The sequence below is a fragment of the Pseudomonas sp. NyZ201 genome (genome assembly GCF_049860765.1).
Classification (GTDB): Bacteria; Pseudomonadota; Gammaproteobacteria; order Pseudomonadales; family Pseudomonadaceae; genus Aquipseudomonas; species Aquipseudomonas bharatica.
Window position 1 is genome coordinate 339,459 of sequence record NZ_CP187557.1, and the last position, 115,343, is coordinate 454,801.

Genomic DNA, 115,343 nt, shown 5'->3' on the forward strand with positions numbered 1-115,343 from the left:
GTCCTTGCGCGCGGTGCTGTCGCGGTCCACCCGCAACACCGGGTAATCCGGGAACAGGATGCCCAGGCGTTCCTCGGCCCGTTCGGTACCGGCACCCACCGGACGCAGGTCGACGTGGCTGCATTGCGGGCACTGGCGCGGTACGCGCTCGTCATAGCCGCAGTGATGACAGCGCAATTCGCCGGAGCGCTGGTGCACGGTCATGCGTGCGTCGCAGCGGGGGCACTCGGATAGCCAGCCGCAATCGTGGCACAGCAGGGTCGGGGCGAAACCGCGGCGGTTGAGGAACACCAGCACCTGCTGGCCGGCCGCGAGCGTCTGGCCGATGGCCTGTTGCATCGGGCCGCTGATGCCGCTGTCCAGTGGCCGGCTTTTTACATCCAGGCGCAGGAATCGCGGTGCCTGGGCGCCACCGGCACGATGGTTCAGGCGCAGCAGGCCGTAACGGCCGGAATGGGCGTTGTGCAGGCTTTCCAGAGACGGCGTCGCCGAGCCCAGCAGGATCGGGATGTTCTCCTGCCGCGCACGCACCAGGGCCAGGTCGCGGGCGTGGTAGCGCAGGCCTTCCTGCTGTTTATAGGAGCCGTCGTGCTCCTCGTCGATGATGATCAGGCCCGGGTTCTTCATCGGCGTGAACAGCGCCGAGCGGGTACCGATGATGATGTCGGCCTCGCCGTCGCGGGCAGCGAGCCAGGCATCCAGGCGTTCGCGGTCGTTGACCGCCGAATGCAGCAGGGCGATGCGGGCGTTGAAGCGCTGCTCGAAGCGCGCCAGGGTCTGCGGGCCGAGGTTGATCTCCGGGATCAGCACCAGTGCCTGCTTGCCGGCTTCGAGGGTTTCGCGGATCAGCTGCAGGTAGACCTCGGTCTTGCCGCTGCCGGTCACGCCGGCCAGGAGAAAGGCGTGGAAGGCGCCGAACCCGGCGCGCACGGCATGGAAGGCGGCGCGCTGCTCATCGTTCAGTGGCAGTTCCGGCTGGGCCAGCCAGTGTTCATGGCGTGCCTGCGGGGCGTGGCGGCGCACTTCCACCTGGACCAGCTCCTTGGCCAGCAGCAGATCGAGGCTGTCCTTGCTCAGCCCGAGTTTGCCGAGCAGGCCATGGGCAACACCGTGGGGATGTTGCGCCAGGGTATTCAGGGCTTCGCGCTGGCGTGGCGCGCGGGCGATGCGCGGATCGTCCAGGCGCGCATTCGACGCGACCTGCCAGAAGCGCTCCTGTCGCGCCTCGGCGGGTTCGCCCTGGCGCAGCAGCACCGGCAGCGCCCAGCTCAGGGTGTCGCCGAGGCTGTGCTGGTAATACTGGGCGGTCCACAGGCACAGCTTGAACAGCGCCGGTGGCAGGGGCGAGACCGGGTCGAGCAGGGCAATCGCCGGTTTCAGCTTGTCGGCAGGGACTTCGCTGTGTTCGGCCACCTCCACGAGGATGCCGATCATCTCTCGGCGCCCGAAGGGCACGCGCACGCGCATGCCGGGCGTCAGCGCCTGGCGGGCCATGTTTGCCGTGGCCCTGTAGTCGAACAGCCTGCGCAAAGGCGAAGGCAGGGCAAGGCGAAGGATGACGTCGGACACGCGCGTTGTTCTCTGTAGGGCTGGTACCAGGTGCCGGCGAGCCTAGCAGACGACGGTCGGTGCGAGCGACATCTTGCGTTGAGGACAGCCTCTGGTATTATTCGCCGCCTAATTACGTGCGGTATTCAACAATGGTGTTGGGTGGCGGCACGCAGTCGAGGAGTTTCACCATGAAACCAGAAGTTCACCCGAATTACGAAGTCGTCGCTGTGACCTGCTCCTGCGGCAACAAGTTCGAAACCCGTTCGACCCTGGCCAAGCCAATGGCGATCGACGTTTGCTCCGAGTGCCACCCGTTCTACACCGGTAAGCAGAAAGTCCTGGACACCGGCGGCCGCGTACAGAAGTTCGCCGACCGTTTCGGCATGTTCGGCACCAAGAAGTAAGTTTGCGCGTGGGGTTACCCGCGTTGCTGAAGAAAGCGCCCCTTGTGGGCGCTTTTTTTATGGCCGTGATCTGGCAGATACCAGCCCTGGCGCTCTGTCCGATGCCGGACAGGCTGGCCATGGTCGGTGTGCGCAATGTGGTGGACGGCGACACGCTGCGCTTGGTCGATGGGCGCAGCGTGCGCCTGATCGGCATCAACGCTCCAGAGCTCGCGCGGCGGGGCAGGCCCGGCGAACCCCTGGCCGAAGCCGCCCGTCGGCGTCTGGCGGCGCTGGTCCGGGAAAGTGGCGGGGGCGTCGGGCTGCGTCCGGGCCGGGAGCCTCGCGACAAATACGGGCGCACTCTGGCCCAGGTGTACGGTCGCTCTGGTGACAATCTCGCGGCCCGCCTGTTGAGCGAGGGGCTCGGATTTCGCGTGGCCGTGGCGCCCAACGTCAGCCTGGTGGCGTGCCAGCGTCAGGCTGAGAAGGCGGCGCGCAAGGCCGGGCGGGGTATCTGGCGGGATGCTCCGGTGCAGAAGGCGAGCGCCCTGCGCCGTTCGGGTTTTGCCCTGGTTGGCGGGAAAGTCAGCGATGTTCGGCGCAATCGCCAGGGTGTGCGCATCGAAATGGACGATTCGCTGGTAGTGCAGGTGCCTGCACGCTTGTTGCACAGCTTCCCCTCTTCCTTTACCTCCGGTCTGAAAGGCCGCCATCTGGAGGTGCGCGGCTGGGTGCTGGATCGTTCCCGCAGCGCTCGACTGAAGCGTGGCGAAAAACGCTGGTTGCTGCCGCTCACTGACGCGAGCATGCTGGAATGGACCGAGAGCTAAAAATTGTGAACATTTTTTGCCTTCGATTGTACACAGCGAAAGCCTTGAATTACGCGGGTCTTGGCTGAAAGTCGTAGGTTAAAGGCCTTGACACAAGTGACCGGGCAGTCTTGTCGGCCCATTGCTCTTTGCGTATCCTCGGCGGTCCGTCAGAACAGTAAACAAGCGGAATGCCCACCATGTCAGACCTGAAAACTGCCGCTCTCGAATATCATGCTCAGCCTCGTCCGGGGAAACTGAGCGTCGAGCTCACCAAACCGACCGCAACCGCACGCGACCTGGCGCTGGCCTACAGCCCGGGCGTCGCCGAGCCGGTGCGTGAAATCGGTCGCGATCCTGAGCTGGCATACCAATACACCGGCAAGGGCAACCTGGTCGCGGTGATCTCCGACGGTACCGCCATTCTCGGCCTGGGTAACCTCGGCCCGCTGGCGTCCAAGCCGGTCATGGAAGGCAAGGGTGTTCTGTTCAAGCGTTTCGCCGGTATCGACGTATTCGACATCGAAGTCGACTCCGAAAGCCCGCAAGCCTTCATCGACACCGTCAAGCGCATCTCCATCACCTTCGGTGGCATCAACCTGGAAGACATCAAGGCACCCGAGTGCTTCGAGATCGAGCGCGCCCTGATCGAACAGTGCGACATCCCGGTCTTCCACGATGACCAGCACGGCACTGCGATCGTTACCGCTGCCGGCATGATCAACGCCCTGGAAATCGCCGGCAAGACCCTTGGCGAAGCCAAGATCGTCTGCCTGGGTGCCGGTGCTGCCGCCATCTCCTGCATGAAGCTGCTGGTCAGCATGGGTGCCAAGGTCGAGAACATCTTCATGATCGACCGTTCCGGCGTGATCCACGCTGGCCGTGACGACCTGAACCAGTACAAGGCGGTGTTCGCCCACGCTACCGACAAGCGCACCCTGGCCGATGCCCTGGATGGCGCAGACGTGTTCGTCGGCCTGTCCGGTCCGAACCTGCTGAGCGCGGAAGGCCTGAAGTCGATGGCGGCCAACCCGATCGTCTTCGCCTGCTCCAACCCGGATCCGGAAATCTCCCCGGAACTGGCCCACGCTACCCGTAGCGACGTGATCATGGCCACCGGTCGTTCCGACTACCCGAACCAGGTCAACAACGTACTGGGCTTCCCGTTCATCTTCCGCGGTGCCCTGGACGTTCGCGCCAAGCGCATCAACGAAGAAATGAAGATCGCCGCCGCCAACGCCCTGAAAGACCTGGCCAAGCTGCCGGTGCCGAAGGAAGTCTGCGACGCCTACAACGTCCAGGCACTGGAATTCGGTCGTGGCTACATCATTCCGAAGCCACTGGACCCACGCCTGCTCAACGTCGTTTCCGATGCCGTGGCCAAGGCTGCCATCGAATCCGGCGTAGCGACCCTGCCGTATCCGAAGCACTACCCGCTGAACAGCGTGGATGAAGTGTTCAACGGTTGATCCGCTGAAGTAACAAGAAAAAGCCCCGGCTCGCGAGAGCCGGGGCTTTTTTATGGCTGCTGTCCCGATCTGCCGGAAACAAGTGGCTGCAGCCTCATGCCGCCCGGCGTACCTCCAGATACTGGCTCGGCGTTTCCCCGAGTACGCGACGAAACGCGGATGAGAATGCGCTGGGACTTGCGTAGCCCAGATCCAATGCGACGCGGGTCACAGGTTGCCCTCCACTCAAGCGCTCGATGGCTGCGAGCAGGCAGACCTGCTGGCGCCACTCTGCAAAGCTTACGCCGGTCTGTGCACGGAACAGTCGGGTAAAGGTTCGCCTGCTCATTCCGACTTCGTCGGCCATCATGTCGAGCCCGACTGTAATCGACGGCGCATCGAACAGGCGCCGGCATGCGCGGGCGAGACGAGTGTCCCTCGGCAGCGGCGCATGAAGTGAGAGACGCGGCATTGAGGCTATCTCCGCGACGAGCAGATTCATTAGCTTGCCGGCGCGTCCATCAACGTCGTACATCGCCGGCAAATCGATGGCCTCCTCGAGCAATTGCCTGAGAAGTCCCGAAACACCATAGACGCAGCAATGGTCAGGCAGTTGCTCGGCCTTGGCTTCTTCCAGTGACACGAAAGCGTTGAGCATGGTGACTGGCCCGCTCATCGTCATTTCGTGGGACATACCGGCCGGTACCCAGCAAGCCCGCTGAGGCGGAACGAGCCATCGGCCTTCTGGAGTAGCCACGCTGATCGTACCGCGAGAGGCGAACGCGAACTGACCGCGTCGATGCGCGTGGACTGGAAATGATGAACCGTCGGCGTAATCGTTCGCCGTCACGACCACACTACGCGGGATGTCTTCGAAGGGGTCGAGCAAGGTATTTCGCATGGCCCGAATTCTATAGTGAATGGCCCGTTGCCGAAGGCGGGCCTGTGGCGGTCAGCTTACGATCTACCGTATCTGTCGCGTCGGCGCAACAACACCTACCGAACGTGCGCGTCGGGGCGGATGACGACCACATCCCCTTCGCACCGGAGTCAGTATGCCTAATACATTTCATCGCGTGGGGAACGGCCCCCACCCAGTCCTCGTTCTTCACGGCTGGTTCGGCGACGCGCACTCGTTCGAGCCGATCGAGCCGTGGCTGAATAGCCACGCGTTCAGTTACGTTTTCATGGATTATCGCGGCTACGGAAGCATGCAGGAGGCGAGCGGCGCGTACACGATCGACGAGATCGCGTCCGATGCGTTGACGCTTGCTGATGCGCTTGGATTCCACGCGTTCAGCCTGATCGGTCATTCGATGGGGGGCATGGCGATCGAGCGGATTGCAACGCTCGCACCCGATCGAGTACGGGCACTCGTTGCCGTTGCGCCGGTTCCTTGCGGCGGCATTGCCTACGATGCCGCGACGCGTCGCCTGCTCGAAGATGCTGCCGAGCGCGTGGACAATCGAAGAGCCATCATCAACTACAGCACCGGCGGACGGTTACCCTGGTCCTGGGTCGAATGGAAAGCGGCGTATTCGGCGACGCACTCCTCTCAGGAAGCGTTCGCTGCGTACTTCCGTGCATGGGCCGATACCGATTTCAGCGACGAGATTGTCGGGCGGCATCCGCTAAAGGTGCTCGTGGGGAAACACGATCCAACATTCAATGCCGGGTTGATGGCCAAAACCTACCTTCGACGCTATTTCCATGCCACTGTCGAGATACTGGAGAACGCCGGCCACTATCCGATGAACGAGACGCCGCTCGCACTTGCCAGGGCCATCGAATCCTTCCTTGTCGAAACAGCCACGGACAATGATGGTGTCTGGTCGGGCCAATCGCTGGCAGGCCAGCTCTCATAGAACAAAACATAACTCTTTGATTTGCAGGGACCTTGTGGGAGCGGGTACACCCGCGATTGCAGTAGTGAATTCACCATAGCAATCGCGGGTGAACCCGCTCCCACAGGGTACGCGTCGTGCTTTGGAACTGTTCTAAGCGCGACAGCGCAGCCTGAAAGGCTGGGCGGACTCCCACAGGGTTAGCGGTGCATGCGGTCCCTGTGGGAGCTGGCTTGTCGGACCGCCGCACCGCAGCGATGAGGCCAACAAAGCCAATACAGACTCAGGATCAGAACAGATCCATCGGCGCCGCCTCGTCCGCCGGCAGCGGGCTGCCCGGTGCGGTGCCGTTGCCCATTTCGTTCACCGAGGGTGGCGTATCCTCGGCCTTGAACAGCTCGAAGTAGGCGTTCGGCGTGCTCGGCGTCGCCGCCCGGCCGCTGACCGGGTCGATGCGCAGGCTGAGGATGCCTTCCGGCTCCGGCAATTGATGCTCCGGCATGCCCTTCAATGCGGGCCCCATGAAGTTCATCCAGATCGGCAACGCCACGGTGCCGCCATATTCACGACGACCCAGGGTCTCCGGTTGGTCGAAGCCGGTCCATACCGTGGTCACGTAGTCGGCGTTGTAGCCGGAGAACCAGGCATCCTTGGATTCGTTGGTGGTGCCGGTCTTGCCGGCCAGGTCGTTGCGGCCCAGGGCCAGGGCGCGGCGGCCGGTACCGCGCTTGATCACGTCTTCCAGCATGCTGGTGAGGATGTAGCTGGTCCGGCCGTCGATGATCCGCTCGGCGAGCACCGGAGCCTGCGGCTGCGTCGCAGGGGCCTGCTGGCCGTCAGTGATGATCGGCTGTGCCTGTGGCGCAGCGATACCCTCCTGGTCGTCGTGGCCGGCTGGGGTGCGCGCCGGATTGGCGGTGAACAGCGTCTCGCCGTTGCGGCTTTCGATGCGTTCGATCAGGTACGGATTGATCTTGTAGCCGCCGTTGGCAAAGGCGCTCCAGCCGGTGGCGATCTCCATCGGAGTCAGGGTTGCGGTACCCAGTGCCAGGGACAGGTTGCGCGGCAGGTCCTGCTTGTTGAAGCCGAATTTCGCGATGTAGTCGATGGTACTGTCCACGCCCATGCTCTGCAGCAGGCGGATCGACACCAGGTTGCGCGATTTGTACAGCGCCTCGCGCATGCGGATCGGGCCGAGGAAGGTATTGGTGTCGTTCTTCGGTCGCCAGACCTTGTCCAGGTACTCGTCGACGAACACGATCGGTGCATCGTTGACCAGGCTGGCGGCGGTGTAGCCGTTATCCAGGGCAGCGCTGTAGACGAACGGCTTGAAGCTCGAACCTGGCTGGCGCTTGGCCTGGGTGGCACGGTTGTAGTTGCTCTGCTCGAAGGAGAAACCGCCGACCAGGGCGCGGATCGCGCCGGTATTCGGGTCGAGGGTTACCAGCGCGCTCTGCGCGCCCGGTACCTGGCTGAAGGCCAGGCTGCCATCATCCTTGCGCCGGACGCGGATCAGGTCCCCGACCTGGGCCACGTCGCTGGCTTGCTGCGGTGCGCGACCCTGGCTGTTGGTATTGAGGAACGGTCGGGCCCACTTCATGGTGTCCCAGGCCACGCTGGCCTCATCGCCGTTGCGGGTCAGCACGCGCAGGCCGCTCTTGTCGACCTGGGTAACGATGGCCGGCTCCAGGCCGCCCATCGGGCGCTGCTTGGCTAGTTCCAGCAGCCAGGCGGCGCGGGTCTTGCCCGGCAGGCGCGATTCGGGGCCGCGATAACCGTGACGCTGGTCGTAGTCGGTCAGGCCGTCGAGCACCGCCTTGTTGGCGATTTCCTGCAGGTTGCTCGGAACCGTCGTAGTAACGCGGAAGCCTTCGGTGTAGGCGTCGCTGCCGTAGCGCCCGACCATCTCGGCGCGGGCCATTTCGGCGATGTACGGCGCGTTCACTTCCGGCGTCGGCACGTGGTAGCTGGCGTTCAGCGGCTCGGCGAGTGCGGCCTGGTAGCTCGCCTCGTCGATCTTGCCCAGCTTGTACATGCGCCCGAGGATCCAGTCGCGACGCTCCTTGGCCCGCGCCGGGTTGGCCAGCGGGTTGAAGCGCGACGGCGCCTTGGGCAGGCCGGCGATCATGGCCATCTGCGCCAGGCTGATATCGCGGATCGACTTGCCGTAGTACACCTGCGCCGCTGCCTCGATGCCGTAGGCGCGGTTACCCAGGTAGATCTTGTTGACGTACAGCTCGAGGATCTCGTCCTTGGTCAGTTCGCGTTCGATCTGCAAGGCGAGGAGGATCTCGTTGGTCTTGCGCGAGAAGCTGCGCTCGCTGGTCAGGAAGAAGTTCTTCGCCACCTGCATGGTGATGGTGCTGCCGCCGGTCTGGATATGCCCGGACTTGAGCAGTTGCGTGGCGGCACGCATCAGGCTGCTGGGGTCGACACCATAGTGATTGAGGAAATTGTCGTCCTCGGCTGACAGCAATGCCTGAATGAAGTGTGGGGGAATATCCGCAAAACGGATTGGAGACCGCCGCATTTCGCCGAACTCGGCGATCAGCTTGCCGTCACTGCTGTACACCCTCAGCGGTATCTGCAACTGGATGCTTCGCAGTGCCTCGACCGACGGCAGGCTGGGACTAAGATACAGAAACGCGCCGCTCAGACCGAGGACGGCTGCGCAAATGACTGCGACGAAAGACCACCAGAAGAACTTCAGCAGGCGTATCAAGGCGTTGGGGTGTCCAGTTGGGGTTTTGGATTGAGCGCAGGGCCCGGCGGGCCGGAAAACGCTGCGCATTATAAGCAATTTTCACTTCCACGCGGGATTTGCACCGGGTGTCAAGGTGGGGCTGTCGCCTCCCTCGCCAGGACGGCGACTTGCTGCCTTTTTTCAGGACGAAGCTTCAACCACGAACGGGGAAAACAGGATGTTTGGACGCACAGGGCGGGATGCCGGTTCACTGCTGGGAGTAGAAATCGCCTCCGGTACGGTCAGGTTGCTGCAACTGGAGCGGCGTCCGTCAGGGCTGGCCTTGCGGGGATGGGCGATCGAACCCTTGCCACCGGGCGCACTGGCCGATGGGCGGGTGGTGGATCATGAGGTGGTTGCCGAGGCGCTTGCGCGGGCACGGGCGCGCAGCGGTGCGAGCACCCGCGAAGCCGCACTGGCGGTGCCGTCTGCGGTGGTCATCCAGCACGCGGTGGCGATGCCGCCAGGGCTGGACGACGATGAAATCGACGAGCGGTTGCGCGACGAGGCCGAGCAGTTCATTCCCTTTGCTGTGGAGGAGGCGGCGCTGGACTATCGGGTTGTTCCCGGTACCCCCGGCATGCTCAACGTCGCGTTCACGGCCTGTCGCCAGGAGTGGCTGGACAGCCTGCAGCGGGTTATGGGGCTGGCCGGGTTGCAGGCGCGGATCGTCGATATCGACAGCCACGCCTGGCAGCGGGTGCTGGCTCGACAGGCCTTGGCGTCGTCCGCAGTGGTGCTGCTGGAGCCGGAGGCCTGGGGGTTCCATGGTTTCGGCGCGGATGGCGGGCTGTCGTTCAGCGAGCGCCAGGTGCCCCTGGAACCGCGGCTCGACATGCTGGTGGAATTCGTCGACCAGTGCCTGTTGCGAGAACCCGGCGCCATGCCGGATTGGCTTTGGCTGGCCGGTGCCCATGCGGATCGCGACGGGCTCGCCGGGCAGTTGCAGCGACGCCTGGGCATTACCACGCGGGTTTTCGATCCCTTGGCAGGGCTGTTGCTGCCAGGGAGCGACGACGGATTGCAGCAGGCCGCGCCCTTGCTTGGCGTTGCCACCGGCCTGGCCTTGAGGGACTGCAACTGATGGCCGGGGTCAACCTCCTGCCATGGCGCGAATGGCGGCGCCGGCAAGCGATCCGGCGATGGCAAGGGATGTTGCTCGGTAGCCTGGTGGTGGGCGCTCTGCTATCGATAGCGGGTGTCGCAGTGCTGGACCAGCGTCTGGAGCGTCAGGCAGGGGCCAATGCGCGGCTGGATGAACGCATCGCCGGGCTTGCCGAAAAGCTGGAGCAGGTCACGCTGCTGGGTGAGCGGATCACTGCACTGCAGGCGCAATCGGACGAATTACAGGGGCTGCAGCAGCGACAGGGCACTGGCGGCGACCTGCTTTTTCACCTCATGCATATCGTTCCGGCGGGAGCCAGGCTGAACGAACTGCATATGGCCGACGGTGAGCTGGGTCTCTCCGGCCTGGCGCGCAGTGGTGCCGAGGTAGCGCAGTTGCTGCGCAACCTGCGCCAGTCGCCGGGCCTGGGGGCACCGGATCTACAGGAACTGGCGTCTTCGCCGGCGGGTGAGCGCTTCCGTGTGTCGGTCAGCCTCCAGCGGCCGGCGCCATGAATCTCGCGTTGATCGACGACCTGCTGGACTGGCGCCTGCTGCTGCGCTGGCCGTGGTGGGCGAAGGGCGCGCTTCTGGCTGCATGCCTGTCGCTGCTGCCGGGGCTGGTCCTTGGTTTCCACGGTCGTGGAGTGCTCGATTCCATCGCCCGGGCGCAGGAGCGGCACGACCAGCTGCAGCAGCAATGGCAGGTGCGTTCGGCGCAGGTGGATACCCATGCGGAACAACGGGCGCAGCTTGCACGACTGGAAGATGACCTGCTGCGCAGGCAGCGCGAGCTGTTCGATGACGATGGCCTGGCGAGCCTGTTGCAGGGCCTTGGCCAATTGGGCGCAGGGTTGTCTTTCGAGCAGGTCACGGTGCTGGAGCCCGAGCAGCAGCCGAACCATGTCGAACTGCCGCTGTTGGTGCGTGTGTCCGGGGATTACCGGGCCCTGAAGCGCTTTCTCGCCGGGTTGGGCGGCCTGGGTCAACTGGTGACCTTGCACGAGTTGCAACTGACGGCGGCAGATCAGGGGACTCCCGGTTTACTGCGTCTTGCCCTGCGGCTCCAGGCCTACCGCGCCCTCCAGGCGAGTGCGACGCTGCCGTCGGTGGCACCGGCCACCCCCTCGCCGCACGACCCGTTCGAGCCCTTCGCCACCGCTGCTGGCGAGCCGCCCCTGGACCAGGCCCGCATGGTGGGTTATCTGCGCGACCCGCAAGGGCCAGCGGCGCTCATCGGTGTGGGGGCCGTTGTGCACCTGTTGCGTCAAGGCGACCGTTTCGGGGCAGGCCGGATCCTGGCGGTAGAGGAGGGGCATGTGGAGATACAAGACACGGCGACAGGGATCGGGCGAATCCTCAGGCTCGTCAAAAGCTGAGACCAGGCCTTATGGATGAATGGATACGTAGAGGTATGGATGAACAGGATGTTCAGATCATGGATGTTGTACCTGCTGCTGTTGTCTCCGGTGAGCGTTGCCGCACCCGGCAAGCCGTTGTCGCTGAACTTCCAGGATGTCGAGGTCCGGGCCGTATTGCAGGTACTGGCCGACTTCGTCGGGGTCAATCTGGTGGTCAGCGACGAAGTACGCGGCAATATCACCCTGCGGTTGCACGAAGTGCCTTGGGAGCAGGCGCTGGATACGGTGCTGCAGAGCAAGGGCCTGGGCCGGCGCCTGGATGGAAACGTGCTGCTGGTCGCTCCGCTCGGCGAGCTGGAGAACGCCGGGCGTCCGGTCTACGGTCCGAGGGAGCAGGCCTTCTTGCCGGTCAGCCATGCCCAAGCTGCGGACATTGTCACGTTGCTGCAGCCTTTGCTGGAGGCCGGTCCGGAGGAAGAGCCCTGGGGGGCGATCAGCGTCGACGAGCGCACCAACAGCCTGATCACCAGCCAGCAACCTCAGCGCCTCGACACCTTGCGCCGCCTGGTCGGGCAGTTGGATGTACCGGTGCGTCAGGTGCTGATCGAGGCGCGTATCGTCGAGGCCAACGTGGATTACGAGCGAGGCCTGGGCGTGCGCTGGGGTGGTTCAAAGGGCGGTCGCCTCGCTCCGGAAATCGGCGAGGAGGATTCGCCAACCTTCGTCGACCTGGGTATCGAGCGCGCCGCCGCAGGTATAGGATTCGGCCTGATCGGAGACAGTGGTCTGCTGGACCTGGAGCTCAGTGCCATGGAAAAGTCCGGCAACGGCGAGATCATCTCCCAGCCCAAGGTCCTCACTGCCGACAAGGAAACCGCGCGGATCCTCAAGGGTTCGGAGGTTCCTTACCAGGAGTCGGGTGCCAACGGCACCACCTCCATCACTTTCCGCGAGGCGTCCCTTTCGCTGGAAGTCACCCCCAGGATCATGCCTGGCGGCGAAGTGAGCATGCAGGTCAAGGTGACCAAGGACGAACCGGACTACCTGAATCTCCAGGGCAGCGTGCCGCCGATTCGCAAGAACGAGGTCAATGCCCGGGTGCGCGTCGGCGACGGTCAGACCATCGTGATCGGTGGGGTTTACTCCACCAGCAAAAGTAATGTGGTGGATAAGGTGCCATTTTTCGGCGATGTGCCGTATGTTGGGCGGCTGTTTCGTCGCTCTACCGTCCAAGAAAGAAAATCCGAGCTGTTGGTCTTCCTGACTCCGCGTATCATGAATGACCAGGCGATTGCTGTGAGTCATTGATTCTGTGCGAAATTTGATACTTGTTGGGCCGATGGGTGCTGGCAAAAGCACCATCGGCCGCCTGCTTGCCAAAGAGCTGCGCCTGCCTTTCAAGGATTCCGATAAGGAAATTGAATTGCGCACGGGCGCCAATATCCCGTGGATCTTCGATAAAGAGGGTGAACCGGGCTTTCGTGATCGCGAGCAGGCCATGATCGCCGAACTCTGCGCCGCCGACGGCTTGGTCCTGGCTACCGGTGGCGGTGCGGTGATGCGCGATGCCAACCGCAAGGCGCTGCATGATGGCGGCCGGGTCATCTACCTGCATGCCTCGGTCGAACAGCAGGTGGGGCGCACCGCGCGCGACCGCAATCGCCCGTTGCTGCGCACTGCCAATCCCGAGGAAACCCTGCGCAACCTGCTGGCGTTGCGCGATCCGCTTTACCGGGAAATCGCCGACCTGGTGGTTGAAACCGACGAACGGCCACCGCGCATGGTGGTCCTGGATATTCTCGAACGCTTGCAGAAGTTGCCGCCCCGCTGACGCATGACTATCCTCGGCGACCAGTCATGCCCTGACAGGGTACTTTGTTATCACGCGGACCGGGTTTTCGGGGCCGCGTCTTCGTTCTTCGTGGGGATACATGCAGACACTTAAGGTCGACCTGGGCGAACGCAGCTACCCGATCTACATCGGTGAAGGGCTGCTGGAACAACCTGAACTGCTGGCGCCGCACATTGCCGGCCGGCAGGTCGCCATCGTTTCCAACGAGACCGTCGCGCCCCTGTACCTGGAGCGCCTCAGCCAGACCCTCGGTGCCTACAAGGTACTGCCCGTGGTGCTGCCGGACGGCGAGTCCTACAAGAACTGGGAAACACTGCAACTGATCTTCGACGCGCTGCTCGGCGCACGACATGATCGCCGCACCACGGTCATCGCCCTCGGTGGTGGTGTCATCGGCGACATGGCCGGCTTTGCGGCAGCCTGCTACCAGCGTGGCGTGGACTTCATCCAAGTGCCGACCACCCTGCTGTCCCAGGTCGACTCCTCGGTAGGCGGAAAGACCGGCATCAACCACCCGCTGGGCAAGAACATGGTCGGTGCCTTCTACCAGCCCAACGCCGTGCTGATCGATACTGCCAGCCTGCGCACCCTGCCGCCGCGGGAGCTGTCCGCAGGCCTCGCCGAAGTGATCAAGTACGGCCTGATCTGCGACGAGCCGTTCCTCGGCTGGCTGGAAGACAACGTCGAGGCCCTGCGCAACCTCGATGGCGTGGCCCTGACCGAGGCCATCCGCCGCTCCTGCGCGGCCAAGGCCGCAGTGGTAGGCGCCGACGAACGTGAATCCGGGGTGCGTGCCACCCTGAACCTCGGCCATACCTTCGGCCACGCCATCGAAACCCAGATGGGCTATGGTGTCTGGCTTCATGGCGAGGCGGTGGCGGCGGGGACGGTCATGGCCCTGGAGATGTCCATGCGCCTGGGCTGGATCAGCCAGGCGGACCGCGATCGTGGTATTCGCCTGATGCAGCGCGCCGGGTTGCCGGTCGTGCCGCCCGCGGACATGACGCCTGCACAGTTCATGCAGCACATGTCCGTGGACAAGAAAGTACTTGATGGTCGTCTGCGCCTGGTCCTGCTGCGCAAGCTGGGCGAGGCGGTGGTCACCGACGACTACCCGCAAGAGATTCTTCAGGCCACCCTGGCGGCGGACTACCCCGCCATCGTGGCCCAGCTTTGAGGTCGATGAGAGCCAGATGACTAGTTTGCATGCCGATGAGGCCTTCCTCGGCCACTACCAGCTGAACCACGATCCCTTCGCCGCGCGCGTCCCGGGTTTCAAGTTCTTCCCCGCCCAGCGCAAGCCGGTCCTGGGCCAACTGCATCACCTGGCCCGCTACAGCCAGCTGCTGCTGGTGGTGACCGGCCCGCACGGCAGTGGCAAGACCCTGCTGCGCCAGGCGCTCGTCGCCAGCACCAACAAGCAGTCGGTGCAAAGCGTCGTGGTCTCCGCCCGCGGCGCCAGCGATGCCGCCAGTGTGCTGGCCCAGGTGGCGCAGTCGCTCAACGTGGCAACGGCCGAAGTCCCGGCGATCCTTTCCCAGGTGGTGCAGCTCGGCCTGACCGGCCAGGAAGTCTACTTGCTGGTGGACGATGCGGAACAACTTGGCGAATCGGCGCTCCAAGCGTTGCTGGAATTGGCGGCGGGCACCGCCGAAGGTCGTCCCCACGTATTCCTGTTCGGTGAACCCTCGCTGATCACCAGCCTGGATGCGCTGGAAATCGAAGACGAACGCTTCCATGTCATCGAGTTGCAGCCCTACAGCGAAGACGAGACCCGGGAATACCTGGAGCAGCGTCTGGAAGGTGCAGGGCGTGGCATCGAGGTGTTCACTGCCGAGCAGATCGCCGATATCCAGCAAAATTCCGAAGGCTGGCCCGGGAACATCAACCAGGTTGCCCGCGACACCTTGATCGAAGCCATGATCGCCAGCCGCTCGACGGCGAAGCGACCATCAGTGGGGTTCTCTATGCCGAAGAAACATGTGCTGGCGTTGTCCGCCGTGGTAATCGTTGCCGTCGGCGCCGCCGTGCTGATGCCGAAGAAGGGCGACCAGCCGAAGACCGCCGCACCCGCCGAGCAGGCGCAACTGCCGCTGGGCCAGGGCCAGCCGGGCAATGCACAATCGAACAATGGCGGTCCGGCGATCGAGTTCGCCGGTTCGTCGCAGCCGATGCCACTGCCGCTGGTGGGTCAGTCGCAGCCGGTCATGCGCGGCCCGCTGGCGGAAGCTGCCGGCATGAATGAAGGCGAGGAAGGCGGCCCGGCCGGCAATACCGCCTTGCAGCCGCCAACCGTGACCACCACCGCGCCGCCCGAAGGCGCTGTCGCCGGCCCGGCGCCGACGCCTGCCCAGCCTATCCAGCCGTCGCAGACGCTGGCGTCCGCACAGCCGGTTGCCCCGGCTCACCAGCCAGCCGCTCCGGCAGCCAGCAAACCGGTTGCACCTGCGTCGAAGCCGGCTGAAGTCGCCGTGGCCAAGCCTGCCGCGCCTGCAGTCAAACCAGCGGAGAAACCGGCTGCCAAACCGGCCGCCGGTGGCGCTGGCAGTGGCTGGTACGCCTCCCAGGCGCCGGGCAACTATGTGGTGCAGATCCTCGGTACCAGTTCGGAAGCCACCGCCCAGGCATACGTCAAGGCCCAGGGTGGCGACTATCGCTACTTCAAGAAAAACCTGCAGGGCAAGCCGCTCTATGTCGTGACCTACGGCAGCTTCTCCAGTCGCGATGCGGCACTGAATGCCATCAAGTCCTTGCCAGCCAAGGTCCAGGCTGGTAAACCTTGGCCTCGCACCGTCGCAAGCGTCCAGCAAGAGCTCGCTGCGACTCGCTAGTAAACAGCCGATCCAGGTGGCAACCTACCCCCGCCACCTGAAGATCAATCTCTGAATTTCCAGACAGCCTGCTGTGCATGTGCACGGCAGGCTTTTCTGTCCCAGACTGCCGGCCACAAGCCCGTCTTGCAGTCCAGGCTGAAACGCTTCAGAGTGGAGCCAAGCCGTTACCACGGCAATCGCTTAAAAACATTCAAAAATGCGACATGGATTTTCGATGATTCGTCATCAAATTTGTGGGATTCACTGTCGCCGTGCAACAATGGCACCCGTATTGCCCCCCGCAAAGCTGGCGTTCGTTCGGCGTGGATGGTAAGTGGTTGAATTAAAAAGATTTGCCTTTGTGAGAGGCGAACCTGGTGAGAAAGTGTCTATGAAAACAGGTCTGTACCATCCCGAAGAATTCAAGGACAACTGTGGATTCGGTCTGATCGCCCATATGACGGGCGAACCCAGCCACCACCTTTTGCAAACGGCTATCGAAGCCCTGACCTGCATGACCCACCGCGGTGGGATCAACGCCGATGGCAAGACCGGTGACGGTTGCGGCCTGCTGATGCAGAAGCCCGACCAGTTCCTGCGCGCCGTCGCCCAGGAAACCTTCGGCACCGAACTGCCCAAGCAGTACGCCGTAGGCATGGTGTTCTTCAACCAGGACGCCGCCAAGGCCGAAGCCGCCCGCGAAAACATGAATCGCGAAATCCTCGCTGCCGGCCTGCAACTGGTCGGCTGGCGCCAGGTGCCGATCGACACCAGCGTTCTCGGCCGCCTGGCCCTGGAGCGCCTGCCGCAGATCGAGCAGGTGTTCATCGGCGGTGAAGGCCTGAGCGACCAGGAATTCGCCATCAAGCTGTTCAGCGCTCGTCGTCGCTCCTCGGTAGCCAACGCCGAAGACACCGACCACTACATCTGCAGCTTTTCGCACAAGACCATCATCTATAAAGGCCTGATGATGCCGGCGGACCTCGCCGCCTTCTATCCGGACCTCGGTGACGAGCGCCTGCAGACCGCGATCTGCGTATTCCACCAGCGCTTCTCCACCAACACCCTGCCGAAATGGCCGCTGGCACAGCCGTTCCGCTTCCTCGCCCACAACGGCGAAATCAACACCATCACCGGTAACCGCAACTGGGCCCAGGCCCGTCGCACCAAGTTCGAGAACGAACTGATCCCGGACCTGGAAGAGCTCGGCCCGCTGGTCAACCGCGTAGGTTCCGACTCGTCCTCGATGGACAACATGCTCGAACTCATGGTCACCGGCGGCATCGACCTGTTCCGCGGCGTGCGCATGATCATTCCGCCAGCGTGGCAGAACGTCGAGACCATGGACGCCGACCTGCGCGCCTTCTACGAGTACAACTCCATGCACATGGAGCCGTGGGACGGCCCGGCGGGCGTGGTGATGACCGAAGGCCGCCACGCGGTCTGCCTGCTCGACCGCAACGGCCTGCGCCCGGCGCGCTGGGTGACCACCCGGAACGGCTACATCACCCTGGCCTCGGAAATCGGCGTGTGGAACTACAAGCCGGAAGACGTGATCGCCAAGGGCCGTGTCGGTCCTGGCCAGATCTTCGCCGTGGACACCGAGACCGGCCAGATCCTCGATACCAATGCCATCGACGATCGCCTCAAGTCGCGCCATCCGTACAAGCGCTGGCTGCGCCAGAATGCCCTGCGCATCCAGGCCGACCTCAGCGACGACCAGGGCGTGGCCAGCTACGACGCCGACCAGCTCAAGCAATACATGAAGATGTTCCAGGTCACCTTCGAGGAGCGTGACCAGGTGCTGCGTCCGCTTGGCGAGCAGGGCCAGGAAGCGGTCGGCTCGATGGGCGATGACACGCCGATGGCGATCCTCTCGCAGCGCGTGCGTTCGACCTACGACTATTTCCGCCAGCAGTTCGCCCAGGTGACCAACCCACCGATCGACCCGCTGCGCGAAGCCATCGTGATGTCGCTGGAGATCTGCCTCGGTGCCGAGCGCAACATCTTCCAGGAGTCCCCTGAGCACGCCTCCCGCGTGATCCTCAGCTCGCCGGTGATTTCCCCGGCCAAGTGGCGCTCGCTGATGAACCTCGACCGCCCTGGCTTCGAGCGTCACATCATCGACCTCAACTACGAGGAAAGCCTGGGCCTGGAAGCTGCCGTACGCAGCATCGCCGACCAGGCCGAGGAAGCCGTGCGCTCGGGCAAGACCCAACTGGTGCTGACCGACCGTCACATCGCGCCGGGCAAGCTGCCGGTCCACGCTTCCCTGGCAGTCGGCGCCGTGCACCATCGCCTGACCGAAAAAGGCCTGCGCTGCGACAGCAACATCCTGGTGGAAACCGCCACCGCCCGCGACCCGCATCACTTCGCCGTGCTGATCGGCTTCGGTGCTTCCGCGGTCTACCCGTACCTCTCCTACGAAGTGCTGGCCGACCTGATCCGCACCGGCGAAGTGCTCGGTGACCTGGACGAAGTCTTCAAGTACTACCGCAAGGGTATCTCCAAGGGCCTGCTGAAGATCCTGTCGAAGATGGGCATCTCCACCATCGCTTCCTACCGTGGCGCGCAGCTCTTCGAAGCCGTCGGCCTGTCGGAAGAAGTGGTCGGCCTGAGCTTCCGTGGCGTGGCCAGCCGCCTGAAGGGCGCGCGCTTCGTCGATATCGAGAACGAGCAGAAGCTGCTCGCTGCCGAAGCCTGGAGCGCGCGCAAGCCGATCCAGCAGGGCGGCCTGCTGAAGTTCGTCCACGGTGGCGAGTACCATGCCTACAACCCTGACGTGGTCAACACCCTGCAAGCTGCCGTGCAGCAGGGCGACTACGCCAAGTTCAAGGAATACACCGCGCTGGTGGACAACCGTCCGGTGTCGATGATCCGCGACCTGCTCAAGGTCAAGACCGCCGACCAGGCCCTGGATCTCAGCGAGGTCGAGCCGCTGGAAGCCATCCTGCAGCGCTTCGACTCCGCCGGTATCTCGCTGGGCGCACTGTCGCCGGAAGCCCACGAAGCCCTGGCCGAGGCGATGAACCGCCTGGGTGCGCGCTCCAACTCCGGTGAAGGCGGCGAAGACCCGTCGCGCTACGGCACCATCCGCAGCTCGAAGATCAAGCAGGTCGCTACCGGTCGTTTCGGCGTCACTCCCGAGTACCTGGTCAACGCCGAAGTGCTGCAGATCAAGGTCGCCCAGGGCGCCAAGCCGGGCGAAGGCGGCCAGCTGCCAGGCGGCAAGGTCAACGGCCTGATCGCCAAGCTGCGCTACGCAGTGCCGGGCGTGACGCTGATCTCGCCACCGCCCCACCACGACATCTACTCGATCGAAGACCTCTCGCAGCTGATCTTCGACCTCAAGCAGGTCAACCCGCAGGCGCTGGTTTCGGTCAAGCTGGTGGCGGAAGCCGGTGTCGGTACCATTGCCGCCGGTGTCGCCAAGGCCTATGCCGACCTCATCACCATCTCCGGTTATGACGGTGGTACCGGTGCTTCGCCGCTGACCTCGATCAAGTACGCCGGCGCCCCGTGGGAACTGGGCCTGGCCGAGACCCACCAGACCCTGCGCGGCAACGACCTGCGCGGCAAGGTCCGGGTACAGACCGACGGCGGCCTGAAGACCGGCCTCGATGTGATCAAGGCCGCCATCCTCGGCGCCGAGAGCTTCGGCTTCGGCACCGCGCCGATGATCGCCCTGGGCTGCAAGTACCTGCGTATCTGCCACCTGAACAACTGCGCCACCGGCGTAGCCACCCAGAACGACAAGCTGCGCAAGGATCACTACATCGGTACCGTCGATATGGTGGTGAACTTCTTCACCTACATCGCCGAAGAAACCCGTGAATGGCTGGCCAGGCTGGGCGTGCGCAGCCTCGGCGAGCTGATCGGGCGGACCGACCTGCTGGAAATGCTCCCGGGTGAAACCGAGAAGCAGAAACACCTCGACCTCAGCCCGCTGCTGGGCAGCGCCCACGTGCCGGCGGACAAGCCGCAGTTCTGCGAGGTCGACCGCAACCCGCCATTCGACAAGGGCGTGCTGGCCGAGAAGATGGTGCAGATGGCGCTCCCGGCCATCCGCGACCTGAGCGGCGGTGAATTCGAGCTGGATATCTGCAACTGCGACCGTTCCATCGGCGCGCGGGTCTCCGGCGAGATCGCCCGTCTGCACGGCAACCAGGGCATGGCCAAGGCGCCGATCACCTTCCGCTTCAAGGGCACCGCAGGCCAGAGCTTCGGCGTCTGGAACGCCGGCGGCCTGAACATGCACCTGGAAGGCGATGCCAACGACTACGTCGGCAAGGGCATGACCGGTGGCAAGCTGACCATCGTACCGCCAGCCGGCAGCCCGTTCGCCACCCAGGACAGCGCCATCGTCGGTAACACCTGCCTCTACGGCGCCACCGGCGGCAAGCTGTTCGCCGCCGGTACTGCGGGCGAGCGTTTCGCGGTGCGCAACTCCGGTGCCCACGCCATCGTCGAAGGCACTGGCGATCACTGCTGCGAATATATGACCGGTGGTTTTGTCTGCGTTCTGGGCAAGACCGGCTACAACTTCGGCTCCGGCATGACGGGCGGCTTCGCCTACGTACTGGACATGGACAACAGCTTCGTCGACAAGCTGAACCATGAACTGGTGGAAATCCAGCGGATCACCGGCGAGGCGATGGAGGCTTACCGCAGCCATCTGCACCGCGTGCTGACCGAGTACGTCGAGGAAACCGGTAGTGCATGGGGCCGCGAGCTCTGGGAAAACCTGGACGACTACGTGCGTCGCTTCTGGCTGGTCAAGCCGAAGGCGGCGAACCTGAAGAACCTGCTCTCCAGCACCCGGGCCAACCCGCAATAACGCAGTTGCAAGCGGCGACCTCGCCCAGCGCGAGGCTCGCCGGCTAAACGTGATCGTCTGGCAGCTTGCAGCTTGAAGCTAGCAACTGCGGTAAAGAGGTTTTGAAAAATGGCTGAACGTCTGAGTAATGACTTCCAGTTCATCGAAGTCGGGCGCAAGGATCCGAAGAAGAAGCTGCTGCGCCAGCGCAAGAAAGAGTTCGTGGAGATCTACGAGCCCTTCAAACCCCAGCAATCGGCCGAGCAGGCCCACCGCTGCCTGGGTTGCGGCAACCCGTATTGCGAATGGAAGTGCCCGGTCCACAACTTCATCCCCAACTGGCTGAAGCTGGTCTCCGAAGGCAACATCCTCGCGGCGGCCGAGCTGTCGCACCAGACCAACACCCTGCCGGAAGTCTGCGGCCGCGTGTGCCCGCAGGACCGCCTCTGCGAAGGCGCCTGCACCCTGAACGACGGATTCGGCGCAGTGACCATCGGTTCGGTCGAGAAGTACATCACCGACACCGCTTTCGCCATGGGCTGGCGCCCCGACATGTCCAAGGTCAAGCCGACCGGCAAGCGCGTCGCCATCATCGGTGCCGGCCCTGCCGGCCTTGGCTGTGCCGACATCCTGGTGCGTGGCGGCGTGACCCCGGTGGTGTTTGACAGGAACCCGGAAATCGGCGGCCTGCTGACCTTCGGCATCCCGGAATTCAAGCTGGAAAAGACCGTGCTGAGCAATCGTCGCGAAGTCTTCAGCGGCATGGGCATCGAGTTCCGCCTCAACACCGAGGTGGGCAAGGATGTGACCATGGAACAGTTGCTCGAAGAGTTCGATGCGGTGTTCATGGGCATGGGCACCTACACCTACATGAAGGGCGGCTTCCCTGGTGAAGACCTGCCTGGCGTGCATGACGCCCTGGACTTCCTGGTCGCCAACGTCAATCGCAACCTGGGCTTCGAGAAGTCGCCGGAAGACTTCATCGACATGAAGGGCAAGAAGGTCGTGGTCCTTGGTGGTGGCGATACCGCTATGGACTGCAACCGGACTTCGATCCGCCAGGGCGCCAAGGCCGTGACTTGCGCCTACCGCCGTGACGAGGCGAACATGCCCGGCTCGCGCAAAGAGGTGAAGAACGCCAAGGAAGAGGGCGTGAAGTTCCTCTACAACCGCCAGCCGATCGCCATCATCGGCGAAGACAAGGTCGAAGGCGTGAAGGTGGTCGAGACCCGTCTCGGCGAGCCGGACGCCCGTGGCCGTCGCAGCCCCGAGCCGATCCCGGGCTCCGAGGAGATCATCCCGGCCGATGCCGTGGTCATCGCCTTCGGTTTCCGTCCGAGCCCGGCGCCGTGGTTCGAGCAGTTCGATATCCGCACCGACAGCCAGGGTCGCGTGGTTGCTCCGGAAAAAGGCCAGTTCAAGCACCAGACCAGCAACCCGAAGATCTTCGCCGGTGGCGACATGGTCCGTGGTTCCGACCTGGTGGTGACGGCGATCTTCGAAGGCCGCAATGCGGCGGAAGGGATCCTGGATTACCTGGGCGTCTGAAAAATCTATTGACCCAAGGCATCCTGATAGACAAAAGGCACGGCTAGCACCGTGCCTTTTCTTTGTGCGTCTGAGAAAATGCCCGCACTTTTTTTCCGGATGCCGACATGACTGCCTTGAAGAATGATCGTTTCCTGCGCGCGCTGCTCAAGCAACCTGTAGACGTCACCCCGGTGTGGATGATGCGCCAGGCCGGCCGCTATCTCCCGGAGTACCGCGCCAGCCGCGCCAAGGCCGGGGATTTCATGAGCCTGTGCATGAACCCGCAATTCGCCTGCGAAGTGACCCTGCAACCGCTGGACCGCTACCCGCTGGACGCGGCGATCCTCTTCTCCGACATCCTCACCATTCCCGACGCCATGGGCCAGGGCCTGTACTTCGAAACCGGCGAAGGCCCGCGCTTCAAGAAAGTGGTCGGCAGCCTGGCCGACATCGAAGCCCTGCCGATCCCCGATCCGCAGAAAGACCTCGGCTACGTCATGGACGCTGTCAGCACCATCCGCCGCGAGCTGAATGGCCGCGTACCGCTGATCGGCTTCTCCGGCAGCCCCTGGACCCTGGCCACCTACATGGTCGAAGGCGGCTCGTCGAAAGACTTCCGCAAGACCAAGGCCATGCTCTACGACAATCCCCAGGCCATGCACCTGCTGCTGGACAAGCTGGCGCAGTCGGTCACCAGCTACCTCAACGGGCAGATCCTGGCCGGTGCGCAAGCGGTGCAGATCTTCGACACCTGGGGCGGCAACCTCTCGGCGGCGGCGTACCAGGAATTCTCCCTGGCCTACATGCGCAAGATCGTCAGCGGCCTGATCCGCGAACACGAGGGGCGCAAGGTGCCGGTGATTCTCTTCACCAAGAACGGTGGCCTGTGGCTGGAAAGCATCGCCGAGGCCGGCGCCGATGCCCTGGGCCTGGACTGGACCTGCGAGATCGGCGACGCCCGCCGCCGCGTGGGTGACAAGGTCGCGCTGCAAGGCAACATGGACCCGACCGTGCTCTACGCCAAGCCGGAAGCCATCCGCGCCGAGGTTGCGCGCATCCTCGCCAGCTATGGCAAGGGCAGCGGCCACGTGTTCAACCTGGGCCACGGCATCACCCCGGAAGTCGATCCGGAGCATGCAGGCGTGTTCATCAACGCGGTGCATGAGCTTTCAGCCCAGTACCACGGCTGACAGGGCAACGCGGTCCATGTGGGAGCGGGTTCACCCGCGATTACGGTGGTGAGTTCGCTACCGTAATCGCGGGTGAACCCGCTCCCACAAAGACCGCGTACGATCAGTTGACTATCACCACCTGATCCTTCGGTTCGTAATAGAACACCGGGTTCCTGGTCAGGTCGATCTGCACGATGGGAATGAATTTCCCGGTCGCGGCCATGAAGCTGTCCTGCATCTGCCGCGCCCTTTCCAGCCCTGCCCCGGTGTAATAAAGCGCTTCCAGTGGCAGCTTCTCGGGAATGTCTTCCGGCCACGGAGCAATCACGACTTCGTTCCAGATGCGACGGTGAGCCGGGATCGGAAAATGCTGGCGCACGTCGATGCTGAACTGGAACCACTGCGCCGTTGGCTCGAAGTAGCAAGCTTTGGTTCCGGTGTACTCGGCAAAGTGCGCCTGCCAGGTTGGAATATCCACAACGCCACTCAAATGGCAGGGCAACGGAAACGCTTCCGTGCCACAACTTTCGATACGACTGTCAGTAGCGGCATTCAGCGGAAACACGCACTTCACCGTCAGCGGCTGCTCGCTCGGCTCGCCCAGCGGGGCCATGATCAACCCGGCATCACCCGCCAGCAGCTCGTTGCCTACGTCCCGGCGGATGTAGGAAAAGGACACGCCCTTGCGCTCGACATTTTCCGGGCTGGGGTTCCAGAACGCCGGGTTGGACGTGTCACGGATGGCGCGGATGATGACGCCGTTGCAGTTGATCGCCGCGCTGCCATCGGCGCATTCCGGCCGGATATCGTCGAAGCGCTGTTGCAGGCGCAGGACCACGCTGCGCCCCGGGTCATCGGCGCTGATGGCGCAGGGGATCTGCAGGAACAGCGCAATGAGCAGGCAGAAGTAACGCAGGGAGGATGTAAGCATGTCGATGTCCTCGTGAAGGAGGAATCATCAAGCCATGCGCTTCAAATCAGGCACAACTGACAGAAATATCAGGTTTAAGCTTCAATTCAGCCTGCCTGGGTAATCTGATCCCATCAAAACCTGCCAAGGAATCAGAACCATGAAAACCCGTTACCTCGCCCTTATCCTCGCCCCTCTGTTCAGTACCGCTGCCCTGGCTGCCGGCACCGGCTACACCGGCCCGGGTGCGCAGAGCGTCACCACCGTGGCCGCCGCCAACGATGCCGCGGACGACACCCCGGTGGTGCTGACCGGCTATGTGATCAAGAAGGTCAACAACGACGACAAGTACGAGTTCAAGGACAACACCGGCACCATCACCGTCGAGATCGACAACGAAGACCTGCCGCCGGTGGCATTCAATGACAAGACCAGGGTCAAGCTGACCGGCGAGGTGGAAAAGCACCTGATGTCGCGGGAAGTGGATGTGGATATCGTCGAGATCGTGAACTGATCCAAAGGCCTCATCGCTGGCAACGCCAGCTCCCACAAGGTCCGCGTACACCGCCAGACCCTGTGGGAGCCGGCGTTGCCGGCGATGAGGCCATCAGCAGCACCACAAACCCGTGATCAGGCGGCTTTCGGTGGCAGTTTGCTGAGGTACAACGCAACCCCCAACGCCACCACCAGCAAACTGCCGATAAACACCCCGATCCCGTTCCACCCGGCGTAATGCCAGGCTACCCCACCCGCCGTCCCCGCCACGCTCGATCCCGCGTAGTAACTGAACAGGTACAGCGACGACGCCTGCCCCTTGGCCTTGAATGCCCGGCGGCCGATCCAGCTGCTGGCCACCGAGTGGGCGCCGAAGAAGCCGAAGGTGAATACCAGCATGCCGACGATGATCAGCGGCAAGGCGCTGAACAGGGTCAGCAGCATACCGCTGAACATCAGCAGGATGGTGCCCCAGAACACCCGGCGCCGGCCTAGCTTGTCGGCCAGTGCACCGATTTGCGCCGAGCTGTAGATGCCCGATAGATAGACGATCGACAGCAGCCCCACCAGCGCCTGGCTCATGTTGAACGGCTCGGCCAGCAGGCGGTAACCGATGTAGTTGAACAGGGTGACGAACGCACCCATCAGCAGGAAGGCTTCGAGAAACAGCCAGGGCAAGCCGGCGTCCCGGAAGTGCAGGACAAAGCCATCGAGCAGGCTGCGCGGATTCATCGAGCGCGAACGGAAGTTGCGCGACTCCGGCAGCACCTTCCAGAACAGTGCCGCGGCGATCAGGGCCAGGCCACCGATCGCCAGCATCGCCGTATGCCAACTGACGAAGTCGATCAATACCCCGGCAATCAGCCGCCCGCTCATCCCGCCAATCGCATTGCCGCCGATGTACAGCCCCATCGCCAGGCCAATGTGCTGTGGATGAATTTCCTCGCTCAGGTAGGTCATCGCTACCGCCGCCAGGCCGCTGAGCGACAGGCCCACCAGCGCACGCATCGCCAGCACGCCCTCCCAGGTCGGCATCAGTGCACTGGCGATGGTGCTCAGGGCCGCGCAGAACAGGGCGAAGACCATCACCGGCTTGCGCCCGATACGGTCGGAGATCGGCCCGGTGATCAGCAGCCCGAACGCCAGCAAGCCGGTGGACACCGACAGCACCAGGCTGCTTTGCGCCGCATTGATGGCGAAGTCGCGAGACAGCAGCGGCATCATCGGCTGTACGCAGTAGAGCAGGGCGAAGGTGGCGAAACCGCCGCAGAACAGCGCCAGCACGGTCCGCATGAAGGCCGGCGTGCCTTTCTCGATCCAGGTGTCTTTGAGCGTGGCGGCGATGTCGGCCACAGGTTCGGGGGGAAGGTCGTGGGCGTGGGGCGCTACAGCAGTTTTCACGGGAGCCTCGGCGGGGGCGGCCTCTGGGGCAAGTGAAAAAAGCATATAGCTGGCTAATGATCATTTCCAATATATTGTTCGACCTGTTTAAGAGGTTCTACGACCTATTGGAGCATCCATGGAATTGCGCCATCTGCGTTACTTCATCGCGGTCGCCGAAGAGCTGCATTTCGGCCGGGCCGCGCAGGCCCTAGGCATTTCCCAGCCACCCCTGAGCCAGCAGATCCAGGCCCTGGAACAGGAGCTGGGTGCGCGCCTGTTCGAGCGCACCAACCGACGGGTGGCACTCAGTGAGGCCGGGCGCCTGTTCCTTGAAGAGGCCCGCCAGGTCCTGGCCCAGGTGGACAAGGCCGCCGACGTCGCCCGTCGCGCGCAATTGGGTGAACTGGGCGAGATGAAGATCGGCTTCACTTCCTCGGCACCGTTCAATTCCAGCATTCCAAAGGCCATCTACAGCTTCCGCCAGCGTTTCCCGGCGGTGCACCTGAACCTCAAGGAAATGAGCAGCCGCGACGTCGCCGACGCCCTGCTGGACGAAAGCATCGAGGTCGGCCTCATGCGGCCCTTGGCGCTACCGGAATCATTGGTGGCCACCGAGCTGTTCCGTGAGCCGCTGGTGGCGGTACTCAATGCCGACCACCCGCTGGTCGAGGATTCGGAACGGGGCCTGGAGCTCAAGGCCCTGGCCAACGAGCCCTTCGTGTTCTTCCCGCGCAGCTATGGCAGCGGCCTGCATGCCCAACTGTTGAGCCTGGCGCGGCAAGCCGGGTTCACCCCGCATTTCGCCCAGGAGGCGGCGGAGGTGATGACCATCATCGGTCTGGTCTCGGCGGGGTTGGGGGTGTCGGTGCTGCCGGCATCGTTCCAGCGCATGCGTATCGACGGGGTGGTCTATCGCACGCTGCTGGATGCCGATGCGGTCACGGCGGTGTGGCTGGTGCAGCGGCGCGAGCAGGGCTCGGCGATGGCGGGTGCCTTCGTCGAGCTGCTCACGCGCAAGGGCTGAGCGGGATCAGTCGACCTTCGACAGATCGCCTTTCAGCGCAACACCGGCAATAACGGCTCCGGCGTGGCATTCGTAGGTGCTGGCGTCCTTGCGCTCGTTCTTCTTGTAGTAGCTGGCGATATTGGTAACGGCGTTGGCTCCCACCTTCTTGGCCGCGTCTTGCATGGTCAGCAGGGCCGACTGCAGGGCCCATTCGCAAGCGGCTTCATCGCTCTTGTTGAAGGCGTTGGTCTTCTTGTTGGTGGTCGCATTCGGGCTGATGACGCTGACCTTGCCGCGCGGTTGTACACCGGCCAGATAGAACTTCACCGAACCATCGAGCTTCTTCTCGGTGGTCATCTGTTGAACCACCTTTTCGAACGGCAGAAACAGTGCGGTATCCCGGGCCTGGCTGATGCCTGGCAAGGCGCACAGCAGCAGGGCGGTGGTGGCGGTCCAGGTTTTCAAACGCATGGTGTCTTTCCTTGATTAATAAATGGTGGAGCGTTGTTCGTTGAGGGCGCGCTGTACCATGCGATCGGACTCGATGCGTTGCAGTTCGCGCATGATGCTTTTATCGAGGTTGTAGACCCAGCGGTTGTAGTTGCGGTGGATCTTGCCGTCGTTGTAGCCGAGGTTGCGGCTGTCGCGGTACTCGATGCGGAAGTTGCTCAGGCTGTAGCGGATATCCACGGCAGCGAAGAAGGTGTTGCGCACGGTGATATCGGCCTGGACCAGGCCCGGGCTGGTACTGCGTACGGTCCAGCCGCGCTCGGCCGAGGCCTTGACGATGGCCCGCTGGATTTCCTCGTCCGTGTAGGAGTGGCCGACCACCAGCAGTTCCTTGGGGACCATCACCGGTTTGGACGTGCAGCCAGCGACGAAAGCCAGTACCAGGCCCAGCAGGGCCGCGCGAATCATTGAAGACATTCCTTTCTCTCCAGTCGGTTTCAGGCCCAGCGGCGGAAAATCAACGACGTGTTGACCCCGCCAAAGGCGAAGTTGTTGCTCATGACGTATTGGTTGCTGAGGGAGCGGAACTCGCCGCACAGGTAGTCCAGCTCGCCACAGCGTGGATCGATGTTGTCCAGGTTGAGGGTGTGCACGTAGCGGTCGCTGTTCATCATTTCAATGCTGAACCAGGCTTCCAGCGCGCCGCAAGCGCCCAGGGTGTGGCCGAGGAAGCTTTTCTGCGAACTGATTGGCATCCGCGCGCCGAACAGGGCGCTGGTGGCCAGGGTCTCGGCGATGTCGCCCTGCTCGGTGGCGGTGCCGTGGCCGTTGACGTAGCCGATGGCGTGCGGGGCCAGGTCGGCATCCTCCAGCGCAAGCTCCATGGCCCGGCGCATGGTCGCCTGCTCGGGACGGGTGGTGTGCTGGCCGTCGGCGTTGCTGCCGAAACCGACGATCTCGGCATGGATGCGCGCGCCCCGGGCCAGGGCGTGCTCCAGTTCTTCGAGCACCAGCATGCCGGCGCCTTCGCCGATCACCAGGCCGTCACGGCCGCTGTCGTAGGGGCTGGGGGTCTTGTGCGGGGTATCGTTCTTCAGGCTGGTGGCGTATAGCGCATCGAATACCATGGCCTCGGTGGGGCACAGTTCCTCGGCGCCGCCGGCGAGCATCATCGGCAGACGGCCGAACTTGATCGCCTCGTAGGCGTAGCCGATGCCCTGGCTGCCGCTGGTGCAGGCACTGGACGTCGGGATCAGGCGCCCGGTCAGGCCGAAGAAGATGCTGATGTTGGCGGCGGTGGTGTGCGGCATCATGCGCACGTAGGAGTTGGCATTGAGTCCTTCGGCCACCGAGTTCAGCAGCATGTTGCCGAACGCCTTGATCTCGTCGGTGCTGCCGGTGGACGAGCCGCAGGCCACGCCCATGCGCCCGTCGCGGATCGACGGATCATCGAGCAGCCCGGCGTCCAGCAGCGCATTCTGCGACGCCGCCACCGCCAGCCGCGAGACCCGGCCCATGCTGCGCAGCTGCTTGCGGGTCCAGCCGGACGGCACGGCGAAATCATCCACCGGCCCGGCCAGGCGGGTATTGAGCTCTTCGAAACGGTTCCACTCGTCCATCCGCCGGATCCCGCTGCGGTTGGCGGCGAAATTGCCCGAGATCGTGGCCCAGTCGCTGCCCAGGGAGGTGATGCCGGCCATGCCGGTGACGACCACGCGTTTCATCAGCACAGGCCTCCGTTGACGGCCAGGACCTGGCGGGTGATGTACGAAGCCTCGGCGGACATCAGGAAGTTCACCGCACCGGCGACCTCTTCCGGCGTGCCCATGCGCTGGGCCGGGATCATCTTCAGCAGCTCCTCGACCGGTACGTGCTCGTCGAGCATGGCGGTGTCGATCAGTCCGGGGGCGACGCAATTGACCGTGATCCTGCGCTTGCCCAGTTCGATGGCGAGGGCCTTGGCGGCACCGATCACCCCGGCCTTGGAGGCGCTGTAGTTGACCTGGCCGCGGTTGCCGATCAGCCCCGACACCGAGGTGATGCAGACGATGCGACCCGGCGCGCGGCGGCGGATCATCGGCATCATCACCGGGTGCAGGACGTTGTAGAAACCGTCGAGGTTGGTGCGCAGCACCTGGTCCCAGTCTTCCTCGGTCAGGGCCGGGAAGGCGCCGTCGCGGGTCAGGCCGGCATTGCACACCACGCCGTAGTAGGCGCCGTGGGTTTCCACATCGTCGCCGAGGATCGCGGCGCAGGCGGCGCGGTCGGCCACATCGAACTGCAGCACCCGGGCCTGCCGGCCCAGGCCGCGCACTTCGTCGGCGACGGCCTCGGCTTCGGTACGGCCGCTACGGCAATGCAGCACCAGGTCGAAGCCGGCACGGGCCAGGCGCAGGGCGATGGCCCGGCCGATACCGCGGCTGGAACCGGTGACCAGGATGGTCTCACTCATGTCGGGACTCCTCATCGCCCGCTTCGGCCAGGTATTGCGCGACCTCCGGCGGACGGAAAACATTCAGGCGGGCCGTGGCGTGCAGCCCCGGTCCGTACAGATGGCACTCGAACACGCCCATGCCGTTGTCGTCTTCCAGCGAGCGCAGGGCATGGATGCGCAGTTCTGCGCCCACGGGGAAATGTTCGACAGCGCATTCGAACTTGCGTGTGCCGAGCAAAAAGCCCAGCTCCACCGGCTTGCCCTGCTGGCGCGCGCGGCAGCCGGCATAGGCGGCCACGGTCTGGGCCATCAGCTCGATGCCGACCCAGGCTGGCAGGCTGCCGTCCTCGCGGTTGAACAGGCCGCCGGGGCGTACGGTCAGGTGGGCGTGGATCTGCTCCTCGTCGAACGACTCGATCCCGTCGATGAGGATCATGTCGCCGGCATGGGGCAGGAGTTCGGCCAATGGCCAGGCAATCATGGGGTGTCTCCGAGAATCAGGCTGATGTTGTTGCCACCGAAGGCGAACGAGTTGCTCATCAGATGGTGCGGGCCGCCGGCGTGCAGGCGCTCGCCGGGGCCGATCAGGTTCAGGGGCGCCAGCTCGGGATCCTGCTGGCCGTCCCACAGGTGCGGAGGCAGTTGGCCGTGGGCCAGGCTCAACCAGCAGAACGCCGCTTCCAGGGCACCGGCGGCGCCAAGGGTGTGGCCGGTCATCGCCTTGCTCGACGAACAGGCGAGCCGGGCGCCGAACAAACCGTTGACCGCCAGGCTTTCCATGGCGTCGTTGTGCCGGGTGGCGGTGCCGTGGAGGTTCAGGTAATCGATCTGCGCGGGCTTCAGGCCGGCGCTGTCCAAGGCTTTCTGCATGGCCGCGAGGGCGCCCTTGCCTGCGGGCTCCGGCGCGGAAATATGGTGGGCGTCGGAGCTGGCGCCGGCGCCGAGCAGGGCGATGTTGCCGCCGTCGGCGTTCGCCTCGCGGGTCATCAGGAACAACGCCGCGCCCTCGCCGATATTGATCCCGCTGCGCTTCACCGAGAACGGGTTGCAGCGCTCGCCGCTCATCGCTTCGAGGGCGGTGAAGCCGTTGAGGGTCAGCTTGCACAGGCTGTCCACGCCGCCGCACACCACCGCATCGCACAGGCCCAGGTCGAGCAGGCGGCGGGCGCTGAGCAGGGCGCGGGCGCCAGAGGTACAGGCGGTGGAAATCACGTAGGCCGGGCCGCTGACCTGCAGCCAGTTGGCGAGGAACACCGCCGGGGCGCTGAGCTCCTGCTGGGCATAGTCGTACCCGGGCGGGAACCGGCCCTCGCGCAGGTACTCGGCGATGCCCTGGCTGGCTTCCTCGATGCCCGAGGTGCTGGTGCCCAGGACCACGCCGACCCGCTGCGGGCCGAAGTGCTCGACGGCGGCGCGCAACGGGGCTTCGATCTGCAGGGCGGCCTCGTGCAGCAACTGGTTGTTGCGGCTCTCGCCCGGCAGCGGGCTCAGCTCGCCGGGCACGGCGCCGACCACCACGCGCTTGTCCGGCACCCAGCCGTCGGCCTCGAGCATGCCTGAGCAGTCACCGGCAAACAGGCGGCGGGCGACTTCGGCCTGATCGCGTCCAAGGGCACAGACCAGGCCCAGGGCGTTGAGGTAAGCGGTCATGGAGCGTTCTCGCCGGGCAGGGGGGTGACTAGATAACGCAGGCCTTGCTGCATGTTCAAGGTGAAGTCGTCGGCCTGTCGGTAGCTGACATGCCAGCGCTCGCCAAGCCAGCGCTGATTATCCTGCTGCTGCGCCGCCGGATAAAGCGCCGCCAGGCGCTCGGCCGGGGTCAAGGCGAACAGCAGCGCGGCGAACAGCTCGCGGGCCGCCGGGTTCGGTGGCAGCAGGCCGTCGGCCTGCCATTCGCCGTTCTCCAGCAGCTGGCGGGCCTGGGGAATGCCCAGCAGATCCATCATCGACCAGCGCAGGCGCTGGTCCTCGCGCTGTATCACCAGCAACCAGTCCTGGCGCTGATCGGCCTGTTCACGCTGCACATGCAGGGTCATCGGCAGCTTCAGCGGTGGCAACTGCTGCGGCAGCGGCGGGCGCACCGCGCAGGCGGCCAGGATCAGGCAGGCGACCAGCAGCAACAGCCTTTTCATGCCGCATCCAGGGGCTTGCGTGCCACCACGTTGACCAAGGTTTCCTCGCGCTGGCCCGGCGGTGGCGGCTTGCGCAGGCCGAAGCGTTCGAGCAGGCCGAAGTCGCTGGAGCGGCTCCACCACAGGTAGGGGTACGAGACATTCTGTTCGCCGAACTCGAAGCCTTGCTCGCGGAGCATCTGCAGGTAGCCTTCCGCGCTCTTCTGCACATGCATCGGATGGCGGAACAGCCAGCGGATCACCCAGGTATCGATATAGGCCTCGGTGGATTCGGCGAACAGCAGGTAACCGCCGGGCTTGAGCACCCGCCAGAATTCGGCCAGGGCTTTTTCCTGCTCTACCAGGTGGTGGAAGGTCTGGTGGCAGAACAGCATATCGATGCTGGCGTCGGGGAATTGCAGGTTGGCGCAGTCGCTGCCCTTCAGTTCCACCTTCAGGCCCAGGTTCACCGCCTCGGCGCCGCTCAGCTCCAGGCTGTGCGGGTCGGCATCGGTGCCGAGCAGCTTGCCCGGCCGGAATACCTGCTGCAGATGCTTGAACGAGCGCCCCTGGCCGCAACCGACATCGAGCAGCACCGGCGCTTGCGGCGGCTCGCCATCGAACAGGCGGCGCAGGTCGTTGATCGCCACGCGCAACACATGGTGCTGCCAGGTATGGCTGCGCAGGAACCAGAAGCCGAACTTCGTTTCCTCGACATAGGTATCGCTGAAAAAGCGCGGCCCGCTCATGCTTCTTCCCTCGCGCAGATTTCCGCGAGCATGCGCAGGCGCCGCTTGGGTTCGCTGACGAAGGGGTTGCGCTCGTCCCAGGCATAGCCGGCGAGGATCGAGGCGATCATGGCGCGGATCTCGGGCGAAGACCCAGGGTGATAGATCACGTCCTGGAAGCTGCCGTTGTACCAGCCTTCGACATAGGCGCGGAAGGTATCCACGCCACGCTTGAGCGGGGTGGCGAACTCGCGCTCCCAGTCCACCGCTTCGCCCTTGAGCTGACGGTCGAGCACGGCGGCGGCCATGCTCGACGAACGCATGGCGATGGTCACGCCGGAGGAGAACACCGGGTCAAGGAATTCCGCCGCGTTGCCGAGCAAGGCGAAGCCTGGGCCGTGCAGGGTTTTCACGTTGGCCGAATAGCCGCCGATGGTCCGCGCCGGAGTGTCCCACACCGCCTTGGCCAGCACCTTCGCCAGGCTTGGGGTTTGCGCGACGAAGCCTTTCAGGCAGGCATCCAGGTCCTGCGGCGCGTCGGCGTAATGTTCGGCTGCGGCGACCACGCCGAGGGAGCAGCGGCCATCGCTGAAGGGGATGGTCCAGAACCAGATGTCCCGATGTTCCGGGTGGGTGGTGATGAGGATCTTGTTGCGGTCGAAGTGCGGATGGTCGATGCGGTCCTCGATATGGGTGAACACCGCCTGGCGTACCGGGAAGCTCGACGGTGCCTCCAGGTCCAGCAGGCGCGGCAGCACCCGGCCATAGCCGCTGGCATCGAGGACGAACTGCGCCTCTACCTGGTACTCGCTGCCATCCTGGCGCCGCACGCGCACCTGCGGGCGTTCGCGCTCGAAGTCGGCAGCGACGATTTCCTCTTCGTAGCGGATCTCCACGCCCTGGGCCGCGGCTTCGTCGGCCAGCAGCTTGTCGAAGCGCGCGCGCTGGACCTGGAAGGTGCTCGGCCGGCCCTTGCTGAACGTTTGGCCGAAGTCGAAGGCGCTGTATTCATCGCCCCAGGCGAAGGCCGCGCCGTTCTTGTACTGGAAACCCGCCGCTTCGAGGGCGGGCAGCATGCCGGCTTCCTCGACGAAATCGATGCAGTGCGACAACAGGCTCTCGCCGATGGAGAAGCGCGGGAACAGCTGGCGCTCGATGACCAGTACATCATGGCCCTTGCGCTTGAGCAGCGCGGCGGCGATGGCGCCGGACGGGCCGGCACCGATGATCAGGACCTGGCGTTGTTGTACATCACTGGCGGGCATGGGGCCTCCTTGCCGTTGAAACGTTGAGAACTGGAAGACGGTGCAGCCCGGCGATGGCGGGCATCAGGGTGGCGATCAGGCTCATCAGCATCAGGGCGAAATACAGCGCCGGGCTGATCAGTTGCTGTTGCAACAGCAGATTGAGGAAGACGATTTCGCTCAGACCGCGAATGTTCAGCAGCAGGTTTTCCCGCCAGCGGCTGGCGCCGGGGAACGACAGGCTGGCCCAGCGCAGGCCCAGCCAGTTGCCGGCCATCTTGCTGAGGATCGGCAGCAGCACCAGCGCGCCCAGTTGCAGCAGGTCGAGGGATTGCAGCAGGTGGCCGAAGTCGATCTGGACGATGCCGAAGGTGAGGATCAGCGGGATCGCCACGCCCTGTTGCAGGCGTTCGATCCACGCCGCCGGCAGTGGCAGGCGCAGCGGCAGCTTGAGCCAGGCCAGGCAGGCCATGTAGCCAATGCCCAGGATCAGCGCGTTGAGCTTGTAGTGCTCGGCGACGAACAGCAGGGCGAGAAACGCCAGGCCGAACAGCCACGGGCGGCGCAGCCCCAGCAGGTACAGCGGCAGCGGTGCGCAGGCGGCCAGCAGCGGCCAGGCCAGGCTCAGCGGATCCAGGCTGCCCTTGCCCAGGCCGAACAGCAGCCAGCACAGCACATCGATGCCGATCGCCACCTGCATCAGGCGCCGGGTGGCCGCGGGTGGATAGCCGATATTGCGCAGGTACAGGTAGAGCACCGGCACGGCGGTAATGGCGAACACCAGGCCCAACGCCAGGGACGTCAGCCAGGGCTGCTCCGGCAACAGCAGAAAACCGCAGCCCAGGCCGCAGGCGAAGGGCACGAGGAAACTGGGCAGGGCGATCTTCAGGCTCTGGCGGTCGAGTTTCAGCTCGACGACATCGGACAGGATATGCCCCAGCAACAGGGCGAAGCTCAGGCCGTACAGGGTCTTCAGCCAGGCCGGGGCGATCAGTTGCGCGCCGCTGAGCTGCCAGTGCGGCTCGACCCACAACAGCATCAGCAGCGGCAGGCCGAGGGTCGCCAGCAGCAGGTGGCTAACGATGCTGATCAGGCCCAGGCGCCGGCCGATTTCGCCGGCGATCAGGAACAGCGACAGGGCCAGGGCCCAGAACAGCACGACACTCATGCCGACTTCTCCGTGTGGCGCGGCGCGGCCCAGGGGGCCAGGGCAAAGCTGAAGGCCAGGCCGAGGCTCACGGCCAGGCCGAAATTGCTCACGGCAGGCGTGCTCGAAGCTGCCAGCAGGCCGAACGACAGCCAGGTGGTGGTCGCCGCCAGCAGGGTGCCGAGCAGGCTTACCGCCGCGCCGCCGATCTGTTCGTGCATGAGGATCGCGTAATCGACACTGATGGCCGTGACCAGCAGTAGGCCGAACAGGCTGAACAGGGTCAGGGGCTGGCCCAGCCAGCCGAGGCTGGCCAGGCTGCACAGCGCCGCCAGCAGGGGCAGGGCGACGATGCGCGCGGCGGCGCCGAAACCGAAGGGGAACACCAGCAGCACCACGATCAGCACGCAGGACAGCAGCTTCAATTCCGCCGCGCTGACCTGGGTCGCGGCGAACAGCCGGTTCAGCTCGCCGAGGCGGTCCACCAGTTGTACACCGTCGAGGCCTTCGCTTTGTTGACGCAGCACAGCCGGATCGCTTGCGCCTTGCAGGCTGACCACGGCGGCGACGCCCGCTGCGTCCTTGCCCAGCCACAGCGAGCGCCAGGCCTCGCCCAGCGGGCCGGCCAGGACCTGGTCTATATCGAGCACCGGCAGGGCGCGCAGGCGGGTCAGCTCGGCTTGCAGCGTTGCCTCCGGGACACCGCTGGCCAGCAGCGGCTGCCAGTGTTGCGGCAGGGCCTCCAGCGCCTGGCGCAAGCGGGCCTGCTCGGCACTGCTGGCGAGCAACTGGTTGAGCGCCATGTAGCCCTTGAGCTGACCACTGGCGACCTGGACATCGAGGCGTTGGCCGAGGCTGGCAAGGCGCTCCAGTAACTGCGTTTCGTCCGCGCCACGCACCAGGTAGAACTGGCTGGTGGGCTGGTAACCGGTGATCCGCGCCACCGCCTTGGCCTCGTCCAGCAGCACCGGCGAGCTGCCGACCCACTGGCGGATATCGTTGCGGTTTTCCAGGTGCCACAGGCCGCCGGCGCAAAACGCCAGGAGCAGCACGCTCAGCACCGGCGTCGGCACCCGGCGCAGCAAGCGCAGGCGCAGGTCCACCAGGGTTTCGGCGATGCGCAGCGGCCATTGCGCCGGTTGCAGGTCGATGTTCTTCAACAGCGCCGGCAGCAGGCACACCGACCCCAGGTAGGCGCCGATCAGCCCGGCGGCGGAGAACGCGGCGATCTGGGTCAGGGCCGGGAACGGTGTGAAGCCAAGGGCCAGGTAGCCGATGCAGCTGGTGGCCAGGCTCAGGCTCAGGCCCGGCAGGGTCTTGCGCACCGCTTGCCAGGTGTTCCACGGGCGCAGGCTCCAGCTTTTCGAGAGGAAATGCAGCGGGTAGTCCACCGCCACGCCGATCAGGCTGGAGCCCAGCACCAGGGTCATTACATGCATCTGGCCGAACAGGGCGATGCAGGCGGTGGCGCCGAACAGCATGCCCACCAGCACCGGGACGAAGGCCAGCAGCACGCGGAACCTGCGGAAGGCGAGGAGCAGCAGGAGCAGGATGCCCAGCGTCGCGCCGCCGCCGATCCAGGTCATTTCCCGGCTGGCCTGGCGCTGGCCGTCGGCGGCGTAGAGCAGGCCGCTGGCCGCGAGCAGTTGTGCGCCCTGCGCGGCGGCCTGGTCACGGGACTGCTGCAACAGCTCGGCGACCCGCAGCGGCAGCTTCATGTCGAAGGCATTGCCCTCGGTGCGGGCGCGCAGCAGCACCCAGTATCTGTCGTCGGCCTTGGCCAGCAGCACGCCGCTGGCGGTATCCAGTTCGACGGACGCGGGGCGCGGCTGGCTGTTCTGGATGCGCCCGGTCAGGCCCAGCCAATCGTCCTGGCTGGACACCAGGCTGAAACCGGCGAAGGGGTCGAACAGGCTTTGCAGCCGTTGCTGGATAAAGGCGTCGGGGGTCTCGACCAGGCTATCGCGGTCGGCCTTGGCGAGCATCGCCAGACGGCCTTGCAGCAGTTGTTCGCGTACCGCCTGCAGGTCGGTTTGCAGGCTCCACTGGACCTTTTCGAACAGGCCGCTGGCCTGCCATTCCTTGCCCAGTTGCTCGGCCAAAGCGATGGCCTTGTCACGTTCGGCGTGCCCCACCAGCACCAGCATTTCCCGGTTCAGCGGCTCCTGCATGCGCTGCTCGGCGCGCTTGACCAGCGGGTCTTCGGTGGCACCCGGGACCAGGGTCATCAGGTCCGCCGACAAGGCCGGGCCGTGTGTCCACTGCCAGCCGGCCAGGGCCATGACCCCGACCAGCAAGAACAGGAACAGACGCGGCAGCAGGCGCTCAATCGACAAGGTCGTGGCGCTCCGCGTCGGTCAGCGTGGTGCTGGTGCTGGACGGCATGCGCAGCACGGTGCTGTCGCCTTGGGTTTCCAGCAGCTCGATACGGTCGACGAACTGGCCGCCGTGGATCTCGATGCCGGTAAAGATCTGCTTGAGCACCAGCGAACGCGGGGTCAGGCGCAGTTGCCAGGCCTTGGCGTCGCCGTGCAGGGCCAGTTCGAAGTCGCGCTCCAGGCCGCTGCTGTCGCCCTGCAGCACCGCGAAGAACAGCTTGTTCTGCTCGGTGCCGGCCGTGCGCGTGGGGATGACCTGCCAGCCGGCGGCATCGCGACGGGCTATGCCGGAGGCATTGAGGCGGTAATCCTGTTTCAGCGGGCTTTGCAGCAACCACAGCAGGCCGTGGTCGCGGGCCAGCACGAACTGGCCAGTGCTGACCAGCGGCTGGGGCAGGGCGCGCAGGTGCTTTTCCTGGATGAACGGGCCCTTGATCACCTCCGGCTCGCTCAACTGCTTGCGCAGGTCTTCCAGGCCGAAGGCATGGGCGAGGCCGCAGCACAGCATCAGGCCGAGGGCCAGCAGCAGGCGGTTGCGTTTCATGGCAGCACCTTCTGCACGGCGTCGAGCATCACCTGCGGCGAGGCCAGCTGCATCTCGCGGCTGGCGATATGCACGGCCACCTGCACCGTGCTGGCCCGGGTCATGCGCTCGCCGGTGACGGCGTCGCTGATCAGGTAGTTGATCTTCAGGCGGTTTTCCCACTCCACCAGGCTGGCCCGCACCTTCAGGCGCTGGCCGAAGGTGGCGCCGCGCATGTAGCGCAGTTGCAGGTCGATCACCGGCCAGGCGTAGCCGGAGTCCTGCATCTGCACGTAGTTATGGCCCAGATGATCGAGCAGGGCGCAGCGCGCCACTTCCAGGTACTTCACGTAGTGCCCGTGCCAGACCACCAGCATGCTGTCGACATCGAAGAACGGCACCAGCACTTCGCTATCGACGTGGAGAACACCCTGACTACGCATGGAGCCTCCAGTGCTGCTGGGCGATGCGTTGCAGGCAGTGGCGCAGGTCGCTTTCCAGGGCGCGGTCCTCGATCACCGGGGCGAAGTCGTCGAGCAGGGCGCGGTGCATGGCGTCCAGCGTCGGTGGCAGGGGCCGGGCATCCGCTTCGCGGCTGCGCAGCCAGACGCCCTGGTTGGCGGCCAGCAGGGTGGCGGCGGCGACCTGTTCGGTCAGCTCCAGTACGCGCAGGGCATCGCGGGCGGCGATGGTGCCCATGCTGACCTTGTCCTGGTTGTGGCATTCGGTGGAGCGGGAGAACACGCTGGCCGGCAGGGTATTTTTCAGGGCCTCGGCGGTCCAGGCGCTGGCGCCGATCTGCACGGCCTTGAAGCCATGATTGAGCATGGCGCGGTCGGCCGGGGCGCCGGACAGGTTGCTCGGCAGGCCGTGGTTGTAGCGCACGTCCACCAGCAGGGCGAGCTGGCGGTCGAGCAGGTCGGCAACGTTGGCCACCAGGTTCTTCAGGCTGTCCATGGCAAAGGCGATGTGCCCGCCATAGAAGTGCCCGCCGTGCAGGACGCGCTCGGCGTCGCCGTCGATGATCGGGTTGTCGTTGGCGCTGTTCAGTTCGGTCTCGATGAAACCGCGCAGCCAGCCCAGGCTGTCGGCCAGTACCCCGAGCACGTGCGGCGCGCAGCGCAGCGAGTAGCGGTCCTGCAGGCGGTGCAGGGGCGCGGTCGGCGCGTCGATCGCCAGGTCCTGGCGCAGCCAGGCGGCAACCTGGGTCTGGCCCGGGTGTGGCTTGGCGGCGAACAGGCGCTCGTCGAAGTGCTCCGGGTTGCCTTGCAGGGCAACCACGTTGAGCGCGGTGATGCGGGTGGCGAGCTTGAGCAGATAGTCGGCGCGGGTCCAGGCCAGGCAGGCCAGGCCGGTCATTACGGCGGTGCCGTTCATCAATGCCAGGGCTTCCTTCGGCCGCAGCACCAGCGGTGCCCAGCCCAGCTCGCGGTGTACGTCGGCGGACAGGCGGCGCTCGCCGCGATACAGCACTTCGCGCTCGCCGGACAGGGTCGCAGCCACGTAGGACAGCGGCGTCAGGTCACCGCTGGCGCCCACCGAGCCTTCTTCGGGAACCACCGGCAGGATGTCGTGGGCGATAAAGGCATGCAGGCGCTCCAGCAACTCGACCCGCACCCCGGACACCCCGTGGCACAGCGACTGCAAGCGCGCCGCCAGCAGGGCGCGGGTGGACGGAGCGTCGAAGACCCGGCCCAGGCCGCAACCGTGGAAGGTGAACAAGTGCCTGGGCAACGCCTCGACATGCTCCAGCGGCACCGCGACCACGCAGGAGTCGCCGTAGCCGGTTGTCACCCCGTAGATCACCCCTTCCTTGTCCAGCAGCGTATCGAGGAACTGCGCACCCCGGGCGATGCGCGCGCGGTAGTCGGCATCGTCCTGCAGGCGGGTTGCGGCCTTGCCGTGGGCCAGGGCATGGATGGCTTCGATCGAGAGCGGCGACTCGCCGAAGGTAACGGACTCACGCGGTTGCATCGTCATCGGTCTTCCAGAAGGGGTAGAAGTTGAACCATTGCTGCGGGGCTTGCAGGCAGTAATGGCCGAGCCGCTCGGCGTAGCGCGCGGCATGTTCGGCGATCACCTGGTCGCGCTGGCTGCGGCGCCATTCCACGGCGGCGGCGAAGGGTTCGAGGGTCACCTGGTAGCGGCCCTGGCGTTTCAGGCAGAACAGCAGGTTGACCGGGCATTTGAGCAGCCCGGCCAGCAGCCACGGGCCTTGCGGGAACTTCGCCGGATGACCGAGAAAGTCCACGGTCACGGTGCGCCCGCCATGCAGCGGCACGCGGTCGCCGGCGATCGCCAGCCACTCGCCGCGCTCCAGGCGCTGGCTGAGCTGGAGCATGGTCGCCGGGTCCAGCTCGCTGACCTGGATCAGGCGCAGGTGCGTGGCCCCGGCCTCGCCCAGCAGGCGGTTGAAGCGCTCGGCGTGGCGGGTATGGACCAGCACGTTCATGGTCACCTGCTGGCCCATTTCGGCCAGGGCCCGGCACACTTCGAGGTTGCCCAGGTGCGCGCCCACCAGCATCTGACCGCGCTCGGCGCGCAACTGGCCGTGCAGCTGGCCGGGGTCGTTGATCTCGATCCGGTCCAGGCCGAGCCTGCCGTTCCACACATCGAGCTTGTCCAGCAGCGCGTCGGCGAAGGCCATGAACTGGCCGAACACGCGAGCGGTGGTGGGGCGCAACGCTGGCTGGCCGCTCCACTCGGCGAGGTTGTGCTGGTAGGTCCGCGCCGCCTCGCGGGCACGCCGGCCGAAAAGGAAGAAGTACAGGACGATGCCGTACAGCACCGGGCTCAGCAGCCGGCGGCCGAGCAGCCTGACGCCGAAGGCGGTGAGCTTCATCAGCAGGAAGCTGCCGCGTTCTTCGTGGGCCGCCCAGTGTTTTTCCTGCTGGTTCATGCCGTCAGCCGCCGCCAGAGGATCGCCGGGGCGCGCAGCAACATGCCGAAGAACAGCTTGGTGTGCATCTTCGAGATCAGCGCATTGTCGTGGAACAGGCGGAAATGCGAGAGGCCGTCCTGCGGGTAATGCACCTTGGTCGGCAGCCAGCGCATCGGCTGGTTGCGCCACGACAGGCGCACCAGCACCTCGGGGTCGAAGTCCATGCGCTTGCCGAGGTTCACGCTGTCGATCAGGGCCAGCACCGGCGGCAGCGGGTAGACGCGGAAGCCGCACATGGAATCGGGAATCTTCAGCGACAGGCTGTTGATCCACACCCACACATGGGTCAGGTAACGGGCGTACAGGCGGCCTTTCGGCACGCTGGCGTCGTACTGTGGATAACCGCAGATCAGCGCCTCGGGATGGGCGCGGGCGTGTTCGAGGAAGCGGCTGACATCGGCCAGGTCGTGCTGGCCGTCGGCGTCCACCTGCAAGGCGTGGCTGAACCCCTGCCGCGCTGCCTCGCGCAGGCCGGCCATGACGGCGCCGCCCTTGCCCTGGTTGACCGGCAGTTGCACCAGCCAGGTGTCCGGCTGCTGCGCCAGCTGGCGCAGCACCGCCGCGCAGGACGGGCTGCTGGCGTCGTCCACCAGCACGCAGGGCAGGCCGGCGGCGCGCAGGTCGGCGACCACCGCAGGCACTGCCAGCTCGTGGTTGTAGACCGGGATGACCGCGCAAGGCTTGATCATTGGCCCGCCTCCAGGACGATCCGTCCGCTGGAGCAGGGCGCGCCGGCGCAGCTGTAGGCGAAATACAGCTTGCTGCGCTCGGCATCGAAACGCAGGGTCAGCAGTACCTGGTCACCGGGGCGCACCAGTTGCTGGAATTTCAGCACTTCCATGCCGGCGAAGCGCCGTGGCGCGTCGAGCAGTGGCTGGCCGAGGGCGATGGCCCAGTCCACCTGGACCACGCCGGGGAGTACCGGGGTTTTGGGAAAGTGGCCGTTGAAATAGGCGAGGTCGGCGGGAACCACCAGGTCCAGGTGCAGTTCGCCGTCCACCTGCCGTTCGCCGACCACCTCCGGTCTCGACGGGCGCGGCGCCATCAGCAGGTTATCGACCAGCGCTTGCGGCAGCTTGCCCTGTGCGGTGTAGGGCAGTTGCCGCAGCAGGCGCCAGCGGCGGGGCAGGGCCAGCGGTTCGCAATGGCCGGCGAGGTGCTGGCGCAGGGCGTCGGTCACCGCCCGGCGGCCCTGGTTGCGCAGGGCATGCATGCCCTTGGCGCCGAGTTGCAGCAGGGCGCCGAGGGAGGCGCGGTTGCCGTGGATCACGCCAAGGCGGGCGTCCTCGACCCAAGGGTGCTGGAGCAGCGCCTGTTCCAGCATCGGCAGGGCGATGCGCTTCTCTTCCAGCTTGACGATGCGGTCGAGGCGGCCGAGCAGGCGGAAGCGGCCATGGCCATCGAAGCTGACCGCATCGGCGCTTTCCTCGGTATGCCCCGCAGGCAGGTACGGCGACGCGATGCACAGGGCGCCGTCGTCGTTCTGGCTCAGGCGGATGCCGGCGAAGGGCTGCCACAGGTTTTCGCCCTGGCGCCAGGCAATGCCGCCGGTTTCCGAACTGCCGAGGATTTCCGTCGGCCATTGGCCCAGGCGCTGGTGCAGTTCGCGGGCGGCCTCGGCGGGCAGTTCGCCGCCGGAGGAAAACACCTGGCGCACGGTGCTCAGCGCCGGCCAATCGAGGTTATCGCCCATGCGCTTGAGCAGCGCCGGGCTGGCGACCCAGGCGAACGCCGGGTGCTCGCGGCTGGCCCGCTGCAGATCCTCGGGGAAGGGCAACTGGCGGCGGACGAAGCTGCGTCCGGCGCACAGCGGCCACAGCACGCGGAACAGCAGGCCGTAGATATGCTGGGTGGCGACGCTGCCGATGATGCAGGCCTTGCCCAGCCCGGCGCCCCACAGCGCTTCAAGGTTGTTGACCTCGTTGGCGAGCTGGCGCAGGCACTTGTCGATGCGCTTGGGCGCACCGCTGGAGCCGGAGGTGCACAGGCTCAGGCGGCAGGTGTCGAGGTCCAGGTCGGCCGGGGCCAGGGCGGCGGCGAACAGTTCGGCGGGGCGTTGGTCCTGCTCGCTCAGCCACAGGTCCACTTCGGCGTTCCAGCGCTGGCGGGTCTGGGTTTGCAGGTCGGCGGGCAGCAGTACCTCGACGCCGGCACGCCAGGCGCCGAGCAGGGCCACGGCCAGTTCGGCGGCGTCTTCCAGATAGACCGCCAGGCGCTTTACCCCGCGTGCCTGCAGGCCGGAGGCCAGTTGCAGGGCCTGCCCGGCCAGTTGCCGATGATCCAGCGCCGGGGCGTGGCTGACCAGGCGTGCGCCCTCGGTCGGCCACAGCATCTGCTCAAGGTTTATCCATTTCATGAGCGTCCTCGCACGCGTTGTCTAACCAGCCATTCGATGGCGAACAGCAGGCCCATCGCACAGTAGGCGATCAGGCCGTTGTAAAGGGTCCACCAGGCCAGCGGCGCCCACAGGGTCAGGGCGGCGGCGACCAGGCCGTTGACCAGGAAAAAGCCGCTCCACACCTGGGTCACCTGGCGCGTGTAGCGCACGGCCTTTTCCGGCAGCTCCGGGTCGCTCAGCCGCGCCAGGCGTTCGGCCACCGGCGGGCCGAATTTCAGGCTGGCGCCGAACAGGGCCAGCATGAAGGCGCTGATCAGCACCGGGTACCAGCGCAGCAGCGCGGGATCGTCCAGCACCGCCAGCAATGCGCAGAAGGCGATGGCCACCAGGGCCATCCAGCGGCCGCCGGGATTGTGCGGCTGGGTCAGGGCGCGGGCCAGCCACAGGCTCCCCAGCAACAGGCCGAACTGCCAGGGCGCGAAATGCGCCATGCCGAAGTGCACTGCGAACGGGTACCCCAGGCCGGCCACGACCAGCCCGAGCCCGACCAGGCGTTTCATGCCGCGGTGTTGACCAGGCGGAACACCGCTTCGACCACGTCGTTGACGGTACGCACGGCCTTGAATTCGTCGGCGGCGATTTTCTTGCCGGTCTGGCGCTTGATGTGATCGATCAGGTCGACCGCGTCGATGCTGTCGATTTCCAGGTCTTCATAGAGGTTGGCGTCGAGGGTGACGCGCCCGGCGTCCAGTTCGAACAGTTCGACAAGGGCGTCGCGCAGGGTGTTGAAGATGTCTTCGCGGGTTTGCATGGTACGTGTCTCAGGCAGCCTGTTTGGCGGTAACGAAGGCGGCGAGGGTCGCCACGTTGGTGAAGTGCGAGCGGGTGTCCTTGGCGTCGGCGTCGATCTTGATGCCGTAGCGTTTCTGGATCGCCAGGCCGAGCTCCAGGGCGTCCACCGAGTCGAGGCCCAGGCCTTCGCCGAACAGGGTCTGCTCGTCGCCGATATCGTCCGCGCTGATATCTTCCAGGCCCAGGGCCTCGATGATCAGGTCCTTGATGTCATGGTTGAGTTGGGGATTGCTCATCTGCGGCGAGCTCCTTGATGAAGTACTGGTGCAAGTGGTCGTTGAGTTTGCGCGAGGCCTGCGGGGCCGGGCCCTGGCTGGCGAAGACCTGCGGGTCGATGTCGGCGCCGACGCGCAGGGTGAAGTGCACGCGACGGTCCGGGATGCGGTACCAGGGCTCGCACTTGGTCAGGGTGGTCGGGTTGACCGTGATGGTCACCGGGGTGATCACCCGCGCACCGCGCAGGGCGATGGCCGCTGCGCCGCGGTGGAAGGACGGCGCCTGGCCCGGGTCGGTGCGGGTGCCTTCGGGGAAGATCACCAGGGTCTGGCCGCCCTGCAGGGAGGCCACGGCGGCATCGAGCATGTCCATGCTGCCGTCGTTGCTGATGTACTGCGCCGAACTCACCGGGCCGCGGGTGAACGGGTTGCCGAACAGGCTCTGCTTGACCACGCAGTTGCTCTGGCGGACCAGGCCGATGAGAAACACGACGTCGATCAGCGACGGATGGTTGGCGATGATCATCTGCCCCGGCCGGCCCAGGCGCTCGGCGCCCCGCACTTCGTAGGTGAGCACGCCGCAGGCGGCCATGAAGCGGATGAAGCGCCAGAACAGCCAGCTGATGGTGTGCCTTGCCCGTTGCCGATGGCGCAGGCGATCGCCGGGCAGGCAGGCCAGCAGGGGAAAGACCAGCAGGCGCAGGCACAGGCCGCCGAGGCCGAACAGCAGGAAGCTCAAGGCGGTGGCCAGCAGGCGCCAGAGCCAGGCGTCGCGGCGCGAGCGGCTCAGGTCTTGCGTTGCCAGTTCCATGTGCGGTCCTTCAGGGTGTGGGTAAAGGTCGAACGGTTGGCGAGCAGGTTGCGCAGCCAGCTCAAGGCATGGGGTTCGCTGGCCGGAGCGGCCTTGTCGCCCTCCAGGGACAGGCGCCATTGGTCGCCGGGGGTCAACAGCAGGCCGAGGGCGTAGTCGCAAGGCACGTCGGTGATCCAGGGGCTGTAGGCAGCAGGCGGGTGTTCCTCGGCGACGATCAGCAGCACCGCCGGGGCGCCATCGTGGAGCAGGCCGGCCGCTTCCACCACGGCCTGTTCGAAACCGTCGCCTTCGGCGGCGATGGCCGTCATTTCGGCGGTTTCGCCACGCAGGATCGACCACAGGCCGATGACGGCGTTGTGCACCGAAAGGCTGAACTGGGTTGGCGACAAGGGCTGGGCGGCCGCGAGGTCGCTGAGGATCTCCAGGGTGCGCGGGGTTTCGCCATGCCGGGAAACGAACACCAGGGGCAGTGGCGCGAGGCCTTCGGCCAGCGGCCAGCCCACGGCGAAGGCCATGCGCGCCAGGCGGCTGAGGCGGCGGCGCTGCATGGCGGGCAGGAACGAGACATCCGGCGACGCCTCGCCGGCATCGATCGCGCGTTCGCCATGGCTCCATTGCTGCCAATGCGCAGCCGACTGGAGGCCGGGCGCCCAGGCGCGCCACTGACTGATGTTGAATGTGATCAAGGTGTGTATCTCGCCCTGAGGGACTTCCATGCCGAGGGGGACTCGGAGCAACGGCCTGCGGGCGAAATCGCCGAGTGGCGGGCATTATCCCGGTGCAAGGGGGCCGTCGTAAACAATGTATTGCTATTGATTACGGAACCAAGTGACTGGAACAGACCTCGAATAGCGCCGCTTATTTCCTTGGGCCGCCTTTTCCCGACAGACGGCCCGGAGCTGTTGTCGGTCGCCTTTGCCGGATCTTGAGCGGTTCAATACTGGTCAATCCTGCAGGTCGGACACATACTCGGTCATTCTTTGAAACACGGAGGTCTTTCCATGCGGCGCGTGGTGTTCAATCAGAAAGGCGGCGTCGGCAAGTCCAGCATCGCTTGCAACCTTGCGGCGGTCAGTGCCAGTGAAGGCTATCGGACCCTGTTGATCGACCTGGATGCCCAGGGCAACTCCACCCACTACCTCACCGGCCTGACCGGCGAGGACATCCCCATGGGTATCGCCGACTTCTTCAAGCAGAGCCTGTCGTCCGGGCCGTTCGCCAAGAAGAACAAGGTGGATATCTACGAGACGCCGTTCGACAACCTGCATGTGGTCACCGCCACGGCGGAGCTGGCAGACCTGCAGCCCAAGCTGGAGGCCAAGCACAAGATCAACAAGCTGCGCAAACTGCTCGATGAATTGAGCGAAGACTACGACCGGATCTACCTGGATACCCCGCCGGCCCTGAATTTCTATGCGGTATCGGCGCTGATCGCGGCCGATCGCGTGTTGATTCCCTTCGATTGCGACAGCTTCTCGCGCCAGGCGCTGTACGGCCTGCTCTCGGAAATCGAAGACCTCAAGGAAGACCACAACGAAGAGCTGCAGGTCGAAGGCATCGTGGTCAACCAGTTCCAGCCCCGGGCCAGCCTGCCGCAGCAGATGCTCGACGAACTGGTGGAAGAGGGGCTGCCGGTACTGCCGGTGTACCTCAACAGCTCGGTGAAGATGCGCGAGTCACACCAGGCCTGCCTGCCGCTGATCCACCTGGAACCGCGGCACAAGCTGACCCAGCAGTTCGTCGAGTTGCACTCGTTGCTGGAAGAGAACGCCTAGATCCCTTGGCTGCGCAACCACTCCAGCAGGTGTTGGAGTGGGAATGCGCCGCTTTGCCGCGCCACTTCCCGACCGTTCTTGAACAGGATCAGGCTGGGGATCGAGCGGATATTCAACTGGCCGGCCAAATCGCGGTTGGCCTCACTGTCCAGCTTCGCCAGCCGGCAGCGTCCGGACAGTTGCCGTGCGGCCTGCTCGAAGACCGGCGCAAAGGACTTGCACGGCCCGCACCAATCGGCCCAGACATCGATCAGCAGGGGCAGGTCGCCCTTGATCTGGCTGGCGTAGTCGGCTTGCTTCAGCTCGAAGGGTTTGTCCAGCAGGACGGGTTGCTTGCAACGCCCGCATTTCGGCGTGTCGCCCAGGCGGTCGGCGGGCAGGCGGTTGAGGCCGTTGCAATGGGGGCAGGGGATCAGCAGTGGGTCGGTCATGGGGATTGGTCCGGGGGCGGGTGTTGCTGGGTATGTGGCGGTGGGATCTGGAGTTTTCAATGCTCTGCGGGCCTCATCGCTGGCAAGCCAGCTCCCACAGGGTTGGCGGTGCACACGGAACCTGTGGGAGCTGGCTTGCCAGCGATGAGGCCCGAAAGGACCCTGCACAACCTGAAGTCCTGCACAAAAATGTCAAATATGACCAGCGAACTTCCTCGATTTCCGACTTTTTTGTAGGCAATTTCCCAAGCATACTGCTTCGCCCTGCCAGCCTGTTGCGCCCCATGGAATCGCTGCCTAGTCTTCGGCGGTCGTTGATCTCAACGATCGGCTTTGACAGGCCGGCCAGATACGGTGCACAGCTGATTTTCGGCAGCTGTGCGCGTGGGCACCTTTTGGTGCGCCGGGTTCTCCGTATCCCTGGTCTGTCAACCCGCGTACAGCTGCCACCCTTTTGTTTGACAGCAAATTCGTGGCGGCTCCACCTGATACGGAGCACTTCATGAAAGCTAGTCCCCGACCCACCCCCAGTCCTTTGCGTCGGCCCTGGTCTCTCCCATGAGGAAGCCGTTCGCAGGGCCGCTGAACATCTGAAAAAGGCGATCACCGCCGCCTCATCCCTTCCCGAACCCAAGACCACCCGGCATCAGGCACTGCTGATCAATGCCCTGCTGGATATGAAAATCTCCAAGGCATTGCTGACGGTTGCCATGTCGGAATCACCGGTGACTGTGCCGGTCTAGGAGAAAGCCGCAGTACCCAAGGCTGACTCGATACCCTGTGGGAGCGGGTTTACCCGCGATTACGATGGTGGATTCACTACAGCAATCGCGGGTGAACCCGCTCCCACAGGGTCCGCGTGCTCAGGAAGAACAACTGATTTCCAGGTGCTTGCCCCACTCCGGTGGCCGTTCGGCATAGGCTTCCATCCCCGGCTGTTCTTCGAACGGCCGGGCCAGCACCGCATGCAGGCGTCGCACTTCGGAGTAGTCGCCACCCTGTGCCGCTTCGATGGCCCGCTGCGCCAGGTAGTTGCGCAGTACATACAGCGGGTTCACCGCATGCATCCGCTCCCGCCGCCCTTCGGCATTGCCCGGCTCGCGCTGCACCCGTGCCAGATAGTCCTGCGACCAATTGTCGAAGCCCGCCAGATCGACGAAATCACTCCGCACCACCCCCAGCGCCTGGTCCACCGGCTGATCCCCGAGCTCGCGGAAGAACAGGCTGTAGTCCACCGCGCCCGGCTGCATCAGGCTGAGCAGGCGCTGGATCAGCACCTTGTCGCCTTCTTCCGCCGTGGTCAGGCCGAGCCGGCGGCGCATCAGGTCGAGGTAGTGGGCTTCATACAGCGGCAGGAACAACCCCAGCGCCCCCTGCAAGGCCTCGACACTGATGAACGGCGTCAGCGCCTGGGCCAGGGCGCTGAGGTTCCAGTGGGCGATCGGCACCTGGTTGCTGTAGCTGTAGCGCCCCTGGTCGTCGGAGTGGTTGCAGATGAACCCGGCATCGAAATCATCGAGGAAGGCAAACGGCCCGAAGTCGAAGGTGATGCCAAGGATCGACATGTTGTCGGTGTTCATCACCCCATGGCAGAACCCATAGGCCTGCCATTTGCCGATCAGTTCGGCATTGCGCTCGACGATGCTGCGGAACATGGCCAGGTAGGGCTCGTCCGCCGTCTTGCACTCCGGGTAGTGCAGGTCCAATACATGCTCGGCGAGCTGGCGCTGCTGCTCCGGCTGGCGGGTGTAGTAGAAGTATTCGAAGTGGCCGAAACGGATATGGCTCGGTGCCAGGCGCAGGAGCATGGCCGCGCTTTCCTTGGTTTCGCGCCACACCGGCGTGTTCGAGCCGATCACGCACAGCGCGCGGCTGCTGGGGATGCCCAAGGCATGCAGGGCTTCGGAGGCGAGGAATTCACGGATCGACGAGCGCAACACCGCGCGGCCATCACCCATGCGCGAGTAGGGCGTCTGGCCCGCGCCCTTGAGGTGCAGGTCCCAGTGCTGGCCGGCGTCATTGCGCACTTCGCCCAGCAGCAAGCCGCGGCCGTCGCCCAGCCGTGGGTTGTACGAGCCGAACTGATGCCCGGAGTACACCATGGCCCGGGGATCGGCCTCGGACCAGAGCTTGTGCCCGCCAAACAGCTCGGCGAACACCGGCGAGTGCGCTTCGGTGGGCTCGAGGTCGAGCAGGGTCATGGCCGCCTCGCTGACCACCACCAGCCGCGGATCGTCGATCGGCTCCGGCAGCACCTGGGTGGAAAACGCATCGCCCAGGCGGGCGAAGCGGTTGTCGAAGGTCAGTTCGTCGAGGCCTTTCACGAGGCGACTCCTTTACGGCTTGGACGTATCGTCGGGTTTTGGCTGCTCGACCGGCTGCTCCATCGGGATCAGCTGTTTCTTGTTGCCCGAGGTGTCCATCAGGAACACCTCCACCTGGCGCACGGAAATCTTGATGTTGTGGGCTTTGAACTCGCGGTTGATATAGCGGTTCAGTTCGTCCAGCGTCGGGTTGCGGTCGCCAAGGTCGCGCACGTGCATGCGCAGTTCGTGGTCCAGCGAGCTTTCGCCGAAATTCAGGAAGTACACGATCGGCTCCGGGTCCTTGAGCACCCGCGGGTTTTCCCGGGCCCCCTTGAGCAGCAGGTCGCGCACCAGGTCGAGGTCCGAGCCGTAGTCGATGCCGAGCTTGAGCGTAACCCGGGTGACCGTGTCGGTCAGCGACCAGTTGATCAACTGGCCGGTGATGAAGGTCTTGTTCGGGACGATGATGTCCTTGCGGTCGAAGTCGGTGATGGTGGTGGCGCGGATGCGGATCTTGCTCACCGTGCCGGACAGGTTGCCGATGGTGATGGTGTCGCCGATACGCACCGGGCGCTCGAACAGGATCATGATGCCGGAGATGAAGTTGGCGAAGATTTCCTGCATGCCGAAGCCCAGGCCTACCGACAGCGCCGCCACCAGCCATTGCAGCTTGTCCCAGCTGACCCCGAGCGTCGACAGCGTGGAAACGAAGCCGACGCCGACGATCACGTAGGAGAGCAGGGTGGTGGTGGCGTAGGCGCTGCCCTGGGCCAGGTCCAGTTTCGACAGCACCAGCACTTCCAGCAGGCCCGGCAGGTTGCGCGCCAGGGCCAGGGTGATACCGACGATGACCAGCGCGCCGAGCAGGTCGCCGAGGCTGATCGGCACCATGCTCGCGGTGGCACCGGTGCCGCTGGTGTATTCGTACAGGGTGAAGTTGTTGAGGTAGGAGAACACGCTGATCAGGTCGGACCAGACCCAGTACAGGGCGACCAGGAAGCCACCGAGCAAGGCCAGGCGGATCAGGCGCAGGGACTGCTGGTTGACCTGCTCGATGTCCAGGGTCGGCTCTTCCACCGGCACTTCGCCGTCCAGCCCTTCCTTGGCCGCCTGGCGCTTGGCCAGGGCGCGCTGGTAGGCCAGGCGCCGCGCCGCCACGGACAGGCCGCGGACGAAGGTGGCCTCGATCACCAGCCAGAACATCAGCAGGTAGAGGGTGTCGATCAGCCGGTCGGTGAGTTTCAGCGCGGTGTAGTAGTAGCCGAAGCACACGGCGACGAACAGGGCGATGGGCAGGGCGGTGAAGGCCACGCCCACGGCCTTGCGGAACAGCGAGGTGTTGCGATGGGTCGGGCTGCTCAGCAGCAGGCGGCTGAGCAGCCAGGCCATCAGGGCGTAGCAGGTCAGCACCACGCCGATGCCGAGCACGTCGTCGGCCAGCGCCGATGGCTGGTGTTCGGCCACCGCGACCACGCCGACCAGTGCCAGCACCACCGCGCCCAGGCGACGGATCCAGCGCCGGAGGAATTCGACCTGGGGTTTCTGCCAGCGGAAATGCAGCTCGGCCACCCCGCCCGGGGCCAGGACCCGGTACGCGGTGTAGAACACCAGCCAGGCCTGGGCGATTTCCCACAGCGCAGCGCCGAGATTGGCATTCTGGCCCCGCGCATCGATCTGCAGGGCGTAGCTGCACAGGGCCAGGAGCAGGGCCAGCGGCAGGGCCAGGAGGATGTTGATCAGGATCGCCTGGGGCGTGTGCCACTGGCTGTCGCGCTTGAAGTGGCCGACATCGCCATGGACCTTGCGCAGTTGTTCGTAGAGGTAGTTACGGCGCCACAGCAGGCCGCCGATCATCAGCAGCAGCGGCAGGAACAGCAACGGCCGTTCCAGCAGGCCGTCGGCCAGTTCGGCGATGCCCGAGCCCCAGGGCAGGCTGGTGACCTGTTTCTGGAAGCGCTCGGGCAGGGTACGCAGCCATTCGACGTCCAGCGGTTTGTTGCTGGGGATCCAGAACATCTGTTCGTCGAGGGTGGCGCGCAGGTTCAGGGCGGTGCTGACCAACTGCTTCTGGTTCAGTTGCAGGGTAATGGACTCGTTGAGCACCGCGCTCAGCTCGCGGTTCAGGCGCTCCAGCAGGTCGACCCGGGTGATCGCCACTTCCAGCAGGGCCTTGCGCAGTTCCGGGGTGACCTGGTCGGCGGTCTGGTTTTCCAGAAGCTTATCGACGTACTGGCTCGGGCTGCTGATCTGCTCGCGCTGCTGGTTGACCTCGAACTGGTACAGGCGGATGTCGGCGATCTGGTCGGCCAGGTCGCGGTCGAGCTTGAGGTGCGGCAGCGCCTGCTTCTGCTTGTAGAGGATCTTCGACAGCAGCAGGCTGCCCTTGAGCACGTTGATCTGCTCGTCCAGGGCCTGGTCGGCCTGGGTCAGGCTGTCCAGTTGCTGCTTGGCCTTGAGGTTCTGCTGGGTGACTTCGTTGAGACGGTCGGTGCTGCGCAGCAGGTAGTCGGAGAGCTTGAGGTTGGTCGCGCTTTCCGTGGCGAGCAGGGTGCTGCCGCCGGCCTTTTGCGCTTCGAGGGACTGTTCGGTGACCGTCTTCTGCGACTGGGCCAGGCGCTTTTCATTGATGAGGGTCTGCAGGTCCTGGATTTCCTGCTCCAGGCGCGCGGCGCGCTCCATCAGCAGGTCATGCTGGGCGTTGCCGAGGTCTTGCAGCAGGCTGTTGCCGGCCAGTTCCTGGCGGCGCAGCAGGGTCAGGGCGTTGAGCGAGGCCAGTTCGGCGTTGAGCTGGTTGCGCTGGTCGGCCGACAGGTTCTTGCCGCCGTCCTTGCCCTGCTTGAGGGTGCTGTTGATCTGCTGGCTGCGGGTCTGGTTGAGGCTGATCTCGGACTGGGCGCGCTCGGGCCGGGTCTGGGAGTTGATGATCAGGCTGTTGGCTTCGGACAGTGACTTCTGCAGCTCGCCCTGCTCGGTGGTGCGCTCGGAGAGCAGTTGCTCAAGTTGCGGCACCGTCTGGTTGGCATAGCGCTGGGCTACCGGCACTGGCTTGGTGGCGGACAGGCGGGCCAGTTCGCGCTGGCTCTCGGTGGTCAGCCTGGGCGCGTCGGCGAGCTGTTGCTTGAGTGCGGCCAGGCGCTTGCTGTAGTCGTCGCGGCTGGCGAGGAAGGCGAGGGTCTGCTCCAGCACCTGTTGCAGCGCCTTCTGATCGGCTTCCGGCAGCTTGCGGTCGGCGATCTTGTCCAGGCTTTGCTGGACGCTCTCGGTGCTGGGTGGCTCCGCGGCAAAGGCGGAGGTGAACGACAGGCACAGCCCGAGAAGGGCCGCGCCGATAACAGTGCGCAGTGACATAGGCAGAAAATTCGTACAGCCGGACTGGAAATTGGAGTTTAGAGGAACAGACCCGGGCCGGGGCGGCTTCCTTCGGGGAATTTGATCCCCACTTTCTGGATCTTGTTCCCGTCCATGAGGGCAACGGTCCAGGTGGTGTTGTTCCACTCGATCTGGTCACCGATCACCGGTGCACCGCCAACCTTCTGCTGGATGAAGCGTGCCAGCGGCATATGCGGGTCCTGGCCGTCGAGCTGCAGGCCGTACAATGCGGCCACGGCCCCCAGTTCTGCGTCGCCTTCGAGCACGAAGTCGCCGAAGAAACGCAGGTCCAGGCCGCGTTGCGGCGCCTGGCTGAACAGCTTGCCGAGGGCCGGCAGGTCGTGTTCGTGGCCGATCACGCAGAGCAAGTCGCCGACTTCCAGCACCGTACTACCCGACGGATGGAGCAGTTGCTGGCCGCGGAACAGTGCGGCGATCCGGGTGCCTTCCGGCATCTTCAGCTCGCGCAGGGCGGCACCGATGCACCACTTCTCCGCGCCGAGGCGGTAGACGAACAGCTCCCACTCGCTGGTGATGTGGACTTCCAGGGCGGAACGGGAGATCGGCGCCGGATCCGGTGGCACGGTCACTTTAAGCAGGCGCGCGACCCACGGCAGGCTGGTGCCCTGCACCAGCAGCGAGACCAGCACGATGAAGAACGCCAGGTTGAAGTACAGCTGGGCCTGGGGCAGGCCGGCCATCAGCGGGAACACGGCGAGAATGATCGGTACCGCACCGCGCAGGCCGACCCAGGAGATAAAGGCCTTTTCCCGGCCATGGAAGGCCTTGAACGGCAGCAGGCCGGCAACCACCGACAGCGGCCGGGCGATCAGGATCATCCACAGCGCCAGGGCCAGGGCCGGCAGGGCGATCGGCAGCAGGTCGTGCGGGGTGACCAGCAGGCCGAGGACCAGGAACATGCCGATCTGCGCCAGCCAGGCCATGCCGTCGAGCATGTGCAGGATGCCGTGGCGGCTGCGGATCGGGCGGTTGCCCAGCACCAGGCCGAACAGGTAGACGGCGAGGAAGCCGCTGCCGTGCAGGGCGTTGGTCAGGGCGAAAACCACCAGGCCACCGGCGATCACCAGGATTGGATAGAGCCCCCCGGCCAGGTTCATGCGGTTGACCAGTTGCAGCATCAGCCAGCCGCCGCCGAGGCCGAGCACGCCGCCGATGCCGAACTCGCGCACCAGGTGCCACAGCAGGCTCCAGTGCAGGCCGGTCTGGCCGCTGGCGATCATGTCGATCAGGGTCACGGTGAGGAACACCGCCATCGGGTCGTTGCTGCCGGATTCGATTTCCAGGCTGGCGGTGACCCGCTCGTTCAAGCCCTTGCCGCCGAGCAAGGAGAACACTGCGGCGGCGTCGGTGGAGCCGACGATGGCGCCGATCAGCAGGCCCTGCATCAGGTTCAGGTCGAACAGCCAGGCGGCGGCCATGCCGGTCAGGCCCGTGGTGATGAGCACGCCCACCGTCGCCAGCGACAGCGCCGGCCACAGCGCCACGCGGAAACTCGCGACCCGCGTGCGCAGGCCGCCGTCGAGCAGGATCACGGCGAGGGCGAGGTTGCCGACCAGGTAGGCGACCGGATAGTTGTTGAAGATGATGCCGCCGCCATCGACCCCGGCGACCATGCCGACCGCGAGGATGATGACGAGGATCGGGATGCCCAGGCGTGAGGACAGGGAGCTGACCAGAATACTTGCACCCACCAGCAATGCGCCGATAAGGAACAGGCTGTTGATGGTGCTCGCATCCAAAGGCAGTACTCCGGGGGACATCGCGGGAAAAAGAGGACCTGGCTTGATAAGCAGGTCGCGTGCCAACCGATTCTAACCTGATGAATTGGCGGGCTGTAAAGCGTTTCCGCAGATGTACAAAAGGCACCGTTGAAGGTGCCTTCGGGTATTGCCTGGTATCGGGTTCACCACCGACCCTGTGGGAGCGGGTTCACCCGCGATTGCGGTGGTGAATTCACCGACGTCATCGCGGGTGAACCCGCTCCCACAGTGGCCAGTGAAGCCCGAGAGTGCGATTAGGCCTGCTTCACTTCGCGCAAGGCCTTGCCTTTGACCGGCGCGCCGTTCGCCACATAGTACTTGGCGGTACTGCGCGGCAGCGGCTGGCGATTGCGGATCTTGTCGGCGATTTTCTCAGCGATCATGATCGTGGTCGCGTTGAGGTTGCCGGTGATGATGATCGGCATGATCGACGCATCGACCACCCGCAGGCCTTCCATGCCGTGCACCCGGCCCTGGCCATCGACCACCGCCATGTCATCCTCGCCCATCTTGCACGAGCAGGACGGGTGGAACGCGGTTTCGGCGTGCTCGCGGATGAACTTGTCCAGCTCTTCGTCCGTCTGCACGTGCTCACCCGGGCTGATCTCGCGGCCGCGGTAGGCGTCCAGCGCCGGCTGGGCCATGATTTCGCGGGTCAGGCGGATGCCGTCCCGGAACTCCTGCCAGTCCTGCTCGGTGGCCATGTAGTTGAACAGGATGCTCGGGTGCTGGCGCGGGTCGCGGGATTTCAGCTTGATGCGGCCGCGGCTCGGCGAACGCATCGAGCCCATGTGCGCCTGGAAGCCATGCTCCTTCACGCCATTGGAGCCGTTGTAGTTAATCGCGACCGGCAGGAAGTGGTACTGGATGTTCGGCCATTCGAATTCCGGACGGGTACGGATGAAGCCGCCAGCCTCGAACTGGTTGCTGGCGCCGATACCGGTGCCGTTGAACAGCCATTCGGCACCGATGGCCGGCTGGTTCCACCACAGCAGCGACGGGTACAGCGACACCGGCTGGGTGCAGGCGTATTGCAGGTACAGCTCCAGGTGGTCCTGGAGGTTTTCGCCGACGCCCGGCAGTTCGTGCACTACCGGGATGTCCAGGCTCTCCAGCAGTTCGCGCGGGCCTACACCGGAACGTTGCAGCAGTTGCGGCGAAGCGATGGCGCCGCTGCAGACGATGACTTCCTTGCGCGCGCGGGCTTCCACGCGTTCTTCGCTGGAGCCGACCAGGTAGGTCACGCCCACGGCGCGCTTGCCTTCGAACAGCACGCGGTCGGTCAGGGCGTGGGTGACGATGGTCAGGGTCGGGCGCTTCTTGGCAGGGTCCAGGTAGCCGCGGGCAGTGCTGGAGCGGCGGCCGTTCTTGGTGACGCTGCGGTCCATCGGACCGAAGCCTTCCTGTTGATAGCCGTTGAGGTCTTCGGTGCGCGGGTAACCAGCCTGCACGCCGGCTTCGACCATGGCGTGGAACAGCGGGTTGTTGCCGGCTTTCGGCGTTGCCACGCTGACCGGACCGTCGCCGCCGTGGTAGTCGTTGGGGCCGATGTCACGGGTTTCCGCCTTGCGGAAATACGGCAGGCAGTCGAGGTAGGTCCAGTCTTCCAGGCCTGGCAGTTTTGCCCAGCCATCGAAGTCCATGGCGTTGCCACGGATGTAGCACATGCCGTTGATCAGCGAGGAGCCACCGAGGCCCTTGCCGCGACCGCATTCCATGCGGCGGCCGTTCATGTGCGGCTCCGGATCGGTCTCGTAGGCCCAGTTGTAGCGGCGGCCCTGCAGCGGGAAGGCCAGGGCGGCGGGCATCTGCGTACGGAAGTCGGCGCGGTAGTCCGGGCCGCCGGCTTCCAGCAGCAGGACGGTAACGCCCGGGTCTTCGGTCAGGCGCGCGGCCAGGGTGTTACCGGCCGAGCCGGCACCGACGATGATGTAGTCGAAAATATGGGCGGACATGTTCTGTTCCCTCTTGAGCAAGCGGGTGGGAAAGCGGGGAGGCGCCCGGTCGGCAGGGACCGGGCGCGGCTACGAAGCTCGGCTTAGAAGACCGAGTTGTAGTTGCCCAGCTCGACCTGGACCGACTTGATGCGGGTGTACTGGGCCAGCGAGCTGACACCGTTTTCGCGACCGACGCCGGATTGCTTGTAGCCACCGACCGGCATTTCCGCCGGCGATTCGCCCCAGGCGTTGATCCAGCAGATACCGGCTTCCAGCTGGTGGATGATGCGGTGCGCGCGGCTGATGTCGTTGGTGCAGACGCCGGCGGCCAGGCCGTATTCGGTGTCGTTGGCGCGGCGGATCACTTCTTCTTCGGTTTCGTAGCTGAGGATGCTCATCACCGGGCCGAAGATCTCTTCCTTGACGATGGTCATGTCGTCGCGGCAGTCGGTGAATACGGTCGGCGCAACGAATGCGCCCTTGGCGAACTCACCCTCGGTCAGGCGCTCGCCGCCGCACAGGACGCGGGCACCTTCTTCCTTGCCCTTGGCGATGTACGACAGGACGCTTTCCATGTGCGGGAAGCTGACCAGCGGGCCGAAGTTGGTGTTTTCGTCTTGCGGGTTGCCAACGCGGATGCGCGCGACGCGTTCGACGATCTTCGCTTCGAAAGCGGCCTTCATCGATGCTGGAACGAATACGCGGGTGCCGTTGGTGCAGACCTGACCGGAGCTGTAGAAGTTGGCCATCATCGCGATGTCGGCGGCACGGTCGAGGTCGGCGTCGTCGCAGATGATCAGCGGCGACTTGCCGCCCAGTTCCATGGTCACTTCCTTCAGCGACGAGCTGGAGGCGCTGGCCATGACCTTCTTGCCGGTGGTGGTGCCGCCGGTGAAGGAAACCTTCTCGATGCGCGGGTGCTCGGTCAGCCAGGTGCCGACTTCGCGGCCGCTGCCGGTCAGGACGTTGAATACGCCGTCCGGCAGGCCGGCTTCGGTGTAGATTTCGGCCAGTTTCAGAGTGGTCAGCGAGGTGACTTCGCTCGGCTTGAAGATCATCGCGTTGCCGGCGGCCAGGGCCGGGGCGGATTTCCACAGGGCGATCTGGATCGGGTAGTTCCACGCGCCGATACCGACGGTGACGCCCAGCGGCTCGCGGCGGGTGTAGACGAACGAGGAGTCGCGCAGCGGAATCTGCTCGCCTTCGATGGCCGGGATCAGGCCAGCGTAGTACTCCAGCACGTCGGCGCCGGTGACGATGTCGACGTAGCGGGTTTCCGAGTAGGACTTGCCGGTGTCCAGGGTTTCCAGGGCGGCCAGCTCGTCGTTGCGCTCGCGCAGGATGTCGACGGCGCGGCGCAGGATGCGCGAACGCTGCATGGCGGTCATCGCGGCCCAGACTTTCTGGCCGCGCTCGGCGCTTTCCACGGCGCGCTCGACGTCGGCCTGGGTGGCGCGTTGCACGTGGGCGAGGACTTCGCCGTTGGCCGGGTTGATGGCTTCGAAGGTGGCATCGCTGCCAGCGTCGACATAACCACCGTCAATGTAGAGTTTTTGCGTTTCGAAACGGGCCATAGTGTCCTCGCAAGTGCAATGTGATTTGGCTAGCCGGCGATAGCTCCCGATTTCGTGCGGGGCGCTGTGCGCGGGGTTTCAGAGGCCTGGTTCTGGGTGTCCGGGCTCGTCTGTTTCGCCAGTTGTAGATCCATGTATTCGTAAGCGATCTGCTGCGCCTGGTGGGTATCGAAGCTGTCTCCCGACAGCGCCCCGCGCAGCCACAAACCGTCGATCAAGGCTGCCAGGCCGCGGGCCGCGCTGCGTGCTTCGGGCAGCGGCAGAACCCGGCGGAACTGGCAGCACAGGTTGGAATACAGGCGGTGATCGTTGATCCGCTGCAACCTGTGCAAGGACGGCTGGTGCATGCTGGTGGCCCAGAAGGCCAGCCAGGTTTTCATTGCCGGGCCGTTGACCTGGCTGGCGTCGAAGTTGCCTTCGATGATCACCTGCAGGTGGGCGCGCGGGCTGTTGTCCGTAAGTGCCTGGCGACGGGCGGCGACGCCCTCGCTCAATACCGTCATCAAGTGCTGCATGGTCGCTGCGATCAGGCCGTTCTTGTCCCGAAAGTAGTGACTGATGATGCCATTCGACACACCGGCCAAACGGGCGATCAGCGCAATGCTGGCATCACCCATGCCGGCCTGGTCGATAGCCGTCAACGTGGCATCGATCAACTGCTGGCGGCGAATGGGTTGCATACCGACCTTGGGCATCTGGCAAATCTCCTCAGGCCTGCGAGCAGACGACAGGCGGCTGACTCGGCGAAGGCCAGTCTATTTTGTTTTGATTGAACGTTCAATCAACAAAGAATAAGCTCTGCGACAATTCGTACCATTGACAGGGTTTAGGGCCGGTCAGAAGTCGCGAATTGGCACCCCCGAAAAGACGTGTACCCCCGCAAAACAAGGTGTTTCACGCGCACAGACGCACCGTTGGACCGCTTCGCCCCAGGCCGTGCAAGCCAGGAGGCACAACCCTCGAGCCGGGGTTTTGCAGCGGGTTTCCAGCGCATTCGTATTGGGATCACGGTTTTTCAAGGTGCTTTTATAACACCTGCGGCGATGGGGCTATTGCACCAATTGCCCGGGTGACGGGTCGTTGTCCCTTTTTCCTACGCACCGCCTTGGAGCATCCGTGCAATGAGTTCTGCCTCCCTGATCAAGACCCCCGCCGAGAGGGTCCGGGTCAACAGCGTGGTGTTTTTCACCTCGACGCTGCTGATCCTTTGCTTGACCGCCTTGCTTATCGCTGCCCCGGAAACCGCCGGTAGCGTGCTCGGCCAGGCCCAGGCCTGGTTGTCGCGCAGCTTTGGCTGGTACTACATGCTGGTGATCGGCGGTTACCTGCTGTTCGTCATCGCCATCGCCTTTTCCCGCTACGGCAAGCTCAAGCTCGGCGGCAAGGACGACAAGCCGGACTTCAGCTACGGCGCCTGGGCCGGCATGCTGTTTTCCTCGGGCATCGGTATCTCGCTGCTGTACTTCGGCGCCTCCGAACCGCTGGACCATTACTTCAATCCGCCTGAAGGCGCGCCGGCCAGCCTGCAATCGGCCCGCGAAGGCCTGCAGCTGACCTTCCTGCACTGGGGCCTGCATGGCTGGGCGATCTACGCCCTGGTCGGCCTGGCCGTGGCTTACTTCGCCTACCGCCACAACCAGCCGCTGGCCCTGCGCTCGGCGCTTTACCCGCTGCTGGGCGAGCGCTGGGTCAAGGGTGCCGCCGGCCACACGGTGGACATCTTCGGCATGTTCGTGACCCTGCTGGGCCTGGTGACCAACCTCGGTATCGGTTCGATGCAGGTGTCCTCCGGGCTGGAATACCTGTTCGGCATGGAGCACAACAACACCAACCTGCTGATCGTGATCCTGGTGATGAGCACCGTGGCCACCATCGCCGCGGTATCCGGTGTGGAAAACGGCATTCGCCGCCTGTCCAACCTGAACATCATCCTGTTCAGCGGCCTGCTGCTGTTCGTTCTGCTCAACGGCCCGACCCTGCACCTGCTCAACGGCTTCGTGCAGAACATCGGTGACTACCTCAACGGCGTGGTCCTCAAGACCTTCGACCTCTATGTCTACGAAGGCGACGGCGCCAAGTCCGAGCGCTGGCTGGGCCTGTGGACCGTGTTCTATTGGGCCTGGTGGATCTCCTGGGGCCCGTTCGTCGGCATGTTCATCGCGCGGATTTCCCGCGGCCGCACCGTCAGCGAGCTGGTCGCCGGCGTGCTCCTGATTCCGCTGGGCTTCACCCTGGCCTGGCTGTCGATCTTCGGTAACACCGCGCTGGACCTGGTAATCAACCAGGGCGCCGTGGAACTCGGCCGCACGGCTCTGGAACAGCCGTCGATGTCGATCTACCAACTGCTGGAGCACTTCCCGGCGGCGAAGATCGTCGTGGGCGTGGCAGTCTTCGTCGGCTTCGTGCTGTTCCTCACCCCGGCCGACTCGGGCGCGGTGATGATGGCCAACCTCTCGTGCAAAGGCGGCAGCGTCGATGAAGACGCACCGCACTGGTTGCGCATCCTGTGGTCCGCGATCATCACCCTGGTCACCATCGGCCTGCTGTTCGCCGGCAACTTCGAAGCCATGCAGACCATGGTGGTGCTGGCGGGCCTGCCGTTCTCGGTGGTGCTGGTGGTGTTCATGGTCGGTCTGTACAAGGCGATGAAGCAGGACAGCCAGATCGAGCAGGAGCAGGCCGAGCTGGCCGCCCGCGGTCGTCGTGGTTTCAGCGAGCGCCTGACCCAGCTGGACCTGCAACCGACCCAGTCGATCGTCCAGCGCTTCATGGACAAGCAGGTCAGCCCGGCGCTCAGGGAAGCCGCCGAGCAGCTCAAGGCCATGGGCCTGGACGTGCAGACCCGCCTCGGTCAATCGCGCTCGGCCATGGGCCTGCGCATCGAGATGGAAGAAGGCAATCCGTTCGTCTATGAAGTCAGCCTGGACGGCTACCTGGCCGCGCCGAGCGAGGCGCCGGTGGAAGGTGAAAGCGAAGTGCGCCAGCGCTTCTACCGCGCCGAGGTCTACCTGCACAACGGCAGCCAGGAATACGACCTGATGGGCTTCACCCCGGACCAGATCACCCGGGATGTGCTGGATCAGTTCGAGAGCCACCGGCAGTTGTTGGGGCGGGTGTATAGCTGAACAAGGAAGGCCCTGTCGTAATGACAGGGCCTTTTTTCAGCCGCGCCGCAGACCCTGTGGGAGCGGGTTTACCCGCGATTGCGTCAGTGAATTCACTATCGCAATCGCGGGTAAACCCGCTCCCACAGGGTCTGCGGCGCTCTTTAGATTTGTACTCGAGCGATGTCTCCCTGAATCTCCAGGCGGGTTTCATAGCCACGGGACAGCGCCGCAAACCGCTCCAGGATCCCCCGCGCCTGCTCCCCCTGCGCCAGCCGCGGCCGTCCCCGGCGGTGGATCGCCTCGCCGAGCCCCAGGCTCACCGGATGCAACTCGATCCCGGTCAGCGTCCGCCCCTCGAACGTACACACCGGCACCACCGTCTCCCAGAACCGCGCATCCGACGGAAAACTCCGGCTGTCATTCCGCGTGCGCTGGAGAAACACCTTCGACGGCGTCTGCTGCCGATCCACCCGGAACTGGTCATAACTGTCCACCGGCAAGCGCTCCACCAGCTCGTTCTGCCCGATGAAATTGCCCAGGCTGTAGAAGATCGGCTTGCCCTGGTACAGCTCCATGCCTCGCAGCAGATGCGGGCCGTGCCCGACCACGATGTCCACGCCGGCATCGATCAGCCGGCGCGCCACCGGCTGGATGAATTCCGCCGGGGTTTCCAGGTCCCATTCGCCTTGTTCGTTGTAGCCCAGCTCATGGGCGTGCAGGCTGACCATGACGATATCCGAGGTCAGCCGCGCTTCCTCGACCCAGCGCAGGATGCCGTCCACATCCTTTTTCCGCGCCAGGGTACGCAGGCGGGTTCGTGCGCCTTCGCGGAACAGCAGCGGGGTGAACGGGCCGAAGACCTGCAGCGACGGATCCGGCAGGGGATGGGCAAAACCCAGGTCCACCGCGCCCTGGTAGAGCTTGTCCAGGCCCAGGTCGGCGACCAGCCGGCGCACCTGTTCCATCTGCTCGGTGCTCACCTCGTGCAGGGTTTCGTAGCCCAGCGGGTTGAGGCCTGGTCGCCCGGGCATGTCGCGGCTCTGGTCGCTGGCTTCCTGGCCCTTACCGTAGGTGGAACTGCACGCCAGCAAGGCCACGGTGCCGGCTGGCCTGGTGCAGTACACCGGGCGTCGCGCCTCTTCGAGGTTGCGCCCGGTCCCGGCGAACAGCAACTCGCGCTTGTGCAACTGCTCGTGGGCCGCGTGCAGCCCACTGATGCCGTAGTCGAGGCTGTGGTTGTTGGCGGTGGAAAACAGGTCGAAGCCGCCCTCGACCAGTTCGTCCAACACCCAGGCCGGCGCACCGAAATGCGAGCCGCCGCTTTCCAGCGCCGGGTCGCCGGCGAAGTCGTTGGGCAGCACTTCCAGATTGGTGAAGCTGACGTCGGCCGCGCGGATCAGGTCGAACAGCGGGCTCAGGGTCTGGTCGGCATGGCTGTGCAGGCGGCGCTGCAGGATGCTGTCGCCGGTCAGGGCAATCTTCATGGGGAAATCTCGATGGGGAACGAACCTGCCGACTCTAGGCCAGGCCCTGCGCTGCTCCGTACTGAATCCTCTGCATCCCCATAGCCTGCGGTTATCGATGCCGGATCACCCGCGCATTTGGCTATGGGCATCACTTTTTTTCAGAGGTCGCGGGTGTGACTCGCTGCTTACCATGCATCCCGCCCGGCGCCAGGCAGTGCGGCGTCCGGAGGATGGCTTTCACATGAACAGCAGTTCAAGGCGCAGAGCACCATGAAAAGAACAACAGACACCATCGCCGGCATCCGGCCCCGTGCAGTGCCCTTGGCCGTCAGCCTGGCACTCGGCGCCGCAAGCGCCCAGGCCGCCACGTTCAACATCGGGGAAATCGAGGGTCGTTTCGATTCGACCCTGTCCATCGGCGCCAGTTGGGCCATGGCCAATCCAGACCGCGCCTTCATCGGCAGCCGCAACGGCGGCAGCGCTTCCACCCAGACCTCGGACGACGGCCGGCTGAATTTCAAGAAGGGCGAAACCTTCTCGAAGATCTTCAAGGGCATCCACGACCTGGAACTCAAGTACGGCGACAGCGGCGTGTTCCTGCGCGGCAAGTACTGGTACGACTTCGAGCTCAAGGACGAACACCGCCCGCTGTACGATATCGACGACAGCCACACCGACAACGCTGCCAAGTCCTCGGGCGTGCAGTTGCTGGATGCCTTCGTCTACCACAACTACAGCATCGGCGACCTGCCCGGCACGGCCCGGGCCGGCCGCCAGGTGGTGAGTTGGGGCGAAAGCACGTTCATCCAGAACGGCATCAACAGCATCAATCCGGTGGACGTCTCGGCGCTGCGCCGCCCGGGCTCCGAGGTCAAGGAAGCGCTGATTCCGGTGAGCATGCTGTATTTCAACCAGGGCCTGACCGATGGCCTGTCGATCGAGGCCTTCTATCAGTTGAAGTGGGAGAAGAGCGTCGCCGACAACTGCGGCACCTTCTTCAGCAGCGATGTGGCGGCCAAGGGCTGCGATATCAACATGGCGATCAATGGCAGCGACTTCGATCGCGATATCGATGGGACGGGTGTGCTCGGCGGCTACGGCTACGTGCCGCGCCTGTCCGACAAGGATGCGCGCGATGGTGGTCAGTTCGGCGTGGCCCTGCGCTGGATGGTGCCGGAGCTGAACGACACCGAGTTCGGCTTCTACGCCATGAACTACCACAGCCGCACCCCGACCAGCACCTGGACCGTCGGGCGCGGTGCGCTGGCCGATCCGGTAGGCGGGCTGGCCGGGCGCGGCGGTGCCAGCACTGCGCGCTATTACCTGGAATACCCGGAAGACATCCGCCTTTACGGCCTGAGCTTCAGCACCACGCTGGGCGCCACGGCGGTGGCCGGGGAAATCAGCTACCGGCCGAACATGCCGATGTCGCTCAACGCCAGCGACGTATCGGCGGCCGCGACCCTCGGCGCAGCGGCCACCAACCCGCTGGTCAACGCCGGCCTGCCGATCTTCGAAAGCGGCTTCGCCAGTTCCGCCTATGGTTCGCAGATCAACGGCTATGTGCGCAAGCCGTTCACCCAGGCCCAGGTGACCTTCACCCGCACCATCGACCAGTTGACCTTCATCGGCGCCGACCGCCTGACCCTGGTCGGCGAGATCGGCTACAGCCATATCGCCGATCTCGGCCCCACCGATGGTTCCGACCTGCGTTTCGGCCGCAGCAGCGTCTACGGCAATGGCCAACTGGCCAATGCCGGCACGGCGCCGCTGCTCGGCGGGATCTCCGGCAATGCCCTGTGCACGCACACGGCCAACCCGGTCAACCCCGACCAATGCACCAGCAAGGGCTTCTACACCGCCAACTCCTGGGGCTACCGCCTGCGCGCCGGTCTGGAATATGCCGACCTGATCGGTGGCGTGGTGCTGCGCCCGAACCTGTCCTTCGCCCATGACGTCGAGGGCTTCGGCCCGACCTTCAACGAAGGCGACAAGTCGGTCAGCGTCGGCCTCGATGCCGAGTACCTGACCCGCTACAACCTGAGCGTCAGTTACACCGACTACTTCGGCGGCGACTTCAACACCAATACCGACCGCGATTTCCTCGCCGTCAGCCTCGGCGTCAGCTTCTGACGCCCCCTGTTTCTGGAGCACAGCATGAATCGCAAAGCGTTGATCCGCAGCAGTTGCCTGGCCCTGGGCCTGCTGGCCAGCCAGGTGATGGCCGCAGTGTCCGAGCAGGATGCCGCGCGCCTGGGCAAGGACCTCACGCCCATCGGGGCCGAGAAGGCCGGCAATGCCGACGGCAGCATCCCGGCCTGGAGCGGCGGCCTGCCCGCCAGCACCGGCGCGGTGGATGCCGGCGGTTTTGTCCCCGACCCCTATGCCAATGAAAAACCGCTGTTCGTTATCACCGCGCAGAATGCCGCGCAGTACCAGGCGCGCCTGACACCGGGCCAGTTGGCGATGCTCAAGCGCTTCCCCGACACCTACCGCATCCCGGTGTACACCACGCACCGCAGCGTCACCTTGCCGCCGAAGGTGTTCGAGGCGGTGCGCGCCAATGCCACCCGTACCACCCTGGCCGAGGGCGGCAACGGTTTGAAGGACTTCAACATGGCGATCCCGTTCCCGATCCCGCAGAACGGCCTGGAGGTGATCTGGAACCACATCACCCGCTACCGCGGCGTGTCGATCCTGCGCAATACCGCGCAGATGAACCCGCAGGACAACGGTGCCTACACCGTCAGCATGATGAAGGAACAATTCGCCTTCCCCTTCGGCCTGACGGACTACGACCCGCAGAAGATGCAGAACATCCTGTTCTACTTCCGCCAGGAGGTGCTTTCGCCGCCGCGCCGGGCGGGCAGCGTGATGCTGGTCCTGGAGACCCTCGACCAGGTCGCCGAGCCGCGCATGGCCTGGATGTACAACGCCGGCCAGCGTCGCGTGCGGCGTGCCCCGCAGGTCGGCTACGACAGCCCCGGCGCCGAAGGCATGCGCACCTACGACGATTTCGACATGTTCAACGGCGCGCCGGACCGCTATGACTGGCAACTGGTGGGCAAGAAGGAAATCTACATTCCCTACAACAGCTACGCCCTCGACTCGCCGAAGCTCAAGTACGACGACATCATCCGCCCGGGCCACCTGAACCCCGACCATACCCGCTACGAGCTGCACCGGGTCTGGCATGTGGTTGCCACCCTCAAGCCCGGCAGCCGGCATATCTACAGCAAGCGCGACCTGTATATCGACGAGGACAGTTGGCAGATCGCCGAGGCGGACGCCTATGACGGCCGTGGCAACCTGTGGCGGGTTTCCGAAGGGCATGCGCGGTTCTTCTATGACCAGCAGTTCCCCTGGCTGACCGCCGAAACCCACTACGACGTGCTCAGCGGGCGCTACACGGTGTCGGGGCTGCGGAACGAGGAGAAGAAGGGCAGCTACGACTTTTCGCAGAACGCGTCGAGCAAGGACTTCACCCCGAACGCGCTGCGCGCTACAGGGATTCGCTAAGGCGACCGGTGATCGCGGCGGGGCTTGGCTTTGCGCCGCGAACGCTGTTGTATGGCGCCTTTTTCCGTTGTTGGTGAATGCCCATGAAGTTGCATCAACTGCGTGCCATCGTCGCCATTTGCGAAAGTGGCAGCATCCAGGAGGCCTCGCGCCTGCTGCATATTTCCCAGCCGGCCCTGTCCAAGAGCATCAAGGAACTGGAGTCGGAGCTCGGCGTACCGCTGCTGGTGCGCTCCAACCGCGGTATTACCGCCACGTCCTATGGCGAGCACCTGGTGCGCCGCGCGCGCCTGGTGGTGGAGGAAGTGCGCCGTGCCCGGGACGAGATCGAGACCCTCAAGGGCACCATGGACGGCCAGGTGACCATCGGCGTGTCGCCGGTGACGCCCAGCCAGCAATTCGCTGCCTGCATCCTCAGCTACCGCAAGCGCTACCCGAAGGTGCAGTTGCAGATCCATGAGCTGCGTCCGGCCAAGCTCCTCGAAGGGCTGCGCGAGGGCCTGCTGGACCTGGCCCTGACGTCGCACCCGCCGTCGCGCAGTGTCGAGGGCTTCGAGTGGCACGAGCTGTATGCCCAGCCCACCACCCTGGCTGTACGCAAGGGGCATCCGTTATCGAAGGCCAGGTCGCTGGCCGAGCTGCTGGATCTGGAATGGCTGCTACCCGATACCCTGGAAAGCTCGCTGGCCGGGCGCATGTTCGAGGAGTGCGGGGTGACCCCGCCGCAGCGCATCCTGGTGTGCGCCTCGGTGGTGCTTTACGCCGAGCTGGCGGCCACCACCGATGCCGTCAGTTCCTGGTCGCGGCGGGTGTTCGACCTGCCGGTGGTCTCGGGCAACCTCGACATGCTGTCGATCGCCGAACGGGTGCCGGGCACCGACATTTCCCTGGTGTGCCGCCCGCCGGAACTGATGACCCGGGAAACCCAGATGATGGTCGATGACATCCTCTACGCCTTCAAGCACCCGAGCACCCTGCGCTCGCCCCTCGATAACCAACCCTGATAAGCATGCCGATAGATGATTATCCGTCGCCCGGCGCCTGCGGCATCCTGCCCGCCTGACCCATGGAGGAACCCGTGCATGCTGTTCTCCCGACGTAACCTGGTGCTGGTCCTGCTGATGAGCGTGATGGTCATCAGCGTGCTGGACAAAAGCATCTTCGCCTTCGCCGGCGCGCAGATCATCGACGAACTGAAGCTGACCCCGGCCGAGTTCGGCTTCATCGGCAGCGCGTTCTTCTTTCTCTATTCGGTTTCCGGCGTAGCCGTGGGCTTCCTGGCCAACCGCTTTCCCAGCCGCTGGATCCTCGTGGGCATGTCACTGGTGTGGATGGTGTCGCAGCTGCTGGTCAGCGTCAGCAGCAGCTTCATGGCCCTGGTGATCAGCCGCCTGATGCTCGGTGCCGGCACCGGACCGGGTACGGCGGTGACCCAGCATGCCTGTTTCAAATGGTTCGGCCCGACCGAGCGGGTAATGCCGGCATCGCTGATCCAGGTGTCGATCATGCTTGGCGCGATCTTCGCGGCGGTCAGCCTGCCGTTCCTGATCGCCCAGGTCGGCTGGCGCCTGGCCTATGCCGGCCTGGCGGTGCTGGGGTTCGCCTGGATGCTGCTGTGGCTGGCGTTCGGGCGCGAAGGCAGCCATGCCGATGCCGCACGGCAACCGGCAAGCGGGCCGCTTCCCGGTTATCGGCGGCTGCTGCTGAACCGCACCTTCCTTGGCATCACCCTGCTCGGCTTCGTCGGCTACCTGCCCAATGCGCTGATCTACAGCTGGGTGCCGCTGTACCTGCAAAAGGGCTTGGGCATGGCGCCGATGCAGTCGGGCTACACGGTGATGTCGGTGACCCTCGCCGTGATCCTCTGCAACCTGCTGGTGTCGGCCCTGTCCCAGCGCGCGCTGGCCCGGGGCGCCTCGGTGCAGCGGGCGATGGTGGCCTTGCCGCTGGCGTGTTGCCTCGGCGCCGGGCTGGCCTTCGTTGCCCTGACCCAGGCCCACGGCCATCTGCCCGCGACCCTGGCGCTGTATGCCACCGGGGCGGTGCTGATCAACGTGCTGCCGACCTTTGCCAACACCATCGTCGCCTTTATCGCCCCTGATGCCCGGCGCGGCTCGATGCTGTCGATCCATATCGGCGGCCTGACCAGCGCCGGCATGCTCGCGCCCTGGCTGGTGGGGCAGATGGTGGCGGGGCAGGGCGACGATATTGCCCGTGGCTTCGAGCTGTCCCTGGTGCTGATCGGCGTGGCGATTCTCGCGTCCACGGCGCTGGCGTTCTGGCTGGTGCGGCCGCAACGCACCCGCGAGCAGTTGCAGGCGAACGAGCTCCGGATCGAGGCCGCGTTGCAGCCGAACTGATCCCCAGCCTTTCCCGATTCCATTTCCCCGCTTGCGGGCCGGCCTTCACGGGCGGCCTGCGGGCCAGACTCATCCCGCGAAAAGCCCCAGGAGCCGCGATGACCTCCGCTGACTGTTTCTCCCAGACCTACGCCCAGGCACGCCAAACCTTCCTCCAGGCCTGTGCCGCCCTCGACCTGCCCGTGGAGTCCTATACCCATCCGCTGCCCGGCAGTGCCGGCGAGGAACTGGCGGTCGATGTGGCCCGCAGTGGCCCGGCCGATGCAGAACATGTACTGCTGATAACCAGCGGCTGCCACGGGGTCGAAGGCTTTTGCGGCTCCGCCGTGCAGATCGATCTGCTGCGAGACCGCGACTTCCTGCGCCTGGCCGGCGAGGCGCGTTGCGCCGTGGTCTTCGTGCATGCGGCCAATCCCTGGGGCTTTTCCTGGTTGCGCCGCTGGACCCACGAGAACGTCGACCTGAACCGCAACTTCCGCGATTTCAGCCTGCCCTGCGCGCCCAACCCGGACTACGCGGCGCTGCACCCGGTGATGATCCCCCGGCAGTGGCCGCCGTCGCTGGGCAACCGCCTGCGCCTGCTGTCGAAGCTGGCCAGGCGGGGGCGCAAGCATTTGCAGAAGGCCATTTCCGGCGGGCAATCCAGTCACCCGGATGGGCTGTTCTACACCGGCACCGCGCCTACCTGGAGCAACCGCACCCTGCGCGAAATCCTGCGCCGCCATGGTCGTGCCTGCGCGCACCTGGTGTGGCTGGATATCCACACCGGGCTGGGGCCCAAGGGTTATGGCGAGCGGATCTACTCCGGCCCGGGCGACTCGCCGATGCTGGCACGGGCGCGGCGCTGGTGGGGCGATGCGGTGCGCTCGTCGCAGGACGGCCAGTCGGTTTCGGTGCCGCTGACCGGGCTGATGGTCTATAGCGCCCTGGAGGAATGCGCGCCCGCCGAGTTCACCGGGCTGACCCTGGAGTACGGCACCCTGCCCGGCGAGCAGGTACTCGACGCCCTGCGCGCCGAGCAATGGCTGCACAACAATCCCCAGGCCGGCGCGGCGCAGCGGCGCGAGATCAAGCAGCAACTGCGGGATGCCTTCTATGTCGATGAGCCGCAATGGAAGGAGGATGTATTGCGCCAGGGCCGCGAAGTGGCACGGCAGGCCCTGGCGGGGCTGGCTAGCTGACCACCCGGTTGCGCCCGCTCTCCTTGGCCCGGTAGAGATTGTCGTCGGCCTGCTTGAGCACTTCGGCGGCGCTGTCGGCTTTCGGGCTGCGACAGGCAACGCCGATGGACAGGGTGATAAAGCCGACGCCAGGGACTTCGCTGGCTTCGACCTGGGCGCGGATGCGCTCGGCGATGGTACCGGCCTCGGCGAGGCTGGTTTCCGGCAGCAACAGCACGAACTCCTCGCCGCCCGCGCGGCAGGCCAGGTCGCCGGAGCGGGAATGCCCGGCGATGATTGCGGCCACCTGCTTCAAGGCGATGTCGCCGGCGTCGTGACCATAGGTATCGTTGACTCGCTTGAAGAAATCGATATCCAGGGCCAGGGCCGCATAGGGCTGCCCGGACTGGTCCAGCAAGTCCAGTGCCCCATCCATGGCCCGGCGATTGGCCAGGCCGGTCATCGGGTCGCTCTGGGCCTCCTCGCTGAGCCGGCCGATCTTGCGGTGCAGTAGCTGCACGCTGGTGATCAGCGCCTGGCGAATGGCCGCCGGCTCCTTGTACCAGGCCTTGATCCGCCCCAGTTCGTCGATGGTCTGCGGCTGCGACAGATGGGTAGCGTTGTCTGCCAACTGTTGCAGTGGCCGGGTGATCCAGCGCGCGCCGATCCACAACAGCAGCAGGCCGATGATGCTGGCCGGCAGCAGGTCGAGGAACATCGACTGCATCAGCTTGCCAAGGGTGGACAGTGCGATGGCCCGGGGCTGCTGGGCCACTACCGCCCAATCGGCGTTGGCGACCGGTGCGTAGCCCGCCAGCATCGGCACGCCCAGGTAGTTGTCCACGGCCATGCTGCCGCTCTCGCCGCGTAGCGCGGCATCCACCGTGGCGCTGCTCTTGAGCACTTCGCCGATGCGTTCGGTGGTGGGGTGATGGAGCAGCCGGCGGTGCTTGTCGGCGACGAAGGCGAAGGTGCCGTCGTGGTGGAAGTGCTGCGAAACCACCGTGCTCAGGGCGTTGTCCTTGCGGATGTACACGGCGCCGCCGACCACGCCGAGGAAGCTGCCGTCGGCGGCGAATACCGGATGCGAGATGAACACCATGAGATTGCCGGTAGCGGAGACGTAGGCGTGGCTGATCAGCGGCCGGTGCTGCTCCACTGCGCGGCGGATCTCCTCGGAGTCGAGGTTGCTGCCGGTGGCCAGTACGTTCTCGGGATGGGTATGCAGGACCTTGCCGCCGGCATCGGTGATGACCACGGTATTGAAGTCTTCGTCCTGGGCTTGCAGGCGGCGGGCTTCGGCGTGAAGCAGGCGTGGGTTGTCGAAGTCTTCGGCCAGTTGCAGGGCGCTGTAGCCAAGGTGCGCATGGGCCGACTCGAGGAAGGCGCCGATGCTGGAGGCAACCTTTGCCGCATAGGCATGGTTGGCTTCCAGGGTGGCATGGATCAGCGCGTCACGTTGCACGCCGTAGGCCACTACCAGGCTGTTGGCGAGGGTGGCGAGGGCCGAGAAGATGGCGAAGGCCAGCATCAGGAAGCGCAGGTCGAGACGCCGGGTGGTGGGTTTGTTCATCGCGTGCGGGTTGTCCTGGGTGGGGGCACGCGATTGAGGATAGGCAAGATTGGGGAAATGTACGCGGTCCCTGTGGGAGCGGGTTTACCCGCGATTACGGTAGTGGATTCACCATTGCAATCGCGGGTGAACCCGCTCCCACAGGGTCCGTAGCGTTCTTTTAGCCGTGGTTCTTGCCCAGCAGCGCGTGATACAGCTCGCTGTCGCCGAGGATACCGACCACCTTGTTGTCATCCTGCAGCACCAGCTTGTTGCCGGTCTGGTAGCGAATCTGCAGGGCATCGCGCATGCCGATGTTGGCGTGCACCAGGGTCGGTTTGCGCCCCAGCGCTTCCACCGATTGCCCCGGCGCCCAGTTCTGCAGGTCGAGGCCGTTGGCGCCCTGGCGCGCGCCCTTGATCACGCCGTCGGCGAGGTCGAGCCAGGAATCGACGCCCGGGTCGATGCATACCGAGCCGTTGACCCGCTTGCACTGGTCGAGGCTGCGCATCAGGCTGCGGCCGCAGAGCACGTTGAGCGGGTTGGTGTGGGCGACGAAGGTGCGCACGTAGTCGTCGGCCGGGTTGAGCACGATCTCTTCCGGCTTGCTGTACTGGATGATCTTGCCGTCTTTCATGATGGCGATGCGGCTGCCCAGTTTCAGCGCTTCGTCGAGGTCGTGGCTGACGAAGACGATGGTCTTGCTCAGTTTGGTCTGCAATTCCAGCAACTCGTCCTGCAGGCCCTGGCGGATCAGCGGGTCGAGGGCCGAGAAGGGTTCGTCCATCAGCAGGATGTCGGCGTCCATGGCCAGCGCACGGGCCAGGCCGACGCGCTGCTGCATGCCGCCGGACAGCTCGTCGGGCTTCTTGTTGCGCCACTGCGCCAGGCCCACCAGCTCCAGCTTCTCGTCTACCAGCTTGCGCCGCTCCTTCTCCGGGCGGCCCTGCATTTCCAGGCCGAAGCTGATGTTCTCGCGCACCGTCAGCCAGGGCATCAAGGCGAACTTCTGGAACACCATGGCGATGCGCTTGGTGCGCATCATCTTCAGTTCTGCCGGGGTGCAGTGGGCGATATCGATATGCGAGCCTTCATGCTCGACGAACAGCTTGCCGCGGCTGACGGTGTTGAGGCCGTTGATGCAGCGCAGCAGGCTCGACTTGCCCGAGCCGGACAGGCCCATCAGCACGCAGATCTCGCCCTTGTTGATATCCAGGTTGGCCTTTTCCACGCCGACCACCAGCCCGGTTTTCTTGAGGATCTGCTCCCGCGAAAGGCCCTGGTCAAGCAGGCTGAGAGCCTCGCGCGGTCGATTGGAGAAAATGACGTCTACGTCTTCGAAGCGAATGATGCTCATGCCTCACCCCTTACCTGTACATCGGGTTGTTTGCAGATACGGTCGAGCATGATTGCCAGCAGGACGATCGCCAGCCCGGCTTCGAAGCCCAGGGCGATATCGGCGGTGTTCAGTGCGTTGACCACGGGTTTGCCCAGGCCGTCGGCACCCACCAGCGCGGCGATCACCACCATCGACAACGACAGCATGATGCACTGGGTGACACCGGCCGCGATGCTTGGCATCGCATGGGGCAGTTCGATACGGGACAGCAGTTGCCGGCGCGAGCAGCCGAAGGCCTTGCCGGCGTCGAGCAGTTCCTGGGGCACGTCGCAGATGCCCAGGTAGGTGAGGCGGATCGGCGCGGCGATGGCGAACACCACCGTGGAGATCAGCCCGGGGACCACGCCCAGCCCGAACAGGGTCAGGGTCGGGATCAGGTAAACGAAGGTGGGGACCGTCTGCATCAGGTCGAGGACCGGGCGCATGGCGGTGTAGAACATCGGCTTGTGCGCGGCGAGGATGCCCAGCGGTACGCCGATGGCCACGCAGACCAGGGTGGCGAACAGCACCTGGGCCAGGGTTTCCATGGTTTCCTGCCAGTACCCCAGGTTGAGGATCAGCAGGAAGGACGCGACGCAGAAGGCAGTCAGTGCCCACTTGCGCTGGATCAGGTGCGCGCCCACCGCGATCAGCCCGATCAGGACGAAGGGATTGAACCAGGTCAGGGCCCCGGTCACGCCGTGGATCATCCATTCCAGCGCCGCGGCAAAGGCATCGAAGTAATTGGCCCCGTGTTGGGTCAGCCATTCAACGAAGGCCGCGATGTGCTGGCCCAAGGGTATTTTTTGATCGATCAGCATGATAGCGAGCGTCCACCTGCAAGGATTCGAAAACTCCCCGCGCCGGTCATGGCCGTCGCGGGGACGTGCTTACTGCGTGAGTTTGGCCTTGGCGGCTTCCAGGCCGGGTTTGCCGTCCACGGTGGTAACACCGGCCAGCCAGGTGTCGAGCACCTGAGGATTTTTCTTCAGCCAGGCTTTCGCCGCGGCGTCGGCTTTCATCTTGTCGTCGAGCACGTTGCCCATCAGCGTGCTTTCCATGTCCAGGGTGAAGGACAGGTTCTTCAGCAACTGGCCGACGTTGGCGCATTCCTGCACGTAGCCCTTGCGGGTGTTGGTGAGGACGGTGGCCTTGCCGAAATCGGGGCCGAAGTAGTCGTCGCCACCGGTGAGGTACTTCATTTTGAAACGGGTATTCATCGGGTGCGGTTCCCAGCCGAGGAACACGATGTTGCCTTCACGTTTTTCCGCCCGGCTGACCTGGGCCAGCATGCCGGCCTCGCTCGACTCCACCACCTTGAAGCCGGCGTCCTTCAGGCCGAAGGCGTTCTTGTCGATCATGCTCTGGATGGTGCGGTTGCCGTCGTTGCCGGGCTCGATGCCGTAGATCTTGCCGTCCAGTTCCTTCTTGAATTTGGCGATATCGGCGAAGTCGTGCAGGCCCTTGTCATAGAGCGACTGCGGCACCGCGAGGGTGTACTTGGCGTTTTCCAGGTTGGCGCGGACGGTTTCCACGGTGCCGGCATCGCGGTACTGCTTGATGTCGTTTTCCATGGTCGGCATCCAGTTGCCGAGGAACACGTCCATGTTCTTGCCGTCGGCCAGCGACTTGTAGGTCACCGGGACGGAGATCATGGTGGTGCGGGTTTTGTAGCCGAGGGATTCGAGGACTGCGCTGGTCACCGCGGTGGTGACGGTGATGTCGGTCCAGCCGACATCGGAAAAGTTGACCGTGTGACATTGTTCAGGCTCCACGGCCTGGGCCAGCGCCGGAATGCTCAGTAACGCGGCCAGTAACAGCGAGGGTGAACCTTTCATTTACGGACTCCTGAGTGTTTTTGTCGGATGTCCCATGGACCGCCATGCTTTATTGGTGCATCGGTCGGGCCGGCTGCCGGACGACAGCGGGACGAGTGCCGTGCAATCGAGTCGATAACGATCATCTACCAGCGAAAAACAAACGCCTACAGGGTGGGTCGTAACCAGTACAGGCAGGGTCGCTTCCAGTGCCGGTGAGGTCGTTTATGGATTATTCGGCCCGGCGAAACCCCCGTTCAGCCCGTGAGCGACGCGAAAAACGGCGCTTTTCGGCAGCCGCCGGGGGGCGGCGTTGCTGGACAAGAGTGGGTCGGTTGCAGACGACAGGGGCGCCGCCAAAAGCCGGATGATGCGCGAAATCGGCGGATTGCCGCCCCGTCAGCGTAGCAGCTGTGGCGCCCGTGTCCTGGCGGGCGCACACCTGCCCAACCAGGAGGTTCGTGGCCATGGCCATCAGTGTGTTCGACCTGTTCAAGATCGGCGTCGGCCCGTCCAGTTCCCATACCGTCGGGCCCATGCGCGCCGCCGCCCTGTTCGTCCAGGGCCTGCGTGAACGGGGCGAGCTGGAGCGGGTGCGGCGCATCGAAGTACGGCTTTATGGCTCGCTGTCCGCCACCGGCGTCGGCCACGGCAGCGACAACGCGGTAATCATGGGTCTGATGGGCGAATGGCCCGATTCGATCGACCCCTCGACCATCGGCCAGCGCATCGCCGAACTGCGCGAAACAGACACCTTGCAGCTCGATAGCCGGTACCCGGTCGAATTCGTCTGGAGCCGCGACATGCGCCTGCTGGACGAGAACCTGCCCTACCATCCCAATGCCATGACGCTGGTTGCCGAGCACGCCGAAGGCGAACTGCACAGCGACACCTACTACTCGGTCGGCGGCGGCTTCGTGGTCGATGCGGCGCAGGCGGCGAGCGGTGTGCTGGACAGCGACAACACTGTGCTGCCCTACGATTTCAACAGCGCGGCGGAACTGCTCGAGCGCTGCAAGCAAAACGACATGCGCGTGTCGCAATTAATGATGGAAAACGAAAAGGTCTGGCGCAGCGAAGCGGAAATCCGCGCCGGCCTGATGAAGCTCTGGCGCGCCATGCAAGACTGCGTCGAGAACGGCCTGAAATATGAGGGCACGCTGCCCGGCGGGCTCAATGTCAAGCGCCGCGCCGCCAAGCTGCACCGCAGCCTGCTGGAGCTGGGCAAGCCCAATGTGATCGGCTCGACCCTGAGCGCCATGGAGTGGGTCAACCTTTATGCCCTGGCGGTCAACGAAGAGAACGCCGCCGGCGGGCGCATGGTCACCGCTCCCACCAATGGCGCGGCCGGGATCATTCCGGCGGTGCTGCACTACTACATGCGCTTCAGCGACAAGGTCAGTGAAGCCTGCGTGGTCGACTTCTTCCTCGGGGCGGCGGCGGTGGGCATCCTGTGCAAGAAGAATGCGTCCATCTCCGGTGCCGAAGTGGGCTGCCAGGGCGAGGTCGGTTCGGCCTGCGCCATGGCCGCGGCAGGGCTGGCCGAGGTGCTTGGGGCGACGCCGGAGCAGTTGGAAAACGCTGCGGAAATCGGCCTGGAGCACAACCTCGGGCTGACCTGCGACCCGGTCGGCGGGCTGGTCCAGGTGCCGTGCATCGAGCGCAACGCGATCGCTGCGGTCAAGGCGATCAATGCGGCGCAGATGGCCCTGCGTGGCGACGGCGATCACTTCATCTCGCTGGACCGGGTGATCCGCACCATGCGCGACACTGGCGCCGACATGCACGACAAGTACAAGGAAACCTCCCGCGGCGGCCTGGCGGTCAGCGCCATCGAGTGCTGATTCCGCTGCGCACTTTTCGCACATCCCTTCGAGCCCACGCCGCTTTTTGGCGCGTGGGCTCAGACGCTTCTCATACCGTCTGTCACCATTTCCCACACTACTTGCGGTGACACTACCGGGTGTCGTTTCTGGGCATCCCGTATCAGGGTGCTACCGAACTGCTCACGAAACATTCCGACATGCTTTGGCCCGCGCCTTTCCGCGCAGATTTCATATTGATACAAACCGCTTTTTAGACAGGTCGCGAGGTCGCTTTCAGGATTTATTGAATAGCCATTCAATTTCAGGCACGGCATTTGCGAGAGCAAAGCCATGCCCTGCAATCGAGTCGACAGGGTGCATAACAACAATGAGCCCACGCCTGGGGCGCAACCTGCTTTGTGTGAGGAGAGATCGCGATGACGTCTTACAATGCCGGGACCCAATCCCAGACCCGCGCACCCCAATCCATCGGCTTCCTGCTGCTGGACAACTTCACCCTTATCTCCCTCGCCTCCGCCGTGGAGCCGCTGCGCATGGCCAACCAGCTGTCCGGCCGCGAGCTGTACCGCTGGCACACCCTGAGCGTGGACGGCGGCCAGGTCTGGGCCAGCGATGGCCTGCAGATCACCCCGGACGCAGCCATGCACAAGGCACCACCGATGGATACCGTGATCGTCTGCGGCGGCATCGGCATCCAGCGCACCGTGACCCGTGAACATGTGACCTGGCTGCAGGGCCAGGCCCGTCAGTCGCGGCGTCTTGGCGCGGTGTGCACCGGCAGCTGGGCACTGGCCTGTGCCGGGCTGCTCGATGGTTTCGATTGCAGCGTCCACTGGGAATGCCTGGCGGCGATGCAGGAAGCTTTCCCGCGGGTGAGCATGAGCACCCGCCTGTTCACCCTCGACCGCAACCGCTTCACCAGTTCTGGCGGCACCGCGCCGCTGGACATGATGCTGCACCTGATCAGCCGCGACCACGGTCGCGAGCTGTCGGCGGCGATCTCGGAAATGTTCGTCTACGAGCGCATCCGCAACGAGCAGGACCACCAGCGCGTGCCGCTCAAGCACATGCTCGGTACCAACCAGCCGAAGCTGCAGGAAATCGTCGCGCTGATGGAAGCCAACCTGGAAGAGCCGATCGACCTGGACGAACTGGCGGTCTACGTGTCGGTTTCGCGCCGGCAGCTCGAACGGCTGTTCCAGAAGTACCTGCACTGCTCGCCGTCGCGCTACTACCTGAAGCTGCGCCTGATCCGTGCCCGGCAACTGCTCAAGCAGACGCCGATGTCGATCATCGAAGTGGCCTCGGTGTGTGGCTTCGTTTCGACCCCGCACTTCTCCAAGTGCTACCGCGAGTACTTCGGCATTCCGCCGCGGGATGAGCGTGTCGGCTCGAATACCGCGCAGCAGGTGGCGATGATGCCGATTCCGCAGGCGCTGGTGCTGTCGCCGATGGCAGGGCCGATGGCGGCATTGAGCCAGGCGCGCAACGAATCGACCTTTGCCAGTGTGAGGTTGTGATCGGGGGTTTGTGCTGGATGTGAGGGCCTCATCGCCGGCAACGCCGGCTCCCACAAGGTCAGGCGGTGTACGCGAACCCTGTGGGAGCCGGCGTTGCCGGCGATGAAGGTCACTGATGAGTGGCCTTGAACTCCGCCAGCGCCGGCAACAACTGCTTTTCGATCGCCTGGCGCACCGCCGGCAGGATGGTCGCGCTGCCGGTGTACATCTGTTCCACCATGCCCTTCAACGCCTTGGCCTGCGGTGCGCTCAAGCCGCGTACCGCATGCTCGCAGGCCTGCTCCGCACTGACCCCGGACGGCGTCTCGAAGCCCAGGGCGCGCAGGTGGCCTACCAGGTCTTCCTGATCAATCAAATCCGCATGCATCATGGCTGTTGTCCTTGTGGCATTTAGAAGTCGTGGTCCGATTCTGGAAGCGCCCGGCAGAGCGGGCAAGGACAGATTGTCGCGATGGCCGCTTTACCTATGAACAGGTCGTTTTCGGCAAAATCGGCGGCAGCGGGAGTGTGCACACTGGAGTCATGCACAGGTCGAGGGCGGTTTGGTCACCACCCTTCTGGCACGGTAGGTTGCTCGCTCTTTGCCCCGGCTGCGTCACGGCTTGCCGGGGCAGTTTTTTGTCCATCGAAAAAGCGACGCGGTCAATTGTGGGAGCGGGTTCACCCGCGATTACGGTGTTGAATTCACTACCGCAATCGCGGGTGAACCCGCTCCCACATTGACCGCGATCAAGCTGGTAAACGTATGACCCGCCCGACAAACGCCGGCACCGGCAAATCCTCCTGCTCCGCCACGATCCCCTGCAACCGCGCCAGCACCGCCGCCTCGAACGGCGCCGACTTCGGCCCCGCCAGGTCCACATGCAGCAGCATCTGCTCGCTTGCCGCCAGCGCCTCGGCAAACCCTTCCCGGTGCAGGCTGTGATACAGGTGCACGCGCTTGCGGTCATGGCCGATCACCTGGGTCTGCACCGTCACCTCCGTGCCCAGCTTGACCTCGTGCAGGTAATTCAGATGACACTCCAGGGTAAACAGCGAATGCCCGGTGGCCTCGCGGTTGTCGCCGTCCAGTCCGATGCATTCCATGAACGCATCGGTGGCATAGCTGAAGATCAGCAGGTAGAAGGCATCGCGCAGATGCCCGTTGTAATCGACCCAGTCCGGCAGCACGGGGGTCCGGTAGGTGGTCAGCGCAGGCATCGCGGTTCTCCGTTCAGTCGCTGAAGTTCAGGCCGTGGCGGGCCTTGGTGGTTTTTACCGCATCCAGCACCGCCAGCAGGCAGTCATCACGATAGCGCTCCAGCGAGGCAATGCTGCGTTCGCCACGTTGCTCGCTGGTGCCGTCGACCACCGCGTCGATCAGTTCCTCGGTCAGCTCCGGTGCCGGCAGGTAGGTCCAGGGCAATTGCAGGGCCGGGCCGAACTGGGCCATGAAGTGGCGCATGCCGGCATCGCCACCGGCCAGGGTGTAGGTCAGGAAAGTGCCCATGAACGACCAGCGCAGGCCGGCGCCGAAGCGGATCGCATCGTCGATCTCGCCGGTGGTCGCCACGCCGTCGTTGACCAGGTGCAGCGCCTCGCGCCACAGCGCTTCGAGCAGGCGGTCGGCAATGAAACCGGGAACTTCCTTGCGCACATGCAGTGGCTGCATGCCCAGCGACGCATAGACCTGCCTGGCTGCTTCGATAGCCTGGGGTGAGGTGTTGCGGCCACCGACGATCTCCACCAGCGGCAGCAGGTACACCGGGTTGAACGGGTGGCCGACAATGCAGCGCTCGGGGTGTGTCGATGACTCGTAGAACTCGCTCGGCAGCAGGCCCGAGGTGCTCGACGCGATCAGTGCATTCGGCTTGGCCGCTGCGCTGATCCTGCCATGCAGGTCGAGCTTGAGGTCCAGCCTTTCCGGCGCGCTTTCCTGGATGAAATCGGCATCGCGCACGCATTCCTCGATGGTTGCGACGAAGCGCAGGCGCGACTGCGAGGCGCCGGGCTTGAGGCCCTGCTTCTCCAGGGCCGGCCAGGCATTAGCGATGCGCTTGCGCAGGGCTTGCTCGGCGCCGGGTGCCGGGTCCCAGGCCACTACGTCGAGGCCGTTGGCCAGGGCGCGGGCGACCCAGCCGCTGCCGATCACACCGCTGCCCAGGGCGGCGAAGGTCTTGATATCGGTAATGAAACTCATGGAGGACTCCTGGAAAAGATCAGCGACGGGTCAGGTTCATTTTGGCGCGGCCTTCGGCGGGGCTCAGGACCCGGGCGCCGAGGCGATGGAGGATTTCGGCGGCGCGTTCCACCAACTGGCCGTTGCTCGCCAGTACGCCTTTTTCCAGCCACAGGTTGTCTTCCAGGCCGACCCGCACGTTGCCGCCCAGCAGCACCGCCTGGGCCGCCATCGGCATCTGCATGCGGCCAATGCCGAAGCCGGCCCAGGTCACGTTCGGCGGCAGGTTGTCGACCATGGCCTTCATGGTCGCGGTATCCGCCGGAGCGCCCCACGGGATGCCCAGGCACAGTTGGAACAGCGGATCTTCGAGCAGGCCTTCCTTGATCATCTGCTTGGCGAACCACAGGTGGCCGGTGTCGAAGATTTCCAGCTCGGCCTTCACGCCCAGCTCGGTGATGCGCTTGGCGCCGGCACGCAGTTGGGTCGGGGTGGAAACATAGATGCTGTTGCCGTCGCCGAAGTTGAGGGTGCCGCAGTCCAGCGTGCAGATTTCCGGCAGCAGTTCCTCGACATGGGCCAGGCGCTCCAGGGGACCGACCAGGTCGGTGCCGGCACCGAACTCCATGGGCATCTCGCCAGGGCCGATTTCCAGGTCGCCGCCCATGCCGGCGGTGAGGTTGACGATGATGTCGGTGTCGGACTCGCGGATGCGCTCCATCACTTCGCGGTACAGGCTGACATCGCGGCTGAAACGGCCGGTCTGCGGATCGCGAACATGGCAGTGGACCACGGTGGCGCCGGCCTTGGCCGCTTCCACGGCGGCAGCGGCGATCTGTTTGGGCGTGACCGGGACGAAGTGGCTCTTGCTGGCGGTGTCGCCGGCGCCGGTGAGGGCGCAGGTGATGATGACGTCGTGGTTCATTGCGGTTTCCTTCAGGCGTGTCGGGGCTTCGCGGTCCAATTGGGCCGCGGGATTTTCGGGTGTCTGGGAGGGCCTCATCGCCGGCAACGCCGGCTCCCACAGGGACGGTGTACGCAGTTCCATTGTGGGAGCCGGCGTTGCCGGCGATGGCGGTCTGTCAGTTGGCGGTAAGCTTGAGGTTCTCCTCAGCCGGCTTGCCATCGAGGGTGGTTACACCCTCGAGCCAGCGCGCCTTGTCCTCGGGGTGATCCTTGAGCCACTGGCGCGCCGATTCCAGCGCGTCCTTGTGGTCCAGCAGCGGCTGCATCATGCGGCTCTCGTCTTCGGCGCTGAAGGTCAGGTTGGTCAGCAGCCGGCTCACGTTCGGGCAACGGCTGGCATAGTCCGGCGCGGTCACCGTCCACACTGTGGCGCGACCTTCGTCCGGGCCGAGTGCGCCTTCGCTGCCGCTGAGGTATTCCATATCGATATTCACGTTCATCGGGTGCGGTGCCCAACCGAAGAACACCACCGCTTCCTTGCGCCGCACGGCGCGATCGACGGCGGCGAGCATGCCGGCCTCGCTGGATTCCACCAGCTGGAACTTGCCGAGGCCGAACTGGTTCTTGGCGATCATCGCCTTGATCTGGGTATTGGCCCCGGAGCCCGGTTCGATGCCATAGATCTTGCCGCCCAGTTCCTTCTCGAATTTATGGATATCGGCGAAGGTCTTCAGGCCCTTGTCGGCCAGGTACTTCGGCACGGCGAGGGTGGCCCGGGCGTCGTTCAGGCTGGGTGCGTCGAGCACCTTGACCTGGCCGGCGTCGACGAAGGGCGTGATGGTCTGGGTCATGATCGGGTTCCAGTAGCCGAGGAACATGTCCAGGCGCTGGTCGCGGATACCGGCGAAGATGATTTGCTGCGAGGCGCTGGTCTGCTTGGTCTGGTAGCCGAGGCCGTCGAGCAGTACCTGGGTCATGGCGCTGGTGGCCATCACGTCGGTCCAGTTGACGACGCCCAGGCGCACGTTCTTGCAGGCGGCCGGGTCGGCGGCCATTACGTTGGTGCTGAGGACTGCGGTACCGACAAGCATCAAGAGCGAACGACTGATCGATTGCATGGTGGCTCCTCCAACGGCAGTTCTAATTGTTATGAGGGGGGCGGCTTCTGCGAGCCGTGGTGCTCAAGTTACGTGGGGATGGCCCGGGTCAATCGCACTCTGGCGACCAGCTCTTGCACAGTGGCGACCTGCGGAGTATTAACCCTGATTCCCCGTTCAGCGAGACGGCGCCATGCCCCAGGAATTCCACTTTCTGCTGTTACCCGGTTTCTCTGCCCTGGGCTTCATTTCGGCGTTGGAACCGCTGCGCGTGGCCAACCGTTTTCGCCCCGGGCTGTACCGCTGGCGGGTGCTGAGCCTGGACGGCGGCGCGGTGGAGGCGAGCAATGGCATGTCGGTCAACGCCGACGGCCCGCTGGAGCCGCTGGGCAAGGGCGCGACCTTGCTGGTGGTGGCAGGGTTCGAGCCGCTGCACAGCTATAGCCCGGGATTGGCCCACTGGCTGCGCAAGCTGGATCACGAAGGGGTGGTGCTGGGCGGGATCGATACCGGCACGCTGCTGCTGGCCGAAGCGGGACTGCTCGACGGCCACCGGGTGACCCTGCACTGGGAGGCACTGGAGGCGTTCAAGGAGCGCTATCCGCGGCTGGACGCAACCCAGGAACTCTTCGAAGTGGACCGGCGCCGCATCACCTCGGCGGGCGGTACGGCGTCCATTGACCTGATGCTCGACCTGATCGGCCAGGCCCACGGCGCCGAGCTGGCGATCCAGGTTTCCGAGCAATTCGTGCTCGGCCGGATCCGCCCGCGCCAGGACCACCAGCGCATGCAGATCGCTTCGCGCTACGGCATCAGCAACGGCAAGCTGGTGCAGGTGATCGGCGCCATGGAGCGTAATACGGAAACGCCGCTGAACACCCTCGATCTGGCCGAATCGGTGCAGGTCAGCCGCCGTCAGCTGGAGCGTCTGTTCCGCCTCTACCTCAACGACACGCCCAGCGGTTTCTACTTGCGCCTGCGCCTGGACAAGGCCCGGCAACTGCTGCGCCAGACCGAGATGAGCGTGCTGGAGGTGAGCATCGCCTGCGGGTTCGACTCACCTTCGTATTTCACCCGCAGTTACCGGGCGCGGTTCCAGCGGTGTCCGCGGGAGGATCGGCGGGCGGTCAGTGGTGGTTGAGCGACCTTATACCCCCTCCTGCAACAGTGTCCGGGGCAAGGCAAAGCCCTTGAACAGCGGCTGGGTGAACGGGTTGTTGGCTTTCTCGGTACTGATGCGGTAACGCATGCCGCCGTCCGGCGCGGTGAAGCTGAGGTCCACGCTGGTGCTGGTGGTGCCGTTGAGCCGCGCCTGGCTCAGCAGCCGATAGAGCGACCAGGGCCCGCGATGGACCATGCCGCTGCTGCTGCCGCCGGCGTTGACCAGGGTGATGCGGCTTTCGTTGTTCGGCGCCAGGGTATTGGGCCAGATCAGCGCCGTGCTGGTGGTCGGGCCATGGTTGTAGGTGACCAGTTGTCCTTCGACGCTGAACGAACTGCTGCGTTTGTTCGGTGCCAGGCCCAGCGGCTCGATGTAGAACTGCACCCCGAGCAGCCCGCGACTATTGAAGAAGGCGTCGCGGATGCGCTCGGCGGACTGCAGTCGTTCCTGTACATCCGCCCGCACCAGGTAGCCGCCGAGACGCTCGGAGTAGAGCGCTTCGAGGTTGTCTTCGAGGAACAGGTCAAGGTAGTGCTCGCGGAACTGTTGCAAGCGGCCCTGTGGACCGAAGAATGCCGTGAAGTCTTCCAGCGAGGCTTCCTCCCGACTCGATGGGTTGAACGGGTAGCGATTGGCCAGGCGCTCGCGATAGAAGCGGTGGACGTCGCTGTCCCAGCGCCGTTCCAGCTCGCGCAGCGCCTCAACCAGGATGATCCGCGAGGATTCGGCGGCCAGCTTGGCGACCTGGCGATTGATCGGCTCGGGCAATCCGGCGGCGATCCTCTGCAGATTGGCGATGGGGTCGGGGCCCTTCAGCGAGAAGCGCTCCACCACCATGGCCAGTGCGGTCTTGCCGCGTTCGGGGCTGTCGTGCAGGACGCGCACCTTGTCCTGCACACCGCCAATGGCCAGCATCGTTTCCTCCAGATAGGGTGCCCGTTCACCCCTGGCCTCCAGCAACTGGTTCAGCGGCGCGAAGGCGCGGGCGACATCCATGATCAGTGGCGACTGCACGGCATCGTCGCGCTGCTCGGCCAGTTTGTCTGCCATTGGCGCCGAGCTGGCGTCGGCCAAGGCTGCGAGGCCGAAGTCACTGTTGTCCCGTACCGTTTCGAGCAGACGCCGCAAAGGCGCGGCCGGGCCGGTGATGCTGTCCAGTATGCCGACGGCATCGGCGATATCCTGGAAGTCCCGCACCTCGAGCCGGGCAAGGTTGCGTTGCCAGGTTTCCACGTAGGCGCGACTGTAGATTGCCCGGATGCGCTCGCTGAGGATGGCTTTGTCAGCCTCCGAGTAGGCGACTCCGCTGCGCTCGCCCACTGCCCATTGGTCGATCATCGCCAGCTCGGTGAGGGCCTCGCTGCGCCTGGCGAAGTAGCTGCGGTAGCCGTTGGCGGTCAACAGGGCATCGATGCGGCCGCTGGCTTCGGCGTCGGTCTGGTAGACGATGTCGTAGGCCGGGCCGATTTCATTGCGTATGTCCAACGGTGAACGCTGGGACGCTCCGGCCTCCTGGCGCATGGTCATGTACACCCGTTCCGGCAGGGGGATCTGCCGCAGATGACGCTGCACCGTGGCAACGCGCTCCTGGTAGTGCGGCAACTGGGTGTCGACGTACTTCATGGCGTAGTCCAGATGACGCATCAAGGCGCGTTGGGTGCTGTCGTCGCCAGGGAAGGCTCGTTGCCAGTAGGCGGCCATCCAGTTTTCCACCACCGGGGCGCGGCGATTGGGGCGGTCTTCGATCATTCGATAGACCCGCAGGGCCGCCAGTTGGGCGTCACCGTCCAGGTCGGAGCCGTCCAGCGATTCCATCACGCCGCTGGCCAGGGCGGGCAGGAAGCGTTGCGATAGCAGAGCCAGGTAGGCTTCGTCGACCTTTGGGCCGATTGCCCGGCCTTGATACAGGCCCATGTTGGCCAGTACCGGCCAGGCATTGCGGTAGTTGCCATAGACGGCGACGGCGTTGCTGATCTGGTCCAGCGGCAGCAGCAGATTGCCGCCGCTGGGGTCCAGCGTGCCGTCGATGGCACTGGCGCTGAAGGCGCGGCTGCGTTCCATGACGCTCGCTGCCTTGTCGCGGTTGACGCTGTAGTAGTGGTACCAGCCGCCGATGATCAGCAGGCTGCCCAGCGATGCCAGGCCAAAGTGCACGGCCAGGGCATGTCGCTTCTGCCGCAAGACCCGAGGATTGTCGCCGGCCAGGCCGGCTTCGGGGTAGATGACGTTCTGGAACAGGCGCTGGGCGAAGTAGACCATCGCCCGCCCGCTGGGATGCATCTTGTTGGCCGGCTCCGCCAGGCCATAACTTTGCGCCGCCGAGGACACGAAGGCGTTGTTGAGAACGCCCTGCTGGAACACCGAGGAAAAGAACACGCCCCGTGGCAGCGAGGGCGTGACGAAGCGGTCGCTGCCCATCACGTCCGCGAGAAAGTCCAGCAGCACCGGACGCAGGCCGGACAATTGCCGCACCAGCGAGTACAGGGATTCCCGCTGCGCGACGTCGCTTACCTGGGCCATGGCATCGAAGACCTGTTCGTTCAGGCGATCGAGGAAGGCATCGTAGCGCGCGCCCAGTTCGTCGAGCCAGGCGTCGTAGTCGCGTACCGAGTCGAGGGTGAAGGTAAAACCGAAGATGTCCTCGCGCACCGAATTGGGCAGTCGGGCGAACAGCGGCTCGAAGCCTTCGAGCAAATCGAACTTGCTGAGCACGACGTAGAGCGGCGGGCGCGTACCCAGTTCGCGGCTGAGTTCGATCAAGCGGGCACGCAGCAGTGCGGCCAGGGCCTTGCGGTCACTGGGTTTCTGTTTCAGCAGGGTCACCAGGCTGACCATCAGCACCACGCCGTTCAGCGGCCGACGGCTGCGATTGCGGCCCAACCAGGTGACGAAGCTGTTCCACAGGCGCGCAGGGAGGTCTTCCGGCAAGCCCGCGATGCTGCGGCGCTGGCTGATGATCTCGCCGGGAGGGTCGATGAGTACCGCCTGCTCGCCGATGCACCAGTCGATCGGGTAGAGCCTGTCGGGGTCGTCGTGCTGGCGCCAGGCACTGGCCTTGATTTCTCCGCTCAGCGAGAAGCTCTGGCTGGAGCGGTTGACGAAGCTGGTCTTGCCCGAGTTTTCCTGCCCCAGCACCAGGTACCAGGGCATCTGGTACAAGGCGTTGCGGCCGCTGAGATTGGCCTGGAGCAGTGCCAGGTTGCGGTCGAGATCGCGTTCCTGGGCCTCGATGAAGCGCAGGCAGGGGTCGTCTTGCACTTCCCGGGCGCGTGCGCGTTCTGCCTCCAGTAGCCGGGTGCGTCGACGCAGGTGAAGCGTCCAGCCCAACAAGGGCAGGACCAGCAGCATGATCGTGAGCAGGACGCGTGCGGTCAGGCTGGCGAGCGGCTGGCGATCGGCGAAGGTCCAGTGGGGGCCGAGCCACCAGATGGCAATCACGGCCAGGATCAGCACGCCCGGCAACATGAATGGCATGCCGGGCTTGAGCCAGCGCAGGGCGGGCCGGCCATATCGTTGCAGGTTGGACCAGATGTTCTCCATGGCGATGCTCCTGTTCAATGCTTCTGTTCTTCGCCAGCCGGCGTGTGGCGTACCAGCAACGCGTGGAGTTGCGGTTCCCAGGCGCGGATGCTGGTGCTGTCCATGACGCAGCGGGCCCGGGCATACAGGCCCTCTGCGAGCCAGTTCAGCCCGCGGGAGGCGAGCAGTTGGGCGGCGATGGTCATGAGATGGCAGGCATGGCGTGGTTCGGACTTTTGCTGCTGGAGCGATTCCAGGCTGCGCAACATCGGTTCCACGCCTGCGCTGTCGAGCAGCGTGGCCAGTTCGTCGCGTAGCGCTGGATACTCCGGGTCGAAGCTGGCTCCAACGTTCTCTGCGGAGCCGCTCAGCCAGGCCTGGGTGTCGTCATCGAGCAACGCGCGACCATCGACGAATGCCAGCGAGGTCAAGGCGGGGAGGCGGGTTACCAGGCGCTCGCAGGCCTGGCGTATGGCCTCGGCGACCCGTGGCATGTCGAGCTTGCGTGCCACGCTGGCCGACAGGAAGCTGCCACGCAGCCAGTACGGGGACGCCGCCACACTGCGTTCGATCCGCTGCAGCAGCGGCGGATCGATACTGTTGTTCGCCAGGGCTTTTTCGTAGGTGTCCGTGATCTCCAGGGGCGTGGCCATCAACGCGGTGCGGTTATCGTTGTGGGCGTAGGGCGCCTGGGTCAGGTGTGCCCACAGGGCGAAGCGACGCAGCAGGTAGCCGGTGGGGTCGAAGGCGTCCTTGAGATTGATGGCCTCGGCAGCCGAGAGCAGCGAACGGCGATACTCCCGCTCATTTTCCGGGCTGGCTAAAACCGGCGCGAAGAACGCGTCGGCCAGCGGCTCGACGCTTGCCGGCTGCGGCTGTTTTGCCTGCTCGGGTGCGCGGGTGGACTCGGCGTAACGTCGCAGCGTGCTTTCCAGCCGGCTCAATTGCGGAACATCCAGCCCCGACAGGGGCGCACTGGCCTGGAGGCTGTCGAGGGCATGCTGGGCGGATTTGCGGAAATCTTCGTCATAGCCCTTGCGGTCGAGGTGGGGCAGGGCGTCGCCCAGTCGTTCCAGATACTGCCCGACCAGCCGGCGTTTGCCGGCATACCCCGTGGGACCAGGCTTGGGGTGCCCGGCCTCCCAGTATTTCTCGACCATTGCCGCCAGTACGCTGGTGGCTTCTGCCCAGCCGCGCCAACTGTTCGTTCGCAGGTGTGCCGTGATCAGGTGGCCTGCGATACGGAAGTGCTTGCAGTGGTCGGTCAGGTATCGACGGGCACCCTGGTCGACGAATTCCCAGTCGATGGTCCGTTCCTGCAGGCCGCCAAGCTTGACCATTTCCTGGTCGATATCCTGGAACAACGGGTTCTCTGCATCGAACGTTCCTGCGGGCTGGCGCTCATCCAATGCGGCCAGCAATGCCTTCAGGTCCAGTGGTGGAAGTTGCTTCACCAGTGACATGCCTCCCGTTGCCAGGACATCTGTTCGGCCAGCGCCCTGGCATCGAACCTGATGCCATGCAGCGGAGCGTGGTTGCTCTCGACCTGCAGCCACTCGCCAGGACGGGTCAGCTGGCGCAACTGCTCGATGGCCACCAGGCCACGGCCGGCGTCGACCACCGTGCCGTCGTCCAGCACTTGCCAGGTGCGGGTTGGCGTCAGCGGTCGGCCGTCCAGCAGGAGGCGGATACCGATGTGATTCACCGGCAAGGGTTCGACACTCAGCAGCTGCAGGCGGGAGATGTTCGACAGGCAACTGATCGCCAGCCAGGTGCCGGGTTGGTCGCCCGCCGGCGCGGGTGCGGAGATCACCACTTTGTCCTGTCCTGGCAGCACATCCGGGCTGCGGGTGATCCTCGACAGGGTCTCCTCGGCGAGCCGGCCAGCCTCGTTGGCATCGACCAGCAGCCTGATGCCGGGCACCTTGGGCGTGGCTTTGGTCGCGACAGGGGCCTCAGGCGCAGGCGTTGGCGGTGTCCCGGCCGCCGCATCGAAGCAGGCAAGACGCTCCAGGGCGGAAACGATGCGTATGCATTCAGGGGGCGCGGCGGTGGCGCGCGCTCCACTATCGCAACCTGCAAGAAGTATTGTTGTCAGCAAGGCAAGGCGTATCAGTGTCATGCAGCGGCGTCCTCCCGGCTCAGGCCAATGTTGCCGCGAAGGCGCCGTTGTTCCAGTGCAGTTCCGCACGCTGGAACCTGATGCCGCGAGACAGTCGTTGCAGGACCGACAGCGAAAGCGGCGGGAGCAGTTCGCCATCGATGATGGCATCGAGCATGCGGGCTCCGTTGCGGTGTCGTGCACAACGTGCCCGCAGTTCGTTGCGTGCGGTAGAGGTGATGGTCAGCGTGGCCTGGTGACGCTGATCGAGTTGCTCTTGTAACCGCAGCAGACGGTTTTCGATGATGTCGTCGAGCACATCGTCGTCCAGATAGCGGTAGGGAACGATCTGCATCCGCGCCAGCAGTGCCGGTTTGAAAAAGGCAGCGAGCCGCTGGCGCAGGATTTCGCCGTCGAGGTCGTGCAGCGGGTCATCGTCCTGGTCGAAGCCGAGGTTGGAGGTGAGCAGGAACAGGATGTTGCGGCAGTCGATACGCCTGCCTTCGCCGTCGCTCAGCTCGCCCTTGTCGAACGCCTGGTAGAACAGGTCAAGCACCTCCGGGTGGGCTTTCTCCACTTCATCGAGCAGGACCACCGACCAGGGCTGCCTGCGGATGGCTTCGGTGAGCACACCGCCTTCGCCATAGCCGATATAGCCGGGCGGAGCACCCAGCAAGCGGGAGACGGTGAACTTCTCCTGATACTCGGACATGTTGATGGTGGTCAGGAACTGCTCCCCGCCAGAGAGTGAGTTCGCCACTGCCAAGGCCGTCTCCGTCTTGCCCACGCCACTGGGCCCGACCAGCAGGAAGGCGCCCATGGGCGTGCCCGGTCGGCGCAGGTCGGCCATTGCGGTGAGCAGGTGCCGGTAGAGGATGTCCAGGGCAGGAGCCTGGCCCTTTACGCGCTCGCGCAGGTTGACCGGCAGGTTCTCCAGGCGCGTCAGCTGGTCGCTGCCAAGGGTGGTGGCGGGGATGCCGGTCCAGTCGGCTATCACCCCGGCGATCTGTTCGGCGCCGACATCGGCGTGTACCAGGGCTTCCGGGCGCTGCAGTTCGTTCAACTGTTCGACCTTCCGGGCCAGTGTCCCGGGTGTTTCTTCGTCCTCGCTGCCAGCCCTCAGGGCCAGGATTTCGTCTACCAGAGCTTTCTGTCGTGTCCACGCCAGTTGTAATTGCGCGGCGTCCCGCTCGATATCCCCACGCGCCTGGGCAAGGGCCTCCAGGCGCTGCGCGACCACTGGCAGGCCAGCCCGTCGGTCACGTACGAGCTGGGTGTATTCGGCATCGATCTGCCGGAGTTCGTTTTCCAACGTGGCGAGCCGTCGGGGTGGCTCGGCGAGGGTAGAGGCCACCCGGGCGCAGGCGGTATCGAGCACGTCGATGGCCTTGTCCGGTAGCTGTCGCCCCGGCAGATAGCGGTGCGACAGGGCGGCGGCGGCCTGCAGCGCGTCGTCACCGATAAGCACCTGGTGCGCAGCTTCATGGACCGGACGCAGGCCCCGCAGGATTTTCACCGCCTGTTCAGGCGTGGGCTCTTCCAGCTTGACCAGTTGGAAACGCCGGGCCAGTGCCGGATCCTTTTCGAAGTATTTCTTGTATTCCGACCAGGTCGTTGCTGCGATGGTGCGCAACTGGCCCCGGGCCAGCGCCGGTTTCAACAGGTTGGCCGCGTCGCTGCCGCCGGCGCTGTTGCCTGCACCGATCAGGGTGTGGGCTTCGTCGATGAACAGGATGATCGGGCGGGTGGCATCCTTGATTTCGTCGATGACGGCTTTCAGGCGTTTTTCGAACTCGCCCTTCACCGAGGCGCCTGCCTGCAGGGCGCCAAGGTCGAGGCCCCACAGCTCGACACGGCGCAGCGGCTCGGGCACGCGGCCTTGCACGATGCGCAGGGCCAGCCCTTCGACCACCGCACTTTTGCCGACGCCGGCATCGCCCACCACGATGGGATTGTTCTTGCGCCTGCGGGAAAGGATATCGACCATCAGGTCGGTCTCCCCGTCGCGACACAGCACCGGATCAATCCGGCCCTCGCGGGCCTGGGCGGTAAAATCGTGGCCGAACCGGGCCAGTGCACTGCACTCGGCGGGGCTGCTCGGGGGACTGGCCGCAGCGGCTGGCTCCGGAGCCTCCGCCGAAGCCGCCAGCAGGGCGCCGAAGCCCTTGCGCAACCCCTCGCGACTGACCTTGTCGAGCAGGTGCACCGCTGCCAGGGGCAGGTAACGGGACGGGTTGAGCAAGATCGCAAGAAAGACCGCGCCGCTGCGGATATGTGGCTGCCCCAGTTCCACCGAACCGAGCAGCCAGGCTTCCTGCAACACCTCGATCAGCAGGGGCGAGAAGGATGGATACTGGCTGCGGCCCGAATGACGCTCCTCGAAGCCACTGGCCACGGCGTGCTGCACGGCCTCCACGGCGAGGCCGGCGTTGGCGAGGCTGATGCGCACATCACCGGCAGGCTGCCCAAGCAGTGCCGTCAGCACATGCACCACGGTCACCTCTGCGCCTCCCTGGGCGATGCACAGGTTTGCTGCTTCCTCCAGCGCCTGCCGGCAAAAGGGGTTGAGGCGTTCTATCAGTGCAGCCGGGTCGACCGTGATCATTGTTGGAATTCACCTTTGAGTAGAAGGAATTACTTCCTTGTTGCGCCGCAGCCCGCTTTCGGAAGACTGTCGGATATCGCGCGGAACGCCTGTTTTAGTTGGAGTGTGGCGCAGCAGTTTTCGGAGTGATGACTGACTGGAAAGAAAGCACCAAAATTAAATTACGGTATATAGGAATATTCCGATTTTTTTTTGGAAATTTCCCTCAGGTCAAAAAAACAAAGTACCTCAAGACACTTCCTTCATCTGATTGGGAAATTTCCTATTTTTCTGCTGGTCCACGCTGTTCTAGTCTTGGCGGAGTTCATGCGTCAATGCACCGACGTGCCGGTGTTTTCTCGGTGAAAGTCCAAGACAAGAACGGCGCGGACTCCTTTTTATATAAGGGATTCCGCGTAATCGAATGAGTCGCCAGGAACCGGGCTTCATTGCGCCTGCGAGTTGATGCTGCGACGTACTCCAACTAATAAACACAACTTCCGGAGAAGTGGTTAATGGCAAACAGGAAAGGCTCGGTCGCCCCGAAGGAACGCATCAATATCACTTACGTCCCTGCCACAAATGGCGAGCAGGAAGAAGTTGAACTTCCCCTGCGCCTGCTGGTGACCGGGGACTTCACCGGGCGTGAGGAGGACGTCGCGCTGGAAGACAGGACATCGGTGCGGATCGACAAGGACAGTTTCAACGCTGTCATGGCCGAGCAAGGCATCGGCCTGAAGGACAGCATCACCAGCGTTCTCTCGGAGAACCCGGATGACACGCTGGATATCGATCTCAAGTTCCGCTCCATCGACGACTTCAGTCCCGATGCCATCGCCCGCCAGATTCCCGAACTCAACAAGCTGCTCGAACTGCGCGAGGCACTGGTCGCCCTGAAAGGGCCGCTGGGCAATGTCCCGGCGTTTCGCAAGCAGTTGCAGGCCATGCTCGGCGACGAAGCGGCGCGCGGTCAGCTCGCCAGGGAGTTGGAAACCGTGCTGGGCGAGAGCCAGGGCTGAGCCTGCCGGCAGTCGAGACATCCATCCATTCAGGTTTCAAAGGACATGAACATGACAAACGCGCACTCCGCCGCGGCAGAACAACAGAACGCCCACCAAGAAAGCGGCCTGCTGGCCCAGATTCTCGCCCAGACCCGAATCGAACCCAGCCAGGAGGGTTACGCCGTCGCCGAGCGCGGTGTGGCAGCCTTCATCGCCGAGATGCTCAAGTCACCCGATCGCCAGCAACCGGTCAACAAGCAACGGGTAGACCAGATGCTGGCGCAGATCGATACACGGATCGGCAAGCAGATGGACGTCATCCTCCACCATCCGGGGTTCCAGGCCCTGGAGTCGAGCTGGCGGGGGCTCAGGTTCCTCGTCGACCGCACCGACTTTCGTGAAAACATCCTGATCGACCTGCTGCACGTAACCAGGACCGAGCTGCTGGATGACTTCGAAAGCGCCGGTGATATCACCCGCAGCGGTCTCTATCGTCACGTCTACACCTCCGGCTACGGCCAGTTTGGCGGCATGCCGGTAGGCTGCATGGTCGGCAACTACACCTTCGGGCCCTCGGCGCCCGATATCAAGCTGCTCGGTTACGTCGCCTCCGTCGGTGCCATGGCCCATGCGCCGTTCCTTGCTGCCGCAGGCCCGGAAATGTTCAACCTGGAGTCGTTCCAGGAGCTGTGCAACCTGAAGGAAGTGAAGGATATCTTCGATGGCCCGCGCTTCACCAAGTGGCGCGGCCTGCGCGATTCCGAGGATGCCCGCTACCTGGGCTTGAGCATGCCGCGCTTCCTCTTGCGCGAGCCCTATGACCCGCTGGAGAACCCTGCGCGCAGTTTCGACTATCGCGAGACCATTGACGGCAACCACGACAACTATCTCTGGGGCAACACATCGTTCGCCCTGGCGAGTCGTATCGTCGATAGCTTCGCCAGGTATCGCTGGTGCCCGAACATCATCGGTCCGCAGTCGGGTGGCACCGTCGATGACCTGCCGGTTCACCTGTATGAGTCGCTCGGCCAGTTGCAGGCCAAGATTCCCACCGAAGTGCTGGTTTCCGACCGTCGCGAGTTCGAACTGTCGAGCGAGGGCTTCATCCCGCTGACCATGCGCAAGGGCAGCGATAACGCGGCGTTCTTTTCCGCCAATTCGGTGCAGCGTCCGAAGCTCTTCGCCAGGACGCCCGAAGGCCAGGTCGCGCAGACGAACTACATGCTCGGCACGCAACTGCCTTACATGATGATCATCAACCGGCTGGCCCACTACCTCAAGGTGCTCCAGCGCGAGCAGATCGGCAGTTGGAAGGAGCGTCCGGACCTTGAGCGGGAGCTCAACAACTGGATCCGCCAGTACGTCGCCGACCAGGAAAGCCCCTCGTCCGATGTACGCAGCCGTCGGCCATTGCGCGCGGCACAGATCCAGGTTCATGACGTCGAGGGTAATCCGGGCTGGTACCAGGTATCGCTGTCGGTCCGACCGCACTTCAAGTACATGGGCGCCAACTTCGAGCTGTCGCTTGTCGGTCGGCTCGACAAGGAATGACGGTGAACCCGGCCGTATCGCCCGGGCCAGCGTCGGGAAGCCTGTTCCAGCGACTCGAGCCCGACCTTCCGCCTCGTCGCCTGGGCGGTCGGCAGGCCCAGGTCGCGGGGCAGGTGCTGGCCATCAAGAACAACCTGGAGCACTTGCTCAACGCTCGTCGGGGTGGCTCGCAAAGCTGCCCCGGCCTCGGGTTGCCCGACATGAACGATGCCGGCGCCGGCCAGATGGAACTGAGAGCGCAGATCTGCCAGGACATCCGCGAAATGATCGCCCTGTACGAGCCTCGCGTCCGGGTCCTGGACGTTCGTCCGCTGGCAGCCGCCGAGCAACCTCTCGGCCTGTGCTTTCGCCTGCACTGCCAGATACCGCTCGTCGAAGCTTCCGGGCAGGTCGAGATCGACCTGCTGCTGCATCGGCGGCAGCAAAGGATCCAGGTGTTGTGACGAGAAGAGACGAGGAGGCGGGATGTCACTGAAGAGCAAGTTCCGCGAAGAGCTGGATTACCTGCGCCGGCTTGGCCGGGTCTTTTCGCGCAGGAACCCGCAACTGGCGAGGTTTCTCGGCGACGAGGCATCCGACCCGGATGTCGAGCGGCTGCTGGAGGGTTTTGCCTTCCTGACAGCCAGGCTGCGCCTGAAGATCGAGGATGACTTTCCCGAGCTCACCCATTCCTTGCTGCAACTGCTGTGGCCGAACTACCTGCGTCCGCTGCCCAGCGCCACCATCATGCAGTTTCCACCCGTGGATCGGTCGGTCACCGTGCGCCAGCGTATCGCCAGGGGCACACGCGTCGGCTCGCTCGATGTCGATGGCGTGGCGTGCCAGTTCCGCACCTGCTCGCACGTCGATATCTATCCGCTGCAGATCAGCGAAATCAGCGATGTGCATTCGCTGGAGAAATCGACGGTGCGCGTGGACCTCGCCACCCTGAGCCAGAACCCGCCGGATACCTACGACTGCGACCGTCTGGATTTCTACCTGAGCGGCAGCGACTACTGCGCCAGGACGCTGTACCTGTGGCTGTCCTGCTACCTGGACCAGGTCCGCATGGAGTGCGATGGCCTGGTCCGGCACATTCCTGCCGGGCAGGTTGTGTTTCCCGGGTTCAGCCCGGACGAAGCCTTGCTGCCCTATCCGAAGAACGCCCTGGATGGCTACCGCATCCTGCAGGAGTACTTCCTCTTTCCCCGACGCTACTTCTTCTTCGGGCTCACCGGCCTGCGTGCCCTGTGGCCTGGCAGCAGCACGCAGCGCATCCGCCTGGAGTTCCGCTTCACCCGGCCCATGCCCAACGACATCCGCATTCGGACCGGGGACATGGCCTTGTACTGCGCGCCTGCCGTCAATCTCTTCGAGCAGGATGCCGAACCGGTCAGGCTGACCGGCAAGACCCTCGATCATCGTGTGCGCCCGGCGAGCCAGCGCCCCGATGCCTACGAGATATTCAGCATCGACCGTGTCGACGGCTGGAAATGCGAGGCCTCCGATCAACCTGGCACCTGGCTGCGGACCTACCAGCCGTTCGAGTCGTTACGCCACCAGATCGACTTCGAGCGAGGGCAAACCGTTCTCTACTACCGCACCCGCATCGCCCAATCGCTGTTGGACGCCGGTGTCGAGCACCGGGTTTCATTCGTGCGCGGCGATGAACAGCACTACATCGGGCGGAATGAAACCGTTTCCTTCTCGCTGACCTGCAGCAACCGCGACCTGCCGCAGGCCTTGGCCGTGGGCGATATCTGCGTACGCACCGCAGACATGCCGACCTTCGTCGAATGCCGCAACCTGACCGCGCCGACCCCGTCGTACCGGCCAGTGCTGGATGGCGACCTGCTGTGGACTTTGATCTCCAACCTGTCACCCACCTACCTGTCGTTGCTTTCGGCCGAACCCTTGAAGGCCGTCATCCGCGCCTATGACTTCGCCGCCCACCACGACCTGCAGCGTTCCCGCGCCACGCAGATGCGCCTCGGCGCCCTGCAGGACGTGCAAACCGCGCCGATCGACCGGATGTTCAAGGCTCTGCCCATCCGTGGCTTGAGCACCCTGGTCAAGCTCGACCAGGACGGATTCTCCTGCGAAGGCGACCTGTACCTCTTCGGCACGGTGTTGAGCCATTTCCTCTCCGTGTACGCCAGCATTTCCTCCTTCCACGTGCTGGAAGCCATCAATCTCAAGAATCAGGAGCATTACGCATGGCCGATGCGCAGCGGCACGCAGCCCCTGATCTGAGCGGGAACCTGCTCGGTGCCGCCCGAGAGTACGACTTCTTCTGTCTGCTCGAGCGCCTGCATGGGCTGCATGATGACGACCTGGAATCTGCCGATGCCTACGCCGCCGAGCGCCAGCGTATTTGCCTGAGCAATTTCGCCGGTGTCGGGTTTCCCGCCTCGGACGTTGCCCTGGCCCGGCGTCTCGATGATGCACTGCCGCACCAGTACCTCGTGCAGGCAACCTTCCTCGGCATGCACGGACCCGATTCACCGTTGCCGTCGTATTACCTCGAACGCCTGGCCTACGAGGCCGGGCAGGGTGAAGGAATGCGCCCGGCGTTCTTCGACTTCTTCAACCACCGCCTGCTTACCCTGCTGCATCAGGCCTGGCGCAAGTACCGGCATTACATCCGCTTCCGTCCGGGGGCGAGCGACCGGCTTTCGCAGCGCCTCTTCGCCCTGGTCGGGCTCAAGGACAACGCCATTCGTGGCGTCACCCCGATTGCCTGGAGCCGCCTGCTCAGCTTCGCAGGTGCCGTGGTGCACCGCAGCCGTTCACCGGACATGGTCGCCGGGCTTGTCGCCCATTGCTTCGATCTGCAGGACGTCAGCCTTCGCGATTTCGAGCTGCGCGACACCGATATCGAAGCGTCCGCCCGTACCCGGCTCGGGCGGCGCAACGGCTGCCTGGGCGAAAGCTTCCGCCTCGGCGCCAGGGTCCGCACGCGGCACTGCAAGTTCACCCTGGTCATTTCCGACCTGTCGCAGGCGCGCTTTCGCGAGTTCCTGCCCAAGGGCGAGAACTTCGAACGGCTGCGGATGCTGATTGCTTACCTGCTGCGCGACCAGACCCCTTGCGACCTCGAGTTGCGGCTGCGCGCCAACGAAGTTCCCGCCTTCAACCTTGGGCGCGACAGCGGTTGCCAGCTCGGCTGGACCAGTTTCCTCGAACAGCCGCAACGGCGCACGCCTCCTCCCGTTCGACTCACGGTACGCACATGACTCTGGATAACGCCAATCGGCGCCTGTTGCTGGTAGTGGACAACCCCCAGGTGCTCCAACAGGGCAGCACTCCCCGGCACCTGTTCGACGCCAAGGGCGGCAGCATCGGATCGCAGCATGCCAGTTGGACGCTGTCTGACCGCCACGCCGCGGTCAAGCCGCGACACTGCGAGGTCCGCTATCGGGACGGTGGGTTCATGGTCATCGATCGCTGTGGCGAGACTCGCGTCAACGACCAGACGCAACCGCTCGGCACCGGCATCGGCGGCAAATTGAGCGATGGCGACACGCTGCATATCGGCCCGTACCAGATCTCCGTGCACCTGGGGAGTGACCTCTGCGAGGCGGACGATCCCGACAGCCATGGTGCCGCCCTGGGCCAGGTGTCCGGCGAGTTCATGACCGCGCTTCCGGAAGCCGCGCCGCAGGAATTCGACGGCGAACCGAATCAGCCAGCAGGCCAGGCCGGGTTCCAGGCACTCGGCGAGCGTCCTGGACCTGACGGCCTGCTCGACCCCCTCAAGGCGCTCGACGTCGCCAGTGGCGGCCCGCCGGACAGCCTCGATTCACATCACTACGGGCATACGCCGATGGCCGCCCAGGCCGACGTCGCCACGACCCGGTCCGAAGCCGTCTACGGCAACCCCATGCACGCCCCAGGAGAAATCTTCATGTCGCAGCAGGATAGCCAGCACCCCGCCGCCCAGGACTGGATTCAACGCCAGTTCTCCGGCCAGGCACAGCCCGCAGGACTGGTCGAGCCGTTGCTGGACGGTATCGGCGCAACCGTCGGAACGGTGGACGAGCTCGATGCCTATGCACTGCTCAACGAGGCGGGGCGCACGATCGGGGCCCTGATTCGTGGCCTTGCTGCGCTGAATGTTCCCGCTGCCGATGACCGGCAGCGCATTTCCCTGGCCGGACGCACGCTGCAGCCCATCGAGGACAATCCGTTGCGCCTCGGGCAAGGCTACCCGGAAACCGTGCGGGCACTGTTCGCTGCCGAGCGCAGCGTTGTCCACCTGTCGCCTTCGGCTGCGGTGGAAGAGTCGCTGGAGCAGATCCGCCGCCAGCAGATCGCCATGCACCAGGCCATCAGCGCGGGACTGGCCGCGTTGCTGCAGGCGTTTTCGCCCGAGCAACTGGAGCAGCGGTTCCAGCGCTATCGCCCGGCGCGAGGCGGACAGGCGGCGACGGCTGACTGGGCCTGGCACATGTATGGCCACTATTACGAGGAACTGAAGTCCGGCCGGCAGCAAGGTTTCGACAAGCTATTCTGGGAAGTCTTCGAGCAAGCCTTCGACCAGGCTTTGCGCGCGGAGGCATGATGAGGCAGGTCATCACGCTCCTGCTGGCCGCAAGCACGCTTGGCGGCTGCAGCACGGTGGGCAACGTGCTGAGCAAGAGCGGCCAGGTGCTGATGAACCCATCCATCCAGGTCGGGACAGCTCATGAGCAACTCTCGCAGGTTGCCCTGAGCCTGTACGCCAGCCCGGACGTCAATCCCAATCCGCTCAGCCTGGCGTCGTTCGCTGCCGGTGACGAGGCCCTGGCCGCGCCACTGGACATGGAAGGACTGGGGCCATTTGCGGTCAATCTGCGCAGCGCCAGCCAGGACGAACTGATCGGGCATCTGCGTGCCTTGACGGAACATTTCGAAAACCAACGAAACAACGTCGCCGGCGCACTTGCCGTGCGCCAGCGCCTGGCCATTCCGGGGCTGGTCGTCGATGAGCACGCACCGCCGATGACCCTCGGCAAGTCGCAGCCCGAGACGCTGTTCACCGACAGCAGCGCATCACGCTGGCCACAGCCCGCGAACTGGTTGCTGCACAAGGGGCAAGCGTTGCCTTCCCGTGAAGAGCAATCCCGGGCCGACCTCGATCTTGGTCAGTACGGCCATGGCCCGGCGTTGGCCCGGGCTGCCGAGGCGCGGGCGATGCCGGGCAACGCCACCCCGGTCGGCTTCCGCGTGTTGCAGTTGAAGGACGACTCCATGCTCGAGAACGCCGATCCCGAACGGCTGCGCAGCGCACCGGAGAAGGCCTTGGGCAGCACGCTGCTGGCCGCCGACGACTACATCCTCGTGCCCGGCCAGTTCAAGTTCGTCGAGTTCGCCGATGTCGATGAAGACACCCGCTACATCGCGGTGGTCGCCGATTTCCACGATCCCAATGCCGAACGCTGGCATGACGTGTTCCGCATCGAATCGCGCGGCCGCAAGTACCCGCTCATGGTGATGCTGCAGGGCAGCCGCGTCGCGATCACCGATGAAAGCTACCGACCCGCACCCGACCCTGCCGGCGTCCGCAACCCTGCGAGATCCTACCGATGACCACCCGTAATCCCGTCGTCTGGGGCGAAGGCCTCTTCGTCAAACCCCAGCACTTCCAGCAGGCCACCCGTTACCTGGAGCACTGCATCCACGCCCGCAGTGGCAGCCGCTACGGGTTTGGCTTCAGCGAGCTGGAGCTGAACCAGGAGTTCCTCGCCTTCGGCAAGATCGCCATCGTTCGCGCCCGCGGCATCATGCCGGACGGTACGCCGTTCGATATTCCCCATGACCAGCCGCCACCGGATCCGCTGGCCATTCCCGATGCCAGCGCGGCCAACCAGGTCGTGTACCTCACCTTGCCGTTGCGCTCGGACGGCACCGGGCAGGTGCGCTGGCCGGATAGCCAGGACGACGCCCGCTACCTGCTGCGCTCGGAGGAGGTCCGCGATACCCATAGCCACCAGGGTGACCACGCGCCGCTGGACCTGGCCGTGCCGAATCTGCAACTGGCCCTGGAACGCGATGACCGCAGCGCCTTCACCAAACTGGCGCTGGGGCGCATCCTCGATCTGCAGCCGGATGGCAGCCTGCTGATGGATACCGGCTTCTACATTACCGGCCTGCACCTCCACGCCATTCGCCCGCTGGCGCACTTCATGGAGGAAATTTCCTCGCTGATGCACGAGCGGGCCAAGAGCATCGCCCAGCGCATCGGTTCGCCAGGGCAGTCGGGCGTCGCGGACTTCACTGACTTCAGCCTGCTGCAGGCGCTCAACCGCTGGCAGCACCTGTTCCGCCATCTGGCCCGGGATCCGGATGTACGGCCGCTGGATGCCTACCTGGCGTGCGGCCAGGCGAGCGGTGAACTGGCCACCTGCATCGACGAGTCGCGGCTTGCGCCCGAATTCCCCGCGTACCAGCACGACAGCCCGAAAAATACCTTCCTCATGGTGGAGCAGACCCTGCGCCGGCTGCTCGGCACCGTGCTGCAACCCCGCGCCATGTCCCTCCCGCTGGTGCGGCAAGCGCACGGCATGCTCACCGCGCAGGTCAACGACGACAGCCTGATGGACGGCGCCGACTTCATCCTCGCGGTGAACGCCCGCATGCCGCTGGAAAGGATGCGCCACCTGTTCCTGCAGCAGGCCAAGGTGGCCTCCCAGGAAAAACTGCCCGAACTGATCCGCCTGCAACTGCCCGGCATCCCCCTCAGCCCGCTGCCCGTAGCGCCGAGGCACCTGCCGTTCCACGTCGGCTTCACCTACTTCCAGCTCGATCGCACCGCGGCCAACTGGCCAAGCCTGATGCCCAAGGGCGCGAAGAGCTTCGGCTTCCATATCAGCGGCGACTTCCCGGAGTTGCAGTTGCAGTTCTGGGCTATCAGGAGTCAGTGAGATGAGTACTTCCATCAAGATTGGCAGCGACCAGCCTGGGTCGGGGGAGGCCAACCCGCCCGACTCCGCCCGGGAGGATCTGCCCCTTGCAACACCCGCCGAGAGCGTCGAGGGGAAGGTCAGGATGTGCTACGGAACGACGAGCAATTCCGACCAGGATCCCGACCTGCAATTCCAGTTGCGCGGTCACAGCCTCAACCCGTTGATAGATGCTGCACAACCGCTGCTTGGCCTGGTGATACGCCTGCGTCGGATCGACGAGTGTGGCGATGTAACAGAGCTTTATATGACCGTCCGCGAGCAGATCACTGCTGTCTCCGAGGAGATCCGTCAACGGGGTTACGACGGCGTTACGCAACTGGCCTACCGCTACGCCCTCTGTACATTCATCGATGAAGCCGTCATGGCCACTGCATGGGGGCGCGCATCCAGTTGGCCGCATCGCTCCCTGCTCAGCTACCACCACAACGAAACCTGGGGCGGCGAGAAATTCTTCACTGTCCTTGCGCGCATGCAAATGGACCCGGAGCGCTACCGCGACGTCCTGGAGTTCAAGTACCTGTGCCTGTGCCTGGGCTTCGAGGGCAAGTACGGCCTGCAGCACAACAACCGGGAAATCCTCAACGGGATCATCGGCAAGCTGCATCGGGTGCTGCGCTCACAGCGCGGCGACACGCCCGAGCGCCTGACCGAAGTGCCGGAGCACGTGGCATCGCGGCGCTACCGCCTGGCACGGCAGTGGCCGCTGTGGACGCCATGGGCCATTGCCGGCGTGCTCCTGCTCGGCAGCTATCTGGCGTTTTCCATCAGCCTCGGCAACTCCACGCGAGAGGTGCTCGAGTCCTTGGAGTTCATTCTCAAACCATGACTTTCGGGCCGCTCGAGCAAGGCCCGCAAGCTTGAAGCAGCCGTTGCTTCAAACCCTTCGCCATCAGTGATGGCGCGACGGCCCACAAGGCCTTCAATTCAATGAAACAAGGAAGCGAACCATGTCTTTGCCTGCTTATATCTCGATCACGGGCCAAACTCAGGGACTCATAACCAATGAAGCCTCCAGCCAGGAATCCCTCGGCGCCTCTTCCATAGAAGGGCACCTGGACGAAATCCTGGTTCAGGAGATCCATCACGAGATCAGCACACCGACGGATCCGCAAAGCGGCCAGCCTACGGGCAAGGCCGTGCATGGCCCGCTGACGTTTACCACGATAATGACCAAGGGCACACCGCTGTTGTATCAGGCCCTTGCTGATGGGGAATTGCTGCCCAAGGTGGTGTTGAAGTGGTACCGCCCATCCGTTGAACGGATGGCCGAACATTTTTTCACCATCGAACTCCAGGACGCCTACATCGTTGGCATAACGGCAGTGCTACCCCACGCCCAACTGATGGATAACGACAGAACCCGTGAGCAGTTAAAGGTCGCTCTGTCCTATCGCAAGATCACCTGGAAGCATGGGCCCGGCACTACCGAGGGCTCCTACGACTGGCGACAGCCAAAGGAAAAGCAGGATTGAGCACCGGTCTCGTCTGACGACCGGCGCAGCAATGCGCCGGTTTCTCCTACATGCAAAGGATCGTTGGCCCTGTCACGGGCTGATAAGGATTTCCCATGCCTGCCCAATCCGACCTGAGCTTCACCTTCACCGCAGCAGCCGGTGAATTCGAGGTCGTCGAATTCCACCTCACCGAGGCACTCTCCGAAACCTTTCGCCTCGAAGTCGACCTGAGCAGCACCGATGCCGCCGTGAAATTCGGCGAAATCCTCGACCGTCCCGCGCTGTTCACCCTCTGGCAGGGCGGCCAGCCCGTGCGCTATGTCCCATGGCCTGGTGAGTTCCTTCCAGCAGGGCGAAACCGGTTTCAGCCGCACCCGCTACCGCGCGGTCGTCGAACCGCGCCTGGCCCGCCTGCGCCTGTGCTCGGACTGGCGCATCTTCCAGACCCTCAGCGTGCCCGACATCGCCAACGAGATGCTGAAAAAGCACGCCCTCACCCTCGACTACGAACTGCGCGCGGCCAAGCCCCACACTGTCCGCGAGTACTGCGTGCAGGCCGGCGACACCGACTATCACTTCGTCGAACGCATCATGCGCGAGGAAGGCTTTTTCTACGGCTTCCTGCACAGCGAGGAAGGCCATCGCCTGATCCACTGCGACTACCTGTGGATCTTCGGCAAGCAGCCCGGCCCGCCGGTGGAATACAACCCCAAGCCCGGCGCCGACCGCCCGGGCCCTGCGCTGCACCGCTTCACCTACAGCGAGAACGTGCGCAGCGCCCGCCAGGTGCAGCGCGACTACAGCTTCAAGAACCCGAAATACACGGAACAGAGCACGTACAAGGCCACGGACCTTGAGCACCAGGCGGACAGCTACGAGCGCTACGACTACCCTGGTCGCTACCGCGGAGAAGAGCCCGGCGAGGCCTTCAGTCGCAGCCGCCTGCTCGGCCTGCGCGGGGACGCCTGCCAGGTCATTGCCGAGGGTGACGACGCCCGGATGGTGCCGGGCCTGTTCTTTGACATGGTCGGCCACCCCCGCGACAGCATGAACCGCGGCTGGCGCCCGGTGCGCCTGGAGCACTGCGGCAAGCAGTACGTCAGCCAGGAAGAGGAAAGTGCCGAAGCCGACCGCGGCACCCACTACAACTGCATCGCCACGCTGGTGCCACACGAGGCCGAATGGCGCCCCGAACCGCTGCCCAAACCTCGCATCGACGGCCCGCAGCCGGCCACGGTGGTGGGGCCGAAGGGCGAGGAAATCTATTGCGATGAATACGGCCGGGTGAAGGTGCAGTTCCCGTGGGACCGGTTGGGCAAGGAAGACGAACACAGCTCCTGCTGGATACAGGTCTCGCAGAACATCGCCGGTGCGCTGTGGGGGCATATGGCGATCCCGCGCATCGGTCAGGGCGTGATCGTCAGCTACCAGAACGGGGATGCCGACCAGCCAGTGATCACCGGTCGATGCTACACGGCAATTCAGCGCCCGCCCTATGAACTGCCCGCCAACAAGACGCGCATGACCCTCAAGAGCCAGACCCACAAGGGCGACGGTTTCAACGAGCTGAGCTTCGAGGACGAGGCCGGGCAGGAAGAGGTGTTCATCCATGCCCAGAGGAACCAGAGGAACGAGGTCAAGCACGACGAAACCACCCACGTCGGGCACGACCGCAGCGAGCGGGTGGATAACGACGAGAGCCTCACCGTCGGCCACGACCGCCACGACACCATCGGCAACGATGATCGTTCGGACATTGGCCATGACCAACTGACCACGGTCGGCAATGACCAGACATTGGTCATCAAGCGTACCCAGCAGATCTCCATTACCCAGGATCGTGTCGAGGAAATCGGCAACAGTCGGGTCGATAAGATTGCCGCTAACCACAGTGTCACTGTTGGCGGCCATGTCGAGCTGGCGATCCAGGGGCATCACCAATTGCAGGCGGCACAAGCCATTCGCAATCACACGAAAGCCTACGAATGCACTGCGGACTCGATTCGCTGGAGTACCCCGGGCGGCGTTCTCACGCTCGATGCGGCCGGTCTTCGTTTCAATGGTGCTGCCGTGGTTTACAAGGCCGGTGCAATCGACCTGGCCAACTCCGGTGAAGGCACACCGAATGACCTGACTGGCGTCCTGAACAAGGGTGAGCCGATCTGCGTTGGCTGCTGGTTGAAGGCGTCCGCCGAGCATCAAGCATTGGTGAAACTATGAACACATTGGAAGACCAGATTCAGGACCAACTCGATGCGATTGGGCCGCGAGCGCATTTGGTAGCTGTATGCGACATAGCCGAACTCGACGAGGAGTTGCGTAACGCAGTGCGTGAACGCTTTGCAGGGGATACCTTCCCGTTGTTGCGAGACCCGGCCTGGAGTGCCTTGCATCCTTACAGCCCTGTGCTGTTGGGCGCAGCGTCAGCCGACAGTAGAGGACACACCAAGTTGCTCGGAACTTTCCTCGGCAGTTTGCGTAACGCGCTCCACGGGTGGATTGTCAGCACGGTTGCTCCCGAGCGCCTTGTCGATCACTTTGCCCAGGCTAACGTGGCTCGCGGTCCGGACGGTGCCGCTTACCTGCTGCGTTACTACGACCCTTGGGTATTGCCGGTGCTGTATCAGGAAGCTCCGCGAGAGTGGTGGCGAGCGTTTATTGGGCCCGTCGCCTCGTGGTGGGTTCCGAAAGGCGACACCAAGGTGCTTCGTTGGGGCAAGGTTCCCGGCCCGGGGGATTCCAATCCCACGTCATTGTCGCCGCTGATGATCGACCAGGCTTTATGGCGGGAACTTACAGGTGACTCCCTGCCGCACCGGCTCTTGAGTTCGGTAGAGACGCAAGCTCCGGATCTGTTCGACAACCCCTGCCGTGGCGTACGTCTGGCCCGCATAGAAATCCTTGTGAGCAATGCGCGCAAAGCCGGTTTGTCCACCCACGATGATCTCCACGACTACGTCTTCCTTTCCCTGGCTCAAGGAGCGGCGAACCTGGCGGCCGACCGTTGCTGGCTCACGGCCATGCGCGCCGCAGTCGCAGGTGAAGGTCGTCTGGGCGACCTGTATTCCGCTGCTTGCCGCCGGCAAGCCTAGCTTTAGAAGGAGGTAAATCCACATGTCCAATCCCTCCCGCTCCTTGAGCGAAATCCTCGACCTCAGCCGCGAAGCGGCCAACCGCACGCGCAGCGACGAGCCTGCCAGCCCCTGTGTCAGTTGCAAGCGCAGCCTGGTCATCCTGCCGCTTCGCTACGGCGTGGTCTCCGGGCAGGACCGTAGCCTTGTTGAACGGCTGGCGCCTGTGCTTCCCGCGCATCTGGGCAAGAAACTGACTCTTCCTCTCACCCACAGCCGCTATGCCGTGCGCAGTCTGCGCGAGGGCTACGTGTATGTACTGGTCCAGCGCATGGGCAAGAAGTACTCGTGCGAGTCCGCTTATCGGGTACATGACACGGGGTTGTTGCAGCCAATCTTTCCCTACGACCCAGGCTTGCCGGTAGGTGGTGTGGCTGCGCTGGGCGGATGGACGCTGACCGTGGGTGATCCCGACGACGTGGACGAGGCCCGGTTGCTGTTCACTCCGGACCCGCTCAGTCGCGACATGCTGGATCGCTATCTGGAGGTGAACCTCGAACGGGAGCGTCTACAGAAGTTCGACCTGCGTACCCTGGCCAATAGCTGCGGGATCTTCCCGGACGCGGTGACGCCGTCGCAGGTGGACAGTGTCGTTGCGGAGTTTCTGGCAGGTGACGACGCCGCCGCCAAGGCGTTGCTGGAGAAACAGGCATTCCCGCCGTTTCGCAACGCAATTGCCCCTGGGGAAAGCCCAAAGGATATGGATTCCGTTTACCGCAATGCCCTCGACAGTCTGATGGAGGGTAAAGGTATTGCGGTGGTGCTCGATGACCCGATCGGCATCGTTCAGGAACTGAATGCGTGGCGCAATGACGCCATCGAGATAACGTTGCCTTGGCTGAAGACCGAGGATGAGCACGGCATCAGCAATGAGCGCCGGTATGCGGTGGCCGAGGCGCTGGACGATGTGAAGAACGCCATGCAACTGGGGTATGTGGAGAAGGCTGTCGAGAAGGCCGCAGACAAGCTCAGGGCCGACAAGACGCAGCACCTGATGAACTCCCGTTTTGGTGCCACCCTTGGAACGCTGGACGAGCAAAGCGCAGAGTACGATCCAGAGCAAGTGCGAAGCCGGGCCGAGTCTGACAAGGAGTTCGTCTTCGACAAGTACGAGAAGATGCTCGACTGGAAGGCCAAGGAGCGTGTCCAGGCTGAGTTCGCCAGGCAGGATCGCCTGGCCCAGGAGGAAATGGACAGGCGTGCGGACGATCACCTCGCCTGGCTGGACAGCGAGCTGCTGGAGCGGGCGTTCGACGTCTACGACCGCAATGATCCGGTCTGGGGACACGCATTTGCCAGTCAGGTCGCCCTGTGCGTGCTCGGCATGAATGCAAGCAGCAAGGGCGCCGCAAAGCTGGCGACGTGGTGGTCGGACACCGACATCTCCAAGGGCAACCTGGCCTGGCGTGCCCTGACCCGTAATCAGGCCCAGATCGCGAAGGAGACCCGCGCGGCGTTCGCTGCTGCGGGCCAGGCCAGCGTCCTTACCGTCGATAACCTTGTCTCTGAACTGGAGAGCGCCAGCGATTGGTTCCAGAAGGTCGCCGATCTTATGAGTAAGGCGGATGCGGCGGTACAGATGGCTGTGGTCGGTCAAAACCATCGCTGGTTTGACGTGCGGCGATTGCCTCTCGGGCTTTCGCTGTTCACCTCTATTCACCAATACCTGTTGAGGCTGCTTCCGGCTAACGCGGTGGATCGCCGGCTGCTAAGTCCGATGCTTGGTTTCATTCATGCTGGGTTAGGGGGGGTGACCACCCGAATCCGTTTACGCGAGTTGGCGCTGGCTGGAGTAACGGCCAATCCAAATCGGGTATCGGGACAGGTGAATGCCCATATGACCCGGCTGCGCGACACCCTGATGCAGGAATTCCAGAACGGCGGCAAGGGAGAGTTCTACCAGTTGCGTGGTGGTGTGCTATTGGCATTGCTCGAGGGGATCATCCTTTGCATCAAGGCCCCGAAAAAGGATGAGGGTGACAAGGAGTATCTGGAGTACCTGGCTGCCGTCCTGATTACTATCGCGGCTGGAGTCGAGGCGGCAGCGATGGGGGTGGAGTTGGTTGCGGAAAAGTATAAGTCTGCGAGCGTTATTGGCCGGGGTGCTGCAGTTTCGCTTGGAGGGTTGCGGTTAGTGGGAGGGAGTTTGGCAAGTGTTGGTGGTGGCATGCTTGCATATGTCGATTATAAAGATGGTAAATCCGCTATCGATAAAGAATATAACGCGCTTGGGTATGCCTACTATGGGCGAGCGGTCGTGTCGCTAGGAATCACCGGGTTAAGTGCTCTTCTGTCCGTATCATACACGGGCCCATTGCTCGGATTGATATTTAACCGGCGCGCCGGTTTTGTACTTGCAGTAGACGCAATTAGTGGAGTTGCAATGCGATCTTTGCTGCTGAGGATAATAGGTGTTGGGACGTTGGCAACTATTGCGTTGACTGTGGCAATAGCTTTTCTTGCTCCCGAAGAAATGGAAGAGTGGTGTTGGCATAGCTGTTTGAAAGAGATCGACTCAAATGATTTTTTCAAACCCTTCAGGGATCAGGAGACAGAGCTAACTAAGCTTTATCAAGCATTAAAGGCGGTGGGCTGAAATGTATTGGATCGAATGGATGCTCTGGTATGTACAGACCTCGACTTATGAGGCTAAGCAGTGGCAGGAAAAATTAGAGAAAATTATTGAAATAAATCGACGAGAAGTACGCAAGGGAAGGCGAAGAAAAATCTTCGAAAGGGCCAGTGAAAGCCCTTCGGCGGAAGGTTCGGTTTATGAGGTGAATGAAAGATACATTGAGATCAGCGCTGGCGAGTCTCAAGAGCGTCGAGGGGTGATTACCTATATGACGCTATCAATTATTTTTTTTCTGAGCTTAATTGTAGGTGACGCGGTTGTTCTGAATGAGGTGTGGTTTACCGGTATTCATCATTCTCTAGGGACTGCTGCTTCAACGAGCAGTTATGTACTTGGGCTGGGAATGTTTTTGATGGCTGGCTTTATGTTGTATGTCGTTTGTAGGTATGCACGTATATTCATATGCCTCGAAAACTTTGTTCAACGCCGAATGCTGATCCGCTTCAACCGGGTTACACGCCAGGTCTATTTGCACCGCCCTCGATTCGCCGGTGGCGTAACGGTCTTTGATTGGGAGCAGGTAGCTGTCGAGACCGGAGCAGGAGAAGAAGATTCGGCAAACATCGGTAGAAAGCTCATCTTATCCTGGGGCCCCAGCATGCCGGAGTTGCCCCATTTTCATCTCGTTTTCGTCGGTAAACGCGCCGAGGGCACCAGCGATATCGTCAACCTGTGGGAGTTCATTCGTCGCTACATGGAGGAAGGCCCGCAGTCAGTACCAGCGCCAAAAAAATTACTCGGTAAGGTCCCATGGCCTTGGTTGTCGGTAATAGCTTCCTTGAGTTTCTTCAAACCACTGTGGCGCGCCGGGTTGCGTTGGCAGGTCGCCTGTATTGTGGCGCTGGCCTCTCCAGCCTTGGCATTACATTCCGTAGGTCACTGGATATCGCTGCTGCTGTGCTGGGAACCTCGCTGGCCGCGGATCATTCGTGAAGCAGGCCTGCCCGGAAAGCCTGTTCCTGCTCTCTCCACTGCTGCTGACTGGCCGCCACTGCCCAAGGTGGAGTCCAAAGAGAAGCGACCGAGACGTACGCGCAAGTCGTTGCCGGCCGACGTGCATTTAGCTGAAAAAGAGTCGAAGACCATCCCAGGGGTTCACTTCGAAGACGAGCCGGATACTCAACGCCAGGAGTCGAAATGAGTCGTCCCTTCATCGTGCTGGGCGATACCAGCAGCCATGGCGGCAGCGTGCAGAGTGCAACTACCGGGTTCACGGTCAACGGAGTTGCCGTAGCGGGACATGGCGACTCGTTTGACTGTCCTGTGCATGGGCCGGTCGCTATTCAGGCACCGGGACGCGGGATGCGGGCTAATGGCAGAACCCCTGCGCGTGATGGTGATACTGCGTCCTGCGGGGCCTGCTTGATCGCCTCGCAGAAGGGCGTCAAATGGGATTGAAGGCCTGTATTCATTGCTGGTTGAGTTGCTCGTTCCAGCAGCACGGGCGAGGTGGTGGTCAGAAGGCGGCAAGCTCGCCATAAATGGCTACGAAACTTCACCGATCTCCGACTTTCTTGTAGGCAATTTCCCAAGCATACTGCCGCGGTTTATCAGTCGTTGCGTGCTGGGGAAATGCTGCCTAGTCTTGCTGCCGTCGCTGATGTATGGCGACCGGTTTTGACAGACCGATCAATAGTGAATCCACAGTACCCATTCCTGCGTGCTACACGGCGGGATCAATGGCGGCTGTGCGTGGGGCGCACTCGTTGCGCGCCGGGTTCCTCTATTCTCGGTCTGTCAACCCATGCACAGCTGCCACCATTCGTTTGACAGCGAATTGATTGCAGTTCGATAAACAATAGAGGGTTGTCATGAAAAAGATCGTCCCCGATCCGCCCGCTCCATCCTCACGCGGTGTCACCGCTCATACTCACTTCGCCTGCTGCGATGGCGATCATCCACCGCTATTTGCCGTCTGTGCTGGTGCGGAATTCGACAAGGCAATGGTCCACCTCATCGTGATGCTGCGCTCCGCCTACGAAACCAATCTCCAGGCTTGCGACACAGTCAAGGACAACCATCTGGCGGGGATGCTCTGGGCTACCCAGCACACCCTGGAGGCTTCCAGGGCATTGGCCGAGTCGATGATGAAGGGAATCGAGGGTCAGGCACGGGTTTGACCCCGTCTTGAAAAGCCCTCAGCGATGTGTCAGTAGCACCGAGCAAGCACTCTTCCACGCCTCATGCTGATACTTGTTGAGGGCCGCCGGAGGCGTAAGGTCATGCTTCTTCCCCTGCGCCGCAATCGTCTGCGGCGACACCAGCAGCACCTCGCACCCTTGCAGCAACTGCAGCAGCCCTTCCAGCTTGAACGTCACCGGCCCACCGGCGAAGTCGCCTTTCTTGCTGCGCTTCTTGATCGCTACATGAGTCACGCCGTGTTCACTGACAAACGCCTGCACACGGGCTAAAAACTCGCGGACCTGCCCGGCATCCTCGTCATCCTCGATGCCGATCTTCTTGATGGCGCTGGGCAGATGCACCGGTTGCCCGGCGTCCAGGCTGGCCAGGGCCAGCAGGGCTTCGCTGCCCTTGAGTTCGATACCGCACGTAATCATGGAAGTCTCAGTCGGAAGTCGGCAGGCCGAGGGATTGCAGGTATTCGGAGCGGTCGTCGTTGCGCTGCGCCATGCAGGTGTTCTGCGCGGCGTCGAAGGCCTTGCCTGCGGGGATGTCGTAGGTTTCGACCTTGCAGTCGGCGTCACGCAGTTGTTTCCAGATCGTTTCGGCTTCGTTGAGGCGCTTGCTCAGTTCGGCGATTTTCGCGGCCTTGCCGGCGTATTGTTCCTTGATGCGGTCCTGCAGGTCGGCGAAGGCGGCGTCCAGCTCGCGCTCGGAGGCGGTGCGGCTGTAGCGGGCGCATTCGTAGTTCTGCTGGTCGGTTTCCACGTTGTCGCATGGCGTGCTTTCTTCTTCGGCAGCGTGGGCACCGACGGCCAGGGCCGCGAGCATCAGCAAGACCATCGATTTCATCAAAGTCATCTCCCAAAGGGCCATTAAAGGGTCTATGGACGGCGATTCTCGCTCTTTGCCAAGGCAAAGAACAGGGAGCATAGATGAAGGTTTTGGCGGTTGTTATTGATAATGATTATCGACTGCCGGTAACATCGCCCGCCCATGCCTCCGGGCGACTTTTTCGACAGGCAGCCGAATCGTGGCGGACGACAAGCTGAAGCTTTACCTCGCGCATCGCGCGGCGCTGCTGGATTATGCGGCGCCCATCGTCGGCTGCCGGTCGCGGGCCGAGGATGTGGTGCAGGAAGCCTGGCTGCGTTTCAGCCGCCAGGAAGAAGACGCCGCGATCCGCCATCCGGCCAGTTACCTGTACCGCATCGTGCGTAACCTGTCCCTCGACCTGACCCGCCGCAGCGCCACGGAAAAGGTCCAGCCCGGTGGCGACGAGATCCTCGCCGAACTGCCGTCCAGCAGCGCTTCGCCGGAGCGCGAGGTCAGCGGCCAGAACGAACTGGCGGCGATCAGCCGGGCGCTTGAAGAATTGCCCGAACGCACGCGCCTGGCGTTCGAGATGCATCGCTTGGGCGGCTTTACCCTGCAGCAGGTGGCGAGCCATCTGGATGTCTCCACCAGCCTGGTTCACCAACTGGTGCACGACGCCCTGCGCCATTGCCTGGAACGCCTGGAGCCGGACGATGAGTGAGCGCCGTGACGATGAGCTGGAAAAATCGGTGTCTGCCGCGTCTTTTGCCGGAGACGGGGCGCCTGTGCGACCCTTGCCGACCTTTTCTGCCTTTGGAGACATGCCCGACATGACGTCAGCGGACAGCGCCACCCGGCGCCGCGACCAGGCGCTGGACTGGTTCCTGCGCCTGCAGGCGGCCCCCGGCGATGGGCAATTGCGCGCCGCAATGCAGCAGTGGTGCGCCGCCGACGAGGCCAATGCCAAGGCCTATCGCAAGGCCGAGCGGATCTGGCAACTGAGTGCGCAACTGGCGCCGACCACCCAGGCGCAATGGCCGGCCGAGCCGGTGCTGGCGCCGGTGGTGGCCCTTCCGGTACGGCCGAAGCGGCGGCGCTATTGGCTGGGTGGGGCGATTGCCGCGTGTCTGATGATCGCCCTGGCGCCGTCCCTCAGCCTGCGCATGCAGGCGGACTATCGCACCGGCATGGGCGAAACCCGCGATGTCACCCTGGCCGACGGCAGCCTGGTGCAGATGGACAGCGACACGGCGATCGCCGTCGAGTACGCCGGTGATCGGCGCGATGTGAAGTTGCTTCGCGGGCAGGCGTTTTTCAAGGTCTCGCCGGACAAGAGCAAGCCCTTCCATGTGCGCGCCGAGGCGCTGGAGGTCACGGTGACCGGCACGGCGTTCAACGTCGATGTCGGTGCCGGGCAGATGCGCGTGGCGGTGCAGGAAGGCTCGGTCAAGGTCGATGACTGGCGCGCGGCGAAGGCGCTGGCGGCGCAGTTGAAGCCGGGTGAGCGGCTGGAGTATCACGAAGGGCAGGCCCGGGTGGATACATTCGCCCCGGGGCAGACGGCGGCCTGGCGCAATGGCCAGGTCATTGCCGATGACACGCCGGTCAGCGAGGTGGTCGCTCAACTGCGCCGCTATACGCCAGGGCTGGTGGTGCTGCGCAACGATGAACTGGGGCGCAAGCGGGTGACCGGCGTGTATGACCTGCGCAAGCCGCAGGCGGCGTTGCGTGCGGTGCTGCAGCCCCATGGCGGCAAGGTCGAGGCTTATGGGCCTTGGGTGATCGTGCTGCGCTGAAACTTCTTCATTCCTCCTTTCGGGCCTCATCGCTGGCCAGCCAGCTCCCACAGGGACTGCATGCACCGGACCCTGTGGGAGCTGGCTTGCCAGCGATGAGGCCATCAGCAACACCTCAAAAATCCCCTCGCGAAACTTTTTCATCTTTTTTCTGAAAATCCCCCGCGCTACCCCGTCTTTTGCTCCGCGCGCAGCAATGAGATCGATTCGTATTAATTTTTTCCGGGAATTGCCCGGGTCGGGGAGCGTGTTATGTCTCAGGTGTTTTGCCCGGTGCCGCAAGGCCGGGGCGCTTGGTTGTCGTTGAAACGCGCTGCGTGCGGTGGCTTGCTGGGCCTGGCCTGCCTGGGGGCGCAACTGCCCTTGGCGCTGGCCGATGAGGTTGCCAGCCAGTGGCCGAACCAGGTCCACAGTTTCGACATCCCGGCCCAGCGTCTGTCCAGTGCGCTGGTCGCCTTCGGCCAGCAGAGCGGCCTGCAGGTGACGGTGGATGCGCAGTGGCTGCGCGATCACCAGTCCAACCCGGTCCAGGGCCGGATCGACAGCCTCGGCGCGCTATCGATGCTGCTGGCGGGCAGCGGCATTACCTGGGACTACAACGATGGCGTGCTGAGTTTCCGCCTGCTGGCCGAAGCCGCCAATGGCCAGTTGGAACTGCATGAGACCCTGGTCCTCGGCAACACCGAGGAAAACAGCTACCAGGGCGCTACGGTGATCAACCACAAGGCGGTGCAGAACTTCCCCGGGGCCAACGGTGACATCACCAAGCTGCTGCAGATGCACCCGGCGGTGCAGTTCAGCGGCTCTCAGCAAAGCTCGAACAATCCCGGCGAAATCGACCCGGCGGATATCAGCATCAATGGCGCCAAGTTCTGGCAGAACAACTTCATGATCGACGGGATCTCGATCAACAACGATCTCGATCCCGGCGCCCATGGCTACAGCGAATCGCGCCAGTTCGACGCGGCGCCGAGCCGCTCCTACGGCATCGCCCTGGATGCTGACCTGCTGGAAGAAGTGAAGGTCTACGACAGCAACGTGCCGGCCGAGTACGGTGGCTTCAACGGCGGCGTCATCGACTCCATCACCCGCCGGCCGACCCAGGATTTCCACGGCAAGTTTTCCTACGCCTTGAGCCGCTCGGAGTGGACCAAATACCACATCACCGAAGCCGACCAGAGCAACTTCGACAGTTCCACCGACGAGCAGTACACCCCGGAGTTCGAGAAAACCACCCTGCGCGGCACCCTCGAAGGTCACCTGACCGACAATTTCGGGGCGATCTTCAGCTTCTCCCAGCGCCGTTCGACCATGCCGCTGAACCTCTACGATAACAACTACACCAGCCCCAACAACGACAGCCGCGAGGACCAGACGCGCCAGCTCGACAGCTACCTGCTCAAGACCTACTGGGACGTCAACGACCGCCTGACCCTGGAAACCACACTGCTCAAGGCACCCCAGGAAAACACCCTGTTCCGCGCCAACTACTTGGACTCGAAGTACACCAATATCAATGGCGGACAGCAGGGCGCGATCAAGGCGACCTGGGAAGGCGACAGCGCGCGCTGGACCCACACCCTGGCCTACACCGACCTGTATAGCTCGCGCCGCGCCGATGCCGACGACATCATCAACTGGTACTACTCCGAGGCGAAGAACTGGGGCAACCCGACGAGCAACAGCTCCCGCAGTGGCGAAGGCTCCTTCGGCAATCTCGACCAGACCCAGAAGGGCCTCGACTACAGCCTCAAGGTAGACTGGGAAACCCTGCGCTTCGCCGGGGCCAACCACGCCTTCACCGCAGGCCTCGATCTGGGCCAAAAGAAAGCCACCTGGGAGCGCAAGGAAACCGGACAGGGCGTGTCCGGCTTCACCCGCGACAAGGGCACCAGTTGCGCCAACGACGACCCCTGGTGTTCGGTGAGTCCGCTGCGCAACGGCGATACCCGGCAGTGGGCCAACCTTCGCACCGAATATGGCGCGGGCAAGATCCAGGTCGAGGAAACCACCTGGGCCCTGTACGCCCAGGATGCCATCCAGATCGGCAAGCTCGGCCTGCGCCCCGGCGTGCGTTTCGAAGGCGACGACTACATGGACCAGAAAACC

95 protein-coding genes (2 of these 95 cut by a window edge) are annotated in these 115,343 nt (G+C 64.2%); 45 read left to right on the forward strand and 50 right to left on the reverse strand.

The genetic code is table 11. The features are described from left to right. A protein-coding gene (locus ACPFMA_RS01530; RefSeq protein WP_009396818.1) for a primosomal protein N' crosses the window boundary here: on the reverse strand, positions 1-1,569 show its 5' portion. The gene continues 651 nt to the left of window position 1, outside the view; only the first 1,569 of its 2,220 coding nucleotides appear in the window; its start codon is at positions 1,567-1,569; its stop codon lies beyond the left edge, outside the window. 170 nt (positions 1,570-1,739) lie between these two features. Here ACPFMA_RS01530 and rpmE point away from each other — a divergent pair, with 170 nt between their 5' ends. The 3 genes from rpmE (at position 1,740) to ACPFMA_RS01545 (ending at position 4,215) form a co-directional block, all read left to right on the forward strand. After that, complete coding sequence (gene rpmE, locus ACPFMA_RS01535; RefSeq protein WP_009396819.1) at positions 1,740-1,955, forward strand: 50S ribosomal protein L31; 216 nt, start codon at positions 1,740-1,742, stop codon at positions 1,953-1,955. Between the two features lie 59 nt (positions 1,956-2,014). Continuing rightward, the gene (locus ACPFMA_RS01540) at positions 2,015-2,767 is read left to right on the forward strand and encodes a thermonuclease family protein (RefSeq protein WP_425930563.1); all 753 of its coding nucleotides are present in this window, start codon (positions 2,015-2,017) and stop codon (positions 2,765-2,767) included. Between the two features lie 179 nt (positions 2,768-2,946). Continuing rightward, positions 2,947-4,215, forward strand: coding sequence for a malic enzyme-like NAD(P)-binding protein (locus tag ACPFMA_RS01545; RefSeq protein ID WP_009396821.1), 1,269 nt, complete (start codon positions 2,947-2,949; stop codon positions 4,213-4,215). Positions 4,216-4,309: 94 nt separating this feature from the next. Here the strand turns inward: ACPFMA_RS01545 and ACPFMA_RS01550 are convergent, their stop codons facing one another. After that, on the reverse strand, positions 4,310-5,095 hold the full coding sequence (locus tag ACPFMA_RS01550; protein ID WP_064301176.1) for an AraC family transcriptional regulator: 786 nt from the start codon (positions 5,093-5,095) through the stop codon (positions 4,310-4,312). Positions 5,096-5,249: 154 nt separating this feature from the next. Here ACPFMA_RS01550 and ACPFMA_RS01555 point away from each other — a divergent pair, with 154 nt between their 5' ends. Then, positions 5,250-6,059: an alpha/beta fold hydrolase gene (locus ACPFMA_RS01555; RefSeq protein WP_425929558.1), complete on the forward strand. Its 810-nt coding sequence runs from the start codon at positions 5,250-5,252 to the stop codon at positions 6,057-6,059. Between the two features lie 268 nt (positions 6,060-6,327). On the opposite strand, the gene ACPFMA_RS01560 is transcribed toward ACPFMA_RS01555, so the two are convergent. Continuing rightward, positions 6,328-8,757 (reverse strand): penicillin-binding protein 1A, encoded by a 2,430-nt coding sequence (locus ACPFMA_RS01560; protein ID WP_425930564.1) that lies wholly within the window; start codon positions 8,755-8,757, stop codon positions 6,328-6,330. A 202-nt stretch (positions 8,758-8,959) separates the two neighbouring features. On the opposite strand from ACPFMA_RS01560, the gene pilM reads away from it, so the two are divergent. The 10 genes from pilM (at position 8,960) to hemE (ending at position 23,447) form a co-directional block, all read left to right on the forward strand. After that, on the forward strand, positions 8,960-9,865 hold the full coding sequence (pilM, locus tag ACPFMA_RS01565) for a type IV pilus biogenesis protein PilM (protein ID WP_425929559.1): 906 nt from the start codon (positions 8,960-8,962) through the stop codon (positions 9,863-9,865). Beyond that, positions 9,865-10,401, forward strand: coding sequence for a PilN domain-containing protein (locus ACPFMA_RS01570; RefSeq protein ID WP_425929560.1), 537 nt, complete (start codon positions 9,865-9,867; stop codon positions 10,399-10,401). The genes pilM and ACPFMA_RS01570 overlap by 1 nt, the downstream gene beginning before the upstream one ends. Further along, positions 10,398-11,264, forward strand: a complete 867-nt coding sequence (gene pilO, locus ACPFMA_RS01575) for a type 4a pilus biogenesis protein PilO (RefSeq protein WP_425929561.1) — start codon at positions 10,398-10,400, stop codon at positions 11,262-11,264. The genes ACPFMA_RS01570 and pilO overlap by 4 nt, the downstream gene beginning before the upstream one ends. Before the next feature lie 48 nt (positions 11,265-11,312). Next, complete coding sequence (locus ACPFMA_RS01580; RefSeq protein ID WP_425929562.1) at positions 11,313-12,554, forward strand: type IV pilus secretin PilQ; 1,242 nt, start codon at positions 11,313-11,315, stop codon at positions 12,552-12,554. A 4-nt stretch (positions 12,555-12,558) separates the two neighbouring features. After that, the gene (aroK, locus tag ACPFMA_RS01585; protein ID WP_009396827.1) at positions 12,559-13,077 is read left to right on the forward strand and encodes a shikimate kinase AroK; all 519 of its coding nucleotides are present in this window, start codon (positions 12,559-12,561) and stop codon (positions 13,075-13,077) included. A 100-nt stretch (positions 13,078-13,177) separates the two neighbouring features. Further along, a complete protein-coding gene (gene aroB, locus ACPFMA_RS01590; RefSeq protein WP_064301182.1) occupies positions 13,178-14,275 on the forward strand; it encodes a 3-dehydroquinate synthase in 1,098 nt (365 codons plus the stop codon). 16 nt (positions 14,276-14,291) lie between these two features. Continuing rightward, positions 14,292-15,929 (forward strand): SPOR domain-containing protein, encoded by a 1,638-nt coding sequence (locus ACPFMA_RS01595; RefSeq protein ID WP_064301183.1) that lies wholly within the window; start codon positions 14,292-14,294, stop codon positions 15,927-15,929. A gap of 373 nt (positions 15,930-16,302) precedes the next feature. Beyond that, a complete protein-coding gene (gene gltB / locus ACPFMA_RS01600; protein WP_279899069.1) occupies positions 16,303-20,748 on the forward strand; it encodes a glutamate synthase large subunit in 4,446 nt (1,481 codons plus the stop codon). Between the two features lie 108 nt (positions 20,749-20,856). Beyond that, a complete protein-coding gene (locus ACPFMA_RS01605; protein WP_064301185.1) occupies positions 20,857-22,275 on the forward strand; it encodes an FAD-dependent oxidoreductase in 1,419 nt (472 codons plus the stop codon). A 107-nt stretch (positions 22,276-22,382) separates the two neighbouring features. Further along, positions 22,383-23,447, forward strand: coding sequence for a uroporphyrinogen decarboxylase (gene hemE / locus ACPFMA_RS01610; protein WP_425929563.1), 1,065 nt, complete (start codon positions 22,383-22,385; stop codon positions 23,445-23,447). 103 nt (positions 23,448-23,550) lie between these two features. On the opposite strand, the gene ACPFMA_RS01615 is transcribed toward hemE, so the two are convergent. Beyond that, positions 23,551-24,360, reverse strand: a complete 810-nt coding sequence (locus ACPFMA_RS01615) for a hypothetical protein (protein WP_425929564.1) — start codon at positions 24,358-24,360, stop codon at positions 23,551-23,553. Between the two features lie 139 nt (positions 24,361-24,499). Here ACPFMA_RS01615 and ACPFMA_RS01620 point away from each other — a divergent pair, with 139 nt between their 5' ends. Next, the gene (locus ACPFMA_RS01620) at positions 24,500-24,853 is read left to right on the forward strand and encodes a NirD/YgiW/YdeI family stress tolerance protein (RefSeq protein WP_075802140.1); all 354 of its coding nucleotides are present in this window, start codon (positions 24,500-24,502) and stop codon (positions 24,851-24,853) included. Positions 24,854-24,969: 116 nt separating this feature from the next. Here ACPFMA_RS01620 and ACPFMA_RS01625 read toward each other — a convergent pair whose 3' ends face one another. Next, positions 24,970-26,187: an MFS transporter gene (locus tag ACPFMA_RS01625; protein WP_425930565.1), complete on the reverse strand. Its 1,218-nt coding sequence runs from the start codon at positions 26,185-26,187 to the stop codon at positions 24,970-24,972. Positions 26,188-26,353: 166 nt separating this feature from the next. Between ACPFMA_RS01625 and ACPFMA_RS01630 the strand changes: the two genes are divergently transcribed. Then, positions 26,354-27,241, forward strand: coding sequence for a LysR substrate-binding domain-containing protein (locus ACPFMA_RS01630; RefSeq protein ID WP_425929565.1), 888 nt, complete (start codon positions 26,354-26,356; stop codon positions 27,239-27,241). A gap of 6 nt (positions 27,242-27,247) precedes the next feature. Here ACPFMA_RS01630 and ACPFMA_RS01635 read toward each other — a convergent pair whose 3' ends face one another. The 22 genes from ACPFMA_RS01635 to ACPFMA_RS01740 are packed head-to-tail and all read right to left on the reverse strand — an operon-like array spanning position 27,248 to position 46,084. After that, positions 27,248-27,694: an excinuclease gene (locus tag ACPFMA_RS01635; protein WP_420057839.1), complete on the reverse strand. Its 447-nt coding sequence runs from the start codon at positions 27,692-27,694 to the stop codon at positions 27,248-27,250. 15 nt (positions 27,695-27,709) lie between these two features. After that, positions 27,710-28,150, reverse strand: a complete 441-nt coding sequence (locus ACPFMA_RS01640; RefSeq protein WP_420057840.1) for a hypothetical protein — start codon at positions 28,148-28,150, stop codon at positions 27,710-27,712. 20 nt (positions 28,151-28,170) lie between these two features. Further along, positions 28,171-29,397: a beta-ketoacyl-ACP synthase gene (locus tag ACPFMA_RS01645; RefSeq protein WP_420057842.1), complete on the reverse strand. Its 1,227-nt coding sequence runs from the start codon at positions 29,395-29,397 to the stop codon at positions 28,171-28,173. Next, on the reverse strand, positions 29,397-30,125 hold the full coding sequence (gene fabG / locus ACPFMA_RS01650) for a 3-oxoacyl-ACP reductase FabG (protein WP_064301193.1): 729 nt from the start codon (positions 30,123-30,125) through the stop codon (positions 29,397-29,399). The genes ACPFMA_RS01645 and fabG overlap by 1 nt, the downstream gene beginning before the upstream one ends. Continuing rightward, a complete protein-coding gene (locus tag ACPFMA_RS01655) occupies positions 30,118-30,588 on the reverse strand; it encodes a hotdog family protein (RefSeq protein ID WP_009396844.1) in 471 nt (156 codons plus the stop codon). The genes fabG and ACPFMA_RS01655 overlap by 8 nt, the downstream gene beginning before the upstream one ends. After that, complete coding sequence (locus tag ACPFMA_RS01660) at positions 30,585-31,757, reverse strand: beta-ketoacyl-[acyl-carrier-protein] synthase family protein (protein WP_425929566.1); 1,173 nt, start codon at positions 31,755-31,757, stop codon at positions 30,585-30,587. Before ACPFMA_RS01660 ends, ACPFMA_RS01655 begins: the two co-directional genes overlap by 4 nt. Further along, entirely contained in the window at positions 31,754-32,239 is a 486-nt protein-coding gene (locus tag ACPFMA_RS01665) for a hypothetical protein (RefSeq protein ID WP_009396848.1), read from the reverse strand. Before ACPFMA_RS01665 ends, ACPFMA_RS01660 begins: the two co-directional genes overlap by 4 nt. After that, complete coding sequence (locus tag ACPFMA_RS01670; RefSeq protein WP_425929567.1) at positions 32,236-32,967, reverse strand: class I SAM-dependent methyltransferase; 732 nt, start codon at positions 32,965-32,967, stop codon at positions 32,236-32,238. The genes ACPFMA_RS01665 and ACPFMA_RS01670 overlap by 4 nt, the downstream gene beginning before the upstream one ends. Continuing rightward, entirely contained in the window at positions 32,964-34,211 is a 1,248-nt protein-coding gene (locus tag ACPFMA_RS01675) for an NAD(P)/FAD-dependent oxidoreductase (RefSeq protein WP_425929568.1), read from the reverse strand. Before ACPFMA_RS01675 ends, ACPFMA_RS01670 begins: the two co-directional genes overlap by 4 nt. Then, on the reverse strand, positions 34,198-35,358 hold the full coding sequence (locus ACPFMA_RS01680) for a sodium:proton antiporter (protein WP_425929569.1): 1,161 nt from the start codon (positions 35,356-35,358) through the stop codon (positions 34,198-34,200). Before ACPFMA_RS01680 ends, ACPFMA_RS01675 begins: the two co-directional genes overlap by 14 nt. Then, positions 35,355-37,673, reverse strand: coding sequence for an MMPL family transporter (locus ACPFMA_RS01685; RefSeq protein ID WP_425929570.1), 2,319 nt, complete (start codon positions 37,671-37,673; stop codon positions 35,355-35,357). Before ACPFMA_RS01685 ends, ACPFMA_RS01680 begins: the two co-directional genes overlap by 4 nt. Next, a complete protein-coding gene (locus ACPFMA_RS01690) occupies positions 37,663-38,259 on the reverse strand; it encodes an outer membrane lipoprotein carrier protein LolA (RefSeq protein ID WP_420057849.1) in 597 nt (198 codons plus the stop codon). Before ACPFMA_RS01690 ends, ACPFMA_RS01685 begins: the two co-directional genes overlap by 11 nt. Further along, positions 38,256-38,681, reverse strand: coding sequence for an acyl-CoA thioesterase (locus ACPFMA_RS01695; RefSeq protein WP_009396860.1), 426 nt, complete (start codon positions 38,679-38,681; stop codon positions 38,256-38,258). Before ACPFMA_RS01695 ends, ACPFMA_RS01690 begins: the two co-directional genes overlap by 4 nt. After that, positions 38,674-40,218, reverse strand: coding sequence for an HAL/PAL/TAL family ammonia-lyase (locus tag ACPFMA_RS01700; protein WP_425929571.1), 1,545 nt, complete (start codon positions 40,216-40,218; stop codon positions 38,674-38,676). Before ACPFMA_RS01700 ends, ACPFMA_RS01695 begins: the two co-directional genes overlap by 8 nt. After that, on the reverse strand, positions 40,199-41,137 hold the full coding sequence (locus ACPFMA_RS01705; protein WP_009396864.1) for a hypothetical protein: 939 nt from the start codon (positions 41,135-41,137) through the stop codon (positions 40,199-40,201). The genes ACPFMA_RS01700 and ACPFMA_RS01705 overlap by 20 nt, the downstream gene beginning before the upstream one ends. Continuing rightward, complete coding sequence (locus ACPFMA_RS01710; RefSeq protein ID WP_420057854.1) at positions 41,134-41,868, reverse strand: glycosyltransferase family 2 protein; 735 nt, start codon at positions 41,866-41,868, stop codon at positions 41,134-41,136. Before ACPFMA_RS01710 ends, ACPFMA_RS01705 begins: the two co-directional genes overlap by 4 nt. Then, positions 41,865-43,535 carry an AMP-binding protein gene (locus ACPFMA_RS01715; RefSeq protein WP_425929572.1) on the reverse strand — a complete coding sequence of 557 codons (1,671 nt, stop codon included), beginning with the start codon at positions 43,533-43,535 and terminating at the stop codon, positions 41,865-41,867. The genes ACPFMA_RS01710 and ACPFMA_RS01715 overlap by 4 nt, the downstream gene beginning before the upstream one ends. Next, positions 43,532-44,077 (reverse strand): hypothetical protein, encoded by a 546-nt coding sequence (locus tag ACPFMA_RS01720; protein WP_064301203.1) that lies wholly within the window; start codon positions 44,075-44,077, stop codon positions 43,532-43,534. Before ACPFMA_RS01720 ends, ACPFMA_RS01715 begins: the two co-directional genes overlap by 4 nt. Then, positions 44,074-44,328 (reverse strand): acyl carrier protein, encoded by a 255-nt coding sequence (locus ACPFMA_RS01725; RefSeq protein ID WP_009396874.1) that lies wholly within the window; start codon positions 44,326-44,328, stop codon positions 44,074-44,076. Before ACPFMA_RS01725 ends, ACPFMA_RS01720 begins: the two co-directional genes overlap by 4 nt. Positions 44,329-44,338: 10 nt before the next feature. Beyond that, positions 44,339-44,605 (reverse strand): phosphopantetheine-binding protein, encoded by a 267-nt coding sequence (locus ACPFMA_RS01730; RefSeq protein WP_009396876.1) that lies wholly within the window; start codon positions 44,603-44,605, stop codon positions 44,339-44,341. Next, on the reverse strand, positions 44,580-45,395 hold the full coding sequence (locus tag ACPFMA_RS01735; protein WP_064301204.1) for a lysophospholipid acyltransferase family protein: 816 nt from the start codon (positions 45,393-45,395) through the stop codon (positions 44,580-44,582). Before ACPFMA_RS01735 ends, ACPFMA_RS01730 begins: the two co-directional genes overlap by 26 nt. Next, on the reverse strand, positions 45,371-46,084 hold the full coding sequence (locus tag ACPFMA_RS01740; RefSeq protein WP_420057858.1) for a beta-ketoacyl synthase chain length factor: 714 nt from the start codon (positions 46,082-46,084) through the stop codon (positions 45,371-45,373). The genes ACPFMA_RS01735 and ACPFMA_RS01740 overlap by 25 nt, the downstream gene beginning before the upstream one ends. Positions 46,085-46,399: 315 nt before the next feature. Here ACPFMA_RS01740 and ACPFMA_RS01745 point away from each other — a divergent pair, with 315 nt between their 5' ends. Then, the gene (locus ACPFMA_RS01745) at positions 46,400-47,173 is read left to right on the forward strand and encodes a ParA family protein (RefSeq protein WP_009396882.1); all 774 of its coding nucleotides are present in this window, start codon (positions 46,400-46,402) and stop codon (positions 47,171-47,173) included. On the opposite strand, the gene trxC is transcribed toward ACPFMA_RS01745, so the two are convergent. From trxC to betI, 7 genes are all read right to left on the reverse strand, one after another. Next, positions 47,170-47,604 carry a thioredoxin TrxC gene (trxC, locus tag ACPFMA_RS01750; RefSeq protein WP_425929573.1) on the reverse strand — a complete coding sequence of 145 codons (435 nt, stop codon included), beginning with the start codon at positions 47,602-47,604 and terminating at the stop codon, positions 47,170-47,172. The two genes, ACPFMA_RS01745 and trxC, sit on opposite strands and share 4 nt — an antisense overlap. A gap of 863 nt (positions 47,605-48,467) precedes the next feature. Continuing rightward, entirely contained in the window at positions 48,468-49,928 is a 1,461-nt protein-coding gene (gene selO / locus ACPFMA_RS01755) for a protein adenylyltransferase SelO (protein WP_425929574.1), read from the reverse strand. 12 nt (positions 49,929-49,940) lie between these two features. After that, on the reverse strand, positions 49,941-53,258 hold the full coding sequence (gene mscK / locus ACPFMA_RS01760; RefSeq protein ID WP_009396888.1) for a mechanosensitive channel MscK: 3,318 nt from the start codon (positions 53,256-53,258) through the stop codon (positions 49,941-49,943). A 38-nt stretch (positions 53,259-53,296) separates the two neighbouring features. Next, the gene (locus tag ACPFMA_RS01765) at positions 53,297-55,039 is read right to left on the reverse strand and encodes a potassium/proton antiporter (RefSeq protein ID WP_009396890.1); all 1,743 of its coding nucleotides are present in this window, start codon (positions 55,037-55,039) and stop codon (positions 53,297-53,299) included. A gap of 275 nt (positions 55,040-55,314) precedes the next feature. Next, the gene (gene betA, locus ACPFMA_RS01770) at positions 55,315-57,015 is read right to left on the reverse strand and encodes a choline dehydrogenase (protein WP_064301209.1); all 1,701 of its coding nucleotides are present in this window, start codon (positions 57,013-57,015) and stop codon (positions 55,315-55,317) included. An 83-nt stretch (positions 57,016-57,098) separates the two neighbouring features. Next, on the reverse strand, positions 57,099-58,571 hold the full coding sequence (betB, locus tag ACPFMA_RS01775) for a betaine-aldehyde dehydrogenase (protein WP_425929575.1): 1,473 nt from the start codon (positions 58,569-58,571) through the stop codon (positions 57,099-57,101). A gap of 29 nt (positions 58,572-58,600) precedes the next feature. Beyond that, entirely contained in the window at positions 58,601-59,266 is a 666-nt protein-coding gene (gene betI, locus ACPFMA_RS01780; protein WP_009396897.1) for a transcriptional regulator BetI, read from the reverse strand. Positions 59,267-59,749: 483 nt separating this feature from the next. On the opposite strand from betI, the gene ACPFMA_RS01785 reads away from it, so the two are divergent. After that, positions 59,750-61,696, forward strand: coding sequence for a BCCT family transporter (locus tag ACPFMA_RS01785; RefSeq protein ID WP_425930566.1), 1,947 nt, complete (start codon positions 59,750-59,752; stop codon positions 61,694-61,696). A gap of 143 nt (positions 61,697-61,839) precedes the next feature. Here ACPFMA_RS01785 and ACPFMA_RS01790 read toward each other — a convergent pair whose 3' ends face one another. Continuing rightward, complete coding sequence (locus tag ACPFMA_RS01790) at positions 61,840-63,162, reverse strand: CapA family protein (RefSeq protein WP_420057861.1); 1,323 nt, start codon at positions 63,160-63,162, stop codon at positions 61,840-61,842. Positions 63,163-63,414: 252 nt separating this feature from the next. Here ACPFMA_RS01790 and ACPFMA_RS01795 point away from each other — a divergent pair, with 252 nt between their 5' ends. The 5 genes from ACPFMA_RS01795 (at position 63,415) to ACPFMA_RS01815 (ending at position 70,204) form a co-directional block, all read left to right on the forward strand. Continuing rightward, the gene (locus tag ACPFMA_RS01795; protein WP_425929576.1) at positions 63,415-65,277 is read left to right on the forward strand and encodes a DUF1302 domain-containing protein; all 1,863 of its coding nucleotides are present in this window, start codon (positions 63,415-63,417) and stop codon (positions 65,275-65,277) included. Between the two features lie 24 nt (positions 65,278-65,301). Next, complete coding sequence (locus tag ACPFMA_RS01800) at positions 65,302-66,663, forward strand: DUF1329 domain-containing protein (protein ID WP_064301215.1); 1,362 nt, start codon at positions 65,302-65,304, stop codon at positions 66,661-66,663. A gap of 83 nt (positions 66,664-66,746) precedes the next feature. Beyond that, on the forward strand, positions 66,747-67,667 hold the full coding sequence (locus tag ACPFMA_RS01805; protein ID WP_009396902.1) for a LysR substrate-binding domain-containing protein: 921 nt from the start codon (positions 66,747-66,749) through the stop codon (positions 67,665-67,667). 78 nt (positions 67,668-67,745) lie between these two features. Beyond that, complete coding sequence (locus ACPFMA_RS01810) at positions 67,746-69,023, forward strand: MFS transporter (RefSeq protein ID WP_279899097.1); 1,278 nt, start codon at positions 67,746-67,748, stop codon at positions 69,021-69,023. A gap of 98 nt (positions 69,024-69,121) precedes the next feature. Then, positions 69,122-70,204 carry a M14 family metallopeptidase gene (locus ACPFMA_RS01815; RefSeq protein WP_425929577.1) on the forward strand — a complete coding sequence of 361 codons (1,083 nt, stop codon included), beginning with the start codon at positions 69,122-69,124 and terminating at the stop codon, positions 70,202-70,204. Here ACPFMA_RS01815 and ACPFMA_RS01820 read toward each other — a convergent pair. The 4 genes from ACPFMA_RS01820 to ACPFMA_RS01835 all read right to left on the reverse strand — a co-directional run bounded on the left by ACPFMA_RS01820 (position 70,197) and on the right by ACPFMA_RS01835 (position 74,951). Then, positions 70,197-71,756, reverse strand: a complete 1,560-nt coding sequence (locus tag ACPFMA_RS01820; RefSeq protein WP_425929578.1) for a diguanylate cyclase — start codon at positions 71,754-71,756, stop codon at positions 70,197-70,199. The genes ACPFMA_RS01815 and ACPFMA_RS01820 overlap by 8 nt on opposite strands. Positions 71,757-71,916: 160 nt before the next feature. Next, positions 71,917-73,092, reverse strand: coding sequence for a choline ABC transporter ATP-binding protein (gene choV / locus ACPFMA_RS01825; RefSeq protein WP_009396907.1), 1,176 nt, complete (start codon positions 73,090-73,092; stop codon positions 71,917-71,919). Beyond that, on the reverse strand, positions 73,089-73,937 hold the full coding sequence (gene choW / locus ACPFMA_RS01830; protein ID WP_170395228.1) for a choline ABC transporter permease subunit: 849 nt from the start codon (positions 73,935-73,937) through the stop codon (positions 73,089-73,091). The genes choV and choW overlap by 4 nt, the downstream gene beginning before the upstream one ends. A gap of 66 nt (positions 73,938-74,003) precedes the next feature. Next, the gene (locus ACPFMA_RS01835; RefSeq protein WP_009396909.1) at positions 74,004-74,951 is read right to left on the reverse strand and encodes a choline ABC transporter substrate-binding protein; all 948 of its coding nucleotides are present in this window, start codon (positions 74,949-74,951) and stop codon (positions 74,004-74,006) included. A gap of 446 nt (positions 74,952-75,397) precedes the next feature. On the opposite strand from ACPFMA_RS01835, the gene ACPFMA_RS01840 reads away from it, so the two are divergent. Beyond that, complete coding sequence (locus ACPFMA_RS01840) at positions 75,398-76,774, forward strand: L-serine ammonia-lyase (protein WP_064301218.1); 1,377 nt, start codon at positions 75,398-75,400, stop codon at positions 76,772-76,774. Positions 76,775-77,172: 398 nt separating this feature from the next. Continuing rightward, entirely contained in the window at positions 77,173-78,276 is a 1,104-nt protein-coding gene (locus tag ACPFMA_RS01845) for a GlxA family transcriptional regulator (RefSeq protein WP_009396911.1), read from the forward strand. A 109-nt stretch (positions 78,277-78,385) separates the two neighbouring features. Here ACPFMA_RS01845 and ACPFMA_RS01850 read toward each other — a convergent pair whose 3' ends face one another. From ACPFMA_RS01850 to choX, 5 genes are all read right to left on the reverse strand, one after another. Further along, positions 78,386-78,646 (reverse strand): hypothetical protein, encoded by a 261-nt coding sequence (locus tag ACPFMA_RS01850; RefSeq protein ID WP_009396912.1) that lies wholly within the window; start codon positions 78,644-78,646, stop codon positions 78,386-78,388. Positions 78,647-79,005: 359 nt separating this feature from the next. Continuing rightward, positions 79,006-79,476: a thioesterase family protein gene (locus tag ACPFMA_RS01855; RefSeq protein ID WP_425929579.1), complete on the reverse strand. Its 471-nt coding sequence runs from the start codon at positions 79,474-79,476 to the stop codon at positions 79,006-79,008. A gap of 13 nt (positions 79,477-79,489) precedes the next feature. Further along, on the reverse strand, positions 79,490-80,455 hold the full coding sequence (locus ACPFMA_RS01860) for an L-carnitine dehydrogenase (RefSeq protein ID WP_064301220.1): 966 nt from the start codon (positions 80,453-80,455) through the stop codon (positions 79,490-79,492). A 19-nt stretch (positions 80,456-80,474) separates the two neighbouring features. Beyond that, the gene (locus ACPFMA_RS01865) at positions 80,475-81,359 is read right to left on the reverse strand and encodes a 3-keto-5-aminohexanoate cleavage protein (protein WP_009396916.1); all 885 of its coding nucleotides are present in this window, start codon (positions 81,357-81,359) and stop codon (positions 80,475-80,477) included. Between the two features lie 157 nt (positions 81,360-81,516). Continuing rightward, the gene (gene choX, locus ACPFMA_RS01870) at positions 81,517-82,458 is read right to left on the reverse strand and encodes a choline ABC transporter substrate-binding protein (protein ID WP_064301222.1); all 942 of its coding nucleotides are present in this window, start codon (positions 82,456-82,458) and stop codon (positions 81,517-81,519) included. Between the two features lie 172 nt (positions 82,459-82,630). On the opposite strand from choX, the gene ACPFMA_RS01875 reads away from it, so the two are divergent. Continuing rightward, complete coding sequence (locus tag ACPFMA_RS01875) at positions 82,631-83,578, forward strand: GlxA family transcriptional regulator (RefSeq protein ID WP_064301223.1); 948 nt, start codon at positions 82,631-82,633, stop codon at positions 83,576-83,578. A gap of 6 nt (positions 83,579-83,584) precedes the next feature. On the opposite strand, the gene tssM is transcribed toward ACPFMA_RS01875, so the two are convergent. From tssM to tssH, 4 genes are read right to left on the reverse strand one after another with little or no spacing between them, the layout of a single operon-like run. Continuing rightward, the gene (gene tssM / locus ACPFMA_RS01880) at positions 83,585-87,139 is read right to left on the reverse strand and encodes a type VI secretion system membrane subunit TssM (protein ID WP_425929580.1); all 3,555 of its coding nucleotides are present in this window, start codon (positions 87,137-87,139) and stop codon (positions 83,585-83,587) included. Between the two features lie 14 nt (positions 87,140-87,153). After that, complete coding sequence (gene tssA / locus ACPFMA_RS01885) at positions 87,154-88,581, reverse strand: type VI secretion system protein TssA (RefSeq protein ID WP_420059516.1); 1,428 nt, start codon at positions 88,579-88,581, stop codon at positions 87,154-87,156. Then, a complete protein-coding gene (locus ACPFMA_RS01890; protein WP_425929581.1) occupies positions 88,569-89,240 on the reverse strand; it encodes a type VI secretion system-associated protein TagO in 672 nt (223 codons plus the stop codon). The genes tssA and ACPFMA_RS01890 overlap by 13 nt, the downstream gene beginning before the upstream one ends. A gap of 19 nt (positions 89,241-89,259) precedes the next feature. Next, positions 89,260-91,824: a type VI secretion system ATPase TssH gene (gene tssH / locus ACPFMA_RS01895; RefSeq protein WP_425929582.1), complete on the reverse strand. Its 2,565-nt coding sequence runs from the start codon at positions 91,822-91,824 to the stop codon at positions 89,260-89,262. Between the two features lie 494 nt (positions 91,825-92,318). On the opposite strand from tssH, the gene tssB reads away from it, so the two are divergent. From tssB to ACPFMA_RS01975, 16 genes are all read left to right on the forward strand, one after another. Continuing rightward, positions 92,319-92,822 carry a type VI secretion system contractile sheath small subunit gene (tssB, locus tag ACPFMA_RS01900; protein WP_064301228.1) on the forward strand — a complete coding sequence of 168 codons (504 nt, stop codon included), beginning with the start codon at positions 92,319-92,321 and terminating at the stop codon, positions 92,820-92,822. A gap of 51 nt (positions 92,823-92,873) precedes the next feature. Beyond that, on the forward strand, positions 92,874-94,355 hold the full coding sequence (tssC, locus tag ACPFMA_RS01905; protein ID WP_425929583.1) for a type VI secretion system contractile sheath large subunit: 1,482 nt from the start codon (positions 92,874-92,876) through the stop codon (positions 94,353-94,355). Beyond that, on the forward strand, positions 94,352-94,798 hold the full coding sequence (tssE, locus tag ACPFMA_RS01910; RefSeq protein WP_425929584.1) for a type VI secretion system baseplate subunit TssE: 447 nt from the start codon (positions 94,352-94,354) through the stop codon (positions 94,796-94,798). Before tssC ends, tssE begins: the two co-directional genes overlap by 4 nt. A 22-nt stretch (positions 94,799-94,820) precedes the next feature. Beyond that, positions 94,821-96,587 carry a type VI secretion system baseplate subunit TssF gene (gene tssF / locus ACPFMA_RS01915; protein WP_420059508.1) on the forward strand — a complete coding sequence of 589 codons (1,767 nt, stop codon included), beginning with the start codon at positions 94,821-94,823 and terminating at the stop codon, positions 96,585-96,587. Beyond that, positions 96,551-97,570, forward strand: coding sequence for a type VI secretion system baseplate subunit TssG (tssG, locus tag ACPFMA_RS01920; protein WP_425929585.1), 1,020 nt, complete (start codon positions 96,551-96,553; stop codon positions 97,568-97,570). The genes tssF and tssG overlap by 37 nt, the downstream gene beginning before the upstream one ends. Beyond that, positions 97,567-98,898 (forward strand): type VI secretion system-associated FHA domain protein TagH, encoded by a 1,332-nt coding sequence (gene tagH / locus ACPFMA_RS01925; RefSeq protein WP_420059506.1) that lies wholly within the window; start codon positions 97,567-97,569, stop codon positions 98,896-98,898. The genes tssG and tagH overlap by 4 nt, the downstream gene beginning before the upstream one ends. Then, positions 98,898-99,905 (forward strand): type VI secretion system lipoprotein TssJ, encoded by a 1,008-nt coding sequence (tssJ, locus tag ACPFMA_RS01930; protein WP_420059505.1) that lies wholly within the window; start codon positions 98,898-98,900, stop codon positions 99,903-99,905. Before tagH ends, tssJ begins: the two co-directional genes overlap by 1 nt. After that, the gene (tssK, locus tag ACPFMA_RS01935) at positions 99,902-101,239 is read left to right on the forward strand and encodes a type VI secretion system baseplate subunit TssK (protein ID WP_425929586.1); all 1,338 of its coding nucleotides are present in this window, start codon (positions 99,902-99,904) and stop codon (positions 101,237-101,239) included. The genes tssJ and tssK overlap by 4 nt, the downstream gene beginning before the upstream one ends. Position 101,240: 1 nt before the next feature. Further along, entirely contained in the window at positions 101,241-102,107 is an 867-nt protein-coding gene (gene icmH / locus ACPFMA_RS01940; protein ID WP_425929587.1) for a type IVB secretion system protein IcmH/DotU, read from the forward strand. 121 nt (positions 102,108-102,228) lie between these two features. Further along, the gene (locus ACPFMA_RS01945) at positions 102,229-102,753 is read left to right on the forward strand and encodes an Hcp family type VI secretion system effector (RefSeq protein ID WP_064301236.1); all 525 of its coding nucleotides are present in this window, start codon (positions 102,229-102,231) and stop codon (positions 102,751-102,753) included. A gap of 300 nt (positions 102,754-103,053) precedes the next feature. Then, positions 103,054-104,955, forward strand: a complete 1,902-nt coding sequence (locus ACPFMA_RS01950) for a type VI secretion system Vgr family protein (RefSeq protein ID WP_425929588.1) — start codon at positions 103,054-103,056, stop codon at positions 104,953-104,955. After that, a complete protein-coding gene (locus tag ACPFMA_RS01955; protein WP_425929589.1) occupies positions 104,952-105,827 on the forward strand; it encodes a DUF4123 domain-containing protein in 876 nt (291 codons plus the stop codon). Before ACPFMA_RS01950 ends, ACPFMA_RS01955 begins: the two co-directional genes overlap by 4 nt. A gap of 22 nt (positions 105,828-105,849) precedes the next feature. Further along, entirely contained in the window at positions 105,850-108,462 is a 2,613-nt protein-coding gene (locus ACPFMA_RS01960; protein WP_425929590.1) for a T6SS effector BTH_I2691 family protein, read from the forward strand. Position 108,463: 1 nt separating this feature from the next. Further along, on the forward strand, positions 108,464-109,642 hold the full coding sequence (locus ACPFMA_RS01965; protein WP_425929591.1) for a DUF6708 domain-containing protein: 1,179 nt from the start codon (positions 108,464-108,466) through the stop codon (positions 109,640-109,642). Beyond that, complete coding sequence (locus tag ACPFMA_RS01970) at positions 109,639-109,899, forward strand: PAAR domain-containing protein (RefSeq protein ID WP_425929592.1); 261 nt, start codon at positions 109,639-109,641, stop codon at positions 109,897-109,899. The genes ACPFMA_RS01965 and ACPFMA_RS01970 overlap by 4 nt, the downstream gene beginning before the upstream one ends. Before the next feature lie 413 nt (positions 109,900-110,312). Beyond that, complete coding sequence (locus tag ACPFMA_RS01975) at positions 110,313-110,621, forward strand: hypothetical protein (RefSeq protein ID WP_425929593.1); 309 nt, start codon at positions 110,313-110,315, stop codon at positions 110,619-110,621. An 18-nt stretch (positions 110,622-110,639) separates the two neighbouring features. Here the strand turns inward: ACPFMA_RS01975 and ACPFMA_RS01980 are convergent, their stop codons facing one another. Both ACPFMA_RS01980 and ACPFMA_RS01985 read right to left on the reverse strand, forming a co-directional pair. Next, positions 110,640-111,059 (reverse strand): DUF3010 family protein, encoded by a 420-nt coding sequence (locus tag ACPFMA_RS01980; RefSeq protein WP_425929594.1) that lies wholly within the window; start codon positions 111,057-111,059, stop codon positions 110,640-110,642. Positions 111,060-111,066: 7 nt separating this feature from the next. Continuing rightward, positions 111,067-111,474, reverse strand: a complete 408-nt coding sequence (locus ACPFMA_RS01985) for a lysozyme inhibitor LprI family protein (RefSeq protein ID WP_009404066.1) — start codon at positions 111,472-111,474, stop codon at positions 111,067-111,069. 181 nt (positions 111,475-111,655) lie between these two features. Between ACPFMA_RS01985 and ACPFMA_RS01990 the strand changes: the two genes are divergently transcribed. The 3 genes from ACPFMA_RS01990 to ACPFMA_RS02000 form a co-directional block, all read left to right on the forward strand. Next, positions 111,656-112,159, forward strand: coding sequence for a sigma-70 family RNA polymerase sigma factor (locus tag ACPFMA_RS01990; protein ID WP_009404067.1), 504 nt, complete (start codon positions 111,656-111,658; stop codon positions 112,157-112,159). After that, positions 112,152-113,234 carry a FecR family protein gene (locus ACPFMA_RS01995; protein WP_425929595.1) on the forward strand — a complete coding sequence of 361 codons (1,083 nt, stop codon included), beginning with the start codon at positions 112,152-112,154 and terminating at the stop codon, positions 113,232-113,234. The genes ACPFMA_RS01990 and ACPFMA_RS01995 overlap by 8 nt, the downstream gene beginning before the upstream one ends. A gap of 252 nt (positions 113,235-113,486) precedes the next feature. Next, positions 113,487-115,343, forward strand: partial view of a TonB-dependent receptor plug domain-containing protein gene (locus ACPFMA_RS02000; RefSeq protein ID WP_425929596.1) — the 5' portion only. 972 nt of this gene lie beyond the right edge of the window; 1,857 of the gene's 2,829 nt are visible here — the first part of the coding sequence; its start codon is at positions 113,487-113,489; the stop codon falls past the right edge of the window.

What these genes read in the sequence shown, in the direction of transcription:
- ACPFMA_RS01670 (WP_425929567.1), bottom strand. Translation starts at nt 32,967, where the DNA reads ATGAGCGGGCCGCGCTTTTTCAGCGATACCTATGTCGAGGAAACGAAG.
- ACPFMA_RS01715 (WP_425929572.1), bottom strand. Translation starts at nt 43,535, where the DNA reads ATGAAATGGATAAACCTTGAGCAGATGCTGTGGCCGACCGAGGGCGCA.
- ACPFMA_RS01665 (WP_009396848.1), bottom strand. Translation starts at nt 32,239, where the DNA reads ATGAAAAGGCTGTTGCTGCTGGTCGCCTGCCTGATCCTGGCCGCCTGC.
- ACPFMA_RS01615 (WP_425929564.1), bottom strand. Translation starts at nt 24,360, where the DNA reads ATGCTTACATCCTCCCTGCGTTACTTCTGCCTGCTCATTGCGCTGTTC.
- ACPFMA_RS01730 (WP_009396876.1), bottom strand. Translation starts at nt 44,605, where the DNA reads ATGAGCAATCCCCAACTCAACCATGACATCAAGGACCTGATCATCGAG.
- ACPFMA_RS01620 (WP_075802140.1), top strand. Translation starts at nt 24,500, where the DNA reads ATGAAAACCCGTTACCTCGCCCTTATCCTCGCCCCTCTGTTCAGTACC.
- betA (WP_064301209.1), bottom strand. Translation starts at nt 57,015, where the DNA reads ATGTCCGCCCATATTTTCGACTACATCATCGTCGGTGCCGGCTCGGCC.
- ACPFMA_RS01960 (WP_425929590.1), top strand. Translation starts at nt 105,850, where the DNA reads ATGTCCAATCCCTCCCGCTCCTTGAGCGAAATCCTCGACCTCAGCCGC.
- tssK (WP_425929586.1), top strand. Translation starts at nt 99,902, where the DNA reads ATGACCACCCGTAATCCCGTCGTCTGGGGCGAAGGCCTCTTCGTCAAA.
- pilM (WP_425929559.1), top strand. Translation starts at nt 8,960, where the DNA reads ATGTTTGGACGCACAGGGCGGGATGCCGGTTCACTGCTGGGAGTAGAA.
- trxC (WP_425929573.1), bottom strand. Translation starts at nt 47,604, where the DNA reads ATGACCGACCCACTGCTGATCCCCTGCCCCCATTGCAACGGCCTCAAC.
- ACPFMA_RS01735 (WP_064301204.1), bottom strand. Translation starts at nt 45,395, where the DNA reads ATGGAACTGGCAACGCAAGACCTGAGCCGCTCGCGCCGCGACGCCTGG.
- ACPFMA_RS01890 (WP_425929581.1), bottom strand. Translation starts at nt 89,240, where the DNA reads ATGACACTGATACGCCTTGCCTTGCTGACAACAATACTTCTTGCAGGT.
- tssH (WP_425929582.1), bottom strand. Translation starts at nt 91,824, where the DNA reads ATGATCACGGTCGACCCGGCTGCACTGATAGAACGCCTCAACCCCTTT.
- ACPFMA_RS01800 (WP_064301215.1), top strand. Translation starts at nt 65,302, where the DNA reads ATGAATCGCAAAGCGTTGATCCGCAGCAGTTGCCTGGCCCTGGGCCTG.
- ACPFMA_RS01645 (WP_420057842.1), bottom strand. Translation starts at nt 29,397, where the DNA reads ATGAAACGCGTGGTCGTCACCGGCATGGCCGGCATCACCTCCCTGGGC.
- ACPFMA_RS01550 (WP_064301176.1), bottom strand. Translation starts at nt 5,095, where the DNA reads ATGCGAAATACCTTGCTCGACCCCTTCGAAGACATCCCGCGTAGTGTG.
- tssM (WP_425929580.1), bottom strand. Translation starts at nt 87,139, where the DNA reads ATGGAGAACATCTGGTCCAACCTGCAACGATATGGCCGGCCCGCCCTG.
- ACPFMA_RS01675 (WP_425929568.1), bottom strand. Translation starts at nt 34,211, where the DNA reads ATGCCCGCCAGTGATGTACAACAACGCCAGGTCCTGATCATCGGTGCC.
- ACPFMA_RS01815 (WP_425929577.1), top strand. Translation starts at nt 69,122, where the DNA reads ATGACCTCCGCTGACTGTTTCTCCCAGACCTACGCCCAGGCACGCCAA.
- ACPFMA_RS01975 (WP_425929593.1), top strand. Translation starts at nt 110,313, where the DNA reads ATGAAAAAGATCGTCCCCGATCCGCCCGCTCCATCCTCACGCGGTGTC.
- ACPFMA_RS01640 (WP_420057840.1), bottom strand. Translation starts at nt 28,150, where the DNA reads ATGTCTTCAATGATTCGCGCGGCCCTGCTGGGCCTGGTACTGGCTTTC.
- tssJ (WP_420059505.1), top strand. Translation starts at nt 98,898, where the DNA reads ATGAGGCAGGTCATCACGCTCCTGCTGGCCGCAAGCACGCTTGGCGGC.
- ACPFMA_RS01700 (WP_425929571.1), bottom strand. Translation starts at nt 40,218, where the DNA reads ATGACGATGCAACCGCGTGAGTCCGTTACCTTCGGCGAGTCGCCGCTC.
- ACPFMA_RS01840 (WP_064301218.1), top strand. Translation starts at nt 75,398, where the DNA reads ATGGCCATCAGTGTGTTCGACCTGTTCAAGATCGGCGTCGGCCCGTCC.
- ACPFMA_RS01605 (WP_064301185.1), top strand. Translation starts at nt 20,857, where the DNA reads ATGGCTGAACGTCTGAGTAATGACTTCCAGTTCATCGAAGTCGGGCGC.
- tssC (WP_425929583.1), top strand. Translation starts at nt 92,874, where the DNA reads ATGACAAACGCGCACTCCGCCGCGGCAGAACAACAGAACGCCCACCAA.
- tagH (WP_420059506.1), top strand. Translation starts at nt 97,567, where the DNA reads ATGACTCTGGATAACGCCAATCGGCGCCTGTTGCTGGTAGTGGACAAC.
- tssB (WP_064301228.1), top strand. Translation starts at nt 92,319, where the DNA reads ATGGCAAACAGGAAAGGCTCGGTCGCCCCGAAGGAACGCATCAATATC.
- choX (WP_064301222.1), bottom strand. Translation starts at nt 82,458, where the DNA reads ATGCAATCGATCAGTCGTTCGCTCTTGATGCTTGTCGGTACCGCAGTC.
- ACPFMA_RS01855 (WP_425929579.1), bottom strand. Translation starts at nt 79,476, where the DNA reads ATGCCTGCGCTGACCACCTACCGGACCCCCGTGCTGCCGGACTGGGTC.
- tssG (WP_425929585.1), top strand. Translation starts at nt 96,551, where the DNA reads ATGGCCGATGCGCAGCGGCACGCAGCCCCTGATCTGAGCGGGAACCTG.
- pilO (WP_425929561.1), top strand. Translation starts at nt 10,398, where the DNA reads ATGAATCTCGCGTTGATCGACGACCTGCTGGACTGGCGCCTGCTGCTG.
- aroB (WP_064301182.1), top strand. Translation starts at nt 13,178, where the DNA reads ATGCAGACACTTAAGGTCGACCTGGGCGAACGCAGCTACCCGATCTAC.
- ACPFMA_RS01705 (WP_009396864.1), bottom strand. Translation starts at nt 41,137, where the DNA reads ATGAACCAGCAGGAAAAACACTGGGCGGCCCACGAAGAACGCGGCAGC.
- ACPFMA_RS01845 (WP_009396911.1), top strand. Translation starts at nt 77,173, where the DNA reads ATGACGTCTTACAATGCCGGGACCCAATCCCAGACCCGCGCACCCCAA.
- ACPFMA_RS01580 (WP_425929562.1), top strand. Translation starts at nt 11,313, where the DNA reads ATGTTCAGATCATGGATGTTGTACCTGCTGCTGTTGTCTCCGGTGAGC.
- ACPFMA_RS01950 (WP_425929588.1), top strand. Translation starts at nt 103,054, where the DNA reads ATGTCCCATGGCCTGGTGAGTTCCTTCCAGCAGGGCGAAACCGGTTTC.
- ACPFMA_RS01865 (WP_009396916.1), bottom strand. Translation starts at nt 81,359, where the DNA reads ATGAACCACGACGTCATCATCACCTGCGCCCTCACCGGCGCCGGCGAC.
- gltB (WP_279899069.1), top strand. Translation starts at nt 16,303, where the DNA reads ATGAAAACAGGTCTGTACCATCCCGAAGAATTCAAGGACAACTGTGGA.
- ACPFMA_RS01835 (WP_009396909.1), bottom strand. Translation starts at nt 74,951, where the DNA reads ATGAAAGGTTCACCCTCGCTGTTACTGGCCGCGTTACTGAGCATTCCG.
- ACPFMA_RS01710 (WP_420057854.1), bottom strand. Translation starts at nt 41,868, where the DNA reads ATGATCAAGCCTTGCGCGGTCATCCCGGTCTACAACCACGAGCTGGCA.
- ACPFMA_RS01810 (WP_279899097.1), top strand. Translation starts at nt 67,746, where the DNA reads ATGCTGTTCTCCCGACGTAACCTGGTGCTGGTCCTGCTGATGAGCGTG.
- ACPFMA_RS01545 (WP_009396821.1), top strand. Translation starts at nt 2,947, where the DNA reads ATGTCAGACCTGAAAACTGCCGCTCTCGAATATCATGCTCAGCCTCGT.
- ACPFMA_RS01805 (WP_009396902.1), top strand. Translation starts at nt 66,747, where the DNA reads ATGAAGTTGCATCAACTGCGTGCCATCGTCGCCATTTGCGAAAGTGGC.
- ACPFMA_RS01970 (WP_425929592.1), top strand. Translation starts at nt 109,639, where the DNA reads ATGAGTCGTCCCTTCATCGTGCTGGGCGATACCAGCAGCCATGGCGGC.
- ACPFMA_RS01555 (WP_425929558.1), top strand. Translation starts at nt 5,250, where the DNA reads ATGCCTAATACATTTCATCGCGTGGGGAACGGCCCCCACCCAGTCCTC.
- ACPFMA_RS01635 (WP_420057839.1), bottom strand. Translation starts at nt 27,694, where the DNA reads ATGCGTTTGAAAACCTGGACCGCCACCACCGCCCTGCTGCTGTGCGCC.
- ACPFMA_RS01630 (WP_425929565.1), top strand. Translation starts at nt 26,354, where the DNA reads ATGGAATTGCGCCATCTGCGTTACTTCATCGCGGTCGCCGAAGAGCTG.
- ACPFMA_RS01995 (WP_425929595.1), top strand. Translation starts at nt 112,152, where the DNA reads ATGAGTGAGCGCCGTGACGATGAGCTGGAAAAATCGGTGTCTGCCGCG.
- ACPFMA_RS01820 (WP_425929578.1), bottom strand. Translation starts at nt 71,756, where the DNA reads ATGAACAAACCCACCACCCGGCGTCTCGACCTGCGCTTCCTGATGCTG.
- betB (WP_425929575.1), bottom strand. Translation starts at nt 58,571, where the DNA reads ATGGCCCGTTTCGAAACGCAAAAACTCTACATTGACGGTGGTTATGTC.
- tssE (WP_425929584.1), top strand. Translation starts at nt 94,352, where the DNA reads ATGACGGTGAACCCGGCCGTATCGCCCGGGCCAGCGTCGGGAAGCCTG.
- choV (WP_009396907.1), bottom strand. Translation starts at nt 73,092, where the DNA reads ATGAGCATCATTCGCTTCGAAGACGTAGACGTCATTTTCTCCAATCGA.
- ACPFMA_RS01955 (WP_425929589.1), top strand. Translation starts at nt 104,952, where the DNA reads ATGAACACATTGGAAGACCAGATTCAGGACCAACTCGATGCGATTGGG.
- ACPFMA_RS01795 (WP_425929576.1), top strand. Translation starts at nt 63,415, where the DNA reads ATGAAAAGAACAACAGACACCATCGCCGGCATCCGGCCCCGTGCAGTG.
- ACPFMA_RS01945 (WP_064301236.1), top strand. Translation starts at nt 102,229, where the DNA reads ATGTCTTTGCCTGCTTATATCTCGATCACGGGCCAAACTCAGGGACTC.
- ACPFMA_RS01745 (WP_009396882.1), top strand. Translation starts at nt 46,400, where the DNA reads ATGCGGCGCGTGGTGTTCAATCAGAAAGGCGGCGTCGGCAAGTCCAGC.
- ACPFMA_RS01570 (WP_425929560.1), top strand. Translation starts at nt 9,865, where the DNA reads ATGGCCGGGGTCAACCTCCTGCCATGGCGCGAATGGCGGCGCCGGCAA.
- ACPFMA_RS01720 (WP_064301203.1), bottom strand. Translation starts at nt 44,077, where the DNA reads ATGAAACGCCTGGTCGGGCTCGGGCTGGTCGTGGCCGGCCTGGGGTAC.
- ACPFMA_RS01540 (WP_425930563.1), top strand. Translation starts at nt 2,015, where the DNA reads ATGGCCGTGATCTGGCAGATACCAGCCCTGGCGCTCTGTCCGATGCCG.
- betI (WP_009396897.1), bottom strand. Translation starts at nt 59,266, where the DNA reads ATGCCCAAGGTCGGTATGCAACCCATTCGCCGCCAGCAGTTGATCGAT.
- ACPFMA_RS01875 (WP_064301223.1), top strand. Translation starts at nt 82,631, where the DNA reads ATGCCCCAGGAATTCCACTTTCTGCTGTTACCCGGTTTCTCTGCCCTG.
- ACPFMA_RS01790 (WP_420057861.1), bottom strand. Translation starts at nt 63,162, where the DNA reads ATGAAGATTGCCCTGACCGGCGACAGCATCCTGCAGCGCCGCCTGCAC.
- ACPFMA_RS01660 (WP_425929566.1), bottom strand. Translation starts at nt 31,757, where the DNA reads ATGACCGCTTACCTCAACGCCCTGGGCCTGGTCTGTGCCCTTGGACGC.
- ACPFMA_RS01690 (WP_420057849.1), bottom strand. Translation starts at nt 38,259, where the DNA reads ATGAAACGCAACCGCCTGCTGCTGGCCCTCGGCCTGATGCTGTGCTGC.
- ACPFMA_RS01725 (WP_009396874.1), bottom strand. Translation starts at nt 44,328, where the DNA reads ATGCAAACCCGCGAAGACATCTTCAACACCCTGCGCGACGCCCTTGTC.
- ACPFMA_RS01595 (WP_064301183.1), top strand. Translation starts at nt 14,292, where the DNA reads ATGACTAGTTTGCATGCCGATGAGGCCTTCCTCGGCCACTACCAGCTG.
- tssA (WP_420059516.1), bottom strand. Translation starts at nt 88,581, where the DNA reads ATGTCACTGGTGAAGCAACTTCCACCACTGGACCTGAAGGCATTGCTG.
- ACPFMA_RS01860 (WP_064301220.1), bottom strand. Translation starts at nt 80,455, where the DNA reads ATGAGTTTCATTACCGATATCAAGACCTTCGCCGCCCTGGGCAGCGGT.
- icmH (WP_425929587.1), top strand. Translation starts at nt 101,241, where the DNA reads ATGAGTACTTCCATCAAGATTGGCAGCGACCAGCCTGGGTCGGGGGAG.
- rpmE (WP_009396819.1), top strand. Translation starts at nt 1,740, where the DNA reads ATGAAACCAGAAGTTCACCCGAATTACGAAGTCGTCGCTGTGACCTGC.
- ACPFMA_RS01695 (WP_009396860.1), bottom strand. Translation starts at nt 38,681, where the DNA reads ATGCGTAGTCAGGGTGTTCTCCACGTCGATAGCGAAGTGCTGGTGCCG.
- ACPFMA_RS01965 (WP_425929591.1), top strand. Translation starts at nt 108,464, where the DNA reads ATGTATTGGATCGAATGGATGCTCTGGTATGTACAGACCTCGACTTAT.
- fabG (WP_064301193.1), bottom strand. Translation starts at nt 30,125, where the DNA reads ATGAGTGAGACCATCCTGGTCACCGGTTCCAGCCGCGGTATCGGCCGG.
- tssF (WP_420059508.1), top strand. Translation starts at nt 94,821, where the DNA reads ATGTCACTGAAGAGCAAGTTCCGCGAAGAGCTGGATTACCTGCGCCGG.
- ACPFMA_RS01850 (WP_009396912.1), bottom strand. Translation starts at nt 78,646, where the DNA reads ATGATGCATGCGGATTTGATTGATCAGGAAGACCTGGTAGGCCACCTG.
- hemE (WP_425929563.1), top strand. Translation starts at nt 22,383, where the DNA reads ATGACTGCCTTGAAGAATGATCGTTTCCTGCGCGCGCTGCTCAAGCAA.
- ACPFMA_RS01680 (WP_425929569.1), bottom strand. Translation starts at nt 35,358, where the DNA reads ATGAGTGTCGTGCTGTTCTGGGCCCTGGCCCTGTCGCTGTTCCTGATC.
- ACPFMA_RS01980 (WP_425929594.1), bottom strand. Translation starts at nt 111,059, where the DNA reads ATGATTACGTGCGGTATCGAACTCAAGGGCAGCGAAGCCCTGCTGGCC.
- ACPFMA_RS01655 (WP_009396844.1), bottom strand. Translation starts at nt 30,588, where the DNA reads ATGATTGCCTGGCCATTGGCCGAACTCCTGCCCCATGCCGGCGACATG.
- ACPFMA_RS01985 (WP_009404066.1), bottom strand. Translation starts at nt 111,474, where the DNA reads ATGAAATCGATGGTCTTGCTGATGCTCGCGGCCCTGGCCGTCGGTGCC.
- mscK (WP_009396888.1), bottom strand. Translation starts at nt 53,258, where the DNA reads ATGTCACTGCGCACTGTTATCGGCGCGGCCCTTCTCGGGCTGTGCCTG.